This is a genomic window from Zoogloea sp. (assembly GCF_028689785.1).
Lineage (GTDB): Bacteria > Pseudomonadota > Gammaproteobacteria > Burkholderiales > Rhodocyclaceae > Zoogloea.
On record NZ_JAQVCN010000011.1, the window covers coordinates 1 to 81,888 of the forward strand.

85 protein-coding genes are annotated in these 81,888 nt (G+C 66.3%); 43 read left to right on the forward strand and 42 right to left on the reverse strand.

Annotated features, from left to right (window positions below; translation table 11 throughout):
- Positions 1 to 436: cobalamin-dependent protein (locus PHI64_RS07385; RefSeq protein ID WP_299867446.1), on the reverse strand; the 436-nt coding region annotated here is incomplete at its 3' end.
- 192 nt (positions 437 to 628) lie between these two features.
- Between PHI64_RS07385 and PHI64_RS07390 the strand changes: the two genes are divergently transcribed.
- The 6 genes from PHI64_RS07390 to PHI64_RS07415 all read left to right on the forward strand — a co-directional run bounded on the left by PHI64_RS07390 (position 629) and on the right by PHI64_RS07415 (position 7,210).
- Entirely contained in the window at positions 629 to 1,651 is a 1,023-nt protein-coding gene (locus tag PHI64_RS07390) for an AraC family transcriptional regulator (RefSeq protein ID WP_299880929.1), read from the forward strand.
- 20 nt (positions 1,652 to 1,671) lie between these two features.
- Complete coding sequence (locus PHI64_RS07395) at positions 1,672 to 3,330, forward strand: diguanylate cyclase (RefSeq protein ID WP_299880933.1); 1,659 nt, start codon at positions 1,672 to 1,674, stop codon at positions 3,328 to 3,330.
- Positions 3,306 to 3,683, forward strand: coding sequence for an EAL domain-containing protein (locus PHI64_RS07400; protein ID WP_299881154.1), 378 nt, complete (start codon positions 3,306 to 3,308; stop codon positions 3,681 to 3,683). Before PHI64_RS07395 ends, PHI64_RS07400 begins: the two co-directional genes overlap by 25 nt.
- The gene (locus PHI64_RS07405) at positions 3,680 to 5,743 is read left to right on the forward strand and encodes a PAS-domain containing protein (protein WP_299880936.1); all 2,064 of its coding nucleotides are present in this window, start codon (positions 3,680 to 3,682) and stop codon (positions 5,741 to 5,743) included. The genes PHI64_RS07400 and PHI64_RS07405 overlap by 4 nt, the downstream gene beginning before the upstream one ends.
- Positions 5,740 to 6,459: a response regulator transcription factor gene (locus PHI64_RS07410; protein WP_299880939.1), complete on the forward strand. Its 720-nt coding sequence runs from the start codon at positions 5,740 to 5,742 to the stop codon at positions 6,457 to 6,459. Before PHI64_RS07405 ends, PHI64_RS07410 begins: the two co-directional genes overlap by 4 nt.
- Before the next feature lie 274 nt (positions 6,460 to 6,733).
- Complete coding sequence (locus PHI64_RS07415) at positions 6,734 to 7,210, forward strand: VOC family protein (protein WP_296568694.1); 477 nt, start codon at positions 6,734 to 6,736, stop codon at positions 7,208 to 7,210.
- A 72-nt stretch (positions 7,211 to 7,282) separates the two neighbouring features.
- Here the strand turns inward: PHI64_RS07415 and PHI64_RS07420 are convergent, their stop codons facing one another.
- On the reverse strand, positions 7,283 to 8,143 hold the full coding sequence (locus PHI64_RS07420) for a neutral zinc metallopeptidase (protein WP_299880942.1): 861 nt from the start codon (positions 8,141 to 8,143) through the stop codon (positions 7,283 to 7,285).
- A gap of 415 nt (positions 8,144 to 8,558) precedes the next feature.
- Between PHI64_RS07420 and PHI64_RS07425 the strand changes: the two genes are divergently transcribed.
- The gene (locus PHI64_RS07425) at positions 8,559 to 10,079 is read left to right on the forward strand and encodes a DEAD/DEAH box helicase (RefSeq protein ID WP_299880945.1); all 1,521 of its coding nucleotides are present in this window, start codon (positions 8,559 to 8,561) and stop codon (positions 10,077 to 10,079) included.
- Between the two features lie 209 nt (positions 10,080 to 10,288).
- Complete coding sequence (gene fliW / locus PHI64_RS07430; RefSeq protein WP_299880948.1) at positions 10,289 to 10,720, forward strand: flagellar assembly protein FliW; 432 nt, start codon at positions 10,289 to 10,291, stop codon at positions 10,718 to 10,720.
- A 72-nt stretch (positions 10,721 to 10,792) separates the two neighbouring features.
- Here fliW and PHI64_RS07435 read toward each other — a convergent pair whose 3' ends face one another.
- Together PHI64_RS07435 and PHI64_RS07440 are read right to left on the reverse strand one after the other, a co-directional pair.
- A complete protein-coding gene (locus tag PHI64_RS07435; RefSeq protein WP_299880951.1) occupies positions 10,793 to 12,001 on the reverse strand; it encodes a DUF1343 domain-containing protein in 1,209 nt (402 codons plus the stop codon).
- A complete protein-coding gene (locus tag PHI64_RS07440; RefSeq protein ID WP_299880954.1) occupies positions 11,998 to 12,540 on the reverse strand; it encodes a DOMON-like domain-containing protein in 543 nt (180 codons plus the stop codon). The genes PHI64_RS07435 and PHI64_RS07440 overlap by 4 nt, the downstream gene beginning before the upstream one ends.
- A gap of 107 nt (positions 12,541 to 12,647) precedes the next feature.
- On the opposite strand from PHI64_RS07440, the gene PHI64_RS07445 reads away from it, so the two are divergent.
- From PHI64_RS07445 to PHI64_RS07460, 4 genes are all read left to right on the forward strand, one after another.
- Positions 12,648 to 13,106 (forward strand): PACE efflux transporter, encoded by a 459-nt coding sequence (locus PHI64_RS07445; RefSeq protein WP_299880957.1) that lies wholly within the window; start codon positions 12,648 to 12,650, stop codon positions 13,104 to 13,106.
- Between the two features lie 16 nt (positions 13,107 to 13,122).
- The gene (locus tag PHI64_RS07450; RefSeq protein ID WP_299880960.1) at positions 13,123 to 13,326 is read left to right on the forward strand and encodes a heavy-metal-associated domain-containing protein; all 204 of its coding nucleotides are present in this window, start codon (positions 13,123 to 13,125) and stop codon (positions 13,324 to 13,326) included.
- 202 nt (positions 13,327 to 13,528) lie between these two features.
- Positions 13,529 to 14,380: an archaetidylserine decarboxylase gene (gene asd / locus PHI64_RS07455; protein WP_299880964.1), complete on the forward strand. Its 852-nt coding sequence runs from the start codon at positions 13,529 to 13,531 to the stop codon at positions 14,378 to 14,380.
- A gap of 52 nt (positions 14,381 to 14,432) precedes the next feature.
- Positions 14,433 to 15,578, forward strand: coding sequence for an MFS transporter (locus tag PHI64_RS07460; RefSeq protein WP_299880967.1), 1,146 nt, complete (start codon positions 14,433 to 14,435; stop codon positions 15,576 to 15,578).
- A gap of 27 nt (positions 15,579 to 15,605) precedes the next feature.
- Here PHI64_RS07460 and PHI64_RS07465 read toward each other — a convergent pair whose 3' ends face one another.
- Genes PHI64_RS07465 through PHI64_RS07475 form a run of 3 tightly spaced genes read right to left on the reverse strand, consistent with a single transcriptional unit; the run spans position 15,606 to position 17,466 of the window.
- The gene (locus tag PHI64_RS07465; RefSeq protein WP_299880970.1) at positions 15,606 to 16,181 is read right to left on the reverse strand and encodes a dihydrofolate reductase family protein; all 576 of its coding nucleotides are present in this window, start codon (positions 16,179 to 16,181) and stop codon (positions 15,606 to 15,608) included.
- On the reverse strand, positions 16,178 to 16,576 hold the full coding sequence (locus PHI64_RS07470; protein WP_299880973.1) for a hypothetical protein: 399 nt from the start codon (positions 16,574 to 16,576) through the stop codon (positions 16,178 to 16,180). Before PHI64_RS07470 ends, PHI64_RS07465 begins: the two co-directional genes overlap by 4 nt.
- Positions 16,573 to 17,466, reverse strand: a complete 894-nt coding sequence (locus tag PHI64_RS07475) for a cation transporter (protein ID WP_299880976.1) — start codon at positions 17,464 to 17,466, stop codon at positions 16,573 to 16,575. Before PHI64_RS07475 ends, PHI64_RS07470 begins: the two co-directional genes overlap by 4 nt.
- A gap of 99 nt (positions 17,467 to 17,565) precedes the next feature.
- On the opposite strand from PHI64_RS07475, the gene PHI64_RS07480 reads away from it, so the two are divergent.
- The 4 genes from PHI64_RS07480 (at position 17,566) to PHI64_RS07495 (ending at position 22,588) form a co-directional block, all read left to right on the forward strand.
- Positions 17,566 to 18,462 (forward strand): radical SAM protein, encoded by an 897-nt coding sequence (locus PHI64_RS07480; protein ID WP_299880979.1) that lies wholly within the window; start codon positions 17,566 to 17,568, stop codon positions 18,460 to 18,462.
- Between the two features lie 195 nt (positions 18,463 to 18,657).
- On the forward strand, positions 18,658 to 19,893 hold the full coding sequence (locus PHI64_RS07485) for a zinc ribbon domain-containing protein (RefSeq protein WP_299880982.1): 1,236 nt from the start codon (positions 18,658 to 18,660) through the stop codon (positions 19,891 to 19,893).
- A gap of 273 nt (positions 19,894 to 20,166) precedes the next feature.
- The gene (locus tag PHI64_RS07490; RefSeq protein WP_299880985.1) at positions 20,167 to 20,520 is read left to right on the forward strand and encodes a PEP-CTERM sorting domain-containing protein; all 354 of its coding nucleotides are present in this window, start codon (positions 20,167 to 20,169) and stop codon (positions 20,518 to 20,520) included.
- Positions 20,521 to 20,674: 154 nt separating this feature from the next.
- A complete protein-coding gene (locus PHI64_RS07495; RefSeq protein ID WP_299880988.1) occupies positions 20,675 to 22,588 on the forward strand; it encodes an amidohydrolase in 1,914 nt (637 codons plus the stop codon).
- A gap of 77 nt (positions 22,589 to 22,665) precedes the next feature.
- On the opposite strand, the gene PHI64_RS07500 is transcribed toward PHI64_RS07495, so the two are convergent.
- A complete protein-coding gene (locus PHI64_RS07500; protein WP_299880991.1) occupies positions 22,666 to 23,283 on the reverse strand; it encodes a c-type cytochrome in 618 nt (205 codons plus the stop codon).
- A gap of 154 nt (positions 23,284 to 23,437) precedes the next feature.
- On the opposite strand from PHI64_RS07500, the gene PHI64_RS07505 reads away from it, so the two are divergent.
- From PHI64_RS07505 to PHI64_RS07515, 3 genes are all read left to right on the forward strand, one after another.
- The gene (locus PHI64_RS07505; protein ID WP_299880994.1) at positions 23,438 to 24,706 is read left to right on the forward strand and encodes a TIGR03862 family flavoprotein; all 1,269 of its coding nucleotides are present in this window, start codon (positions 23,438 to 23,440) and stop codon (positions 24,704 to 24,706) included.
- Positions 24,707 to 24,786: 80 nt separating this feature from the next.
- Positions 24,787 to 25,035 (forward strand): GlsB/YeaQ/YmgE family stress response membrane protein, encoded by a 249-nt coding sequence (locus PHI64_RS07510; protein WP_299880997.1) that lies wholly within the window; start codon positions 24,787 to 24,789, stop codon positions 25,033 to 25,035.
- An 80-nt stretch (positions 25,036 to 25,115) separates the two neighbouring features.
- On the forward strand, positions 25,116 to 25,637 hold the full coding sequence (locus tag PHI64_RS07515; protein ID WP_299881000.1) for a PepSY domain-containing protein: 522 nt from the start codon (positions 25,116 to 25,118) through the stop codon (positions 25,635 to 25,637).
- Between the two features lie 119 nt (positions 25,638 to 25,756).
- Here PHI64_RS07515 and PHI64_RS07520 read toward each other — a convergent pair whose 3' ends face one another.
- Positions 25,757 to 26,686 (reverse strand): LysR substrate-binding domain-containing protein, encoded by a 930-nt coding sequence (locus tag PHI64_RS07520; RefSeq protein ID WP_299881003.1) that lies wholly within the window; start codon positions 26,684 to 26,686, stop codon positions 25,757 to 25,759.
- 123 nt (positions 26,687 to 26,809) lie between these two features.
- Here PHI64_RS07520 and PHI64_RS07525 point away from each other — a divergent pair, with 123 nt between their 5' ends.
- Positions 26,810 to 27,154, forward strand: a complete 345-nt coding sequence (locus PHI64_RS07525; protein WP_299881006.1) for a DUF2917 domain-containing protein — start codon at positions 26,810 to 26,812, stop codon at positions 27,152 to 27,154.
- 30 nt (positions 27,155 to 27,184) lie between these two features.
- Entirely contained in the window at positions 27,185 to 27,799 is a 615-nt protein-coding gene (locus PHI64_RS07530; RefSeq protein ID WP_299881009.1) for a 2-hydroxychromene-2-carboxylate isomerase, read from the forward strand.
- Between the two features lie 30 nt (positions 27,800 to 27,829).
- Here the strand turns inward: PHI64_RS07530 and PHI64_RS07535 are convergent, their stop codons facing one another.
- The gene (locus PHI64_RS07535; RefSeq protein WP_299881013.1) at positions 27,830 to 28,549 is read right to left on the reverse strand and encodes a hypothetical protein; all 720 of its coding nucleotides are present in this window, start codon (positions 28,547 to 28,549) and stop codon (positions 27,830 to 27,832) included.
- Between the two features lie 78 nt (positions 28,550 to 28,627).
- On the opposite strand from PHI64_RS07535, the gene PHI64_RS07540 reads away from it, so the two are divergent.
- The 3 genes from PHI64_RS07540 (at position 28,628) to purU (ending at position 32,261) form a co-directional block, all read left to right on the forward strand.
- Positions 28,628 to 30,559, forward strand: a complete 1,932-nt coding sequence (locus tag PHI64_RS07540; RefSeq protein WP_299881016.1) for an ATP-binding cassette domain-containing protein — start codon at positions 28,628 to 28,630, stop codon at positions 30,557 to 30,559.
- Between the two features lie 168 nt (positions 30,560 to 30,727).
- On the forward strand, positions 30,728 to 31,336 hold the full coding sequence (gene thrH, locus PHI64_RS07545; RefSeq protein ID WP_299881019.1) for a bifunctional phosphoserine phosphatase/homoserine phosphotransferase ThrH: 609 nt from the start codon (positions 30,728 to 30,730) through the stop codon (positions 31,334 to 31,336).
- 49 nt (positions 31,337 to 31,385) lie between these two features.
- Complete coding sequence (purU, locus tag PHI64_RS07550; RefSeq protein ID WP_299881021.1) at positions 31,386 to 32,261, forward strand: formyltetrahydrofolate deformylase; 876 nt, start codon at positions 31,386 to 31,388, stop codon at positions 32,259 to 32,261.
- A 117-nt stretch (positions 32,262 to 32,378) separates the two neighbouring features.
- On the opposite strand, the gene amt is transcribed toward purU, so the two are convergent.
- From amt to PHI64_RS07565, 3 genes are read right to left on the reverse strand one after another with little or no spacing between them, the layout of a single operon-like run.
- On the reverse strand, positions 32,379 to 33,923 hold the full coding sequence (gene amt / locus PHI64_RS07555) for an ammonium transporter (protein WP_299881025.1): 1,545 nt from the start codon (positions 33,921 to 33,923) through the stop codon (positions 32,379 to 32,381).
- 14 nt (positions 33,924 to 33,937) lie between these two features.
- Complete coding sequence (glnK, locus tag PHI64_RS07560; protein ID WP_079434291.1) at positions 33,938 to 34,276, reverse strand: P-II family nitrogen regulator; 339 nt, start codon at positions 34,274 to 34,276, stop codon at positions 33,938 to 33,940.
- A 54-nt stretch (positions 34,277 to 34,330) separates the two neighbouring features.
- Complete coding sequence (locus PHI64_RS07565) at positions 34,331 to 35,074, reverse strand: TorF family putative porin (RefSeq protein ID WP_299881031.1); 744 nt, start codon at positions 35,072 to 35,074, stop codon at positions 34,331 to 34,333.
- 275 nt (positions 35,075 to 35,349) lie between these two features.
- On the opposite strand from PHI64_RS07565, the gene PHI64_RS07570 reads away from it, so the two are divergent.
- The 6 genes from PHI64_RS07570 to PHI64_RS07595 all read left to right on the forward strand — a co-directional run bounded on the left by PHI64_RS07570 (position 35,350) and on the right by PHI64_RS07595 (position 40,183).
- Positions 35,350 to 35,610 carry an accessory factor UbiK family protein gene (locus PHI64_RS07570; protein ID WP_299881034.1) on the forward strand — a complete coding sequence of 87 codons (261 nt, stop codon included), beginning with the start codon at positions 35,350 to 35,352 and terminating at the stop codon, positions 35,608 to 35,610.
- 96 nt (positions 35,611 to 35,706) lie between these two features.
- Positions 35,707 to 36,273: a YceI family protein gene (locus PHI64_RS07575; protein WP_299881037.1), complete on the forward strand. Its 567-nt coding sequence runs from the start codon at positions 35,707 to 35,709 to the stop codon at positions 36,271 to 36,273.
- A 63-nt stretch (positions 36,274 to 36,336) separates the two neighbouring features.
- A complete protein-coding gene (locus tag PHI64_RS07580; RefSeq protein WP_299881039.1) occupies positions 36,337 to 37,824 on the forward strand; it encodes a YifB family Mg chelatase-like AAA ATPase in 1,488 nt (495 codons plus the stop codon).
- A gap of 33 nt (positions 37,825 to 37,857) precedes the next feature.
- On the forward strand, positions 37,858 to 38,253 hold the full coding sequence (locus PHI64_RS07585) for a hypothetical protein (RefSeq protein WP_299881042.1): 396 nt from the start codon (positions 37,858 to 37,860) through the stop codon (positions 38,251 to 38,253).
- Positions 38,254 to 38,309: 56 nt separating this feature from the next.
- On the forward strand, positions 38,310 to 39,512 hold the full coding sequence (locus PHI64_RS07590; protein WP_299881044.1) for a multidrug effflux MFS transporter: 1,203 nt from the start codon (positions 38,310 to 38,312) through the stop codon (positions 39,510 to 39,512).
- The gene (locus PHI64_RS07595) at positions 39,509 to 40,183 is read left to right on the forward strand and encodes a ceramidase domain-containing protein (RefSeq protein WP_299881046.1); all 675 of its coding nucleotides are present in this window, start codon (positions 39,509 to 39,511) and stop codon (positions 40,181 to 40,183) included. Before PHI64_RS07590 ends, PHI64_RS07595 begins: the two co-directional genes overlap by 4 nt.
- Here PHI64_RS07595 and PHI64_RS07600 read toward each other — a convergent pair.
- The gene (locus PHI64_RS07600; protein WP_299881048.1) at positions 40,140 to 40,685 is read right to left on the reverse strand and encodes an NUDIX hydrolase; all 546 of its coding nucleotides are present in this window, start codon (positions 40,683 to 40,685) and stop codon (positions 40,140 to 40,142) included. The two genes, PHI64_RS07595 and PHI64_RS07600, sit on opposite strands and share 44 nt — an antisense overlap.
- Positions 40,686 to 40,800: 115 nt before the next feature.
- Here PHI64_RS07600 and PHI64_RS07605 point away from each other — a divergent pair, with 115 nt between their 5' ends.
- Complete coding sequence (locus PHI64_RS07605) at positions 40,801 to 41,496, forward strand: hypothetical protein (protein ID WP_299881050.1); 696 nt, start codon at positions 40,801 to 40,803, stop codon at positions 41,494 to 41,496.
- Here PHI64_RS07605 and PHI64_RS07610 read toward each other — a convergent pair.
- The 7 genes from PHI64_RS07610 to PHI64_RS07640 form a co-directional block, all read right to left on the reverse strand.
- Entirely contained in the window at positions 41,487 to 42,053 is a 567-nt protein-coding gene (locus tag PHI64_RS07610; RefSeq protein WP_299881052.1) for a putative metalloprotease CJM1_0395 family protein, read from the reverse strand. The genes PHI64_RS07605 and PHI64_RS07610 overlap by 10 nt on opposite strands.
- A gap of 98 nt (positions 42,054 to 42,151) precedes the next feature.
- Positions 42,152 to 42,883, reverse strand: a complete 732-nt coding sequence (locus PHI64_RS07615) for an ABC transporter ATP-binding protein (RefSeq protein WP_299881054.1) — start codon at positions 42,881 to 42,883, stop codon at positions 42,152 to 42,154.
- On the reverse strand, positions 42,880 to 43,668 hold the full coding sequence (locus PHI64_RS07620; RefSeq protein WP_299881056.1) for an ABC transporter ATP-binding protein: 789 nt from the start codon (positions 43,666 to 43,668) through the stop codon (positions 42,880 to 42,882). The genes PHI64_RS07615 and PHI64_RS07620 overlap by 4 nt, the downstream gene beginning before the upstream one ends.
- The gene (locus PHI64_RS07625) at positions 43,665 to 44,774 is read right to left on the reverse strand and encodes an ABC transporter ATP-binding protein (protein ID WP_299881058.1); all 1,110 of its coding nucleotides are present in this window, start codon (positions 44,772 to 44,774) and stop codon (positions 43,665 to 43,667) included. The genes PHI64_RS07620 and PHI64_RS07625 overlap by 4 nt, the downstream gene beginning before the upstream one ends.
- 12 nt (positions 44,775 to 44,786) lie before the next feature.
- Positions 44,787 to 45,719, reverse strand: coding sequence for a branched-chain amino acid ABC transporter permease (locus tag PHI64_RS07630; RefSeq protein WP_299881060.1), 933 nt, complete (start codon positions 45,717 to 45,719; stop codon positions 44,787 to 44,789).
- 107 nt (positions 45,720 to 45,826) lie between these two features.
- Entirely contained in the window at positions 45,827 to 46,939 is a 1,113-nt protein-coding gene (locus PHI64_RS07635; RefSeq protein ID WP_299881062.1) for a branched-chain amino acid ABC transporter substrate-binding protein, read from the reverse strand.
- A gap of 120 nt (positions 46,940 to 47,059) precedes the next feature.
- Positions 47,060 to 48,169: a branched-chain amino acid ABC transporter substrate-binding protein gene (locus PHI64_RS07640; RefSeq protein ID WP_299881159.1), complete on the reverse strand. Its 1,110-nt coding sequence runs from the start codon at positions 48,167 to 48,169 to the stop codon at positions 47,060 to 47,062.
- 139 nt (positions 48,170 to 48,308) lie between these two features.
- Between PHI64_RS07640 and bamE the strand changes: the two genes are divergently transcribed.
- The 4 genes from bamE to PHI64_RS07660 all read left to right on the forward strand — a co-directional run bounded on the left by bamE (position 48,309) and on the right by PHI64_RS07660 (position 52,888).
- A complete protein-coding gene (gene bamE, locus PHI64_RS07645; RefSeq protein ID WP_299881064.1) occupies positions 48,309 to 48,791 on the forward strand; it encodes an outer membrane protein assembly factor BamE in 483 nt (160 codons plus the stop codon).
- Between the two features lie 96 nt (positions 48,792 to 48,887).
- Positions 48,888 to 50,669, forward strand: a complete 1,782-nt coding sequence (locus tag PHI64_RS07650) for a PAS domain-containing methyl-accepting chemotaxis protein (protein ID WP_299881066.1) — start codon at positions 48,888 to 48,890, stop codon at positions 50,667 to 50,669.
- 242 nt (positions 50,670 to 50,911) lie between these two features.
- On the forward strand, positions 50,912 to 52,432 hold the full coding sequence (locus PHI64_RS07655; protein ID WP_299881068.1) for an aldehyde dehydrogenase family protein: 1,521 nt from the start codon (positions 50,912 to 50,914) through the stop codon (positions 52,430 to 52,432).
- 87 nt (positions 52,433 to 52,519) lie between these two features.
- Positions 52,520 to 52,888, forward strand: coding sequence for a DUF779 domain-containing protein (locus tag PHI64_RS07660; protein ID WP_299881070.1), 369 nt, complete (start codon positions 52,520 to 52,522; stop codon positions 52,886 to 52,888).
- Between the two features lie 18 nt (positions 52,889 to 52,906).
- Here the strand turns inward: PHI64_RS07660 and PHI64_RS07665 are convergent, their stop codons facing one another.
- The 3 genes from PHI64_RS07665 to PHI64_RS07675 are packed head-to-tail and all read right to left on the reverse strand — an operon-like array spanning position 52,907 to position 54,602.
- A complete protein-coding gene (locus PHI64_RS07665; RefSeq protein ID WP_299881072.1) occupies positions 52,907 to 53,185 on the reverse strand; it encodes a hypothetical protein in 279 nt (92 codons plus the stop codon).
- Complete coding sequence (locus tag PHI64_RS07670) at positions 53,182 to 53,667, reverse strand: MotA/TolQ/ExbB proton channel family protein (RefSeq protein ID WP_299881074.1); 486 nt, start codon at positions 53,665 to 53,667, stop codon at positions 53,182 to 53,184. Before PHI64_RS07670 ends, PHI64_RS07665 begins: the two co-directional genes overlap by 4 nt.
- On the reverse strand, positions 53,664 to 54,602 hold the full coding sequence (locus PHI64_RS07675) for a hypothetical protein (protein WP_299881076.1): 939 nt from the start codon (positions 54,600 to 54,602) through the stop codon (positions 53,664 to 53,666). The genes PHI64_RS07670 and PHI64_RS07675 overlap by 4 nt, the downstream gene beginning before the upstream one ends.
- A 250-nt stretch (positions 54,603 to 54,852) precedes the next feature.
- On the opposite strand from PHI64_RS07675, the gene PHI64_RS07680 reads away from it, so the two are divergent.
- Entirely contained in the window at positions 54,853 to 55,305 is a 453-nt protein-coding gene (locus PHI64_RS07680) for a regulator (RefSeq protein WP_299881078.1), read from the forward strand.
- A gap of 5 nt (positions 55,306 to 55,310) precedes the next feature.
- Here the strand turns inward: PHI64_RS07680 and PHI64_RS07685 are convergent, their stop codons facing one another.
- Both PHI64_RS07685 and PHI64_RS07690 read right to left on the reverse strand, forming a co-directional pair.
- Positions 55,311 to 55,946: a response regulator transcription factor gene (locus tag PHI64_RS07685; RefSeq protein ID WP_299881080.1), complete on the reverse strand. Its 636-nt coding sequence runs from the start codon at positions 55,944 to 55,946 to the stop codon at positions 55,311 to 55,313.
- A complete protein-coding gene (locus PHI64_RS07690; protein WP_299881082.1) occupies positions 55,939 to 57,321 on the reverse strand; it encodes a histidine kinase in 1,383 nt (460 codons plus the stop codon). Before PHI64_RS07690 ends, PHI64_RS07685 begins: the two co-directional genes overlap by 8 nt.
- Before the next feature lie 155 nt (positions 57,322 to 57,476).
- Between PHI64_RS07690 and PHI64_RS07695 the strand changes: the two genes are divergently transcribed.
- The 3 genes from PHI64_RS07695 to PHI64_RS07705 all read left to right on the forward strand — a co-directional run bounded on the left by PHI64_RS07695 (position 57,477) and on the right by PHI64_RS07705 (position 62,074).
- Complete coding sequence (locus tag PHI64_RS07695) at positions 57,477 to 58,961, forward strand: YdiU family protein (protein ID WP_299881085.1); 1,485 nt, start codon at positions 57,477 to 57,479, stop codon at positions 58,959 to 58,961.
- Positions 58,962 to 59,196: 235 nt separating this feature from the next.
- Positions 59,197 to 60,666 carry a PEP-CTERM sorting domain-containing protein gene (locus PHI64_RS07700; protein ID WP_299881088.1) on the forward strand — a complete coding sequence of 490 codons (1,470 nt, stop codon included), beginning with the start codon at positions 59,197 to 59,199 and terminating at the stop codon, positions 60,664 to 60,666.
- A gap of 319 nt (positions 60,667 to 60,985) precedes the next feature.
- Positions 60,986 to 62,074, forward strand: a complete 1,089-nt coding sequence (locus PHI64_RS07705) for a glycosyltransferase (protein ID WP_299881092.1) — start codon at positions 60,986 to 60,988, stop codon at positions 62,072 to 62,074.
- A gap of 8 nt (positions 62,075 to 62,082) precedes the next feature.
- Here PHI64_RS07705 and PHI64_RS07710 read toward each other — a convergent pair whose 3' ends face one another.
- The 4 genes from PHI64_RS07710 to PHI64_RS07725 form a co-directional block, all read right to left on the reverse strand.
- Positions 62,083 to 62,574: a hypothetical protein gene (locus PHI64_RS07710; protein ID WP_299881096.1), complete on the reverse strand. Its 492-nt coding sequence runs from the start codon at positions 62,572 to 62,574 to the stop codon at positions 62,083 to 62,085.
- Positions 62,571 to 63,530, reverse strand: a complete 960-nt coding sequence (locus PHI64_RS07715; protein WP_299881162.1) for a 4Fe-4S binding protein — start codon at positions 63,528 to 63,530, stop codon at positions 62,571 to 62,573. The genes PHI64_RS07710 and PHI64_RS07715 overlap by 4 nt, the downstream gene beginning before the upstream one ends.
- Positions 63,531 to 63,556: 26 nt before the next feature.
- Positions 63,557 to 63,946: a hypothetical protein gene (locus PHI64_RS07720; protein WP_299881099.1), complete on the reverse strand. Its 390-nt coding sequence runs from the start codon at positions 63,944 to 63,946 to the stop codon at positions 63,557 to 63,559.
- 70 nt (positions 63,947 to 64,016) lie between these two features.
- Positions 64,017 to 64,523, reverse strand: a complete 507-nt coding sequence (locus PHI64_RS07725) for a hypothetical protein (protein ID WP_299881102.1) — start codon at positions 64,521 to 64,523, stop codon at positions 64,017 to 64,019.
- Positions 64,524 to 64,716: 193 nt separating this feature from the next.
- On the opposite strand from PHI64_RS07725, the gene PHI64_RS07730 reads away from it, so the two are divergent.
- A complete protein-coding gene (locus PHI64_RS07730) occupies positions 64,717 to 65,013 on the forward strand; it encodes a DUF2502 domain-containing protein (protein WP_299881105.1) in 297 nt (98 codons plus the stop codon).
- 9 nt (positions 65,014 to 65,022) lie between these two features.
- On the opposite strand, the gene PHI64_RS07735 is transcribed toward PHI64_RS07730, so the two are convergent.
- The 9 genes from PHI64_RS07735 to PHI64_RS07775 form a co-directional block, all read right to left on the reverse strand.
- Positions 65,023 to 66,108 (reverse strand): ADP-ribosylglycohydrolase family protein, encoded by a 1,086-nt coding sequence (locus PHI64_RS07735; RefSeq protein WP_299881108.1) that lies wholly within the window; start codon positions 66,106 to 66,108, stop codon positions 65,023 to 65,025.
- 24 nt (positions 66,109 to 66,132) lie between these two features.
- Entirely contained in the window at positions 66,133 to 67,209 is a 1,077-nt protein-coding gene (locus PHI64_RS07740; RefSeq protein ID WP_299881111.1) for a PHB depolymerase family esterase, read from the reverse strand.
- A gap of 74 nt (positions 67,210 to 67,283) precedes the next feature.
- Positions 67,284 to 67,862 (reverse strand): TIGR01841 family phasin, encoded by a 579-nt coding sequence (gene phaP / locus PHI64_RS07745; RefSeq protein ID WP_299881114.1) that lies wholly within the window; start codon positions 67,860 to 67,862, stop codon positions 67,284 to 67,286.
- A gap of 142 nt (positions 67,863 to 68,004) precedes the next feature.
- The gene (locus tag PHI64_RS07750) at positions 68,005 to 68,583 is read right to left on the reverse strand and encodes a flavin reductase family protein (RefSeq protein WP_299881117.1); all 579 of its coding nucleotides are present in this window, start codon (positions 68,581 to 68,583) and stop codon (positions 68,005 to 68,007) included.
- 16 nt (positions 68,584 to 68,599) lie between these two features.
- Complete coding sequence (gene speD, locus PHI64_RS07755) at positions 68,600 to 68,974, reverse strand: adenosylmethionine decarboxylase (RefSeq protein WP_299881120.1); 375 nt, start codon at positions 68,972 to 68,974, stop codon at positions 68,600 to 68,602.
- Positions 68,971 to 69,123, reverse strand: coding sequence for a hypothetical protein (locus PHI64_RS07760; RefSeq protein WP_299881123.1), 153 nt, complete (start codon positions 69,121 to 69,123; stop codon positions 68,971 to 68,973). Before PHI64_RS07760 ends, speD begins: the two co-directional genes overlap by 4 nt.
- Positions 69,124 to 69,135: 12 nt before the next feature.
- Entirely contained in the window at positions 69,136 to 70,611 is a 1,476-nt protein-coding gene (locus PHI64_RS07765; RefSeq protein WP_299881127.1) for a DUF4178 domain-containing protein, read from the reverse strand.
- A gap of 7 nt (positions 70,612 to 70,618) precedes the next feature.
- Positions 70,619 to 71,635, reverse strand: coding sequence for an SPFH domain-containing protein (locus PHI64_RS07770; RefSeq protein WP_299881130.1), 1,017 nt, complete (start codon positions 71,633 to 71,635; stop codon positions 70,619 to 70,621).
- A gap of 69 nt (positions 71,636 to 71,704) precedes the next feature.
- Positions 71,705 to 72,091: a DUF350 domain-containing protein gene (locus PHI64_RS07775; RefSeq protein ID WP_299881133.1), complete on the reverse strand. Its 387-nt coding sequence runs from the start codon at positions 72,089 to 72,091 to the stop codon at positions 71,705 to 71,707.
- Positions 72,092 to 72,174: 83 nt separating this feature from the next.
- On the opposite strand from PHI64_RS07775, the gene PHI64_RS07780 reads away from it, so the two are divergent.
- The 3 genes from PHI64_RS07780 to PHI64_RS07790 are packed head-to-tail and all read left to right on the forward strand — an operon-like array spanning position 72,175 to position 76,222.
- Entirely contained in the window at positions 72,175 to 73,743 is a 1,569-nt protein-coding gene (locus PHI64_RS07780) for a polyamine aminopropyltransferase (protein WP_299881136.1), read from the forward strand.
- Positions 73,743 to 75,362, forward strand: coding sequence for an NAD(P)-binding protein (locus tag PHI64_RS07785; protein WP_299881139.1), 1,620 nt, complete (start codon positions 73,743 to 73,745; stop codon positions 75,360 to 75,362). Before PHI64_RS07780 ends, PHI64_RS07785 begins: the two co-directional genes overlap by 1 nt.
- Positions 75,363 to 75,376: 14 nt before the next feature.
- Complete coding sequence (locus PHI64_RS07790) at positions 75,377 to 76,222, forward strand: alpha/beta fold hydrolase (RefSeq protein ID WP_299881142.1); 846 nt, start codon at positions 75,377 to 75,379, stop codon at positions 76,220 to 76,222.
- 21 nt (positions 76,223 to 76,243) lie between these two features.
- Here PHI64_RS07790 and PHI64_RS07795 read toward each other — a convergent pair whose 3' ends face one another.
- The 3 genes from PHI64_RS07795 to PHI64_RS07805 form a co-directional block, all read right to left on the reverse strand.
- A complete protein-coding gene (locus PHI64_RS07795) occupies positions 76,244 to 79,222 on the reverse strand; it encodes a response regulator (protein ID WP_299881145.1) in 2,979 nt (992 codons plus the stop codon).
- A 35-nt stretch (positions 79,223 to 79,257) separates the two neighbouring features.
- On the reverse strand, positions 79,258 to 79,905 hold the full coding sequence (locus tag PHI64_RS07800) for a hypothetical protein (RefSeq protein WP_299881148.1): 648 nt from the start codon (positions 79,903 to 79,905) through the stop codon (positions 79,258 to 79,260).
- 64 nt (positions 79,906 to 79,969) lie between these two features.
- Positions 79,970 to 81,601 carry an ABC-F family ATPase gene (locus PHI64_RS07805; RefSeq protein ID WP_299881151.1) on the reverse strand — a complete coding sequence of 544 codons (1,632 nt, stop codon included), beginning with the start codon at positions 81,599 to 81,601 and terminating at the stop codon, positions 79,970 to 79,972.
- Positions 81,602 to 81,888 lie beyond the last annotated feature (287 nt).

Below are 81,888 nucleotides of genomic sequence, written 5' to 3' on the forward strand. Positions count from 1 at the left end.
CGAGGTCGTTGATCATCCCCTGCAGGCCCAGCACGGCACCGTCTTCCGGCGAGTAGATGCGGGTGACGCCGTAGTCGTGGAGCTCCTTGATTTCGGCGGGCACGATCACGCCACCGCCACCGCCGAAAACCTTGATGTTCTCGCCGCCGTTCTCGCGCAGCAGGTCGATCATGTACTTGAAGAATTCCACGTGGCCGCCCTGGTAGGACGTGATCGCAATGCCCTGCACGTCTTCCTGCAATGCGGCATTGACGATCTCGCCCACCGAGCGGTTGTGACCGAGGTGGATGACCTCGGAGCCGGTGGATTGAAGAATCCGCCGCATGATGTTGATCGACGCATCGTGGCCGTCGAAAAGCGCCGCAGCGGTGACGAAGCGCACCTTGTTCTTGGGCTTGTAAGCGACGAGTTTCTTGGCAACGCTCAGGTCGGTCATGGTTATCTCCCCCACATCATGTTTATCGGACCCATGCATGTTAGAAGGGAGGTGACACCTTAGCCATTGCCGTTGTCGACGGCTTTCGTGCAAAATCCGCCAAGCTGCAGCCGGCCCGCCGGCACCATCACCCAATAGGCTGGAGAGAGCCCTTTGCCGAGCAAGCCCGCCCGTCAGGGCTCAACAGTATCAATGGGTTTCGTTACCGGCATGCTGGCCGGCATGTCGCAACGCAACATCAACCCCACCCTGCTTCTGGCCGAACTCGACATCGATCTTGCAGACGCAGCCGCCCGGGTGCCTCTCGATCGCTATGCAAGCCTCTACAACCTGGTCATCCGCGAACTGCAGGACGAAGGCTTCGGGCTGTTCTCCGGCCCCATGGGGCCGGGCAGCTTCGAGTTTCTGTGTCGGGGCATGCTCGGCGCCCCCACCCTGGCCGACGGCCTCGACCGGGCCCGGCGTTTCCTCGCCATCGTGCTGCCCGACCTGCAGGTCAAGGTCGTGCGGGGCGACGACCGGGCCGAACTGCACATCCGTGAAGCCCGGCCCCTAACCCCCACTCCGGACGACCCGGCCCGGGTATTTGCCTTCGAATGGCTGCTGCGCCTGCTCCACAGCCTGTCCTGCTGGCTGGTCGGGCGCGGCCTGTCGCTCGATTCGGTGGATTTCCCCTTCCCCCCACCGGCCCATGCGGATGACTATGCCCTGGTCTACACTGCGCGCTCCCGTTTCATCGATGGGCCGCAGTTGACCGCCCGTTTCAATGCCACCTTGCTCGATCTGCCGATCCGCCGCGACGAGGCCGCCCTATCCAGTTTTCTGGAGGGTGCCCCGGGCCGGATCAGCATGCTCTACCGGCGTGACCGCAACACCGTGACCCGGGTTCGCGACCTGATCCGCGACGCCCTGCCAGCCAGCCTCACCCAGGACGAAGCAGCCAACCGCCTGCACATGTCACCCCGCACTCTGCACCGTCGGCTGGAAGAAGAAGGCGCCAGCTTCCGCGGCATCAAGGAAGCCCTGCGCAGGGACATGGCCCTGGCCCGCCTCACCAAGACCCGCCAGCCGATCTCCCAGGTGGCCGCCGACCTGGGCTACGCCGACACCTCGGCCTTTTACCGGGCCTTCACCAGCTGGACCGGCATGTCGCCAGAGCGCTACCGCAAGCACCTCTCCCTCACCGCGCCCCCCAACGGCGATCCGCAGCCCTGACCGGGATGCCCCCGCAACCCATGCCAACCGATCTCACCGCCCTGACCGAAGACCTGATCCGCGACGCCGATGGCCTCTTTGCCGACTTGCTGCGCAATGCCATGATCGGCGTCTATATCGTCCAGGACGGGCTCTTCCTCTACGCCAACCCCTGCTTTGCCGAGATGTTCGGCTATGCCCAGGAAGATATCTGTGGCCTCATCGGCCCCGACGACCTGATGGCTCCGGGAGAACAAGGCAAGGTCGGAAACGCCTTCAGCAAGCGCTTTGACGGGTCGAGTGACACCGTCCACTACACCTTCGAGGGAGTACGCAAGGACGGCAGCCGCATCGACGTGGAAGTCTTTGGCAACAGCACCGAGTTCAACGGACGCCCGGCCATCATCGGCATGCTGGTGGACATTACCGCCCGCTGCGCCGCCGAACGCACCGCCAACGAACGCCTCAACTTCATTGGCCAGCTCATCGAGGCCATCCCCAGCCCTCTGTTCTTCAAGGACGCCGAAGCACGCTACCTGGGGTGCAACAAAGCCTTCGAGGCTTTCATCATGCGCCCCCGGGCCGAACTGATCGGCCACTCGGTGTTCGACATCTCCCCGCCCGAACTGGCCGCCCGCTACCACGAGGCCGACCAGGCCCTCTTCGACAGACCCGGCGTACAGTCCTACGAAGCCTCCGTCGAGGCCGCCGATGGCATGCGCCGGGACGTCATCTTCAACAAGGCCACCTGGCTCCAGGCCGACGGCAGCATGGGCGGGCTGGTGGGCGTCATCACCGACATCACCGAGCGCAAGCAAACCGAAGCCCTGGTATGGGTGCAGGCCAACTACGACCCCCTCACCGGCCTGCCCAACCGCCGACTGCTCCACGACCGGCTCAGCGAGCTGATGAAAAAGGCGCACCGGGACCACGCCAGCGTGGCCGTGCTGTACATCGACCTCGACCGCTTCAAGGAAGTGAACGACGCCCTCGGCCACGAGGCCGGCGACCAGCTGCTGGTGGAGGCGGCACGGCGCATCGTCGGCTGCGTACGCGAATCCGACACGGTAGCCCGCCAGGGGGGTGACGAGTTCACCGTACTGCTGCCGGGGCTGTCCGACCGCGCCCCGGTGGAACGCATCGCAGAGGACATCATCACCGCCATCGACCACCCCTTCTGCCTGGGTGACGACCTGGCCTATGTCTCGGCGAGCATCGGCATCACCTTCTTCCCCCAGGACGCCACCACCTCCACCGACATCCTGAAGAACGCCGACCAGGCCATGTACCACGCCAAGGACGCCGGCAAGAACCGCTTCAGCTACTTCTCCCCGTCGATGCAGGAACACGCCCTGCAGCGCCTGCAGCTCGGCAAAGATCTGCGCAGCGCCCTCGCCAAAGCCCAGCTGGAACTGCATTTCCAGCCCATCCTGCACCTTGCCAGTGGCAAAGTGCGCAAGGCCGAGGCGCTGCTACGCTGGAACCACCCGACCCGTGGGCAGATCCCCCCGGATGAATTCATCCCCGTCGCCGAAGAGCTGGGCCTCATCGACGCCATCGGCACCTGGGTATTCGAACGCGCCATCGACTTCATCCTGCGCTGGCGCGCCCTGCACCCGCCAGCGGCGGGCATGCCCTGCCCGGCTCATGCATTTCCATCGAGATCACAGAGGGTCTGCTCCTCGATGAACAACCGGTAGTCATCGCCCAGCTGGCCCGCCTCAGCGCTGCTGGAATCCAGGTATCCATCGACGATTTCGGCACCGGCTATTCGGCCATGGCCTACCTCAAACGCCTGGACATCGACACCCTCAAGATCGACCGTTCCTTCGTGCGCGATCTGACCACCGACCCGGGCGATCTGGCCATCACTGAAGCCATCATTGCCATGGCGCACAAGCTCGACATCAAGGTAGTGGCCGAGGGCGTGGAAACCCTGGCGCAGCAGGCGCGTCTGAGTGCTGCCGGCTGCGACTACAGCCAGGGCTTCCTGTTCTCCCGCCCCCTCCCCGAGGCCTCCTTCTTTGCCCTGATCGCCAACCCCGCCCCATGATCGCCCGCATCACCCCCGTCTCCGCCAGCCCCGGCCGCGCCGGCACCCCCGAAGAGCTACGCCGCTACGACCTCCTGCTGGCCGGCTTCGACCTGCTTGACCAGGCCATCGCCGTGTTCGACGCCAGCCCCAAACTGGTCACCTGGAACAAGGCCATGCTGCGCCTGCTCGACTTTCCCGAAGCCATGGTGCGGGTCGGCACCCCCTTCGAAGACTTCGTGCGCTTCAACATCCAGCGTGGCGAATACGGTGACAAGCACCGCAGCAGCGCCGAGGTGGAGCGCCTGGTAGCGGAGCGCATGGCCGCCGTACGGGCCTTTCAGCCCCACCACGCCGAGCGCACCCGTCCCAACGGCCAAGTCTTGTCCATCCGCGGCGTGCCCATTCCCAACCTGGGCTTCGTTACCCTGTGGACCGACGTCACCGAACAGCGCCGCTACGAACAACTCATCGAGAGTCAGAACGCCGAGCTCGAGAGCCGCGTGCGCGCCCGCACTGCCGAGCTGGAAGCCGCCACCACGCGCCTCGACAACGTGGCGGCCCAACTGGCCCGCAGCGAGGAGCGCCTGCGCCTGATCATGGACGCCATCCCGGCCCTAATCGCCTATGTGGACTCCGGCGAGCGTTACGGCTTTGCCAACAAGGGTTACGCCGACTGGTTCGGCCTCGACAAAAACACCATCGTCGGGCGCAGCATCGAAGAAGTCTTCGGCCCCGAGGCCTACACCCAGATCAAGCCCTACCTTGAACAAGCCGCCGCTGGCGAACAGGTCAGCTACGAATACTGCCGCACCAACACCGACGGCAAGCCCGTTTATGCCCGCAGCGCCGTGGTGCCGGAGGCCTCCTTGTCCGGCGGTGTGCAGGGCTTCTTCGTGCTATCCATCGACATCACCGAACAGAAGGCCAGCCAGGCCGCCCTGATCCAGGCCCAGAAGATGGAGGCCGTGGGCCAACTCACTGGCGGCCTGGCTCACGACTTCAACAACCTGCTCACCATCATCACCGGCAACCTGCACACCCTGCGTGACAAGCTCCCCGCCCACCAGGGCTTCGAAGACCACCTGGAACCGGCTCTCGCGGCCGCCCGGCGCGGCACCGAGCTGATCCGCCGCCTGCTCACCTTCTCCCGCCAGCAGCCCCTGGAGCCAGCCCCCGTCGAAGTGGGTGCCCTGGTGCATGGCATGAGCCAGTTGCTGTCCCGTTCCCTCACCGAACGCATCGACATCAAGCTCGCGCTGCCCACCGAAAAGCTGCACGCCCTGGTGGACCCCCACCAGCTCGAAAACGCCCTGCTCAACCTGGCCATCAACGCCCGCGACGCCATGCCCGACGGCGGCACCCTGACCATCTCCCTGGCCACCCGCCATGTCTCCCCGAGCCTGGCCCTGCTGGTGGAAGTCCCGGCCGGCGACTACGTGCAGTTCGACGTCTCCGACACCGGCACCGGCATCTCCCCCGAGCTGATGCCGCGCCTGTTCGAACCCTTCTTCACCACCAAGGCCTTCGGCGCCGGCAGCGGCCTGGGCCTGGCCATGGTGTACGGCTTCATCCGCCAGTCGGGGGGCAACATCCGCATCCTCAGCACCCCGGGCAAGGGCACCAACGTGCGCTTCATCGTGCCCATGAGCGACAGCCCGCCTCCGCCGCCAGCCGCCCCGCGCCACGCCACGGCCAGTGTCACCAACCAGAGCCGCCTGACCCTGCTGGTGGAAGACGAGCCCGAAGTGCGCAAAGTCATCCGCCAGCAGCTCACCGAACTGGGTTTCCCTGTCATCGAAGCCAGCAACGGCGTCGAGGCCCGGGCCATGCTCGAAGCCGTCGACGACATCGCCCTGCTTGTCTCCGACACCGTCATGCCCGGCCTCGGCGGGCGCGAACTGGCCGCCGAGGCCCGCCGGCTGCGCCCGCAACTGCCCATCCTGCTCATCACCGGCTACGCCACCCGGGATGTACCTGCGGGCAGCTCCAGTATCCCGACCCTGCGCAAACCCTTCGACCGGGCCGCCCTCGCCGCAGCCCTCGCCGCCCTCGACTACCCGGAGCCCCCGGCATCATGACCACCCCAGACAAGGACACCCCCCTCATCTTCGTCGTCGAGGACGAAGCCGACATCGCCCGCCTCATCGCCAGCACCCTGGGCGAATACGGCTTCCGCACCGAGACCTTCGGCACCGGCCGTGCCCTGCTCGCCAAAGTCCGGCGGGCCCAACCCGAACTGGCCATCCTCGACCTCGGCCTGCCCGATATGGACGGCCTGCAGGTGTTGCGCGACCTGCAGGAGCAGCACCCCTGCGCCGCCCTCATCCTGACAGGCCGCAACGGCCTCACCGACCGGGTGCTGGGCCTGGAGCTGGGCGCCGACGACTACCTGGTCAAACCCTTCGAACCCCGCGAACTCGTCGCCCGGGTGCGCTCCATCCTGCGCCGCTACCAGAAAGCCCCCGCCAGCGAAGCCACCAGCCACACCGGCGCCCGCTTCGCCGGCTGGCATTTCGACATCGGCCGCCTCAACCTGTGCACCGAAGACGGCCGCGAGGTGTCCCTCTCCGCCGCCGAAGCCGCCCTGCTGCAAACCCTGCTCAAGCGCCCCAACAAGATCCTCACCCGCGAACAACTCATCGGCGAACGCGACCTCGACCCCTTCGACCGCAGCATCGACGTGCGCATCTCCCGCCTGCGCCGCAAGCTCGAAGACGACCCGCAAGACCCGAAGATCATCAAGACGGTTTACGGGGCGGGGTATCTGCTGTGTGCCAGCGTGGAGTGGGAGTGACGCTGACGGGGTTCATCCTATCTTCCTCGGTTGTCCTCCCTGAAACCGTTGTAAACCCAATGGCGGCAGGGGTTTGCACATCCTTGGCCGGATCACCCGATGGGTAACGCGACGGATGCACCGACAACGGCTGGAGGGCCCGTGGGGTCGGGTTCATTCGACCGCGGACACTGAGCGGCGGCATGCCGACAAGGCGACGCACCGATGTCAATGAATTCGACCCCGGAGCAGCGCCCTCCCGTAAAATCCCCCCTCCTGCAAGGAGGGAAAACCAATCATGACAAGACCATTCAAAGTCCTCGGCGTCCAGCAGATCGCCATCGGCGGGCCGTCCAAGGATCGCCTGCGCACCCTGTGGGTCGACATGTTCGGCCTCGAAGTGACCGGCAACTTTGTTTCCGAACGCGAAAACGTGGACGAAGACATCACCGCCATGGGCAAGGGCCCGTTCAAGGTCGAAGTAGACCTGATGCAGCCCCTGGACCCCGAGAAGAAACCCGCCGTCCACACCACCCCGCTGAACCACGTGGGCCTGTGGATCGACGACCTGCCCAAGGCCGTCGAGTGGCTCTCGGCCAACGGTGTGCGCTTTGCACCGGGCGGCATCCGCAAGGGTGCAGCGGGCTTCGACATCACCTTTCTCCACCCCAAGGGTAACGAGGAGTTCCCCATCGGTGGTGAGGGCGTGCTGATCGAGCTGGTTCAGGCCCCGCCGGAAGTGATCGACGCCTTCGCCAGACTGGCTGGCTGATCGCTGCGACACAGCTAAAAAAAGGGCCGGTCTCCTTACGGGGGCCGGCCCTTTTTCAGTTCACGCACGCAATTACAGATTGCGGGCCTGGAAGGTATTGCATGCTGCAAGCTGCCCCGACTCAATGCCGCGCTTGAACCAGCGCATGCGCTGCTCGGCCGAACCGTGGGTGAAGCTGTCGGGCACGGCGTAGCCCTGGGCCTGCTTCTGCAGAGTGTCATCGCCGATGGCGGTGGCGGCCTGCAGCGCCTCCTCCACATCGCCGGCCTCAAGGATGCCCCGGGCAGCGTCGGCATTCTTTGCCCACACCCCGGCCAGACAATCGGCCTGCAACTCCAGACGCACTGACAGGGCGTTGGCCTCGCGCTCGGAGGCTCGCTCCCGCGCGGCCTGTACCTTGCCCGAGATGCCCAGCAGGTTCTGCACATGGTGACCGACCTCATGGGCAATCACGTAAGCCTGGGCGAAGTCACCGGGCGCCTTGTAGCGGCTTTTCAGCTCCTGGTAGAAGGACAGATCGATATACACCTTCTGGTCGGCCGGGCAGTAGAACGGCCCCATGGCCGCCTGCCCCATTCCACAGGCCGTGCGCGTGGCCCCGGAGAAGAGCACCAGGGTCGGCTCCACATACTGTTTCCCGTTCTGGCGGAAGATCTGCTGCCAGGTGTCCTCGGTTTCGGCCAGCACATGACGGATGAACTTGGACTCAGCGTCGTTGGCCGGCGGCCCTGCCGGACGCGAAGTCGCCGACGGAGCCGGAGTCTGGACGGCCTGATTGAGCACAATGCTGGGATCGACGCCAAAGTACATGGCCACCAGGGCCAGCACGATGGTGCCCAGGCCAATACCCTTGCCACCCACAGGCAAACCGCCACCGCCACCACCGCGGCGATCCTCGACGTTTTCGCTTTCCCGGCTGTTGTCGAAACGCATGGAATTTCCTTTTCTGGATCAGGTCGCAAGGGTGAGGCGTGGCGCCCCCTTGTTCAAGGCAATATGCCAGCAAAGCACGTCAAATAGTGTGTCTCATTCCATCATTCCAGGGGAATGGGGCGGCCCGCCATCCCTCGTTAGCGGGGCCGGCCGCGTTTTGCGCCGCAACAATTATCTTGTGCCGTCAGCGCTTTACCGCTATAGTCCGCGGTCCGGTGCAAAGCGGTTCGCACCGAGTCACATCGTCCCTGACCTTCTTATATCTCCCGTATTCGACGAGAGGTTGTCCTGATCGGTTAGTGCCGATATGCCAGTCAGGCAGCCCAACTGTTGCGCGCACTCCCTGCGCGGCGACGCGTTGCCGTTTTTTCTTCGCGGGCACCGCATCCGCAATACCAAAGATAAGGAAGCGAACATGGATTTCGCCAGCCTCGGCCTGTCCGAGAACATCGTCAAAGCCGTTGCAGACGCCGGCTACACCGAACCCACCGCCGTTCAGCAAGCCGCCATCCCCGCCGCGCTTGCCGGCAAGGATCTCGTCGTATCGAGCCAGACCGGCTCCGGCAAGACTGCCGCCTTCATGCTGCCGTCCCTTCAGCGCCTCACCGCCGAACCGACCATCAAGGCCCGCGGCCCCCGCGTACTGGTGCTCACCCCGACCCGCGAACTGGCCGTCCAGGTCACCGACGCCTGCAAGGGCTACGGCAAGAACCTGCGCTACGCCAAGGCTGTCAGCGTGGTCGGCGGCATGCCTTACCCGGTGCAGAACAAGCTGCTGTCCAGCCCCTATGAAATCCTGGTGGCCACCCCCGGCCGCCTGATGGACCAGATGAACAGCGGCCGCATCGACTTCGCCCGCCTGGAAATCCTGATCCTCGACGAAGCCGACCGCATGCTCGACATGGGCTTCGTGGATGACATCGAGGCCATCGTCGCCAAGCTGCCGGCCAGCCGCCAGACCCTGTTCTTCTCCGCCACCCTCGACGGCCAGGTCGCCCGCATGATGCAGCGCCTGCTGAAGGACCCGGAGCGCATCGAAATCGCCTCCGCCCAAACCCGTCACGAGAACATCGAGCAGCGCCTGCTGGTGGCCGATGACATCAGCCACAAGAACCGTCTCCTCGACGGCCTGCTGCGCGACGTGAGCATGGAACAGGCTATCGTGTTCACCGCCACCAAGCGCGACGCCGATGCCCTGACCCTGAACCTGGAATCCCAGGGTCACTCGGTGGCCGCCCTCCACGGCGACATGAACCAGCGCATGCGCACCCGCACCCTCGACCAGCTGCGTCGCGGCCACCTGCGCGTGCTCATCGCCACCGACGTGGCCGCCCGTGGCATCGACGTGCGCACCATCAGCCACGTCATCAACTACGACCTGCCCAAGGTTGCCGCCGACTACGTGCACCGCATCGGCCGCACCGGCCGCGGCGGCTCCAACGGCGTGGCCATCAGCCTGGCCGAGCGTCGCGACGTGCGTCTGCTGCGCGCCATCGAACGCTACACCCGCCAGCCCCTCGCCGTGCACACCCTGCCGGGCCTTGAGCCGCGCAGCACCATGCCCGCCGACGACCGCCGGCCCGGCGGCCCGCGCCGTGACGGTGGCCGCAGCTTCGGCAACGGCGGTGGTCGCTTCGGCGACAAGCGCCCCTCCGGCGGTTTCGGTGGCGGCCGCGGCGACCGCGAACCCCGTCGTGACGCGGATGGCCGCCCCGCCAGCCCCTGGGCCGGCAATGGCGAAGGCCGTCGCGATTTCCGTGACGCCCCCCGTCGCGCCGAAGGCGCCCCGCGCCACCCGGAACACCGCACCGAGTTCCCCCACGTGGCCAAGCGCAGCTCCACCCACCACAACAGCGGTGGTGGCTTTGGCGGCTCCCGTAGCGAAGGCACCGGCGGCAAGCCCCGCGCCGGTCGCACCTTCAATCGCGACCGCTAAGAGATAGTCCGGCCGGGCTCCACCCTGGCCAGTCTTCCGGAAGGGCACCTGCGGGTGCCCTTTTTCATTGCCGGCCTGACGCGAGGAATAGGGGCAAAAGCCCCCTCACTTCGCAGGGTTGAACTGCGCCCCCCTGTCTATGATGGAAGGAAACAAACGCGCAAGCGGCCATCCGCTCGCCCTCCGCTTCCATTCCAAAGGGAAAAACCATGAAGATCACCAGTCCCATCGTTGGCGAAGTCGACGTGTCCGCAGATCGCATCATCGACTTCCCGGCCGGTCTCCCCGGCTTCGAGGCCTGCCGCCAGTTCACCCTGCTGCACAGCGAAGGCAACGACGCGCCCAAGCTGTTCGTACTCCAGTGCCTCGACGACCCGGAAGTGGCTTTCACCGTCACCACCCCCGACATCCTCGGCCTCAATTACGAATTCCCCCTGAGTGACGACGAAGTCGCCGGCCTGCAGCTGGGCAATGCCGATGATGCCAGCGTGCTGCTGATCGTCAGCCGTGGCGAGCCGGGCGCCTCCCCCGTGCGCGCCAACGTCATGGCACCGCTGGTCGTCAACACCGCCACCCGTCGTGGCCTGCAGAAGATCATCGGCAAGGTGGACACCAGCGTGACGCTGAAGGCCGTAGCCTGATCCGGCTCCACGGCACGATGAAAATGGGGCGCCCACAAGAGCGCCCCATTGTTTTGCCCGCCACCTGCACGCTCAATAGAGCAGGAAGGCCTCCCGCGCATCCAGCCACTCCCGTTCGTCGGCAAAAGCCTGAGCATCCAGGTCGCCCGGGCGAGCGGTGGCGTCATCCACCCATTGACGCAGGCTCTCCGAACCATTGATGAGGTCGATGGCAAGGCGATCGTGTTCGTACTCGTAGGGAAAATCCCGCCACAGGGGGTAGTCCCGCTGCAAGCGGCGAATGGCTTTGAAGGCCAGGGCCTGCAGGCGCCAGGGGCGGAAAGCGGCGTGCTTGTAGTGGGTGGGATCTTCCACGTGGATCTGCACCCCGTTGCACAGCTTGCCCGCATGCTTGTGAAAAGTTGGCTCGAACCAGCACTCACGCAAGCGGCAGCCGGCCAGCCACTTGGGTGCAATCGCCTGCATCTGGGCGATCACCTGATGGGCATCGATGTCCGGTGCACCAAACAGCTCAAGCGGCCGGGTGGTGCCCCGCCCTTCCGACAAGGTCGTGCCCTCCAGCATCACCGTGCCCGCATAGGCTCGGGCCATGGAAAGGTTGGGGGCGTTGGGGCTGGGGTTGATCCAGCTGCGCTCGGTCACCGGCCAGCCGTAGCCGGGAGCCGCATCCGGCTCCCAGCCGGTCATGGTGATCACCTCACACTCCACATCGAGCTTGAGGGTGGCAATGAACCAGCGGGCCAGCTCGCCCATGGTCATGCCATGACGCATGGGCATGGGCCCCGCGCCGACAAAGCTCTCCCACCCCGGCTGCAGCAAGGTGCCCTCCACCGGCCGGCCGGCGGGGTTGGGGCGGTCAAGCACCCACACCGCCTTCTTGTGCCTGGCCGCGGCCTCCAGCACATAGCGCAGGGTGGTGATGAAGGTGTAGATGCGACAGCCCAGGTCCTGCAGATCCACCAGCAGCACATCGAAGCGGTCCATCATCGTCGCTGTGGGCCGGCGCACCTCGCCGTACAGGCTGAACACGGGGATGCCGTGCTGCGGGTCGAAGTAGTCGGACGACTCGACCATGTTGTCCTGCTTGTCGCCACGCAGGCCGTGCTGGGGCCCGAAGGCCGCCGACAGCTGAATGTCGGGCAGGGCCGCCAGGGCGTCGATGGCGTGCTCCAGGTTGCGGGTGACGGAGGCCGGGTGGGCCAGCAGGGCAATCCGCTTACCCGCCAGGGGGCGGCGCAGGGAAGGGTCGGCAAGAAGGCGGTCGAGACCGAACTGGATCATGGTGTCGGGGCCGGTAAGGCGAGGGCAAAGCCGTCGCGGTGGTGAAAATCGGGCTTGCCGGGCGGATGGCCCAGGGCCCAGTAGCAGTGGCCGCCGTCGGCGTGCTCGACAACGGCGGTGATGCCCAGGCGCAGCGCGCCGGCCGGCAGGGACGCCGCCGGAAGGCGCACGTCCAGCGTCAGCACGCCGCCAGAACGCTGCCAGCCAAGCTGCGCCGCCGGCAGGGCGGGGCTCTCGATGCGTGCCCGGTAGGCGGAAAAATCAAAGTGCGTCCATTGCCCACCCGGAGAAAAGTTGAACTCCCGGTAGACTTCACCCCCTTCTGCCTGCACGAAGAGTTCGAAACAGGTATGCGCCCACAGGCGCTCCAAGGGCAGGCCACCAGCCGGAATGCGCAGACCGTCCAGAGCCCCGTCGAGCCGGTAACGCAGGCTCAGGCCACCATCAGCCTCGCACTCTGCCACCACCCGTATCCCCCTCACACAGGCATCCGGCGTATCCGGATGGCACACGAGGGCGTGAAACGGTGACAGATTCATGAGTGCTCCAAAGGGCGTCGGACCCTCCAGTTTAGCCGGTCCAGGCAACACGTTAAACTCCCGTCACTTTCTGCGGTCAATCCGCCTCTGCCTTTCGCTGCCACGCCATGTCCGCCCCCCATCACCCCATCCAGCGCAGCCTCTGGGACCGCCTGCGTCAGGTTGCCCTGTTCGAGATCGGTGGCTTGCTACTGATCAGCCCGCCCTTCGTGTGGCTATCCGGCGTGCCAGCCGTGGAGTCCATCGGACTACTGCTCCTCCTGGCACTCATCGCGGCGATCTGGAATGGTGCTTACAACACCGCCTTCGACTGGTTCGAGGGGCGCCTCACCGGCCGCAGCGCCGACCGGCGCCCCTTGCCCCTGCGCGCCGCCCATGCGCTCGGCTTCGAAGGGGGCCTGCTGCTGATGAGCCTGCCCATCATCGTGCTATGGACGCAGATGGACTGGCTCTCCGCCCTCGTCGCCGACATCGGTCTTGCCCTTGCTTACATGGTGTATGCCTTCGGCTTCAACCTGGCCTACGACCGCATCTTCCCCATCTCTGCCCAACCCTCGAATCCCTGACCCACGAGCCCCCACCATGCCCACCACTACCCTCACCATCACCGGCATGCAGTCTGACGACTGCCTGCGCACCGTCATGAACGCCATCCAGGACCTGCCCTGCATCGGCTACGTAGACGTCTCCCTCGAAACGGGCCACGCCGAGATCGAGCACACCAGCATGGTGTCCGAAGGCGACATCCGCTCGGCCATTGAAGAAGCCGGGTTTCCGACACGCTGAACCTTGGGATGGTCGAATGAATTCGACCCCACAGCGCTCGTAGGGGCGATTTCAGTCGCCCGCAGACTTGGATCAAGGGCCTGCCTGTGAGCGACGCACGGATGGGCGACTGAAGTCGCCCCTACACATCCCCCTGTGCGAACGTGGGCGCCCTGCCCCCGCCCGCTATAATCCCGACCCTCGCTCCCCCCAGGATTTCACCGTGTCCGACCGCCTCGCCGTCCTTCCCCAGTATCTGATACCCAAACAGGCCATCACCCTGCTGGCCGGCAAGCTGGCCAGTGCCAGGGCCGGCGGGCTCACCACCTCGGTGATCCGCTGGTTCGTGGGGCGCTACGGGGTCAACATGGCCGAGGCGGCCAATCCGGACATCGCCAGCTACGCCAGCTTCAACGACTTCTTCACCCGCCCCCTCAAAACCGGTGCCCGCCCCCTGGCCGACGCGGACTTCATCTGCCCGGTGGACGGCGCCATCAGCCAGTTCGGGCGCATCGACCGGGACCGCATCTTCCAGGCCAAGGGCCACGACTACTCCACCCATGCCCTGGTGGGCGGCGACCGGGACCTGGCCATCCAGTTCCAGGACGGCGAGTTCGCCACCCTCTACCTCAGTCCACGGGATTACCACCGCATCCACATGCCGTGCGACGGTCGCCTGACGCGCATGATCTACGTGCCCGGCGCCCTGTTCTCGGTCAATCCCACCACCGCCCGGGGCGTGCCCGGCCTGTTCGCCCGCAACGAGCGGGTGGTGTGCGTGTTCGAGAACGACGAGATCGGCCCCTTCGTGCTGGTGCTGGTGGGCGCCACCATCGTGGGCAGCATGGCCACCGTATGGGAAGGCCAGATCAACCCGCCGCGCCCCGGCAAGATCCGCGAGTGGGACTACGCCCCGGGCAAGGTCACACTCAAAAAGGGCGACGAGATGGGGCGCTTCCTGCTCGGCTCCACGGTGGTCATGCTCTTCCCCAAGAAACGCATCAGCTTCACCCCCGACTGGGCCCCCGCCCGCCCCATCCGCATGGGCGAGGCCATGGGCAGCCGGGCCTTGTAAGCCGATTTCCATGGGGTCGAATACGTTCGGCCCTACCGCCCGAGGAAGCCCCATGCCTGTTCTGCCCACCATAGTCCTCGCCCAGCTCTTCGGCACATCCCTGTGGTTCTCGGCCAACGCCGCCGGTGACGACCTGATGCGGGCCTGGCAGCTGGTGCCCGCCGACCTGGGGCGCCTCACCAACGCCGTGCAGCTGGGCTTCATCCTCGGCACCCTGGGCTTCTCCCTCACCGGCCTGGCCGACCGCTTCCCGGCCAGCCGCATCTTTGCTCTGTGCGCCCTGCTCGGCGCTGCCGCCAATGCCGGCTTTGCGCTCTTCGCCAGCGGCATGGATTCGGCCCTGCTGTTCCGCTTCGGCGTCGGCCTGGCCCTGGCCGGGGTCTACCCCCTGGGCATGAAACTGATCGTCAGCTGGGTGCCGGAACAGGCCGGGTCGGCCCTGGCCTGGCTGGTGGGCATGCTCACCCTGGGCACCGCCCTGCCCCACGGCGTGCGCTTTCTGGAGACTGGCTGGGGCTGGCAGGCTACCGTGCTGGTGTCGTCCGGCCTGGCCGTGCTCGCTGCCGGCCTGATCAGCCGCCTGGGTGACGGCCCGCACCTGGTGCGCAAGCCCGGCGCGCCGCCCCTGCGCCTGGGGCGCGTCCTGCATACCTACGCCGAACCGCGCTTCCGTGCATCGGCCCTGGGCTACTTCGGCCACATGTGGGAGCTCTACGCCTTCTGGACCCTGGTGCCGCTGCTGGTCGGCACCATCGCCCAGGGCAAGGCCGCCGGCCCCGCCTTCGCCGTCATCGGCATCGGTGCCGCCGGCTGCGTGCTGGGCGGCTTTGCCAGCCGCCGGATCGGCAGCGCCCGGGTGGCCGCCATCGCCCTGGCCGTGTCGGCCGCCTGCTGCGCCGCCTACCCCTTCCTCAAGGGCAGCCCCGAATGGCTGCTGGCCCTGGTTATGCTGCTCTGGGGCGCCAGCGTGGTGGCCGACTCGCCCCATTTCTCGGCCCTGTCGGCCCGCGCCTGCCCGCCGGAGATCGTCGGCAGCGCCCTCGCCTTCCAGAACGCCATCGGCTTCGCCATCACCATGGTGTCCATCACCCTCAGCACCCGCCTGTGGCCGCAACTGCAGGAACAGGTGGCCTGGCTGCTGCTGCCCGGGCCACTACTGGGTCTGGTGGCCTTGGCACCCCTGTGGCGGCAGCGCTGAACCTACGACCGCAAAATACAACGGCCCTTACACGCCAGGGGAGGCCCCCTCGTCCCGGCATACGGCGTAGCGCAATTCCGCCATGCCGGAACCCATCTGGCTGACTGACAACAGGCGCAGCCCCGGGCTCAGGATCCGACGCGGCAGCAGCGGCTTGCCACCCCCCAGGGTCGCCGAGCCAATCTGCACGATGAGCTCATCGAGCAAGCCGGCGTCGAGGAACTGACCGGCCAGCTCGCCGCCGCCGACGATCCAGATGTTCCTGTCCCCCGCTGCCGCCTTCATGTCGGCGTGCACCTGGCGGACATCCCCCGCCACAAAGCGGATGTCCGCCCCCTCGATCGCCGGATGCACCCGATGGCTGAAAACCCAGGCCGGCTGGGTATACGGCCAGGGCGAACCGGTCTCCTCCGCCACAGCGTCCCCGTTGCGCAGCAGCCACTCATAGGTCGACGCGCCCATGGCCAGGGCCCCCACCTCGGCAATGAAGGCCGGGTAGCTGGAGGCATTCACGTCACCAAGGGGAAACAGCCAGTCGAGGGAATCGTCTTCCGTGGCGATGAAGCCATCGAGGGTGGATGCGACGTAATACTGGGTTTTCATTCAAGCGAAGCCCTATGTGCCCGCCGCGCCAAAAGTAATAGATGCGCGGCCCCCAACACGGGAGCAGCGAACAGCACGGCAACTGGCCCCGACGGTGCCTGCGCAGCGGCCGCCAGGGCAGCGACGGCCCCAAGTCCCAACCCGACATACTGGAGCACCGACCCGGACCATCGCCGACCAAGGAAAAGATGACGCAGCAAGCCGCACGCGGACACCACGCCCCACGCCCCGGCGACGACCATGGCAAGTGCCACACCCCAATCGCCGCCGGACCGCCCCCAAACGGCGATCAGCATGACCGGCGCAAAGATCATCCCCTGCAACAGAACCCCTACTGCCGGGCCAAAGAGCACGGCGAATTCGACGATCAACCACCAGGGCCGCGCACGGATCATGACCCCATCCTCAAAATCCTCACCGCCCCGCCCACCACCACCACGCCGATCAGGCTGCCGATCACCCAATCCGGCCACGGGTGGCCGAGCCAGGCCACCAGCAGGCCGGCGACGATGACGCCCACGTTGGCCAGGGCGTCGTTGGCGGTGAAGATGTAGCTGGCCTTCATGTGGGCACCGCCATGGCGGTGGCGGGCGATGAGGGCCATGCAGCCGAGGTTGGCGGCCAGGGCCAGGGCGGAGATGCCCATCATGGCGGTGGCGAGGGTGGCGGAGCCGTACAGCATGTGGTGGATCACCCGGCCGAAGAGGCCGATGCCCAGGGCGAGCTGCAGCCAGCCGGCCAGATGAGCGGCGCGCAGTTGCAGGGCGGCGCCGCGCCCCACGGCATAGAGGGCCACCCCATACACGGCGGCGTCGGCAAACATGTCGAGGCCGTCGGCGAGCAGGCCGGTGGATTCGGCCCACCAGCCGGCCAGGCCTTCAATCACGAACATCACGGCGTTGATCGCCAGCAGCCAGATCAAGGCCCGGCGCTCGGCGGCCGCATCGGTGGCCGGGGCCACGGGCAGGCCATCGGCCGGCCCGCTGTCCAGGCGCTCCGCCCCCATGCCCAGGCGGGCGATGCGGGCTTCGATGTCGTCCGCCGGCAGGCTGTGCCAGACGGTCACACTGCGGGCCATCAGATCAAAAGCCAGGGCCTGGGCGTGGCCGTCCAGGGCCATGCGCACCAGGTGCTCCTCCGCCGGGCAGTCCATGTCATCCACCCGAAAGGCGGAGCGAAAGCGGGCCTCCCCCGCCCCCGCGCCCAAGGCAGCCATGGCCACTGGCTGGCCGGCCGCCGCGCAGCCGCAGGCGCCCTTGCAGGTGCCGCTTGTCGATTCACTCATCCCGGGTTCTCCATCGCACACCATCGCGCCCCCGCCCATGCGCAGGGGCTGTCGCCCGGATGGTAGCCTTTCATCCTCGCCTCACCCAACCCGCCCGCCATGAACGCCCCGCTGATCCGCTACGTTGAACCCGTCTTCCGCCCGCCCTCCGAAGCCGAATCCCTGATCCTGCCCGTCACCGACGGTTGCTCGTGGAATGCCTGCACCTTCTGCGAGATGTACACCGCCCCCCAGAAGGCCTTCCGCGCCCGCAGCGAGGACGAGGTGCTGACCAGCATCCGCCAGGTAGGCGAGCGCTACGGCAGCCGGGTACGCCGCGTCTTTCTGGCCGACGGCGACGCCCTGGTGCTGCCCACCCGCCGCCTGCTGGCCATCCTGGAGGCCATCAAAACCCACCTGCCCACCGTGCACCGGGTGTCCAGCTACTGCCTCGCCCGCAATCTCAAGAAGAAGACGGTGGCCGAGCTGACCAGCCTGCGCGAAGCCGGCCTACGCATGGCCTACCTGGGCGCCGAATCCGGCGACGACCTGGTGCTGGAAAAGGTGAAGAAGGGCGAGACCCACGACAGCACCCGCGCCGCCCTCGACAAGCTGGGCGAAGCCGGCATCACCCGCTCGGTGATGATCCTCAACGGGCTGGGCGGGCAGATCTACAGCAACCAGCACGCCGACCACTCCGCCCGCCTCGCCAACGCCACCCAGCCCGAGTTCCTGTCCACCCTGGTGGTGAGCTTCCCCCAGGGCGAAGCGCGCTTTCGCGCCGACTTTCCCGAATGGGAAGCGCTGGAACAGGCCGGGCTGTTCCGCGAGATGGAGCGCTTTTTGTCGCAACTGGAGCTGCGCCGCACCGTGTTCCGGTCGGATCACGCCAGCAACTTCCTGATACTCAAGGGCACCCTGGGGGCGGACAAGGAGAGGCTGCTGGCCCAGGTGAGACAGGCCATCGACGATCCCGGCGGGGCGCCCCTGCGGCCGGACTGGGCCCGCGGCCTGTAAGCCGTCTCCCGTGGGGTCGAATTCATTCGACCGCGGACGTTCCATCACCGGCCTACTGTGAATCAGCGTGCGAAGGTCGAATAAATTCGACCCCACGGAAAAAGGCTCCGGGACGACCAGCACTGGCTTGACCCGGCTCGTCGGCCGGCGTAAATCGGTGATGCGTTTCGACTGCCCCCCCCGCGCGGAGGCCCCATGCGTTTGATGCAATTCCTGTCCCGCGCCGCGGCGCGCACGCGGCAACAGCGCACCCACCTGGACAGCCAGCCCCTGGGCCGGGCGGTGCTGGTGGTTGTGCTATTGCTCGATCTGTTCATCCTGATGTCGATCTTCGACGGGCTGGCAGCGCATACGCGGCAGCTCACGGCGCCGGACGAAACCATCCCCCACACCTGCCGGGCGATGGTGATCGACCAGACGTGGACGGCAGACAACCGCCTCGGCCAGCTGGCCGCGCTGGCGACGGCCGGCAGCGCCAGCCCTTACCCGCCCCGTGACAGCAAGGTAGAGCACCACCCGCTGTGCGCGCCCTTGCTGGACCAGATCGCCCGCATCCAGGCCGACAAGGCCCTGACCGGCCAGTTTGAAACCCTCCAGAAATTCGAGCGGGAGGTGCGCGAGCAGCAGCTCGCCATCGACCGCCTGAAGGGCGCCTACGACACCTCACTGCTGGAGCGCATGGCCGGCGACGCGCCCGGCCAGACGCCGGTGGACGCCAGCCGCACCGAGTTCCGCACCCGCACGGCCGCTCTCGACGGCCTGCAAGCCCAGGCCGCGACGCTGGCCCAGACAATCAACGCCCGCGACGACATTCAGGCTCTGTGGGCGGCCCTGGAGAAGCAGTCAGACGCCGACCGGCTGCTGCTGCGAGATGATCTGCAGCGCCTGAGCTTCTGGTTCCCGGTGAAGCAGCTAGGCATGCAGCTGATCTTCCTGCTGCCCCTGTTCCTGATCTTTTACGCCTGGAACAGCGCCAGCCTGCGGGCCGGGCGGGGCCTGCAGGCCCTGGTGTCGGCGCATCTGCTGGTGGTGAGCTTCATCCCCATCCTCTTCAAGCTGGTTGAGGCGGTGTATCGGATCATTCCGCACCGGCTGCTGGCCGCGCTGTTCGAGTTTCTCGAAGCCTTCAGGCTGGTGGCGATCTGGCACTACCTGGTGATGGCAGCAGTCATCGCCTCCGCGCTGGCAGTGATCCATGTACTGCAGAAGAAGCTCTTCTCCCGGGAGCGGCTGCTGGAGCGGCGCATTGCCCGTGGCGAATGCCAGGGCTGCGGCAAGCACCTGCCCACCGACTCGGCCGCCTGCCCGTTCTGCGGCTACGCCCAGTTCCTACCTTGCTCCAGCTGCAGGGGGCTGATGCACAGGCACGCGCGCTTCTGCCGCCACTGCGGCCAGCCCGCGGTGGGTGATGCGGGGTCGGATTCATCCTGACAGGAGATGATTTGAATCGGCGTCACAGGAAGTCACCCCATGGCTCACCAGAGCCCCCTATCCTTCGTCACCGGGGCCTTGGCGGAGCGGGAGGGGCGAGGGGCATTGGAGAACATGAACGGCCTGCTTCTTTCTGTCGGTTTTCTTTACAGAGCGAGGAAATATTTCACAGCCCAAGAATGAGAAGTCGCGCTCGGCACGGAAAGCCCGAAACGGGCAGGAAGCTTGCTTTACCTGTCTGAGGGGCCGTCTGTGGCCCCCGGAGAATCACCGATGCGCACCCCGACCACGTTCAAATATCTTCTCTGCTGCAGGCTGCTCATCGTCGCCGCGCTCGCCTTGCCGACGCCCGCCCAAACCACTGTCGTCACCGGTGCCGGGCTGAGCGACCCTGCCACTGTGTCGCCCCCACCAACCCGCCTCGTCACGCCCCTCCCTCCCCCGCCAGCCGACAATACGCTGCAGGCCTTGTTACCCCCGACCGCCCTCGACGAACAGGCCCAGTCCTCAGCCCTGGCTACGGCACTGATCAGCGAACCCGCCGCCGTCGTCGCGCCGGAACCCTCTGCCCTGCTGCTGTTGGCCATCGGCATCGGGGTGCTGTGGCTGATACGCCGCAAACGCTAACCCCTTCCCCCGGCCCGCGCCCCAGCGCCCTACCTCATTTTCAAGCCCCAGGACAGGCAGCTCGTCACGGGCGGCAAGCGGGGCCGATGCTATGCTCGACGGATTCGCCGCCGGCATCGGCCCGGTGGCCTCAGTGACATCCGGAGCCCTGCCCATGAAATCCGCCTTCGTTCTCCGCGGCACCAGCCTCGCCATCGGCCTGGCCCTCGCCGCCCCAGCTCTGCTGGCCCAGACACAAGCCCCGATCCGCCCGATCTCGCCCCCGGCGGCCGCACTAAAACCCGTGGTGCCGCCGATAACGGCGCCGGCCGTGGCACCCGCCGCGCCTGTCGCCGCGCCGCTTGCAGCCCCCGGCGCCAATCCGCCCGTGGCCGGCGCCCTGCCCGTCGATCCCAACGCACCCCCTCCAGCCCCACCTCCGCCGCCCCTCTCGGACATCATCTTCACCAATGGCGAGGTGCTGACCCTCGACGACAAGCGCCCCAGCGCCCAGGCGGTGGCCATCAAGGGCAGCAAGATCATCGCCGTGGGCAAGAGCAAGGACATCCTGGCGCGCTGGAAGAGCGAGGGCACCGAGGTGGTGGACCTGGCCGGCAAGACCCTGGTGCCGGGCTTCATCGACAGCTGGGGGCAGATGGCCCGCATGGGCCTCTATTCGGTGGCGGCCCAGGTGCAGTCGCCGCCCGAGGGCAAGGTGAGCGACACCAACGGCCTGCTGCGTGAGTTACGTGACTGGGGCAGGGGCGACCTGGCCAAACGCTTTGGCTGGATCATCGGCTTCGGCTACGACGACACCCGCCTGCGCGAACAGCGCCGCCCCAGCCGGACCGACCTGGACAGCGTCTCCCGCGACACCCCGGTGATCGTGGTGCATTACTCCGGCAGCCACCTGGTGGCCAACAGCAAGGCCCTGGAGCTGGCCGGCATCGGCCGCGACAGTATCGACCCGCCTGGGGGCAGTATCGGCCGCTGGCCGGGCTCGAAGGAACCCGACGGCGTGCTCGAAGGCGCCGCCGCCACCGCCCTGCTCGGCGCCCTGCCACAGCTACCCCGGGATGACCGCCAGGCCATGATCCAGCAGGGCCAGACCCTCTATCTGCAAAACGGCTACACCACCGCCGTGGAGGCCCGCGCCACCCCCGACGACCTGACCCTGTATACCCAGGCTGCCGACACCGGCGCCCTCAAGCTCGACGTGCTGCTCTACGCCGACCTGGCCAGCGCCGGCGCCAACCTGAAGGGCAACAAAATCATCGGGCCCAAGTACTACAAGGGCCACTTGAAGCTGGCCGGCGTGTCCTTCGTGCTCGACGGCAATGCCGAAGACCGCAGCGCCTGGCTCACCCAGCCCTATCAGCTGCCGCCCCCGGGCAAGCGCACCACCTTTGCCGGCTACCCGGGCAGCACCGACGAGACCGCCAGCGAGCTGTTCTCCCGCGCCTATGCCGGCGGCTGGCAGGTGGCTGTGCAGGCCAACGGTGATGCGGCCATCGACCAGTTCATCAGCGGCTTGCAGACTGCCAGTGGCAAGCACCCGGGCAAGGACCGCCGCCCCCTGCTGGCCGGCGGCCAGACCCTGCGTGACGATCAGCTCGACACCCTCAAGACTCTCGGCGTGAGCCTGGCCCTGGCGCCGCGCCGCCTCGGTCTGTCCCTCGCCCCCCTCAAGGACTACGCCCTGGGCGAAGAGCGCACCGCCCGCTTCATCCCCGCGGGGGCTGCTGCCGGAAAGGGCCTGCCGGTGCTGCTGGCAGGCGACGCTTCGCAGATCGAACCGACCCCCTTGGCCAACCTGGCTGCTGCCATCAAGCGCCCGGTGGGCGAGGCCCAGCAGCTCAGCCCGCTGGACGCCCTCAAGGCCCTCACGGTCGTGCCCGCCCGCCAGCTTGGCGAAGAAAAACTCAAGGGCAGCATCGCCGTCGGCAAGCTCGCCGACCTGACTGTGCTCTCCGCCAACCCCCTCAAAACCCCCACCGACAAGCTCGGCGAGATCAAGGTGATCGGCACGGTGAAGGAAGGGGTGACGGTGTTCGGCGGCAGCGAAGGCGGGGTGCCCATCCTGCGCTGACGAGGCAGGGTGGTAGCAGAAACACCGGCGGGGCCGAGTTCATTCGCCCCCGCTGGACAGCGAGCCGCCGCCCCCTCTCAGCGCAGATTCGACAGATACTCCACCACCGCCTCGACGTTCCGTTCGCCGAGGCCGGAAACCGCAGCCGTCATGGGTGGATAGGTGCGCTCGCCGCTGAGCTTGAGGTATCGCAGCAGGCTGCGGCGCAGGTATTCGGGCTGCTGGCCGGCGAGGCGGGGGAAGTTCTCTCCGCCACGGGCGTCAGCCCCATGGCAGCGCACACAGTGCTTCTCGAAGTGGTCACGCCCCTCGGCCGCCCGGGCGGTGGAGGGCGTCCCCGCCGGCACCACCGGCTGGGACGCGTAGAACACCACGATCTGCGCCTTCTCCTCGGCGCTGAGCACCTTCATCAGGCCCTGCATGAAGGCGTCCTTGCGCCGGCCGGTAAGGAAGGCATCGATCTGGCCGAGCACATAGGCCGGGTGCTGACCAGCCAGATTGGGGACTTCACCGTACTTGCTGAGCCCCGTGTCCCCATGGCAGTTGGCGCAAAAGAAAGCCGCCTTGCGGCCGGCATCCTGGGCGGCCTTCTGGTCGGCCGGCCGGGCCTTGTTGATCCGCTCCAGAACATCCCTCGGAGCCGGCGGGTCAGCCCGCACCGGCGCCGCTGTCAGCGCCAGCCCAAGGCAAAGCACGGTGCAACAGCTTCTGACACTTCTTGTTTTGCTGACCATACCGCTAGGCTCCATGGACGCTCATGACAGGCCGCCGGCGGCGGAGTCCGTCGAATTGTAGTTCGATGAAGGCCTGACCACTACAATCCCGCTTCTTTCCCTTCCGGACCCCGCCATGCAGCCCGACCCCTCCCTCCCCCGCGTCGCCATCGTCGGCGGTGGCCCCGCCGGCCTGATGGCCGCCGAGATCCTGCTCCGGGGCGGGGTGCAAGTGGATCTCTTCGACGCGATGCCCTCGGTGGGACGCAAGTTTCTGCTGGCCGGCAAGGGCGGGCTCAACATCACCCACTCGGAGAGCCTGGAACACTTCACCCGCCGCTATGGTGAGCGGGAGGGCGTACTCGCCCCCCTGGTCAGCGCCTTCGATCCGGACGCCCTGCGCGCGTGGGTGGAGGCCCTCGGGGTCAGCACTTTCGTGGGGAGCTCGGGGCGGGTCTTTCCTGCCGAAATGAAAGCTGCGCCCCTGCTGCGCGCCTGGCTCGCCCGCCTGCGCGACGCGGGACTGCACATTCATGTGCGTCATCGCTGGACCGGCTGGACCGACAGCGGCGCCCTGCGCTTCAGCACCCCGGCGGGCGAACAGATCTGCCAGGCCGACGCCTCCATCCTGGCCCTGGGGGGCGGCAGCTGGGCCAGACTGGGCTCGGACGGCGCCTGGGTGCCGCTGCTGGCGGCCCAGGGTGTCGACGTGGCGCCCCTGGAGGCGGCCAACTGCGGCTTCGTTGTGGCGTCACCTCGGGTGGTGCCGGGCACCGGCTGGAGCGCCCACTTCCGCGCACGCTTTGCTGGTCAGCCCCTCAAGTCCATCGCCCTGGCCATCGACGGCGATCCGGCCCCGATGCGCCCCGGCGAAGCCATGATCAGCGACGACGGCATCGAGGGCAGCCTGGTGTATGCCCTGTCGGCGTCGATCCGCGCCCGCATCAAGGCCGATGGCCAGGCTACCCTGCGCATCGACCTGGCCCCCGGGCGCAGCCCGGAACGGGTGCGCGCCGAGGTGGCCCACCCCCGGGGCGCCCGCTCCCTGGCCAGCCATCTGCAGAGCCGGGTGGGCATTGCCGGCGTGCGCATGGCCCTGCTGCGGGAATGCCTGCCCGACGAGGCCTTCTCCGACGCCAACCGCCTCACCGCCGCCATCAAGGGCCTGCCCCTCACCCTGGTCGCCCCGCGCCCCATGGACGAGGCCATCAGTACCGCTGGCGGCGTGCGCTTCGAGGGGCTGGACGAGGCCCTGATGCTGCGCAGCCGCCCGGGCGCGTTCTGCGCTGGGGAAATGCTGGATTGGGACGCCCCCACCGGAGGCTACCTGCTCACCGCCAGCCTCGCCACCGGGCGCCGGGCCGGCGAAGGGGCCCTGGCCTGGCTCGCCGCTGCGGCGCAGTAAGGCCGATTCACAGCTTGTAACATTGCCGACGCCCCTTGCAGATTAGAGTCGAAGCTCATCATTCCTTCGGGAGCATTGCCATGGGCATCATTTCCACCCTCGTCATCGGCCTGCTGGTCGGCCTCGTCGCCCGTTTCGTCAAACCCGGCGACGACAGCATGGGCTGGATCAAGACCATCCTGTTCGGCATCGGCGGCTCCATCGCCGCCACCTACGGCGGCCAGGCGCTGGGGCTGTATCAGGCGGGCCAGGGCGCGGGCTTCATCGGCTCGGTAATCGGTGCGGTGATCCTGCTGGTCGTGGCCGGCAAGCTGTCCAAAAAAGACTGAGGCCTGGGGCGTTACAATAAGAGGCTGACGGCACGCGCCGTCAGCCCTTTTCTTTTCTTTGCTTTCTCCGGGAGTCCTTCATGATGCTTCGTCCCGTCATCGCCACACTGTTGGCGACCTTCGGCCTTTCCCAATCCGCCCTTGCCATCGAGGCCCCGGCCCGCTTCAAGTCCGGATACGCACGCTGCGAGAAGGTGGTGCTGGAGCAGCATCCCGGCAAGATCGTCAAAGTTGAGCTCAAGCGCGAGAACGGACGCCCGGTGTTCGAGTTCGACGTGGAAGGCAGTGACAAGACCTGGGACGTGGAATGCGATGCCCGCAGCGGCAAGATCACGGAAGTCGAACAGGAAGTGGTGAGTGCCGACTCTCCGCTGTTCAAGGAGAAGGCCCGTATCAGCCTGGAAGAGGCCAAGGCCATCGCCCTGAAAAAGTACCCCGGCACCGTCATCGAAACCGAGTTCGAGATCGAAGCCGACGGCTCCGCCTCCTATGAGTTCGACATCGCCCTCAAGAACGGCAAGGAGATGAAGGTGGAGGTGGATGCCACCAGTGGCAAGATCGTCGAAGCCAACCGGGAACTGTGGCAGTCCGGCAAGGAATAAACACTGCCGGAGCCGCGAGGGTGGCGTCGAGGGTCTCGATGAGGGTGATGAAACGGGCCTGACGGGCCTCCGGCGTCGCCCCGTCAGACGCCCGAGAAAGGCCTCCCGACCCGGCGAAACTAGCAGCCCATCAGCCGTCCGGCGGCGTTGCGGGTTCCTGCTGCAGCCTCGCACACCCAGTTCCGGAAGCACACCACAGCCTCACGGGGCGCGTCGCTAGCACTGATGAGCCAGTAGCCCCGCTCCGCCACCTGGCGGCGGGCGGACCCGACGGGCTGGAGACGCCCCTCAGCGATCAGGTCGGAGAGCAGCTCGGCCCGGCCGATGGCCACCCCCTGGCCGGCCACGGCGGCCTGGATCAGCTGGTCGTAGTGATTGAAATGCAGCACGGCCCGCGGGCGCACCCCCTCCAGCCCACAGGTGGCCAGCCAGTCGGCCCAGCCCAGCCAGGGGAAATTCGGATCGTCGTAATTCATCAGGGCCACCGTCGGCAGGTTCTCCCGGGTCAGCTCGACCAGGCCCAGGGCCGGGCTGGCGACAGGAAAAACCGTCTCGCCGAACAGACGCACACTGCCCGCCGGCACATCCGCATCCACGCAATGGCGCAGAGCCAGGTCGATGCCCTCACGGCGCAGGTCCACCACCCGGTTGCTGCTCGCCAGGCGCACGTCGATATCCGGGTAGCGGCTCTGGAAGTCACGCAGTTGGGGTAGCAGCCACAGGGCGGTGATACCCAGGCTGGCGGTAACGGTGACCGGCAGATTGAGCGGATCCGGACGCAGGCTGGTGGCGAGTTCTCCGTAATCGCGCAGCCAGCCGCTGGCCAGGCGATACAGGCGCTCCCCTTCCGGAGTCAGGGACAGGGCCCGGGTTCTGCGCACAAACAGGCTCACCCCGAGCGCCTCTTCGAGCGCCTGAATCTGGCGGCTGACCGCCGACTGGGTCAGGCACAGCTGGGCTGCGGCGCGGGTGAAGCTCAGGTTGCGGGCTGCAGCGACGAAACCGCGCAGGGGGTCCAGAGGCGGCAGGCGGAGAAGGGGATCATCCATGAGAAAAACGCATCCTTTCGATGCCGATTATCCGTTTGTGAAGGTACGTCTGCCCATCAATACTGCAGCCATACCCGCCATCGCAATGCGCACCGCGCATCCTGAGCGGATCTGGAGAGAATCATGACCGAGCATTCAAGCCCCCGCCGCGTATGCCTCGAAGGCCACGCCTCGACGGTGCTGCCGGAGGGTGTCGGCACCCTGGTGGCGTGCACCTCGGGCTGCGTGTGGCTGACCCGCTACGGCGACCCCCGCGATCTCATCCTGCACGCCGGCGACAGTTTTCGCATCGACGGCCCCGGCACCGTGGTGATGACTGCCCATCACGGGGCGGTGTTGCAGATATTTCCGGGCCAGGCGCAGCATCCGGCCCGACGCGGCCTCGCTGCCCGGCTGGCGGGGCTGCTGGCGCCACGCTGGCACAGCGCCGCGCGGCGCCTGGCCGGCGGCTCCATGCACGAGTGCTAGACTGAAGCGTCGCCCAGCGTCGGAGCCCCCATGAGCAAACAGACCCTGGAATTCTGGTTCGAGTTCGCCAGTTCCTATTCTTACCTGAGCGTGATGCGCATCGAGCCCCTGGCCCGGGCAGCCGGAGTGACGCTGAAATGGCGCCCCTTCCTGCTCGGGCCGGTGTTCCTGTCCCTGGGCTGGAACGACTCGCCCTTCAACATCTATCCCCCCAAGGGGCGCTACATGTGGCGCGACCTGGCGCGGCTGGCCGGGCGCTACGGCCTGCCCTTGCAGGCGCCCTCACGCTTCCCGCGCAACGGCCTGCTGGCCGCACGGGTCGCCCTGGCGGGCACAGAGGAGGCGTGGATGGCGGATTTCTGCCGGGCGGTGATGCGCGCCAACTTCGCCGAAGACCGGGACATCGCGGAGCGTGAGGTGATCCGCAGCATCCTGAGTGCACTCGCCTTGCCGGTGGATGACATCCTGGCCCGTGCGGAAAGCCCCGAAATCAAACTAGCCCTGCGCCAGCAAACCGAAAGGGCCGGGGAGATCGGCCTGTTTGGCGCCCCCAGCTTCGTCACTCCGGACGGGGAGCTGTTCTGGGGCAACGACCGGCTGGAGGATGCGCTGGAGTGGGTGAAAACCCGGGCCGCCACGCCATGACAGCCCGCCCGGCTTACACCGGGAATGCGCTTACTTGCCGAGCAGCGGTGCAGCGGCATCGCCAGACGGCTTGCCGGACTCCGCCTTCTTGGCCTTCTCGGCCTTCTTCTCCGCAGCCTTGACGGCGCGCTCGTTGTAATAGGCCTTGTCGCTGCTTGCCTGCTCTGCCCGTGCCGCGGCAGCCTGGGCTTCGGCGGCGCGACGCCGCGCGTCGGCTGTATCCTTGCGATTACGGTCGGCTGCCGCCTGCATGGCCTGGCTCTTGCCGTCCTGCTCGCGCTTGACCCGTGCCGCATCCTTCTCCGAAAACTGGCGCAGGCGGGATTCACTGTCGGCCCGGTTGCGGGCTTCCTGTTCGGCCCGCTCAACCGCCTTGGCAGGCGCATCCCGGGCCTCGTCGGCCTGGCGCTCGTTGTAGCGTCGATTCTTCTCGGCCAGCTCGATGCGGCCGGCCTCGTTGTCCATCTCCCGCGCCTTGCGCACATCGGCAACCCGGCGGGCACGGGATTCGTCGATACAGCGATTGACCAGGAAGCGCTCGTAACAGGCGATCTCCTCGGCTTTGAAACGCACTTCGGCGGCCCTGCGCAAGGTGGCAGCCTCGCTCTTGAGCTTTTCGGCACGGGCCAGTTCGGCCGCAGGGTCAGCAGGCACCGCCACCTCCTCGGCATGGGCGGGGCCGCTGGCCAGAGCCGCCAGCAGGAGGGATGACAGGCAGGCGGACAGGAGGGGCAGGCGATGCAGACGCATGGGACGGGCAGAGCTGAAGGCTTTTGGACCGCTTACAATACCGGATTTACCGTCCGGTTTCCTCCCCGTCCTGCTGCCGTGATCCAGTTTCGTTCCCTCCGCCTCGCCCGGGGCGTCAAGACCCTCATCGAAGGCGCCAGCCTGCAGATCCACCCCGGCTGGAAAGTCGGCCTGACCGGCGCCAACGGCTGCGGCAAGTCCAGCCTGTTCGGCCTGCTGCGAGGCGAGCTCCACCAGGACTCCGGTGATCTGGAAATGCCCGCGGCGTGGACCATCGCCCATGTGGCCCAGGAAACCCCCGCCCTGCCCCGCCCGGCCATTGAGTACGCCCTGGATGGCGACACCGAGCTGCGGCGCATCGAGGCCGCCCTCGAACAAGCCGAAGCCAACCACGACGGGGAAGAGATCGGCCACCTCCACGGCCGTCTGCAGGAGATCGGCGGCTATGCGGCCCGCGCCCGCGCAGCGGCCCTGCTCGACGGACTGGGTTTCAGGAGCACTGATCTGGAGCGCCCGGTGGCCGACTTTTCCGGTGGCTGGCGCATGCGCCTCAACCTGGCCCAGGCACTCATGTGCCGCTCCGACCTGCTGCTGCTGGACGAGCCCACCAACCACCTCGACCTGGACGCCGTGATCTGGCTGGAGCAGTGGCTCACCGACTACCCGGGCACCCTGGTTCTGATCTCCCACGACCGGGACTTCCTCGACGCGGTGGTGAACCAGATCGCCCACATCGAAGGCCAGCGCCTCACCCTCTACGCGGGCAGCTACTCCGACTTCGAACGCCAGCGTGCCGAGCGCCTGTCCCAGCAGCAGTCAATGTTCGAGAAGCAGCAACGCGAGCGCGCCCATCTGCAAAAGTACGTAGACCGCTTTCGTGCCAAGGCCACCAAGGCCCGCCAGGCCCAGAGCCGCATCAAGGCCCTGGAGCGCATGGAGCTGATCTCCGCCGCCCACATCGACACACCCTTCAGTTTCAGTTTCAGGGCCTGCGGCCAGGCCCCCGACCCGCTGCTGCAGATCGAGGACGCCGCCGTCGGCTATGCAGACAAACCCATCCTGTCGGGCATGAAGCTGACCCTCCGCCCGGGCGAGCGTGTCGGCCTGCTCGGCCGCAACGGCGCCGGCAAATCCACGCTCATCAAGCTGCTCTCCGGCGAGCTGAGGCCCAGCGCCGGAGTGCGCAGGGAGGGCAAAGGCCTGCAGCTGGGCTACTTCGCGCAGCACGCCCTCGAAAGCCTGCGCCCCGACGAATCCCCGTTGCAGCACATGCTGCGCCTCGACCCCCAGACCCGCGAGCAGGAGCTGCGCAACTATCTGGGCGGCTTCGACTTCCACGGCGATGGCACGAGCACCTCCGGCGCCGGGGCCACCACCCCCTGCGGCCCCTTCTCCGGTGGCGAAAAATCCCGCCTGGCCCTGGCCCTGCTGATCTGGCACCAGCCCAACCTGCTGCTGCTCGACGAGCCCACCAACCACCTCGATCTGGAGATGCGCCACGCCCTCACCCTGGCCCTGCAGGACTACGAGGGTGGCATGGTCATCGTGTCCCACGACCGCGCCCTGCTGCGCGCCACCTGTGACCGCTTCCTGCTGGTGGACAGCGGCCGCCTCACCCCCTTCGACGGCGATCTGGACGACTACAAGGCCTGGCTCGCCCAACAGCGTGCCGCCGATGCCACGGCCAGCCAGTGCCCCGACAAAGCCGCCGACAAAGCCAGCCGCAAGGCTGACCGGGAAGCCGCCGCCGCCGACCGTCAGGCCCGCCTGGCTAGCCGCCGCCCCTTGCTGCGCGAACTCGAACAGCTGGAGAAGAAGCTCAAGCCCTGGAATGCCGAGAAGGCTCAGCTCGACGACCGCCTCGCCGACCCGGAGCTATATACCGGCCCCGAAGCCGGCGACGTGCCCAAGCTCCTGAAGCGCCAGGCGGAACTGAGCGAACGGATCGACGACGCCGAACTGCGCTGGCTCGAACTCCATGAGGCGCTGGAAGCGATTCCGGCGGACTGAGCGCCCTTGTGGGGTAGAGTTCATTCGACCTCCCGGCGCCGGATCATCGGCAAACCCTTGATTCATCGCCCCTGTGACCTTCCGCGACGCATTCGACACAAGCCGTCACGGCGTCTTTGTTAGAATCCGGGATTCGCCAAATCAACCGCTGTCATCTGGAGCTTCCCCGTGCAACTCGTCTGTCTCGACCTCGAAGGTGTTCTCGTCCCCGAAATCTGGATCGAATTCGCGGAGCGCACCGGCATTCCCGAACTCCGTCGCACCACCCGCGAGGAGCCGGACTACGACAAGCTGATGAAGTACCGCCTGGACCTCCTCAAGCAGCACAAGCTGGGCCTGCCCGACATTCAGAAGGTGATCTCCGAGATGGGCCCCGAGCCCGGCGCCAAGGACTTCCTCGATGCCCTGCGCCAGGATTTCCAGGTCATCATCCTGTCCGACACCTTCTACGAGTTCGCCATGCCGCTGATGAAACAGCTGGGCATGCCCACGCTGTTCTGCCACAAGCTGGAAGCCAATGCCGAGGGCTACCTGGTGAATTACCACCTGCGCATGCCCAACCAGAAGAAGGAAGCCGTGCAGCGCTTCAAGGAAATCAACTTCAAGGTTATCGCCGCCGGCGACTCCTACAACGACACCGCCATGCTCAAGGAAGCCCACGCCGGCATCCTGTTCCGTGCACCGGACAACGTCATTGCCGAGTTCCCGCAGTTCCCCGTGGAGCGCGAGTACAGCGGCCTGATGGCCCAGATCCGCGCCGCCTCTGCCCGCATCTGACCCTTCCCCCTGCGTCGGCCACAACCTGTCGGCCGGCGCACACACTGCCATGCACCGCGAACGCTTCTACACCCTCTCCGCCTCCTGCCCCGACCGCACCGGCATCGTCGCCAAGGTGTCCGGCTTCATCGCCGAGCACAAAGGCTGGATCCTCGAAACCGCCCTCCACGCCGAACCGGCCGTGGATGCCGACAAGCGCGGGCGCTACTTCATGCGCATCGAGATCCGTGCCGACTCGCTGCCCTTCATGCTCTCCGAGTTCCGCGAACGCTTCCGCCCCATCGCCGAGGAGCTCGAGATGGACTGGAAGATCACCGACTCGGCAGTGAAGAAGCGCGTGGTGATCCTGGTTTCCAAGCAGGAGCACTGCCTCTACGACCTGCTCGCCCGCTGGCAGTCCAAGGAGCTGGACATCGAGATCCCCTGCGTGATCTCCAACCACGAGACCTTCCGTGGCTTCGTGGAGTGGCACGGCATCCCCTTCCACCATGTGCCGGTCACCGCCGACAACAAAGCCCAGGCCTATGCCGAGGTGCAGCGCCTGTTCGAAGAGTCCCGCGGCGACACCATGGTGCTGGCGCGCTACATGCAGATCCTCTCCCCCGAGCTGTGCGCAGCCCACCCGAGCAAGATCATCAACATCCACCACAGCTTCCTGCCCAGCTTCGTCGGCGCCAAGCCCTATCATCAGGCCTACACCAAGGGGGTCAAGCTGATCGGCGCCACCTGCCACTACGTCACCGCCGAGCTGGACCAGGGCCCGATCGTCGAGCAGGACGTGATCCGCATCGACCACTCCGATTCGGTCGAGGACATGGTGCGCTACGGCAAGGACATCGAAAAGGCCGTGCTCGCCCGCGGCCTGCGCTACCACCTGGAAGATCGGGTGCTGGTGCATGGCAACAAGACGGTGGTGTTCCGCTGACGCTCGATCACTCTGTCTGAAAGGCCGGCCTTGCGCCGGCCTTTTTGTTCCTGGTGGATACGAAAAAACAACGGACGCCGAAGCGCCCGTTGTTTCTGACGGAAACTGCTACCGCGATCAGTTGTGGTAGGCGGTTTCGCCGTGGGAGGTGATGTCGAGACCTTCCCGCTCTTCGTCTTCCGGCACCCGCAGACCGATGAACATATCCACCAGCTTGTAGGCGATGAAGGCGACGACCGCAGACCAGACGATGGTCATGCCGACGGCGGTGGCCTGGATGATGACTTGGTCGGAGATCGAGTAGGCATCGGCAACCTTGTTTTCCACGTAGTCCCAGATGCCGGCGCCGCCGAGGGACGGTGCTGCGAACACACCGGTCAGGATGGCACCGAGGATGCCGCCCACGCCATGCACACCGAACACGTCAAGGGAGTCATCGGCACCGATCAGGCGCTTCAGGCCATTGACGCCCCACAGGCACACCACACCGGCCAGCAGGCCCATCACGATGGCACCGACCACACCGACCACACCGGCAGCCGGGGTGATGGCAACCAGGCCGGAAACGGCACCGGATGCGGCACCCAGACCGGAGGGCTTGCCCTTGATGATCCATTCGGCGAACAGCCAGGACATGGCAGCAGCAGCGGTGGCAACCCAGGTGTTCACCATGGCCAGAGCGGCGACACCGTTGGCCTCCAGAGCGGAGCCGGCGTTGAAGCCGAACCAGCCCACCCACAGCAGGGAGGCGCCGACGATGGTCAGGGTCAGGCTGTGCGGCGCAAAGGACTCACGGCCGTAACCGATCCGCTTGCCCACCATGAAGGCACCCACCAGGCCGGCAACGGCAGCGTTGATATGCACCACGGTGCCACCGGCAAAGTCGAGGGCGCCATGCTGGAAGAGGTAGCCGGCAGTTGCCGTGGCAGCCGCACCAGCATCAGCGGAGGTGTAAGCATCCGGACCTGCCCAGTACCAGACCATGTGCGCCATGGGCAGGTAGCTGAAGGTAAACCAGATCACCGAGAACAGCAGCACTGCGGAGAACTTGATGCGCTCGGCAAAGGCGCCGACGATCAGGGCCACGGTGATGGCCGCAAAGGCACCCTGGAAGACCACGTAGATGAACTCGGAGATCACCACACCCTTGGTCCAGGTGGCTGCAACCGAGTCAGCCGTGATGCCCTTCAGCAGCACCTTGTCGAGGCCGCCGAAGAAGGCGCTGCCCTCGGTGAAGGCAATGGAGTAGCCATAGACCACCCACAGCACGCTGATCAGGGAGAACACCGCGAACACCTGCAGGAGCACCGACAGCATGTTCTTGGAGCGCACCAGGCCACCGTAGAACAGGGCCAGGCCGGGGATGGCCATCATGATGACGAGCACGGCGGCGACGATGATCCAGGCGTTGTCGCCCTTGTTGGGCACCGGAGCCGGTGCCGGAGCGGCCTCAGCCGGTGCGGTGGCCTCGGCCACCTTGGCTTCGGCAACAGGCGCCGCTGCCGGGGCTGCGGGCGCTTCAACCGGCTTGACCTCGGCCGTGGCGCTTACGGCAGGAGCGGCCACCGGCTCGACAGGGGCCGCAGCCTTGTCTTGTGCCAGTACGCTGCCCCCAAAGCTGACCGCCAGGCTGGCCAGCAGGGCTGCAATTGTTTTTCTCATGATGGAAGGCTCCCTTACAGCGCTTCAGCACCGGACTCGCCGGTACGGATACGGATGGCTTGCTCAAGGTCGAACACGAAGATCTTGCCGTCGCCGATCTTGCCGGTGCTGGCGGACTTCTCGATGGCCTCGATGACCTGATCCAGGATCTCGGTTTTCACCGCGGCCTCGATCTTCACCTTGGGCAGAAAGTCGACCACGTATTCGGCACCGCGATACAGCTCGGTGTGGCCCTTCTGGCGACCGAAGCCCTTGACCTCGGTGACGGTGATTCCCTGCACGCCGATGGCGGACAGCGCTTCGCGCACTTCGTCGAGTTTGAAGGGCTTGATGATGGCAGTTACGAGTTTCATGGCTGGGTTCCTCAGGCAGACGGCCGGCAGACGGCCGCCATGCGGTTACGGGAATTAGAAGCTGCGGGTCACGGACAGAACCACGCGGTCCTTGCCCAGATCCTTGCCAAAGGCGTTGGTGTACCAGGCGCCGCTGGCGTTGGTGTTGATGTAGCTGAGGCCCACCACGGTACCGCTGAAGTCCTTGGTCACGCCCAGCTTCCAGTCGGTGTAGGAGGCGCCATCGGAGCTGGAGCCGGCAACCCGCTGGCGCCCCACGTGGCCGACCAGGTTCAGGGTCGGGACCAGCTCATAAGTGGCGGTCAGGTCGAGGTAGCCGGAGTTCTTGCTCCCCACCAAGCCGAACAGATCGCTGAAGGAGTGGGAGTACTTCAGGGTCAGGAAGGAGTAGCCGGCCGCGACATAGCCTTCCAGGGTGTTCGGGTTGTTGCCGTAGCCAGAGCCCGGGTAGAAGTACTGCAGCAGACCCACGTCGTAGCTGAAATCGCCGACGGTGTTCTTGAAGCCGCCGTAGAAGTCCATCTCGATGCTGTTGCTGACGGTCGAGTTGCCATCAGTCAGCCAAGACACATTGGAAGCCCAGGTGCCGACGTACAGACCGCTGGAGTGCGCGTAGTCGAAGCCACCCTGCACAGCCGGCTTGCGGTTGGTCTGCCCGATACCGCGGTAGATGTACTCGGATGCCAGCGTCACGTTGCTGGTGAAGGAGTGCTCAGGAGCGGCATCGGCGGCAGAGGCCATGGTCGGCAGAACAGCACTGGCAGCAATCAGGGCGGAGGCAATGACGGTCTTGCGCATGATAGGGGTTCTCCTCGTAATCAAAAGTTGGCAGACTCCACTTAGCAATCGATGTGCCAGTTTGAAATATTTATACATTTCAACCACTTAACAAACTTTAGCAAGGCGTGCTGCGGCGCAGAAAAAATGCCGCGCGCACCAACTTGGTATCATGCACCAATTGAGGGCGCCACTTTGGTGCGCCCCGCTGCGCCGGCCCTGCAACGGCGACGGTGCTAAACTTTGTGCACAGGGGTTTCATGCCCCAGCCCTTCCCCACTCCTGAGGTACGCACCATGGCCAACCCGAAAATTCTCGACGACATCGGCTCCAAAGTTTCCGAACTGCTCGCCAGCAGCCCGGCCAAAGACATCGAGAAAAACGCCCGTGCGCTGCTCACCAGCGGCCTCTCCAAGCTCGACCTGGTGACCCGTGACGAATTCGAGATCCAGCGCGAAGTGCTGGCCCGCACCCGCGAAAAGCTGGCCGAGCTGGAAACCCGGGTTGCCCACCTGGAAGCCGAACTGTCCGCCCGACCGGCCGCTTCAGCCGACTGAACCCACGCAGACATCCTGCTGTCCCAGCGAGGGCGCTCCGGCGCCCTCGTTTGCTTCCTGCCCATTTCTCTTCCAGCTCTTTTCGCGGAGACACCCTTGAAGAAAGCCCTCGCCCTCCTCGCCTGCATCGCCGCCCCGGCCATGGCCGCCCCAGTCAATTACACCATCGACGGCAACCACACCTTCCCGGTCTTCGAAACCGACCACCTGGGCTTCTCGACCCAGCGCGGGCGCTTCAACAAGACCAGCGGCAAGATCACCCTCGACGTGGCCGCGCGCAAAGGCAGCGTGGACATCAGCATCGACGCGACCTCCATCGACATGGGTTTTGCCAAGTGGAACGAGAACATGCGCGGCGAGGGCTTCTTCAACACCGAGGCGTTCCCGACCATCACCTTCAAGGCCGACCGTCTGCAGTTCGACGGCGACAAGCCGGTTGCCGCCGAAGGCAGCCTGACCCTGCTCGGCGTGACCCGACCGGTAGCCCTGACCCTGACCCGTTTCCACTGTGCGCCCCACCCTCTCAACAAGCGCGAGACCTGCGGCGCCGACATCACCGCCCGCCTCAAGCGCTCGGAGTTCGGCATGACCAAGAACATCCCCTCGGTGAGCGACGAAGTGCGCCTGGTGATCGGCGTCGAAGCATTCCGCGACACGCCATGACATCCTGATACCGCGGGGCACGCCCTGCGGTTAGACTCACGTTTTACCCAAATCGGATAAATCGTGAGTCTGGCCACCTTGACAAGCCGCGCCCTCGTCGGCCTCCTCGCCCCGGAGGTCACCGTCGAGGTTCACCTCGCCAACGGGCTGCCGGCGTTTACGCTGGTGGGTCTTCCCGATGTCGAAGTGCGTGAGGCCCGCGACCGGGTCCGCGCCGCCCTGCAGACCTCGCAATTTGAATTTCCCCAGCGGCGGATAACCGTCAACCTGGCCCCCGCCGATCTGCCGAAGGAGGGCGGCTGCTTCGACCTGCCCATCGCCCTGGGCATCCTCGCCGCCTCCGGGCAGATCCCCGCCGAGGGCCTGGCACGCTACGAGTTCGCCGGGGAGCTCTCCCTCACCGGCGAGCTGCGCCCGGTACGCGGCGCCCTGGCCCTGGCACGGCAGGCAGCCAGCAGCGGGCGCACCCTGATCCTGCCCGCCGCCAATGCCCCCGAGGCCGCACGGGTGCGCAACGTTACCCTGCTCCCAGCCTCCAGCCTGCTGGCGGTGGCGGCCCACCTGTGCGGGCACACGCTGCTGGCCCCCTATGCCGGTCCGCCCCTGGTGCAGTCTCCAAGCTATCCCGATCTGGCCGACGTGAAAGGCCAGGCCCAGGCCCGCCGGGCGCTGGAGGTTGCCGCCAGTGGCCAGCATTCCCTGCTCCTGTTCGGCCCACCAGGCACCGGCAAGTCCATGCTCGCCCAGCGCCTGCCTGGCCTGCTCCCGCCCATGAGCGACGACGAAGCCCTTGAAAGTGCAGCCGTTCAGTCGGTGGAAGGCAGCTTCCGGCCGGAGCTGTGGGGCGTCCGCCCAATACGGGCGCCCCATCACTCCGCGTCCACTGCAGCCCTGGTGGGCGGGGGCGGAACGCCCCGCCCCGGCGAGATCAGCCTGGCCCACAACGGCGTGCTGTTCCTTGACGAACTTCCGGAATTCGAACGCCGTGTCCTTGAGGCCCTGCGTGAGCCCCTTGAGAGCGGCCACATCACCATCTCCCGGGCGGCACGCCGGGCCGAGTTTCCGGCCCGCTTCCAGCTGGTGGCCGCCATGAACCCCTGCCCATGTGGCTACCACGGCCACCCTGACGGGCGCTGTCGGTGCTCCCCCGACCAGATCGCCCGCTACCGCAACAAGCTCTCCGGCCCCCTCCTCGATCGCATCGACCTGATCCTCGAAGTGCCCGTACTGCCGGCCTCCGACCTGCAGTCGGCCCACTCCGGCGAACCCTCCGCGCAGGTGCGCGAGCGGGTAGCACAGACCTGGGCCCGCCAACTCGCCCGCCAGGGCAAACCCAACGCCCATCTCGCTGGCCGAGAAATCGAGCGATGGTGTCAACCTGACGCGAAAGGCGTGCAGCTGTTACAAACCGCCATCGACCGCCTCGGCCTGTCAGCCCGTGGCTACCATCGCATCCTGAAGGTCGCGCGTACAATTGCAGACATGAACGGCGCCGATACTGTTGGCACCTCCCATGTGGCAGAAGCCATCCAGAGCCGCAGGGGCCTCTGAAACATCGTCCAATCCCATCAGGAGTTTTCTCAAGTGGCATCCAACCCGTCCGCAGGCGCCCGTCGCGCCAAGAACTGGCTCGCCTGGTTCATCGGTTTCATCATCGTGCTTGTGGCCCTGCTGGCTGGCTACACCTGGCTGGTGCTCAACTGGAGCTATTCGGCCGGTGAACGTGCCGGCTACGTGCAAAAATTTTCCCAGAAGGGCTGGCTGTGCAAAACCTGGGAGGGAGAGATGGCCATCGTTGCGATTCCGGGCAGCCTTCCCGAAATTTTCAAGTTCACCGTCCGCGACAATAAGGTGGCCGCTGCCATCAACGCCGACATGGGCAAACGCGTGTCCATCGCCTACGAACAGCATGTGGGCATTCCCTCCACTTGTTTCGGCGAAACCGCCTACTACGTCAGCAAGATCCACGTCGTCGAGTAAGAACCACGCCCTCACGGGCGTGTCGAATCCCGCAGCTCCTCCAGGTCCCCTCTCCCATGCCTTACATCCAGCTGGCGGCGCTCCTCGCGGCGCTCGCCACCGTCGGTCCGTTCTCGATCGACACCTATCTTCCAGCGCTTCACGCCATCGGCACGGAGCTCAAGGCCACGCCGCTGGAAGTGCAGCAGACCCTCACCGCTTACATGCTGCCCATGGGCGCCATGGTGCTGTGGCATGGCGCCTTCTCCGACGCCTGGGGCCGCAAGCCGGTGATCGTCGTATCCATGCTGCTGTTCGCCCTGGCGTCGGTGGTGTGCGTGTTCGCCGGCAGCATCGAAGCCCTGCTGGTCGGGCGGGCCCTCCAGGGCATCAGTGCGGGGGCCGGCATGGTGGTAGGGCGCGCAGTGGTTCGCGATCTGATGGAAGGGCCCAAGGCCCAGCGCCTGATGAGTCATGTAAGCATGGCCTTTGCTATCGGCCCGGCAGTGGCACCCATCCTCGGCGGGTGGATCCATGCGGCCTTCGGCTGGCGCGCGGTATTCATCTTCCTGGCCCTGCTCGGCCTCGCCCTGGCAGCCCTGAGCGCCTGGCGGCTCCAGGAGAGCCACCCCCCTGCCGCCCGCCAACCCTTGCACCCCGGCCCCCTGGCCCGCCGCTATCGCAGCGTGTTCTCGTCCCCCGGCTTCCTGCTGCTGAGCGTGGCGGTGAGCCTCAACTTCAACGCCTTCTTCATCTACGTGCTGTCGGCGCCAGTGTTCCTGATGACCCACCTGGGCCTGAGTGAAACCGAGTTTGGCTGGATGTTCGTCCCCGGCGTGATCGGCATGATGTCAGGCTCGGCCCTGTCGGCCCGCCTGGCCGGACGTCTCTCGGCCCCACGCACCATCCGCCTGGGCTACAGCCTGATGCTGGCGGCAGCCGCGCTCAACCTGGCGGTGAGCCTTCTGTTGCCCCCGGGGCTGCCCCAATCGGTGCTGCCGATCATGGCCTACAACTTCGGCATGGCCATCGCCATGCCCAGCCTCACTCTACTGGCTCTGGACCACTTTCCCACCCACCGGGGGCTGGCTTCCAGTTGTCAGAGCTTCGTGCAAATGCTGATCAGCTCGGTCACCGCCGGCCTCATCGCCCCGGCCCTGTGGGGCTCGGTCGGCAACATGGCCGCCGGCATGGGCATCCTGCTACTGCTCGGGCTGGGCTGCTTCATGGCCTGGTGGTGGCTGTTCCACCGGAGCACCCCGAGTACTGGGCAGGCATGAGCTGGGCCGAACACATCGACCTGTACTGTGAACGCACCGACGCCAGCCTGTGGTCGGAGCCCCTCAACGCGCTCAGCAACCTGGGTTTCCTGCTGGTCGCGGTGGTGCTGTGGAAGCGAACGGCGGACCGGGATCGGGATTTGCAACTGCTGGATGGCCTGATCTTTGCCATCGGCCTGGGCAGCCTGACCTTCCACACGCTCGCGACGCGCTGGGCGGCGCTGCTGGACATCGCCTTCATCGCCCTTTTCGTGCTGGTTTTCCACCAGCGCTTTCAAGTTCGCATCAGGGGCGCCGGCAACGGCAGGGCCTGGATGGGGACCGCCCTGTTCGTGGCTCTTGCGACGCTCTTCACGGCGGCCACCAGGGTCCTGCCGCCCCTCCCCCTGAATGGCTCGGAGATCTACCTGCCGCCCTTCGCTCTGCTGCTGTGGTGCGCCGCGACGGCCCGTCAGGCACAGCCCGCCGCGGCCCGTTGGCTGGCCCGGGCAGGTGGGTTGTTCATCATCAGCCTGACTTGCCGGGCCAGTGACACCGTTCTGTGCGACATCTGGCCCACCGGCACCCATGCGGGCTGGCATCTGGTGAATGCCCTGGTGCTGTACTGCTGCCTGCGTGCCCTGCAACTCACGCCCCACCCAGCTCCCGCTCGGCCCAATACAGGGCTGTGATGGTCTTGGCGTCGGTGATACGCCCATCAAACACCGCCTCCCGTGCCTCGGCCAGGCTCAGGCTCAGGATCTCCAGAAACTCACCCTCATCCCAGGCATGCCCCACATGTTCCAGGCCGCGGGCAATGAAAATCTCGATGCGCTCGTTGGAATAGCCGATACACGGGTGCATCACCCCCAGGTGGCGCCAGTCTTCGGTGACATGACCGGTCTCTTCCTGCAGTTCGCGCCGGGCACAACGCAGGATGTCCTCACCCGGATCGATCTTGCCGGCAGGCAGCTCAAGAAAGGCCCGCCCTACCGGATAGCGGAACTGCCGCTCGAACACCAGCCGGCCATCGGGCAGCACCGGGATCACCACCACCGCGCCGGGGTGCTTTACATACTCCCGCAGGCCTTCCTTTCCATCGGGCAGGCTGACCCTGTCCCGGAACACATTCAGCAGACGGCCCTCGAAAACGGCTTCCGACGACAGGGCTTCTTCATGCAAGGGGTCCTTCATCCCGTTCTCCATTCCAGATCTCGCTCAACACAAAGACCGCAGCATGGCACCGACACGCCGCGGCTGACCAGTCCATCCGGCATAATCGCACCACCTTGCACCCGGAACCCGGACCGTGCGCGACCCCGCCCCCGCCCTGCGCGACCACCTTTTCGATCCCAGCGGCGGCCTGACTTACCAGCTCCGCGCCTTCCGCTACCGACGCAGCCTGTGGTCCGCCTTCCATGCGACCGTAGCCGGCTGGCTGGGCGACTGGCAGCCAAACGCCCGCACCCTCGTGATCATCGGCCCGAATGCCGGCCATGCCTTGCCGGCGGGCTTTCTGGAACGCTTCGAACAGGTTATCGCACTGGAGCCGGACCCCATCGCCCGCCACCTGCTGGCACGCCGACCGGATGCCCGGCGACTGCGTTTCGACCACCTCGACTGCCTGGCCACGCCGGACGGCCTGGCCTGGCTGGCAGCGCGCTTTTCCGACGCCGCCTTTCTGTTTTCCAACGTGCTCGGGCAGGTCGCCGCCCCGGCCGATAGCTGGTCGGCCCTGCTCGCCCGTCACCTGCAGGAGCGGAACTGGGCGAGCTACCACGATGTGCTGTCCACGACCCGGGCGCCGGACCATCACGCCCCGGTGCGCGACGCAGCCTCCGTGAGCCTGGAAGCGCTTATCGCGCATTTCTGGACGCAGGGCGAGATCACCGTGACCGACCACGACACCCTGCACCTGGGCGGAGGCAGCCCCTGCGGCTATGCCGTGTGGCCGATCACGCCGGCACGCTGGCAGCTGGTGGAATGGGTGGTGAATCAGGCGTAGGTGTCGAGGGCCGAGCCGGTGGCCGGGGCGCCGCCCCCGGTGGCGCCAATCCGATAGGCCCGGGCGGGGTCGCTTGCCGTGCCTTCGTCGCGGGCGCGGGTGGCCAGTTCGACCCGCGCCTCGGCGGCCATGCTGGCAGCACGGGCGGCGATCTGGCGGTCCGGCCCCGAGGGGTCGGCGGGGGCCAGGGCAGCAGAACGGATCTTCTCGGCCCGGCTCAGGGTCTCTTCGGGCGTGCGCCCGGGGGACACATCGATGCCGACCTCCCCGCCCACCGCATAGCGACGACCGTCGGGGCCTGTCTCATAGGAATAGCTGGCGCCGCTGGTAACCACGCCCGCGCCCGCGCTCATATGAGCCATTTCGTGGGCACGTACCGCCTGATCACGCTGCTTCAGTTGCTGCAGCACGCGCTGATCGGCCTCGCTGAGACCTGCGGCATCCCCCCCAGGCGTTGCCGCAGCGGCCTCCGCCCCTGCCGGCCGACCGGCCCGGGCAGCCGGCGCCGCAGCCGACAGACTGAATGCCAAGGACGAACCCACCGGGGAAACAGACATGATCAGACACCCACACGCAACGCTTTCAGCCTAGACCCTGAAGCCTTCGCCGTCAGCCCATCCTCCATCGGGACAAGCACCACGCCCCGGCGCCCGGCTCATTCCCCCAGGTAGGCGGCCCGCACCTTGGGGTTGGCCAGCAGATCGGCCCCGGAGCCGCTGAGGGTGATCGCCCCGGACTCCATCACGTAGGCACGGCTGGAAAACTCCAGGGCCAGGTTGGCGTTCTGCTCCACCAGCAGCACGGTGACGCCCTCGGCGGCCACCGAGGCGATGACTTCAAAGATCTTCTCCACCACCAGCGGCGCCAGGCCCATGGAGGGCTCATCGAGCAGCAGCAGTTTTGGACGGGACAGCAGCGCCCGGCCGATGGCCACCATCTGCTGCTCGCCCCCCGAGAGGGTGCCGGCCACCTGCTGCAGGCGCTCCTTGACCCGCGGCAGCATGCCGAAGATGCGCTCCATGTCGGCGTCCACGGCCTCGTCGTCACGCCGGCAGTAGGCGCCCATGCGCAGGTTTTCCTCGACGCTCAGGCGGGTGAAGATGCCCCGCCCCTCCGGCACCAGGGCCAAGCCCTGGCGCAGGCGCTTGTGGGCCGGCAGCTTGTCGATGGCCTGCCCCTGATAAAGGATCTGCCCGCCGGCAGTGCCCAGAGTGCCGGCGATGGCGTTGAGGGTGGTGGTCTTGCCGGCGCCGTTGGCGCCGATCAGGGACACCAGCTCGCCGGGCGCCAGTTCCAGGTTGATGCCTCTGACAGCCTCGATGGCCCCATAGGCCACCCGGGTGTCACGCAACTGGAGAATGGGGGTGACCGTGCTGCTGGCGCTCATGCGGTCGCTCCTGCCTTGTGGGTGCCGTGGCCCCCCAGGTAGGCGGCAATCACCGCCTCGCTCTTCTGCACCTCGGCGGGCACGTCCTCGGCGATCTTCCTGCCGAAGTCGAGCACCGCCAAACGGTCGCACAGGCCCATCACCAGCTTCACGTCGTGCTCGATGAGCAGCACGGTGACGCCGTCGTGGCGGATGGTCTGGACCAGCTCGCGCAGCTTGCCGGTTTCGGTGGCATTCATGCCGGCGGCCGGCTCGTCCAGGGCCAGCAGCTGGGGCTCGGTGGCCAGCGCGCGGGCGATTTCCAGGCGGCGCTGGTCGCCGTAGGAGAGGTTCTTCGACACGGTATCGGCAAAGCGCTCGATACCCACGTAGCGGAGCAGCTCGAAGGCACGCTCGGTGATGAGGCGCTCCTCCTCCCGGGCATGCTTGGTCTGCAGCAGGATGGAAAAGGGGTTGGCCCGGGAGCGGATGTGATGGCCGGCCATCACGTTCTCAAGGGCGGTGAGCTCGCGGAAGAGACGGATATTCTGGAAGGTGCGGGCAATGCCGGAGGCCACCACCTCGTGGGGCTTGCCGGTGGGCAGCTCGGTGCCGTTGAAGACGATCTCGCCTTCTTCAGGCACGTAGGCGCCGGTAAGCACGTTGAAGAAGGTGGTCTTGCCTGCACCGTTGGGGCCGATCAGGCCATACACCTCGCCCTTGCGGATGGTCAGGGACACATCGGACAGGGCCGTGAGGCCGCCAAAGCGCTTGGAGATGTTGCGGGCTTCAAGCAGGGTGATCACTTGCCCGCCTCCCCGGCCACCCCGCCCACCACCAGCTCGGGTCGGGAGTAGCGGCTGTGGGCGGGAATCAGGCCTGCCGGACGCAGCAGCATCATGAAAATCATGGCCAGGGACAGCAGCAGCATGCGCAGCACTTCCGGGTCGAGCAGCACCTGGTTGAACACCGCCTGCTGAACCGGCACGGCCACATGGCGCAGGATCTCGGGCAGGGCGGTGAGCACAAGGGCGCCCACCACCACCCCGGCCAGGTTGCCCATGCCGCCGAACACCACCATGGTGAGCACGGCGATGGACTCCATCAGGGAAAAGCTCTCGGGCGACACGAAGCCCTGAAAGGCCGCAAACAGCCCCCCCGCGACACCGCCAAAGGTGGCCCCCAGCGAGAAGGCCAGCAGCTTCATGTTGCGGGTGTTGATGCCGATGGCCTTGGCCGCCAGTTCGTCTTCCCGGATCGCCGCCCAGGCCCGCCCGACCCGGGAGATCTGCAGGCGCTGCACCAGGATGATGGACAGCACCACGAAGGCCAGGAAGACGTAGTAGTACAGGAACAGGGAGTTGATGGTGATCTCCTCCCCTATCCGGATGGGCCGCGAGATGTCCCAGCCGAACAGCACCAGCGGGTCGATCATGTTGATGCCCTGGGGCCCGTTGGTGATGTTGACCGGGTGGTTCAGGTTGTTCATGAAGATGCGCACGATCTCCCCGAAACCCAGGGTCACGATGGCCAGGTAATCACCCCGCAGACGCAGGGTAGGCAAGCCCAGGATGATGCCGGCCAGGGCCGCAAAGACGGCCCCCAGAGGCAGCACCAGCCAGAAAGGCAAGTGCAGTTCGAAGTGGGGCGAGGCCAGGAAGGCGAAGGTATAAGCCCCCACCGCGTAGAAGGCGATGTAGCCCAGATCGAGCAGGCCGGCAAAGCCCACCACCAGGTTGAGGCCAATGGCCAGCATCACATAGAGCAGGGCGAAATCGAGGATGCGCACCCAGGTCTTGCCGAAGAGCATGGCGATGAGAGGCGCGGCCAGGGCCAGGGCGATGACCACCCAGCGGGCCGCCGCCGGGTTGCGCTTGCCGAGCCAGGGAATGGCGTTGGCGAGTTCATTCATGGGGAGATGTCCTCAGGCCCGGTCCGCGACACGCTCGCCCAGCAGCCCGGTGGGCCGGAAGATGAGCACGATGCCGAGGATGATGAAGGCGAAGATGTCCTGGTAGCTGGAGTTGAGGAAACCGAAGCTCAGATCCTCGATGTAGCCGGCGCCGATGGACTCCACCAGGCCCAGCAGCAGCCCGCCGAGCATGGCCCCGCCCAGGTTGCCGATGCCGCCCAGCACCGCCGCGGTGAAGGCCTTGAGACCGGGCATGAAGCCCATGGCGTAGTGGGCGATGCCGTAGTTGGACGAGAACATCACCCCGGCCACCGCGGCCAGGGCCGAGCCGATGATGAAGGTGGCGGCGATGATCTTGTTGGTGTCCACACCCATCAGGCTGGCCACCTTGTGGTTCTCGGCGGTAGCGCGCATGGCACGGCCGAGGCGGGTCTTGTTGACCAGCAGCACCAGGGCCACCATCAGCACCGCCGACACCACCAGGATGACGATCTGCACCGGGGTGATGAACACCCCGGCGATGGGCTCGATGGGCGTGGTGGATACCAGTTGCGGGAAGGTGTGGTAATTGCGGCCCCATATGATCATGGCGATGGTCTGGAGCAGGAAGGACACGCCGATGGCGGTGATCAGGGGCGCCAGCCTCGGCGCGTTGCGCAGGCGACGGTAGGCGGTGCGTTCGATGGTGAAGCCGAGGATCATGCACACCACCACCGAGATCGACAGCCCGGCCAGCAGCGTCGGAATGAGGCCGAGATCGGGAGCATGAAGCTGGAGCAGGCGGATCGCCTCAAGGGCCACCAGGGCGCCGATCATCAGGATGTCGCCATGGGCGAAATTGATCAGGCCGAGAATGCCATAGACCATGGTATAGCCGAGGGCAACGAGGGCATACACGCTACCCACGACGAGGCCGTTTACGGTTTGCTGGAGAAGAGTTTCCATGGAAACGACCCGAAAAAGTGAGAAGGCATGCCGGGGCGGAAACAGCGTGGGGCCGACTTCAATCGACCGTCCCCACCCCATGTCACCCCGACACCGTCAGACAGGTGTTACTGCAGGGCTTCCCACTTGCCGCTCTTGAACTGATAGACCGTCACCGCACCGTCCTTGATGTCGCCCTTGGCGTCGAAGGCCACGGTGCCGATCACGCCGGGGAAGTTCACCTTGCTGATGTTGCCGGCGTACTTGGCCGGATCGGCGCTGTTGGCGGCCTTCATGGCCTCGATGATGGCCGAGGCGGCGTCGTAGGAATACGGGGCGTAGATCTGCACGTCGGCGTTGAAGCGCTTCTTGAAGCGCTCGTTGAAGTTCTTGCCGCCGGGCATCTTTTCAAGGGGCAGACCCGGCTGGGTGCAGTAGGTGTTGCCGCTGATCGCATCGCCGGCCAGCTTGATGACTTCGCCGGTGCAAGCGCCGTCACCGGTGATGAACTTGGCGTTGATGCCGAGCTGCTTAATCTGCTTGAGCATGGGGCCGGCCTGGGTGTCCATGCCGCTGTATACGATCACGTCGGGGTTCTGGGCCTTGATGCGGGTAAGGATGGCCAGGAAGTCGGTGGCCTTGTCGCTGGTGAATTCACGCCCGGTGAGGCTGCCCCCGTTAGCCTTTACCGCCTTCTCGACTTCATCGGCGAGGCCCTGGCCGTAGGCGGTGCGGTCATCAATCAGCGCCACCTTCTTGCCCAGTCTGGTCGCCGCATACTTGCCGATGGCCAGGCCCTGCTGCACGTCGTTGGCGATGGTGCGGAAGGTGGCCTTGAAATTCTGCTGGGTCAGTTTGGGGTTGGTGGAAGCGGGTGAAACCTGGGGCAAGCCGGCCTCGTTGTAGATGCGCGAGGCCGGAATGGAGGCGCCCGAATTGAGGTGCCCGACCACACCCTTCACCCCACTGTCGGCCAGACGCTGGGCCACGGTGGTGGCGGTCTTGGGGTCGGCCTGGTCGTCCTCGGCCTGCACGTCGAACTTGACCTTCTTGCCGCCGAGCGTCACCCCCTTGGCGTTGTACTCCTCGATGGCCAGACGGACGCCGTTCTCGATGTCCTTGCCCAAATGAGCCTGGGTTCCGGTCAGGGGCGCGGCGACGCCCAGCTTGATCACTTCCTGGGCTTGGACAGCGGATGCACCAAGACCGAGCACGGCAAGGGCGACAAGGCGGATTTTCATGCGGATTTCTCCTCTGGTTTATAGGGTACGACGCTGACAAGCAACTTCGGGGCCGGGCTGCACGACAGCCCTCCTGTCACGATGTGACATCCTCCCCAAGGGAGGGACGCGCGCCCTGTTTCAGGGACGGGCTTCCCACTTTCCGGCATTGAACTGGTAAAGCGTCACGCCCCCTTCCCGGCTGTCACCACCGGCATCGAAGGCGATGTTGCCGGTCACGCCTTTGAAGCTGACCTTCTGGAGCTGGGGCAGATATTTGACCGGGTCGGTGGAGCCGGCCGCCTTCATGGCCTCCACGAGGGCGGTGGTAGCGTCATAGCTGTAAGGCGCATAGAGCTGTACGGGCACGCCAAAGCGCTTCTTGAAGCGCTCGTTGAACGCCTTGCCGCCGGGCATCTTGTCCATGGGGATGCCGGCCTGGGTGCAATACACGTCGCTGCTCATGGCTGCACCGGCGATCTTGATCATCTCGGCAGTGCAGGCCCCGTCGCCGCCCAGGTATTTGGCGTTGATGCCCAGCTGCTTCATCTGCTTGAGCAGCGGCGCCCCCTGGGCATCCATACCGCCGTAGAAAACCGCATCCGGCTGGGCCGCCTTGAGCTTGGTGAGGATGGCGGCAAAATCGGTGGCCTTGTCGGTGGTGAACTCACGCCCTACCGGCGGGGTGCCGAGCTTCTTCAGGCTATCCACCAGCGCATCGGCCAGACCCTGCCCATAGGCGGTGCGATCGTCGATCACGGCGATACGCTTTGCCTTGAGCACTTCGGTGGCAAAGCGTGCCATCGCTGCGCCCTGTTGCAGATCGTTGGCGATGACCCGGTAGGTGGTCTTGAATTTCTGCTGGGTGAGCTTGGGACTGGTGGCCGACGGGGTGATCGCCGGGATACCCGACTGCTCATAGATGCGCGAGGCAGGAATCGACGCGCCGGAGGTGACATGCCCCACCACGCCCTTCACGCCGGCGTCGGCGAGACGTTGGGCCACGGTGGTGGCGGTACGGGGGTCGGCCTGGTCGTCCTCCGCCTGCAATTCGAACCTGATCTTCTGCCCCGCGACGATCACGCCCCGGGCGTTGGCGTCGTCGAGGGCGAGCTGGGCACCGTATTGCTCATCCTTGCCCACATGGGCAATCGGCCCCGTCAGCGGGCCGGCAAAGCCGATCTTGACCACAGTCTGGGCCAGGCTGACAGAGCTGCCCGCCACCAACACGCCGGCAAAGGCCAGCTTCATCGCGCCAAGTTTCACCTGTTCATCCTCCGCAAAGGGTCTTCATGCCAGAATGGAGATTCGATTTTCTGCCCACAATGAGGTGGATTGTAACCAAGCCCGGCCGCTTTGGCGGGACGCGGGCCCATCCGGAGATCCTTCGATGCGCAGGCTGTTTTCCCTCTTTGTCGGCGCTGTCGCCGTGGCCGGTCTGGCCGCCTGCGATGCCGTCACCGTGAATGAACTCAAGCCCGGCGTCTCCACCGGCTACGAAGTGCGCGACAAGCTCGGCAAGCCCGGTATCGAGTGGCGCAACGACGACGGCAGCGTGACCTGGGAATACACCCGCCAGCCGGAAGGCACGGAGTGCTTCATGGCCACGGTGGGGCCCGACAACATCCTAAAGAGCCTCGAGAACGTGCTCACCCCCCAGAATTTCGCCCGGGTTCAACCCGGCTGGACGAAGGACCAGGTACGCCGCCTTCTGGGCAAGCCACGCTCGATCCAGAGCTTCGCCCTGAAAAAGGAAGAGGTATGGGACTGGCGCCTGCCCCCCGAATTCAGTGCCGACGTCTTCTTCAATATCCATTTCGGAGAAAACGGGCAAGTCACCACCACTAGCCGCTCGGTTCAACCCCGGGGCTGACCTAAGTCAACAGATCATTCCGGACGGATAAAATTGATTCAAGACAAGGCGTAAAACAGCCGTTACACGGGTTCTTGCCCATGCCCTGAGCCCGTCATGCGCCAAAATCTGCCAGTCACACAGAACGAGTACCCGATTGCCAAGGGTGCAGCCATCATCAGCCGTACTGATCTGGCCGGGCATATCACTTACTGCAATGACGAGTTCGTCATTGCCAGCGGCTTCAACCGCGAAGAGGTGATTGGCAAACCCCACAACATTCTGCGTCACCCGGACATGCCGCCGGAGGCCTACCGGGACATGTGGTCCACCCTTCAGCACAGGCGTCCATGGAGCGGCATCGTCAAGAACCGCCGCAAAAACGGTGATTTCTACTGGGTCCGTGCCACAGCCACACCTCTCGCCGATGGCTCGGGCTACATGTCGGTACGCATCAAGGCTCGACCCGAAGAAATCAGCAGTGCCGAAGCCCTCTACGCCCGCATGCGCCAGGACCCGGCCATCCGCCTCGATGAAGGCCGCCTCGCCGCAAGCGGCGTGAGTGCGGCGATTGCCAAGGCCCTGCCCCGCACCAGGCTGGCAACACGCATCGGGCTCATCAATGCCGGTCTGGCCGCCCTGTGCCTGTGCATCGGCATTGTCGGCCTGAATGCCACCGAACGGGCACGCCACACCATCGACACCCTTCACCAAGGGCAGGCCCAGGCATTTCAACAAGCAGCCCCGGACACCCCCGCCCGGGAGCAGCTGAAGCGCCTTGCCGATGCCTCCGAGGCTGCCCACAGCCACATCGAAGCCGATTACGGACAGACCCGGACCCTGCTGGCCACCCTGGGGGCCGGGGGCGTGGCTCTGGCCGCCATAGCCAGCTGGCTGCTGATCAGGCGCTTGCATCAGTCGGTAAACGCAGGCAAGCGTGTGGCCGAAGCCATCGCCGCCGGCAACATGCTGCAACCCCTCCCCGCCGCCAGTAATGATGAACTCGGCCAGCTCATCGTTCACCTGGCGGTGATGCGCAACAACCTGCACGAACTGATCGCGTCGATCCGCAACGAGGTAAAGGTGCTGCTCGGCAACGCCAGCAGCCTGAGCGGCACCGCTGGCGATACCCGGGTGCTGGCCGAGGCCCAGTCCGAATCCGCCTCGGCCATGGCTGCCGCCATCGAGGAGTTGTCCGTCTCCATCGACCACATCAGCGACCACGCCCGCCAGTCCCGGGAGCTGTCGGAACATTCCGGCCAGCAGGCGGCCCTGGGCTCCCGGGTCATCGGCGACGCCCTCGCCGAAATGCGCAGCATCGCCGAATCGGTCAATCACACCGCCCAGTCGGTCCGCAATCTGGAAAGCCTGTCCGGAGAGATCTCGATGATCGTCGGGGTGATCCGCGAGATCGCTGACCAGACCAATCTACTCGCGCTGAATGCCGCCATCGAGGCGGCGCGGGCGGGCGAATCGGGGCGGGGCTTTGCCGTGGTTGCAGACGAAGTGCGCAAGCTGGCCGAACGCACGGCCAACTCCACCGCCGAGATCACCTCGATGATCGAGCGCATCCAGGCCGCCACCCGCAGTGCCGCCGATGACATGGACGGCGGGGTCGAGCGGGTGAGCCGCGGCGTCGCCCTTGCCGATCAGGCCGGCAGCACCATCCACACCATCCAGGACAGCAGCCGACAGGTGCTGAGCTCGGTGGAAGGCATCACGCTCGGCCTCAACGAGCAGTCTTCCGCCGCCCGGGACATCGCCCTGCGCGTCGAACAGATCGCCAACGCCTCGGAATCCAATGCAGCCAGTGCCGCACGCATCACCCACGCCGCTGGCGAGCTGGAAGACCTGGCCCGGACGCTGGAAGCCCTTTCCGACCGCTTCCGCATCGCCTGAGCTGCCTCCCCCGGAAGGGCAGGTGCTCCATCGTGCACATCGCATGGAGCACCTGTTCCATTATTAAACACACCCCCATGCCAATTGGTGCAATGCCGCATTTTGAGACAAACCACACAAGCGACTGATAAAGAAAGAATTTCTCATCATAAGCGATGCTGATCACCCCCTGGCACGACCCCTGCTGATAAGGATTAACGCTGCGCCAAGCGTTTTCAATCCAAATCCAGGAGGAGACTTCCATGCTGTATGCACTGCCCGGTTCCGCCGACGCCAAGGTCCAATACAAGTCCAAGTACGACAACTTCATCGGCGGCAAGTGGGTCGCTCCGGTCAAGGGCGAGTACTTCGACGTCATCACCCCGATCACCGGCAAGCCCTACACCCAGGCCGCCCGCTCCGGCGCCGAAGACGTGGAACTGGCCCTGGATGCCGCCCACGCTGCCGCCGACAAGTTCGGCCGCACCCCGGCTGCCGAGCGTGCCAACCTCCTCCTGAAGATCGCCGACCGTCTCGAAGCCAACATCGAGAAGCTCGCCTACGCCGAGACCGTCGATAACGGCAAGGCCATCCGCGAAACCCTGAACGCCGACATCCCCCTGGCGGTCGACCACTTCCGCTACTTCGCCGGCTGCCTGCGCGCCCAAGAAGGTGGCATCTCCGAAATCGACGAGAACACCGTCGCTTACCACTTCCACGAGCCCCTGGGCGTCGTTGGCCAGATCATCCCCTGGAACTTCCCGATCCTGATGGCCGCCTGGAAGCTGGCTCCCGCCATCGGTGCCGGCAACTGCGTGGTGCTCAAGCCCGCCGAATCCACCCCGATCTCGATCCTGATCCTGACCGAGCTGATCGCCGACCTGCTGCCCCCGGGCGTGCTGAACATCGTCAATGGCTACGGCCGTGAAGCCGGCATGCCGCTGGCCACCAGCCGCCGCATCGCCAAGATCGCCTTCACCGGCTCCACCGCCACCGGCCGCGTGATCGCCCAGGCCGCCGCCACCAGCCTGATCCCCGCCACCCTTGAACTGGGCGGCAAGTCCCCCAACATCTTCTTTGAAGACATCATGGCGGCCGACGACGCCTTCCTCGACAAGGCTGTCGAAGGCATGGTGCTGTTCGCCTTCAACCAGGGCGAAGTGTGTACCTGCCCGTCCCGCGCCCTGATCCAGGAATCGATCTACGAACGCTTCATGGAAAAGGTCATGGCCCGCGTCAAGGCCATCAAGCAGCTTAGCCCCCTCGACACCGACAGCATGATGGGCGCCCAGGCCTCCCAGGACCAGCTCAACAAGATCATGGCCTACATGGAAATCGGTCGTCAGGAAGGCGCCCAGTGCCTGACCGGCGGCGACCGTACCCACATGGATGGCGATCTGGCCGGCGGCTACTACATCCAGCCGACCCTGTTCAAGGGCCACAACAAGATGCGCGTGTTCCAGGAAGAGATCTTCGGGCCGGTGCTGGCCGTGACCACCTTCAAGGACGAAGCCGAAGCCCTCGAGATCGCCAACGACACCCCGTACGGCCTCGGCGCCGGCGTGTGGAGCCGTGACGGCAGCCGCGCCTACCGCATGGGTCGCAACATCAAGGCCGGCCGCGTGTGGACCAACTGCTACCACGCCTACCCTGCCCACGCCACCTTCGGCGGCTACAAGGAATCCGGCATTGGTCGCGAAACCCACAAGATGATGCTTGACCACTACCAGCAGACCAAGAACCTGCTGGTCAGCTACAGCCCGAACGCACTGGGCTTCTTCTGATCCAAGTGTTGTACGTGTAAGGCAAGGTGTTACGGGGCGAGACAACTCGCCCCGTTTTTTTCGTTTACCTCACCCGAGGACGTAACGATGGTCGATCGCATCACTGCCACCGAAGCCGCCTTGCAGTTCATCGACGAACTGCGCGCCGATTTCGGCCCCCTGCTGTTCCTGCTCTCCGGAGGTTGCTGTGACGGCAGCGTCCCCAACTGCTACAAGGTGGGTGAAATCCTGCCCGGGCAGACGATGATCCTGCTTGGCCAGGTGGGCGGCGCCGACTTCTACCTGGGGCACCAGGAATTCCAGTATTACGAGAACAGCCAGCTGATCCTCGATACCCAGCCCGGCAACGGCGGCGACTTCTCCCTCGACTGTGGCCGGGGCAAGGCCTTCGTCACACGCTCCCGCCTCTTCTCCGACGCCGAGCTGGCCACCCTCAAACCCATCGACGGCGCCTGAGGCGCCGCCCGGGGGAACTTACTCCGGCACCACTACCAGGGAACCGTCGGGCAAACGGTAGGCCGTGCCTGCCCGAACGCCCCCCTCTGCCGTGGTCGCCGCCCCCTCCCCCTGAAAGCGCTCGACCTTCGGGCTCTCTGGCAAGGGGCGTGCGCCCGGACCTGCGGAGGGCGTGCGTGCCAGCGTCAGGAGCAGCGCCGCCACGAGAACCAGGAACACATCGATCAGATTGACCAGGGACAACAGGGGGTCATCCCCCTCCCCCTCCTCGGTCAGACGCAGGCGGATCCGGCTCATCGGGCAAGCCCTTCCTTCTCGATGGCAAGCAAATCGGCGGCGTACCAGCGCCGGCGCACACTCACCACCGCGAAACTCAGAGCTGCCGCAATCAGGGCCAGGATCACCGCAGAAAAGGCCACCATCAAGCTGCGTGACACGTCCCCGAGGCTGCCGTCACCAAGGGCCTTGAGGGCCGGCCCCATGGGGATCATGGTGGCCACCAGCCCCAGCAGCGGCGCCACCCGGGTAGCGATGCGGGCAAACTCCAGACGGCGCAGGGCCAGGGCCTCCAGGTCGGCCAGCAGCAGCCCCGGATTGCGGCGACAGGCCTCGGCCAACTCGAAACCCGCAGCCACCCCGGCCCGGCGCTGACGCGCCTGCCACAGGAAGGCCCCTAGGGCGTAGAAGGCGTGCGCAAAAAGCAGGCCAATGGCCAACAACACAGGAATCAGGAACAGCTGGCTGGCCGCATACATCAGGCCGTCAATGGAAGCATTCATGGTTCAGGTACGGAGAGTGGAGAAAGAGAGGGGCGGGCACAGCCCTGGCGCAGCGCCCCGGCCAGCACCAGCAGCACGATCAGGCCAGCAAGCGGGGTGGCGCCCGGCGGGGCCGCGCTGCCGCTGACAGGGAGTGGCACCAGGCGTTGCGCTGCGCGCACCGGCCGGGCCTCCGGCAAGGCCGCGGGCGGGGAGGCAAGGGACGGCACGGGCAACGCCAGGGCGGGCCGGGTTGCCGGTGCAGCTGCAAGCAGATGCCGGGCGCTGGCGGGCCTCCCGGGCGGGGATGCCGGCACGGCCCGGGCCGGCCCGGCTTCGTCGAACAACTCACCGGGCAGGGGCGCAGCCACCGCCACGGAGGCGGGTGCGACACCCACCCCCCGGGCCGTCCCGTCCCGGTCGCCCACGTGGTAGCCGGTGCGCAGAAACTCGATGGCGTCAGGATTGCCATCGGCGGCGGCGGCCTCGAACCACTGCCGCGCTGCAGCCACATCCCGGGCCACGCCCTTGCCTTCCTGCAGAGCGCTGGCGTAATGGAGCTTGCCGAGGGTGGCATAGGGCGAATCACCCGCTTCAGCCGCCCGGCGCATCAGCGCCGCAGCCCCCGGCAGATCGGGCTCCCCCAGGGCGCCGTCCTGCAACATCAAGGCCTTCCAGATCATCGCGCCGATGTAGCCGGCCTCAATGCAGCGGTCGAAGATGCGCATGGCCGTGGCATGATCGCCACACTTCTCGAAGAGATAGCCCTTGCTGCACACCATCATGCTGGCGGGCTGATCGGCCATGTATTCGAGGGTCTGATCGCCCACGACATGGGCCAGGTCGGTGGGCTCACCGGTCTGAGGTACCGGCCCGCCGCAAAAGAGGTTGTTGGCACTCACGCTGCCGGACAGCAGGGCTGTGGCTAGCGAGGTGGCGATGAAGAGTGTCCGCATGGGCCTTCCGGAGGTGGATGACGGACGGAGCCACCTGGCCCAGTCCCTCCGTCGGGACTCTACGGCCCGGCCCCCGCCTGGTCTGCGGCATCCTGCCCTGATCGGAGCGGGCAATTTGCCCGTGCTGCCACAGCCCGACGGGCCGGGCGAAATGCCCACGGTTTTACGGGCAGGCTGACCTCGGCGCCCCCCTCCCCTGTGGTTTCTACTGGAGCCCGCCATCCGGCCCAATCCACAAGGAGAGACATCCATGACCCCGCATTTCGACATCCGCAACATCCCCTGGCAGCCCTTTGGCGACTTTCCCCACTTCGCCTTCCGAATCCTGCAGGTGGACATGCAGCAGCGCATTGCCGACGTGCTGTTCCGCTTCGACGCCAACCAGCAGATCGTTCTGCATCGCCACAAGGCCCTCAATCACACCTTCGTGGTGCAAGGGGAGCACCGCCTGTACGAGATGGATGGGCGCCTGCGTGAGGTGCGCCCCACCGGCAGCCACACCGTGTCACCGGCGAGCGAGGCCCCCCACCGGGAAGGAGGCGGCGCCACCGACGCGGTCGTGCTGTTCAGCATGCGCCCCCAGCCGGGGGAGATCCTCTACGAGATCCTCGACGACGCCGGTCAGCCGATTGCGGAAATCACCCTGGAAACCCTCCAGGCCATCTTCGAAGCCCAGCAGCAGGCCCCGGCAGTGGCCGCCTGAGCGGCTCAGATCAGGCCCATGCGCAGCGCCAGGCGTGTCAGCTCGATGTCACTGCGCACGCCGAGCTTGCTCTTGATCTGGTAGTGACAGTTCTGCACCGTCTTGGCGGAGATGGACAGGCGCGTGCCGATCTCTTCGGCACTGCAGCCGTCCAGCAGCAGGCGCAGGATCTCGAACTCCCGCGGGGCCAGTTCGGCCAGGCGCTCCCTGGGGCGGTCGATGAGGGCCAGGGCCAGCTCCGGGGCGATATCGGGGCTGATCACCTGGCGCCTCGCCGCCACCTGGTAAACCGCACTCACCAGCACCTCCGGCGGACTGCTCTTGGTAACGTAACCCAGAGCACCGGCGCGCAGGGCCTGAGTGGCGAAGAGCGGCTCCCGGTGCATGGTAAATACCAGGATGCGGGCTGTCGGGTCGCGCTGGAGCAGGCGCCGGATCAGCTCCACGCCCCCCATGTCAGGCAGCCCGAGATCGAGCACCAGCACATCCGGCATCAGCGCCTTGTACTGGTCGAGGGCCTCCCGCGCACTGGCGGCCTCGCCAACGATGAGCAGATCGGGACGCGACTCAAGCAGGCGCCGGTAGCCCTCCCGCACGATGGCATGGTCGTCCACCAGCACCAGGCGGCAGGCTTCACTCATGATTCATCTCCACGGCCCGCACGGCCTCTGCCGGAAAATCCGCCTCCACCCGCATACCCCTGGGGTGCCGCGGCTGCAGCGCAAAGCGCCCTCCCAGGGCCTCGACCCGCTCGTGCATGCCGAGCACCCCCAGGCCGCTGCCCGCGCTCGGCTCATTGCGGCCCTCACCGTCGTCATCCACCCACAGGCGGCAGCCCGTCACATCGCATTCCAGGCCCACCACCACCTGCTGTGGCTTGCCATGGCGCAGGGCGTTGGTGAGGCTCTCCTGGACGATGCGGTAAAGGCCGGTGCGCAACGCATCGGGCAAGGCATCGATCTCCCCGCGCAGCGTGAGCTCGAAGCGGCAGTCGGGCTGGCGGCGCTGCCACCCCCCCACCAGCTCGCCGAGGGCGGCCTTCAAGCCAAACTCCTCAAGCCCCACCGGGCGCAGTTGCAGCAGGATGCCCTGCAGGCTCTCCATCATGTGTGCCGTCACCGCGGCCACCGCACGGGCGGCCGGCAGCAACTCCGGGGCTTGCACCTCGGCGCGGCCCCGGATGAAAGCGGCCTCGGCACCGATGGAGGCCAAGCACTGGCCAAACTCGTCGTGCAGCTCCCGGGCCAGCCGGCGCCGCTCTTCCTCGCGCACAGCCAACAGGTGCAGGGCCAGGTGGCGCTGGGCAGCCAGGGTCTTTTGCAGCTGTTCGGCCAAATGATCGAAGCCCGCAGCGATGCGGCGCAGCTCGATCAGCCGGGGGCGCGGCATGCGGGCTGTCAGCTCACCGGCCTCCATGCGCCCCAGCACCGCCAGAATCTGGTCGGCAGGGCGCAGGGCCCGGCGCACCGGCCGGTAGATCAGCAGATTGAGCAGCAGGATGCCCAGGGTCATGCCCAGCACGGTCTGGATCTGCTTCCACACGGCCAGGCTCTCGCTATCCAGATCCGGCGTGACCACGAACTCCCCCACCTTGACCCCCGGATACTGGCCGATCATTCCCCGGTAATGCAGCTCCGGTCCGATCAGCCCGGCCAGCATCCAGCGCACCACGGCAGGGGCCTCGCCCCCCTCATGGAAGCAGCGCCGGATCACCGGCCGCTTGTAGATGTCATCCACCGCCACACAGATACCCAGCAGCGGACCAATGCCATCCAGGGAAGTCAGGGTCATCCCGTCGAGGCTGCGCCGGAAGGCGTCCCGGGTCCGGTCTGCCTCGCCAGCGATCAGGCGCTCTACGGTGCCGCCGGTGCGCTGGATGTGGATGCCGATGCGCTCCACCGCTTGCTGCAGTACCACCGCGGTGGCGGCCACGCCGATGGCCAGAGCAAACAGGCTCACCCGCAGCAACAGGTGACGCTTCAGGTTGACGGCCGCGGCCTCCTGCGCCTCTTTCATATGCTCACTCATGCTTCCCCCGGCAGCCGCGGAACCATACCATACTGAATTAGTCGGATTTACCGGACAGCGCCCATGGCGCCTCGGAGCGCAGCTTAGCCGATCCCCGGCAGGCAAATTGCCCGACCCATAACCACAACGGCCCCCCAACCATCATGCACACCCTCGAAACCCTGCCCTTCGACAACGCCTTCGCGCGCCTGCCGTCCACCTTCTACACGCGCCTGGCCCCCGAGCCGCTGCCCCGCCCCTACCTTGTGGCGGCCAGCGCCGAGGTGGCCGGGCTGATCGGGCTGGACCCGGCCGAGCTGACTCGCCCCGAATTTCCCCAGATCTTTGCCGGAAACCAGTTGCTGCCGGGCAGCGAACCTCTCGCTGCGGTCTACTCCGGCCATCAGTTCGGCATGTGGGCCGGCCAGCTTGGTGACGGCCGCGCCCACCTGCTCGGCGAAATCGCCGGGCCGGGCCGCGGCTGGGAGATCCAGCTCAAGGGCGCCGGACAGACACCCTATTCGCGCTTTGCCGACGGGCGTGCCGTGCTGCGCTCAAGCATCCGCGAGTACCTGTGTTCGGAAGCCATGGCCGCCCTCGGCATCCCCACCACCCGGGCCCTGTGCGTGGTCGGCTCCGACGCCCCGGTGCGCCGGGAGACCATCGAGACCGCCGCCGTCGTCACCCGCCTGGCCCCCAGCTTCATCCGCTTCGGCTCCTTCGAGCACTGGCGGGCCACGCGCCAGATGGACACCCTGCGCCAGCTCGCCGACTACGTAATCGACCGCTTCCGTCCCGAGTGCCGTGACGCCGCCACCCCCTACGACGCCCTGCTGCGCGACGTGGGCCGGCGCACCGGCGAGCTCATCGCCCACTGGCAGGCGGTCGGCTTCATGCACGGCGTCATGAACACCGACAACATGTCCATCCTCGGCCTGACCCTCGACTATGGCCCCTTCGGTTTCATGGACACCTTCGACGCCGGCCACATCTGCAACCACTCGGACGACCACGGCCGCTACAGCTACAAGTCGCAGCCGCAGATCGGCCACTGGAACCTCTACGCCCTGGGCCGCGCCCTGGCCCCGCTGATCGGCGAGCAGGGCGCCGTCCAGGCGGCCATCGAGGAGAGCTACGCCCCGGCCTTCGAACGCCACTTCATGGATCTGATGCGCGCCAAGCTCGGCCTCACCCAGGCCCTGCCCGGCGACGAAGATTTCATCGGCGAGACCTTCGGCCTGCTCCAGGATCACCACCCCGACTACACCCAGTTCTTCCGCCAGCTCGGCCGCCTGCCGGCGCAGGTGGACGAAGCCGGACGTGTTGCCGCCGATGCCCCGCTGCGCGACCTCTTCATCGACCGCGCCGCCGCCGACGCCTGGCTGGGCATGTGGCGCGCCCGCCTGGGTGCCGAGGCCCGCCCCGACGCCGAGCGGCAGGCCACCATGCAGGCCGTGAATCCGAAATACGTGCTGCGCAACTGGATCGCCGAATCCGCCATCCGGGCGGCACGCAGTGGTGACTACAGCGAGGTGCACGCAGTTCACGCCTGCCTGTCGCGCCCCTTCGACGAGCAGCCCGAATACGAGCGCTTTGCTGCCCCCCCGCCCGAATGGGCCGCAGGGCTGGCGGTGAGCTGCTCAAGCTGAGGATACGACACGAAAGTGTGTCGACTTTTTTTACAATTCACGGGTGCGTCCCCGCACGCACCGCAAATTATCTTTAATTTTCATCAACATAAAACTCAGCAACACATGGTCCGAGAATTGCATACCTTGCATGTCTGTCAGGTTCGCCCAGCACACCGCTGCTCCACCTGAAAGATCAAGCAGCCTGACCAATCACCGAACCTGATGATCACAGGCGCAACCTCGGAGACAACCCATGAATACTGCCGGCCCCCGCGCCACAAAAAAACGCCTCTCTCTGCTGGTTTCCATGGCCGCACTGGTCATGTCCGGTGCAGCTTCCACGGCCCACGCTGCGGCAGACCTTTCCCGTCTGGAAAGCTTGCTCAGTGCGACTCCCGAAGGGGGCTGGGTGAAAGTCAGCACAAACACTTTCTCCTCAGCCAAGCCGACCGGCGCAGCGGCCATCGGCAATGGCTACAACAACCCGGGCGCTGTCGTGATCGCCTGGAGCTCCGTCGCATGGGACTCCGCCAATGGTGATCTGCTGCTGTGGGGCGGTGGCCATGGCAACTACTCGGGCAACGAAATGTACGTCTGGGACGGCGCAAGCGGAGCCTGGGATCGCGGTTCTCTGCCGAGCCGTCTCGACGCCAACAATTTCGTCGTCGACAACGCCGCCCCCCAGTCGTCCCACACTTACGACAACAACGTTTACCTGCCCGTGAGTGGCATGTTCGTGACCTTCGGTGGCGCAGCCTTCCAGAATGGAGACATATTCCAGACCTTCGACGGCACCACCGTGAGCCCGTCAGGCCCCTGGCTGTGGGACCCCAGCAAGGCTGATCCGAACAAGGTGGGCGGTACCACCGGCTCCGGTTGGGACCCCGCCTCCATCGGCGGCGAGATGTGGACCAACCGCTTCTCACAAACCACCGGCACAGCCCCCGAGAGCTACGTCAACGCCGCAACTGCCTACCGTACCGAGAACGGCAAGGACGTCGTGTATGTCGCGGCCGACCGAGGCTCCTCGGGCTTCCCCTCTCTGTACCGCTACACCCTGGGTGATTTCCGCAACGGTGGCCTGGACACCTGGGAAAAGGTCGGCGAAATGTACAACAGCGCGGCCTATGCGGGCGCCGCGACCATCGACACCAAGAACAACCTGTTCCTCCGGACAACGATCGTCACCGGCAAGTACACGTCCAACCTGGCCGTCTGGGATCTGAACAAGTCCAACCCCACCGATCCGGGGGCCAATCAGGATGTGGGCGTCCAGTTGGTGGATGAGTTTGGCAACCCCTTCCAGATGAACACCAAGTTCTCCATCGAGTACGACTCGAAGACAGGTCAGATCCTGCTGTGGGACGGCTCCGATCAAGGCACCGTGTGGTCCGTGACGCCCACCTATGATGCCAACGGAAAGATGCTCACCACCTGGGTGGTGAAAAAACTGATCAGCACCACCTTCGCCCAACCCGGCGGAAACTTCATCACTGGCGTTTTCGGCAAGTGGGACTACATCGAGGAGCTCGATGCCTTCATTGCCCTGAACGAGTACTCCTCCACCACCGGCGACGCCGAAGTCTGGCTGTACAAGCCTTTCTCCACGACCAGTACCGTCCCGCCCGGCAACACGGTCGCCGAACCGAGCGCCGCAGCCCTTCTCTTGGCCAGTCTCGGCCTGCTGGGTCTGGCCCGGCGGCGGAAGCAGTCCCGCGTCTGACCTGAGTACACGCCATCACGGCTGATCGCCGTGATGGCGTTGACGGCAATCCTCACCGGCCCGGAAGGGCGCTCTCCCCGCCTCTCTCGCCCCCGATATTGCGGCACCGCGTGTCATACACCACAGATCCCTGCGGATAGTCTGCCCCCAAGCCTGTCAGGGCCTGCCGCTGCCCAAGCCACCCATGTTAAGTTTCGTACTCATGCGGCTGAACGCTCAGTCAGGTATAGAACGCCGCCTCGCGGCAAGAACAATGGGATAGAAGGCTCCGGTCCATGCATCCCGCACACGGGCACCCGGAGCCCCCAAGGAGAGGCCAATGAGCCATGCCGACAAAAGGATCGGTTTCGTCCTGCTGTCGAACTCGGCGTGCCCCTTGCCGAGCACGCGTATCGCCGTGCTCAACGTTTTCCCGCTTCTGAAGGCTGCCGGCTACGACCCCGAGATCGTTTTCGAACCAGCCAGTGCCACCGAAACACCTGACGTAACCGGGCTCACCGAACGCGTCAAGGCCCGGGGTTGCAGTCTGGTCTTCTTCCAGAAAGTCCATGGCCCCAGCGTTCTTGCCGAAATGCGCAAGCTGCGCGACATGGGAGTCCGCACGGTGTATGGCGTGTGCGACCGCATTGACGACGAGATCGTGGGTGCCACCGATGCCACGACCATCGTCACCGAGTTCCTGCGCCAACAACACGCGCCCGAGCTGCGCGAGCGGATCCACATCGTGCACGACGGCATCGAGCGCCCCGGCATCTGCCACCCCCATGACGGGGACACAGGCAGCACGCCTGCCTCCCGGCTGCGGGCGGTGCTGGTCACGTCATCGACACTGGAGACGATCCCCGTGATCGGGCGTCTCCCGCGCCATCTCGATCTGACCGTCGTCGGGCGCTACCCCGAGAGCCCTAGCCTCAAGCAGACCATTCGCGGACACCTCAAGCGCGCCCTGCTCCAGCCCCGTCAACCCGGCCTGGGTACCCTGCGCAGCGCCGGCTTCCAGACCCGCGCCTGGCACCCTGAGCGGGTCTATGCCGACCTCCTCGACACGGACATCGGCATCATCCCCGTGGACACCCGTTTCGACCCTCTACCCGGTCGCAAGGTGTCTTACTGGGAGGTTAAATCCGAGAACCGCCTGACCCTCAAGATGGCCCTGGGGCTGCCGGTCATCGCCAGCCCGGTCCCGGCCTATCTCGACATCGTCGAACAGGGCGTCAATGGCTACATCGCCCGGACCCGCCCCGAATGGCTGGACGCCATCGACGCGCTGCGCAGCCCGGAACATCGCCGGCAAGTCGGGCTTGCCGCCCGCCGCACGGTGCTGGAACGCTTCTCGATGGAAGCCCAGGCGAGAAAGCTGATCGGTGTCTTCGAAAAGCTGCTGGTTGGCACCGAGCTGACCGCCTGAGGCAAACCCTAGGCAAAGACGAATCCTCCGTGGCTGCCTGCCACGGCCCCCACCAGCACCACCAGGCTGACCCCCAGCAAGACCCCGTGGAGACGCTGGATGGTGGCCATGGCCCCAATGGGATCGCGCCTGGCCCGCGCCTCGAAGACCCGGTGCAGCACGAAGGGCTCAAGCACGAAAAGCATCAGCGCAAACGCCGTCCATACCGCCACCATGCCGTGCATCCACCACCAACTGGCTGGATCGGCAAAGCGCGCCCAGGCATCCAGACGCCAGACCAACCACAAGCCCGACACGCCGGCCAGCAGCACGCTCCAGCGGGCGATGGCGGCGAATCGCTGCTCCAGACGTTCGAACAGTTCCAGCTGGGCATGCCCGTCCGCCAGCGCGCGGCAGGCCGGCAACAGCACCCAGGTCACGAAGGCCACCCCACCGATCCAGATCAGCACCGCCAGCACGTGCAGGGCTCGGGCGATAGCAAAGTCATTGAAACCACTCACGGGATCTTCCTTTCCGGTTTTGGCGCGCTGAAAGCCGCCTCGTTGTGGCCCGCCGCCTCACCGGCCACCCATCGGAGCAAAGGCCCTTCCGGGTTGTCTCGCTGGGTGGTCTCGCAGCCACTGACACACTGGGCGCACTGGGTGCAGGTAAACATGGCCCGCTTGATGTTGCGAGGTTTGAGGCGCATCGGGCAAACGTGGTCGCAGGCACTGTAGCAGGTGGCACAGTCGGCCGCCCGGTCGCGGCTAAAGCCCACCACCATCGCCGAACGGTTGCCCATCCAGGCCAGGCTCTGGAACAGCCCGATGGCACAGGCATAGCGGCAGAACAGGTGCCGCGCGAACAGGAACTCGGCCGACAGCACCAGCGTCCCGGCGGTGATGAAGATGAACTCGTTGCGGGTCGGCGCCCCGGCCAGCAGATGACCATAGACCTGGAACGGCGGCAGCAGGTAGGTCAGCAGCACCACCGCCCACACGAAGGCAAAGCCCACCGCCAGGGGCACGGTCACCAACCACCACGCCCGGTCGTAGCGCACTGGCGTGCCGTCGGGCTCGCGCGGTGGCAGCGGACGCGACTCCCACAGACTGGGCCGACCGGTGGCACGGCGCATGTAGGCATTGATGGTTTCGACCACCGAGAAATGTGGACATAGCCAGCCGCAGTAGAGCCGCCCCCAGCGCCACGCCACCCAGAGCAGCAGTGCCCCCACCCCGAGGATGGGCAGCAGCACCCGACCGATCACCCGCGCCACCGCCCCAGGGGCATCAATTCCGCCTCGGGTGAAGTCCTCCAGGCCCGCATGCCACTCGAAACCCAGCAACCAGGCATGGCCAGCCACAAGGTCGAAACGCAGCAGGTCGAACACCGGCGCCAGAACAAAAAGCACGAAGAAGGCGGCCTGCACCCAGCGTCGCAGGGCCTGGCGCGACCGACCAGGAGACGTCACCGGCATGATGGGGATGACTCGCGGAGCCCCCATCAGCGCGGCCCGATCAGGGGAAAGCGGAAGGGCTTGCCGGCCAGCGCCCGGGCCAAGCCGACAGCCCCACAGAAGATCAGCGTGGAATGACACGTGGTGAAATACAGGATCACCACCACCCAGGTGGAGGCCGAACCATACCCCCCGGCGAGAATGATCGCCCCGTTGGCCAGGACCAGCAGCGCACCGGCCCACAGACTGGCCGCAAGGGTCTGCCGCAGGTGGCCGCGGGCCAACTCCGGGGCAGTACGGCGCTGCCGCCACCACAACACCAGCAGGGCAGCAAAACCCAGGCCGGGGATGAGCATCAGATTGGCGAGGTACAGGGCCTCGGCGGCAACGGCAATCTCGCGGCCGGGGATGTCCGGATCGGGGGCTGTGGGTTCCATGGGCAGGCCGAGCTTAGCCCCGCCATCGGGGAAGGGACTTGACCCGGGATAAACTCTCCCGGCGATGAGCTCAGATCACTTCCAGCAGCTTGCTGCGCAGTTGCTCGGCCTCACGACGGCCATCACGGGACGACACGATGGCGTGATACCACTCGTCAAACAGCGAGCGCAGTTCGGCCGGGCTGCGCGCCGCCTCGACCCGGTCCTGGAGGGAACTGGTCCCCAGGGCGCCGACAAAGGCATTAAGGGTGTTGAGCATGAAGTTGCGCGCCTTCTGCAGGCGCACCGGATCGTCACCCGGAGGGTGCAGGCGGAAGGCTGTCAGGGAGGCCGGAGCCATGGGCACACCAGCCCCGCCCTGCACGCCGGCCGTGCCGCCCATCTCGATAAAACCATCCTCTTCGAGCAGCCCCAGGGTGTGCTGCAGGTCATCGTATTGCAGCATGCCGCGCAGGTCTTCCACGCTGCGTTTTCCGTCCACGAAGATCAGCACCCGGCGCACCCGGGGGCTCAGACCACCGGAGCGTGTTTCGATCTCATCGTGCCCCTTGCGGGTCTTGGCAAAAATAACACCCATGCTCTCTCCTCTACTCACCCGGGCCCTTCACCGCAGCATCCGGCAGCCCGGTGGCAGCCATTGTAACGACACTGGAATATTCCGGGCGATCAGGCCGCTGCCCGCTCGAACCTGGCAGGCTGTATCGCCCGGGACAGCCGCCCGGCGAAGAAGGTAAAGTGGGGTGACTCGCTTCGATCCAGAGGAAAACACCATGCGCACCACACTGCTTGTCAGCCTGAGCCTGTTGGGCCTGCTGGGCACCACCCCGAGCCACGCCGTCGACGTAGACCTGAGCATTCGGGCACCAGGCGTCTCACTCTATATCGGCGACCGGGATCGCGACGGGCGCTACTGGGACGGTCGCAACTGGCGCGACGAACGCTGGTGGCACGACAACTGCCATCGCTACGAGAAGCACCGCAAGTTCCGCGGTCATTGCGCCCCTCCAGCCCATCACGACCACCCCTCCCACTGTCCACCGGGGCAGGCAAAGAAGGGGCGCTGCTGAGGTCGAGCCTCAGTGTTCGGCGGCCAGCTGGACGGCCAGTCGCCGAGCCTGGGCAAGGCGTGATGCGCCCCCCTCCAGGCCATCAATGAAACGCCGGGGGATGCCCGCCAGCCCCACCTGGGCGCCGGCCAGGGCCCCGGCGAGGATGGCCCGGGCCTGGTTCTGCCCGCCACCGTTGACCGCATGCAGCACGGCCGATTCGAAGTCATCCCGAAAGCGCGCGGCCAGGTAGTAGGCCGCCGGAAACTGGTGATACACCGCACAGGGCATGCCATAGACCAGCGACACCTTCCACGCCGGTTCGATGCGGATGCCCGGGTCGTAGGCTGCCGCGGCCATGGCCGACGGCCCCAGCAGGGCATCCGGAGAGGGGAAGCGCCCCGCCACCGCCGCCTCCTGCTCGCCGGGCCGGGGGGCACCGAGACGGCCGCGGGTCACCGCATGAAAGGGCAGTGCTCCGCTCTTGACCCGGGCCATCAGCTTGCCTGACAGAGCAGCATCGAGAGCATGCCCCTCCACCAGCATGCCCAGCACCGCACCAAAGGCCACGGTCATGGCCACCACGGTGCCGTCGGTCTGGGTGAGCAGGGTATTGCGAGTCAGGGCCGCGGCCAGCTCGGCGGGCCGCAAGGCATAGCGCACGGCAATGGCCAGCCCCCGCTCGGCGGCCTCGGTGGTGTCGGCATTGCCGCCACACTGGCCCCAGGGCAGGCCCTCGCCCACCCGGCGGCGCCAGGCCTCGCGCATCGACTGGCTGGTGTAGCCGCCTGGCCCGGCCATCGGTGTCCCGTCGATGTGCGGAAAGAAGTCCTCGTCCAGCCGACGGCAGAAGTCCGCCTCGTCGTAAGCCCCCCGAGCCACCAACGAATCCAGCGTCAGGGCCAGCAGTACGCCGGCCTGGGAGGCCTGGCCCGCTTTCAGACCGGCGTGGTAACGCCCGGGGCGCGGGTCGGTGTAGCCGCTGACCCAGTCGCCGTAGTCGGCGTGGAGTTCAGCCAGGTCGTAATACCAGTGGGGGCCGAGGGCCAGGGCATCGCCGATGAAGGCGCCCATCAGGGCCCCCGCGGCACGGTCCTGCAGGGATTGGGTGGGCATGGCAGACTCCGCAGCTCAAAACCGTCAGACGGCTTTGTCCGGCGCCCGTTCCATCACACCAGCGAAGAACTGCCAGGCCAGGCGCAGGGCATCGGGGCCTTCCGGATCGGAAAACGCCTGCCCGGCGGCACCACCGCTCCAGGCATGCCCCATCCCATGCACGCGCAGCAGGCGCACATAGGGCCGGCGCCCCAGCTTCCAGTCCTGGCGGGTGATGCGGCGCCGGCTACCGCGGTTGATCTCTCCACTACTCAGGCTCAACTTCGTTCCCTCGGGGAGCAGGTCGGCCCACAGACCGGCGGCGGCCTCGGCGTTGGCGTAAGACACCACTGGATCGAAATCCCCATGGATCAGCAGCACGGGCGGGGCGGCACGCCCATTGAGGGCCCGGGCGACGGGTTCGGCATCAGGAGAGCGCCGGCCACGCATGGTCTGCCCCGCCTGCAAGGGGGTGACCGCGCTGTAGGGCGCGGCACCGGAGTGACTGCCTACAGCAACAATGCGATCCGGGAATTCGAGGCCCAGGGTCAAGGCCATCGCGCCCCCGGCCGACAGGCCGAGCGCGCACAGAGGCCCGCCGATGCGTGGGTGGGCGCTCACCGCGTGCTCGACGATGGCCATCAGGATGCGGGTCTCCATGCCCACCCGGGCATCGCTGCCGAACCAGTTCCAGCAGCGCTGGGGGTTGGCCTCCTGGGCCTGCTCGGGCATCAGCACGGCAAAACCGCGCTCCCGGGCCACCGCAGCGCAGCGGGTGGACGCCGCGAAGGCCGCCGTATCCTGGGCGCAACCATGCAAGAGCAACAGCAGGGGGATCGGGCGGCGGGCACTCGCCCCACTGGGAATGAACAAGCGGTAGCGGCGCATGGCCAGCGGGCCGAGCCCCCAGCGCCCTTCATGCCAGCGCCCGCCGCTTACCGTGGCCGGTGCGTCGGCAGGGGTGGCAATGCCCGACATGACGTGACGGGCCGAACTGGCCAGACGGCCACCCGCGGCGATACCCTGGCGGGTGGCCGCCTTGCCGATCTTTGTCGATTGGCGCACCCCGGCACGGGTCAGCTTGAACAGGGCGGAGACAAGGGGTGACTTGCGACGGGCCATGCGCGGCTCCTCGGAAATGCAAAAAAGGCCCCGAAGGGCCTTTTTGCGTCAATCCGCAAGGATTGATCGGGTCATCAGGCAACCTTGAGGGCGCTGGCAGCGGCCTTGGTGCCCTTTTCGACGTTCTCGACGGCAACCAGGGTGGCCTTCTCGACGCTGGCCTGGGCAGCAGCAGCGACTTGCTTGGCAGCCTTCTGGGCACCTTCGTAGGCCGAGCTGGCGTTGGCCAGGGCGGTCTTAACAGCCTTGATGGCGGGCTCGGAGCCGGCCGGGGCGTTCTTGAAGAGGTTTTCCAGGGCGCTATCCACGTTCTTGGACAGGGCAGCGGCTTCGGCCTCGACCAGCTTGGTCAGCTCTTCCTGGGTATCACCACCGATGCCGGACAGGCTGCGGCCGTAGGCCACGGACTTCTCGACGGCGGGGGTCACGGCGCCCAGGTTCAGGGCGGCCAGGGCCTGCGGGTCCTTGGCGGCGAGCACGGCCTTGGAGAAGGCGACGCTGTCGTCAAAGGCGGCGCGGGCGGTAGCCAGGTTCAGGCTGGAAACGCGCTCGACGGCGGTGAAGAGGGTGGTCACGAAGCTGGTGGCGGACTTCAGGCCGGCTTCAGCGTTGGCTTTGGAGGCGGCGACGATTTGCTCGGGGGTAACGGACATGATGATCTCCTCAAGTGGGTTGGCTTGCGATCACCGAAAATGATTCGGCATGGCGCTATGTTGCACCGCACAAAAAGAGAATGCAAGCGCTTTTTGTGCGGTGCACAAAATATTTTGGGTGCGCCTGCCCACACACCCCGCATCACGCCTTGCGGTCCACCTCGAAGGCCTCTCCGGTGGCAAAGAACTGCCCGCCGGAAACGTAGTGAATACTGCTGCGGCCCTGTTCCGGAAAATGCCAGCGGCCGGCCGAATACATGTCGGAGTCAGCCCAGGCCGCCACTACCTCCCCCAGGAAGAGATCATAGGTGCGCTGGATGTGCGGCTCGTCGATCACCCGGCACTCAAGCCAGCCAATGCACCCCGCCGGCAGGGGCACCTGGACCTGGCTGGCCGGCAGCACATCCAGGCCCAGCGCCTCGAACTTGTCGCCCTCGCGCCCCGAGCACGACCCGGCGGCGAGGGTTCGCTCAGCCAGGTCACGGCCGGGGATGGCAAGCACGAACTGGCCTGAGGCTTCGATCAGCTCGCGGGTCAGGGTGGCCTTGTCGATGACCACTGCCACCTTGGGCGGATCGAAGTCGAGGGGCATGTTCCAGGCCGCCGCCATTACGTTGCGGCGGTCACCATGGGCAGACGAGACCAGCACCGTGGGGCCGTGGTTCAGCAGGCGGTAAGCTTGGGAAAGAGGAACGGACTGGAAGGGAGACGGGGCGATCATGATGAAGCAGAATGACTCAAGTCGGTAAGGGGAGCTGACCGCGGGGCATATCCCGACAGTTGACGGACGCCGGACACAGGGCAGCGGCGATGACCTGTACCGCCCGCTCCGGCCGCGCGGCGCCGCACATGAACACATCCAGCGCGGCAAAACCGTGCTCGGGCCAAGTATGGATGCTGATATGGGACTCCTGCAGCAGCAGCACGCCCGTGACGCCCAGCCCCGGACCGAAGGGGTGGAAATGCCCGCCCACCGGCGTGGCACCGGCGGCCCGGGCGGCTTCACGCAGCAGGGTCTCGATGGCGAGGGTGTCGTACAGGCGCTCGGCGGCCACCCCATGGAAGTCGGCCAGCAGATGCAGCCCCTTGGGCAGATGAACGTCGGTACTCACTTGTGCCCCCCACCGCCGGACGACCAGCTGCCGGAACCGCTGCCACCACTACGGCTCCAGCTGCGACCACTGCTGTGGTCACTGACATGCTCAAGGTTGATGAGCGTGACCATCACCAGCACGACCACCCCGAGAACGATATACCCCATGCGTGACATCGCTCAGTCGTCCAGTAGATCGGTGTAAACCGGAAGCCACAGGATGCCGACGGCGATGAAGATCAGCATCCAGCTGTATAGCCCCCCCATGAAGGCAATGGGCACATTCACCAGCAGGACCAGTACCGTGAACACCCAGGCCAAGGGGCGTAGGGTGTCCCGGTCGATCCGCGTACTGTTGCCCGCAAGGGCGCTGAGGGCGGCCGGCGCAGTGATGCGCCCCTTCTTGCCGAACCAGCCATCGACGGTGGCAGCCGGCACCCGCTGGGCCAGGGACCAGCCCAGCTCGGACGGGCTGCGCTCGCTGGTGAGGGTGCCGCGGCTGCCCCGGTAGTCGGTGATGGAGACGCGGTCGCCGACCTTCACCCGCCAGTTGAAGGCGCCGGCGGCCCGCACCACCTCGGCACCATAGGCCTGCATGCGGGTGTAGGCCGCGCCCTCATGGCGCACGGCGCTGGACGACACGGACTCCGGCCAGGTATCGAGCACCCGCACCTTGTCCCAGCCGGCCGTCGACTCCACCAGCCACAGAAAGCCGGCGCTCTCGTTGAACAGCAGATACTCGGTCCACTCTTCCGCCGCGCCGGTTTCACGGCATTTCATCAGGCCGATCAAGGTCCAGGGCTTGCCGTCGATGCGGGCCTCGTCGCCCAGGGACAGGGTGGTGGCCAGCATGGCCTCCCGGCGGCTGGCATCCATCAACTCGGCAGTGCCGGTGGTGGCGTCGCTCTCGGTGCCGCAGGCCGGGCAATGCAGATGGGCTGCCACCGCCGGACGCCAGGCGATGGATGCGCCACAGGCCGGGCAAGCCAGGGTCGCCGCCTTGCCCTTGAGGCGGCCGGCGCTGCCGGTGATCTCGTCGGGTGAGCGCAGCAACTGGCAGCGCAGATCCTCCAGTTGCACGGCCTTGCCCGCATAGCGGCGGGGCTTGGGGCCTTCGGAATAATCCAGGGTGAGGAAGCGCACGCCCTGGCGATAGTCCGCCACCTTCGCCTGCCAGCCGGGGCCGACCTGGAAGGGCAGCTCGCCCTCGCCGGCAGTGCAGCGCGCGGTACGCAGGTCGGACGCGGTGAAGGTGGCGCCGTCCCAGGCGTACTGCCCGCCCGGCACGATCTGGCCGAAGGGCGGGGCGTCGTCGGCCAGCCCGGTGTCGAGGGTCACCGCGTACTGGCCGGAGGCATCCGACAGCCAGCCTGCGCTGCCGTCGTCGAAGAGGATGTACCACTCGTTCCAGAAGCCATCCTCGTAGCGCAGCTGGATGCGCCCGACCACGCCGAAGGCCTGGCCGGCATACATGCCCGAGGTGGTGATGCGGATGGGCGAGTAGTCTTCCAGCACCACCGCCATCTTGCCCGCATCGCGCACCGCCTCGCCCTCCCGCAGCAGGGTGCTGCGGCAGTACTCGCACACGGCCATGGCCGAGGTGGCCGAACGGAAGGCGACCTCCGCGCCGCAGCTGGGGCAGGCGAGCTTGAACACCCGAGGCTTATCCGATCAGCTTCTTGAGGATCTCCGCCTTGGCGGAATCGTAGTCGGCCTGGGTCACCAGGCCCTTGTCGAGAAGCGCCTTGAGCTTGCCCAGGCGGGCTTCCGGATCGTCGCCGCCCGCTGCCGCCGGCGATGCGGGGGCGGCAGCCGGCGCCTGGCTGCCGCGCAGGGCATCCATCATCACCTGCCCCATGCCCACCCCAGCCGCCAGGCCGGCGCCCACGCCCGCCAGGCCACCTTCGTTCTGGGCCGCCAGGGGCACCGAGTTGGCCACCTGGTACTGGGTGTACTTGCCCAGGTCGCCCACCATGCCCATGGAGATGCGGGTGTCGATGGCCTTCTGCAGCTCCTCGGGCAGGGAGATGTTCTCCACCGCGAAGTTGTCCAGGCTCAGGCCGTAGCGCTCAAAGGTGGGCGTCATGGCCTCGCGCATGCGTTCGGCCAGCAGCACCTGGTTGGCAGCCATGTCCAGGAAGGGCACGTCCGAACCACCCAGGGTGGCGCTCATGGTCGCCACCACCAGGTTGCGCAGCTGCTGCTCCAGCTCGTCCACGGTGTATTCGGCGCGGGTGCCGCTGATCTCGGTGAAGAACCTGCGCGGATCGGCCAGCTTGTAGGAATACATGCCGAAGGCACGCAGACGCACCATGCCGAAATCCTTGTCGCGAAGGGTGATCGGCTGGGGCGTGCCCCACTTGCGACCGAGCTGCAGGCGGGTGCTGAAGAAGTAAACGTCGGACTTGAAGGGCGACTCGAAGAGCTTGTCCCAGTTCTTCAGGTTGGTCAGCACCGGAATGGTCTGGGTGGTGAGCGTGTGCATGCCCGGCCCGAACACGTCGGCCACCTTGCCTTCATTGACGAAGACAGCCATCTGCGAGTCCCGTACGGTCAGACTCGCCCCGTACTGGATTTCGAAATCCTCCATGGGATAACGCCAGGCCAGGGTACCGTCGGCATCCTCGTTCCACTGGAGAACGTCGATAAACTGCTTCTTGATGAAGGATCCGATGCTCATGTTTGCTCCCGAGCTTGATTGTTCAGATATGGGGTGGCCACGGACGCCAAACGTCCGGCGCCGGGGATGTCACGACATGCAGGCGGCGTTGAGAATGCCGACCACCAGCGCCACCATGCCGGCAAAGGCGCCAGCAGCCACGTTGTTGGCGGCAAGCTGTTCAGGCAGCCGCGGCACCAGCCGGCCCAGCAGCACATAGGCGAGCAGCTGCACCGACAGCCCCGCCACGCTCCACACCAGGAACAGCTGCAAACTGTCGTTGTGAAGGATGCTCGAAGCCACGGTGAGGGAAAAACCGATAACAGCCCCCCCGAGCGACAAGGCCGGCGCAACAATGCCCTGGCGAATCAGGGACAGCTCGCAAAAGGGCGTGACCCGCAGATAGATGTTGGCGAAAACCAGCACCATGAACAGGCCGGACAGCAGATGCACAACGTAATTGTAGAGCGGCTCCATCAGCGGAATCCTCGGCGACCGGGCCAGTATTTAGCCAGCATTCCCCGTGCCCGGCAAGCGCTTTCCGGGTAGAGTCCGCAGCCATGCCCGAGCCCCGAACGCCCCCCGTTTCCCCACCCGCCGCCCGCCCGGAAAACGGCCTGCCAGACCGCCTGCTGATCCTGTCGGTCTTCGTCGTCGCCTCCTGCGGCCTCGCCTACGAACTGATCGCCGGCGCCCTGTCGAGCTACCTGCTCGGCGACTCGGTGCTGCAGTTCTCGTCGATCATCGGCTGCTACCTGTTCGCCATGGGAGTGGGCTCCCACCTGTCCAAGTATGTGAACGACCGGGACGTACTGGCCCGCTTCATCGACATCGAATTGCTGGTCGGACTGCTCGGCGGCGTGTCGGCAACCCTGCTTTTCCTGCTCTTCGCCTGGATGGCGGCGCCCTTCCGCAGCGCCCTGTATGCACTGGTGTTCATCCTCGGCGTGCTGGTGGGCATGGAGATTCCGCTGGTGATGCGCGTCCTGCACACCCGCCAGGCCAGCTTCAGCGAGCTGGTGAGCCGGGTGCTGACCTTTGATTACCTGGGCGCCCTGGCGGTATCCCTGCTGTTTCCCCTGGTGCTGGCTCCCAAACTGGGCCTTTCCCGCACGGGCTTCCTGTTCGGCATGACCAACGTGGCCGTGGCCCTCTGGACGCTGTGGTACTACCGCCATGAGATCCCCCGCCTGCGCAGCCGCCTGACCCGCGGCGCCCTGGTCATGGCCTTCCTCGCTGGCGGCCTGGTGAGCTCGGAAAAACTCACCCACTGGGCCGAGCGCGGCCTGTACGGCGACGAGGTGATCTTCGCCACCACCACGCCCTACCAGCGTATCGCCGTGACCCGCTGGAAGGACGACACCCGCCTCTACATCAACGGCAACCTGCAGTTCTCCAGCCGCGACGAGCACCGCTACCACGAAGCCCTGGTGCACCCGGCCCTGCAGAGCATGCCCTGGGCACGCTCGGTGCTGGTGCTGGGCGGCGGCGACGGCCTGGCGGTGCGTGAAATCCTGCGCCATGCCCAGGTGGAACGGGTCACCCTGGTGGACCTGGACCCGGCCATGACCGACCTGTTCACCCGCAACGACTACCTCTCAGGGCTCAACGCAAAAGCCCTGTCCAATCCCCGGGTCACGGTCATCAACGCCGACGCCGGCCAGTGGCTGGAGACCCACAGCGAGGTCTTCGATCTGATCATCGCCGATTTCCCCGACCCCTCCAGCTTCGGCCTCGGCAAGCTCTACTCGGTGCCCATGTACCGCCTGATGGGCAAGCACCTGTCAGACCGCGGCGTGCTGGTAGTCCAGTCCACCTCGCCCTGGTTCGCCCCCCGCAGCTTCTGGTGCATCGACGCCACCCTGCGCGAGGCCGGCTTCCACACCCACCCCTACCATGCCCACGTCCCCTCCTTCGGCGAATGGGGCTTCAACCTCGCCACCCGCCAGCCGGGCTACACGCCCCCCACCGCCTACAGCATCCCCACCCGCTACCTGGATGCGGAAACCACGCGGCTGATGTTCCGCTTCCCTCCCGACATGCAGCGCCTGCCCGTCGATCCCAATCACCTCAACGACCAGCAACTGGTGCACTACTTCCAGCAGGACTGGGGCAACGTGGTGCGCTGATGCGGCGACGCCACTTCCTGCAGGCTGCCGGAGCCGCCGGACTGGGCCTGGCTCTGCCAGCCTGTCGCCGCCTCGAACACCTGGGCATTCCGGTCCGGATTCTCCAGCCCGGTCTGGCCGAAGGCCATCGGCTGCGCGACGCCGGGCCGCTCCCCGCCCCCACCCGCGCGCTGCGCACCGGAGTGGCCATCCTAGGCAGCGGGGTAGCGGGGCTCACGGCCGCCTGGCGGCTGACCCGGGACGGAGATGACGACTTCCTTCTCCTCGACGGCCCGGAGCCCGACGGCAACGCCGCCGCCGGCCGCTTCGACAGCCCCTCCGGCCCCCTGCTCCACCCGCGTGGCGCCCACTACCTGCCCCTGCCGTCGATGGAATCCCGAGGAGTGCGGGAGCTCCTTTTCGAGCTCGGCGTGATCGAAGCCGAACCCTTCTCGGAGCGCCCACGGTTCAGCGAGACGGCCCTGGTCCACGCCCCGGACGAACGCCTTTACTTCGAGGGCACCTGGCACGAGGGTCTGCTGCCGAGCGGGCAGGTGAATGCAGCAGAAGCCGCGCAGCACCGGCGCTTTCTCGCCGAAGTCGCCGAGCTGACCCGACGCCACGGCAGCGACGGACGGCGCCTGTTCTGCGTGCCCAAGGCCCTTTCATCCACCGATGCCGAATGGCGCCGGCTCGACGCACAGCCCTTTCGCGACTGGCTGGTGGCCCAGGGCTACAGCGCCCCCAGCCTGCACACCTGGCTCGACTATGTGTGCCGGGACGAATACGGGGCCGGCCTGGAGCGCGTATCGGCCTGGGCCGGCCTGCACTACTTCGCCGGCCGCGGCGGGCGCGCAGCCAATGCCGCCGACGGCACGGTGCTGACCTGGCCCGAAGGTCTGGCCTTCCTCGCCCAGGGGCTGCGCGCTCGGGTGCCACCCGCCCGGCAAAAGCCCGGCTACGCCTTGCGTATCGAGGAAACCCGGGAGGGCGTCCGCATCCTCTGCCAGGACGCCTCCGGCCCGTTCATGCTCCATGCCCGCCGCGCCATCTGCGCCATGCCCCTGCACGTAGCGGCGCGGGTCGTTCCACATCTGCGTGACTACGGCTTCGACCCGGCCCGGCATCTGCCGGCCCAGGCGCCCTGGCTGGTGGCCAACTTCCTGCTCGACGGCTTTCCGGCGGAGCCACCTGACGCCCCCCTGGCCTGGGACAACGTGATCCATGGCAGCCCGGGCCTGGGCTGGGTGGTATCCACCCATCAATGGCTGCGCGCCGCCAAACCCGCCCACACGGTGTTCACCGCCTATCGGGCCCTGGCCGATCAGCCCCCCGCCGAGGCACGCCGGCGGCTACTGGCCATGGGCCCGGACGAACTTCTGGCACTGGCGGCCGTCGACCTGAGGCAGGCTTATGGCGCCCTTGAACTGTGGCGCCGAACCCGCGCCGTGGACATCACGGTACGCGGCCACGGCATGGCCATTCCGGGCTGCGGCAGCCTGAACAACCCCGGCCTGGCCGCCCTGCAGGCCGCAGACGGACGCCTGCTTTTCGCCCATGCGGATCTGTCCGGCTATTCGGTTTTCGAGGAGGCCAGCTGGTGGGGCGAACGCGCCGCCCGGCTGGCGGCCGCCCGCTAGGGAGCGCACCCGACATGCAATCACCCCCCTCCCCCCAAGCACGCAGGCGACGTTGGCTGCGTAACCTGCTGGCCGCGCCGGTGGCGGTCTATGGCGCTGCCCTTGCCGCCATCGGCCTGAAACAGGAAGACCTGCTCTTCCACCCGGAGCCCCTGCCCGCCGATTTCAGCTTCGCCAGTCTTTATCCGTCAGAGCAGGATTTCGAGGAGCTGCGCATCCCTGTCGAGGGCGCCGAGCTCAGCGCACTGCTGTTCCGCCAGCCCGACAGCCGGGGGCTGGTCTACTACCTGCATGGCAATGCGGGAAACCTGGTGGGCTGGACGCGCAACATTGGCTTTTACCGCCAGCTTGGTTTCGACTTGCTCATGCTCGACTACCGGGGCTTCGGCAAGAGCACCGGTCGCATCAGCAGCGAGGCGCAGCTTCATGCCGACGTACGTGCCACCTGGGAAAAGGTGGCACCGGCCTACGCCGGCAAGCCGGTGGTGATCCTGGGCCGCTCCCTGGGCAGCGGTCTGGCCACCCGGCTGGCTGCAGAGGTGACACCGGCCCTGCTGGTGCTGGTGACGCCCTACACCAGCGTGGAGCGCCTGGCCACCGAGCAGTTTCCCCTGGTCCCCGCCGCACTGCTGAAGTACCCCCTGCGCACCGACCAGCTGATCGGTCAGGTAGGCTGCCCCATCCTGATTGCCCATGGAGACGCGGACGAGCTGATTCCCTTCGCGCATGCACGCCAGCTGGCCGCCGCCAGCGGCGGACGAGCCACGCTGCTGCGCGTGGAGGGCGCACGGCACGGGGACATCCATGAATTCCCCGCCTACCTTGACGGCCTGTCGCAGCGAATCAGGGCCCTGAAGTAATCGGCACCCGCCCCCCGAGGCTCAGGCGCGCTCCACGGCCGTCGCCACAGACGGTGAGACGGCGTCCGGAGCGTCCGCCAAATCACCAGGGGGAAGGACGCGGGCCAACCCGGCCACGATGACCTGCAGGTGCTCCTCAAGGCTGCGCAGGGCCATGCGGGCGCGGCTGTTGTCGCCCGCATGGGCAGCGGCCTCAAGGCGCCCGGCCAGGGCCGACACCTCGGTCATGCCGAGCAGGCCAGCGCGCCCCTTGAGGGTATGGGCAAAGGGTGCCACCTGGTCCCAGGCCCTATCATCCACCGCCGCCCGCAGCGCCACCGGGCCATCGGCGAACTGCAGGCGGAACTTGGCCAGCAGGCGTGGATACAGAGTGGGGCTGATGCCCGTATCGTTGATTGCGCAACGGGCATCGAGACCCGGTATGTCATCCAGGCCGGCCAGCACCACCGAACCCGCCGCCGGCAGATCGGCCAGGTCCGGTGCTCCGGGGTAGTGCTGGCGCAGCACCTTGTACAGATCACTCAACTCGTAGGGCTTATTGAGGCAGCCATTCATGCCGATGGCCAGGCAGCGCTCCAGTACGGCACGGCCGCTGTGGGCCGATAGAGCGTAGATGGGCAAAGCATCATAGGCAGGCTGGCTGCGGATCTGACGTACGGCCTCGTAGCCATCCATTACCGGCATCTGCAGATCCATGAACACCAGCGCGTAATGATCGGGGGGCTTTGCGTAGAGCTGGGCAAGGGCATCCCGGCCATCCCCGGCAGTATCCACCTCGACGCCCCAACGCCCCATCAGGGCGATGGCCACATCGCGCCCGGTGGTGTTGTCCTCCACCAGCAGCACACGCATGCCGTCAAGGGCGCCGGTGGCCACCTCTCCGCCGCCGGAGCTCGCCACGACGCGGCCCAGCGCCGCATCACAGAGGCGCCGCAAAACCCCGGGGAGTAGCGGCTTGTCGCAGAAATGCAGGCCATCCCGCCGGATCTCCGGAGCCTCTCCGTCGATGGCACGGGGCATGGACATGAGGACCACGTGATGGGGCGCAAGGTCGGGCTGCTGCCGCAGGATCTCCAGGATCGCCCCACCATCCTGGTCGGGCAACGACCAGTCGAGAAAAAGCAGGTCATAAGGCAGCCCATCGGTGCGGGCAGCCTCCAGGCAGGCGAGCACCTCCGCGCCACGGCTGACCGCATCAATGTCGTCGATCCCCTCGTAGTTAAGAAGATCGATCAGCGCCAGGCGGGCCTCGGGGTAGTCATCAGCCACCAGGACCCGCAGGCTGAGTCCGGGCTTGTCTGCAGAGGCGTTGCTGCGGCGCTCATCCCGTGCCAAGGGCAGCCTTACCTGAAACACACTCCCCCGCTTGGGCACGCTGTGCACCCGGATGTCGCCCCCCATCAGATCCACCAGTCTGCGCACGATGGCCAGCCCCAGGCCGGTTCCACCGTACTGACGGGTGGTGGCGCCGTCGGCTTGCACGAAATCTTCAAACAGACGCCCAATCTGGTCGTTGCGCATGCCTATCCCCGTGTCTTCAACGATCAGGCTGAGCATCAGCCGTCCGTCCTCCGCCGTCTGGCCGTCGACCCGCAGGGAGACGTGGCCGGACGGGGTGAATTTGACCGCGTTGGACAGCAGGTTCCCGAGCACCTGGCCGATGCGCAGGGGGTCTCCGACGAGGGAATCGGCCAGCAAGTCGCCACTGCCGGGGCGCGCCTCGAAGAGCAGCTCGACCCCCTTCTCCAGGGCCGCCCGCTCGACCAGCAGGTAGGCGCTGGAAACCACATCCTCGAGACGGAAGGGCACGCGCTCCAGTTCCAGCCGCCCGGCTTCGATCTTGGAGAAATCCAGGATGTCGTTGACCGTGTCGAGCAGGCTGCGCCCGGCCATACGGATCTTCTCGGCATAATCCCGCTGGCGCGGCGGCAATGGGCTATGGAGGATAAGCTCGGCCATGCCGATCACCGCGTTGAGCGGAGTGCGGATCTCGTGGCTCATATTGGCGAGGAACATGGACTTGGCCTGGGTGGCCTGCTCGGCCCGGGCGCTCGCCTCCTTCAACGCCGACTCGATGTCCTCACGCCCGTGAATGTCGTGCTCAATGGCCGTGGCCATGGAGTTGAAAGCGTCCCGCAGCACCCGCACTTCCTCCACCCCGCCCTCACCCGCCATACGCACGTCGTACTGGCCACGCGCCAGCCGGCCGGTGGCCGCAGACATTCCTTCAAGGGGGATGAGCACCTTGCTGCGCATGGTGCGCAGCCCGAGCAGAACCAGCAGGGCAGCGCTCCCCATGGCCACGATCACCGCGATGATCCAGTTGCGCAGGTGCTGGCGCGCTTCGTTCACCTGACGCCCGGTGCGCAGATCCACCTGCTCCAGGAGCCGGGCCAAAGCCACCGCGACGCGGGCATGCTGATGATCGTATTCCCGCCCGTGAACCAGCTTTACAGCCAGATCCGGGTGGGGCTGGCCGTCGGAGACAAAGGTGCGGGTGGTGGGGTCGTAAAGCCCCCGGGTAGCGGCGAAGGCGATCTGCTCAAGTTGCTTGAGCGCCTCTGCTTCGACCAGCACCGTTTCCAGGGCAGCCAGTTCGGGGCCCTGGAAACCCAGCCTGACCATGCGCGAACGCATCGAGACGCGGGGCCCATCCGCCGGGGGGTCAAAGGCCGTCTCCCCGGCAATCACCCGATCCCAGTAGCCGGCCGCATTACCCTTCTCGACCGCAGGCTTCTCACCTTCGCGAATGGCCAGAATGGCGTGGTAGTACGTGAGATAGCGCATATCGCCGGTCACCACGTAGCTACGCACAAGACGGCCAAGGGTGTCCATCTCGCGGCGGAGCTCGCCAACGAGGTGCAATGCTTCAAGCCGCTCGTCCTGCACCGCCTGGGCCCGGTCAAAGGCAATCAGCACCAGCAGGGAAATCACCCCGTTGATCGCAACCATCAGCAACAGGGCCGCGGAGAAGATCAGGGATAGCTTGCTGAGTTTCATGGCCGTTGAATACAGGAGCTTACACGGCCTGCTCCTCAGGTAGCGTGGCAGGCTTTACGGCGACGCACAGATTCACTAAGCAGATCGAGAACGCAGTAGAACGCCCCCGCCGCCAGGGGCGGATTGGCCACCGGCCAGCCCAACCAAGGCAAGGCAGCACGCCAGCTCCAGTTGCCCAACCAGGTGCCCCACAACTCCATGCCGAGGGAGAGCAGGAACATCGTGATGTAGAGCCGCGGCGATGGCCCCCACCACACGCAGACCAGGAAGACCGCCACCAGGGCCGGCCCCATCCAGTCGATCCCGGCCACGGCCAGGGCGCTGACGGCCATCAGGGCCAGCCAGGGCGTGAGGGCCATCACCCGTCCGGGCAGGCGCCCGGCCCACTGCAGGCCCAGCCAGTAAAGAAGCACGTGCCCAGGCGGCACGAACAGGGGCAGATTGCCAAGGCGATAGTCGTACAGCCCCCAGACCAGGGACAGCAGCACTTCACCCGCCGTCGCGATGAGCAGACAAGCCGTCAGACGCAGGCGCAAACCTGCCGCCTGGACTATCAGCAAGCCAAAGAGCAGCCACACCCAAAGGCTCACCAGAGGCTGCCCCCAGGCCCCGCCATGACGATCCACCACCAGCCCCACCAGGATGGTGAAAACGACGAGGACGGGCTGGATGACGGGTTTCACGGTGATACGGGGCCCACGTCGGGCACCAAGCTGCAGGGGCCCGAAGACGGGTACACCAGAGTGCTTACTGGATGCCCTGGCTGGACAGGTATTCCTCGTAGGTGCCGCGGTAATCGACGATGTCGCCGGGGCCGCGGATCTCGAGGATGCGGGTGGCGATGGACGATACGAAAGCCCGGTCGTGGGACACGAAGAACAGGGTGCCGCCGAAATCGGCAATGCCCGAGTTGAGGGACTCGATGGACTCCATGTCCATGTGGTTGGTCGGCTCATCCAGCAGCAGCACGTTCTTGCGCTGCAGCATCAGCTTGCCGAACAGCATGCGCCCCTGCTCGCCCCCGGAAATCACCTTGACCGACTTTTTCACGTCGTCACCCTTGAAGAGCAGACGGCCAAGCGTGCCGCGGATCAAGGTTTCGGCGTCGTCGCCCTCGTAGCCGCCTTCACGTACATAGCCGCTGATCCAGTCGGTGAGGTTCTCGCCACTGGCAAAGTCGTCGGCGTGGTCTTGGGCGTAGTAGCCGAGCTTGGCCTTCTCAGCCCACTTCACGGTGCCGAACTGAGGGGCCAGGCCGTGCAGGCCGGTGCCCACCAGCAGCTTCAGCAGGGTGGTCTTGCCGATGCCGTTCTCGCCGATGATGGCGATGCGGTCATTGGCGTCGGCGGTGAAGGTGAAGTTCTTGATGATCGGGTTGGCCGGATCGTAGCCGAAGGTCAGGTTCTCGATCTCGACGGCCTGACGGTGCAGCTTCTCCTTCTCGTCGTAATCGAAGCGGATCCACGGGTACTGGCGGCTGGAGGGCTTGAACTCTTCGATCTTGATCTTCTCGATCTGCTTGGCGCGGCTGGTGGCCTGGCGGGCCTTGGACTTGTTGGCCGAGAAACGGCGCACGAACTCCTGCAGCTCCTGGACCTTCTCCTTGGCCTTCTGGTTGGCGTTGGACTGGCGCTCGCGGGCCTGGGTGGAGGCCTCGATGTAATCGTCCCAATTGCCGGGCCACACCTGGATGCGGCCATAGTCAAGATCCGCCATGTGGGTACACACCTGGTTCAGGAAGTGACGGTCGTGGGAGATGATGATCATGGTGGAGTTGCGCTCATTGAGCACATCTTCCAGCCAGCGGATGGTGTTGATGTCCAGGTTGTTGGTCGGTTCGTCCAGCAGCAGGATGTCCGGGTTGGCAAACAGGGCCTGGGCCAGCAGCACGCGCAGCTTCCAGCCCGGCGCCACTTCACGCATCAGGCCACCATGCTGCTCGGTGGGGATGCCCACCCCGTGCAGCAGCTCGCCGGCACGGGCCTCGGCGGTGTAGCCGTCGTATTCGGCGAAGTGGCCTTCCAGCTCGGCGGCCTTCATGTAGTCCTCTTCGGTGGCCTCCGGGTTGGCGTAGATCGCGTCCTTCTCCTGCATGCACTTCCACATCTCGGCATGCCCCTGCATCACCACGTCAAGCACCCGCACATCTTCGTAGCCGAACTGGTCCTGGCGCAGAAAGGCCATGCGCTCGCCGCTATCGAGGGCCACATTGCCCGCGGAGGGCTCCAGCACGCCGGCCAGGATCTTCATGAAGGTGGACTTGCCCGCCCCGTTGGCGCCGATCAGGCCGTAGCGGTTGCCGTCACCGAACTTGACGGAGACATTCTCGAACAGGGGCTTGGCCCCGAACTGCATGGTGATGTTGTTGGCAATGAGCACGACAGGGATTCCTCAATTTTCGGGGGCCAGGGCGGCCAAACGAAAACGCCGGCGCATGGCCGGCGAAGCTGGTACGGAATTTATCATATCTTTCAAGCACCTGGCCAGATTTCACAGCAGCCGCCCCGAGCCTGCACCGGCGCTCACCCGGCCCCGCACCTAGGGAACCCCTGATCAATTGACGTTTGAAGCACGAACACCCAAGCCAGCAGTTTTGAGCCGACTTCGATGATCACTTTTTCCGCCCTTGCTGCCGCATTTCGAGGCCATTTCGGCCTTGATCACCC

Excerpts from the sequence above, each read along its gene's own strand:
- PHI64_RS07390 (WP_299880929.1), top strand. The coding sequence starts at position 629 with ATGGGTTTCGTTACCGGCATGCTGGCCGGCATGTCGCAACGCAACATC.
- PHI64_RS07395 (WP_299880933.1), top strand. The coding sequence starts at position 1,672 with ATGCCAACCGATCTCACCGCCCTGACCGAAGACCTGATCCGCGACGCC.
- PHI64_RS07405 (WP_299880936.1), top strand. The coding sequence starts at position 3,680 with ATGATCGCCCGCATCACCCCCGTCTCCGCCAGCCCCGGCCGCGCCGGC.
- PHI64_RS07410 (WP_299880939.1), top strand. The coding sequence starts at position 5,740 with ATGACCACCCCAGACAAGGACACCCCCCTCATCTTCGTCGTCGAGGAC.
- PHI64_RS07420 (WP_299880942.1), bottom strand. The coding sequence starts at position 8,143 with ATGCGTTTCGACAACAGCCGGGAAAGCGAAAACGTCGAGGATCGCCGC.
- PHI64_RS07425 (WP_299880945.1), top strand. The coding sequence starts at position 8,559 with ATGGATTTCGCCAGCCTCGGCCTGTCCGAGAACATCGTCAAAGCCGTT.
- fliW (WP_299880948.1), top strand. The coding sequence starts at position 10,289 with ATGAAGATCACCAGTCCCATCGTTGGCGAAGTCGACGTGTCCGCAGAT.
- PHI64_RS07435 (WP_299880951.1), bottom strand. The coding sequence starts at position 12,001 with ATGATCCAGTTCGGTCTCGACCGCCTTCTTGCCGACCCTTCCCTGCGC.
- PHI64_RS07440 (WP_299880954.1), bottom strand. The coding sequence starts at position 12,540 with ATGAATCTGTCACCGTTTCACGCCCTCGTGTGCCATCCGGATACGCCG.
- PHI64_RS07445 (WP_299880957.1), top strand. The coding sequence starts at position 12,648 with ATGTCCGCCCCCCATCACCCCATCCAGCGCAGCCTCTGGGACCGCCTG.
- PHI64_RS07450 (WP_299880960.1), top strand. The coding sequence starts at position 13,123 with ATGCCCACCACTACCCTCACCATCACCGGCATGCAGTCTGACGACTGC.
- PHI64_RS07460 (WP_299880967.1), top strand. The coding sequence starts at position 14,433 with ATGCCTGTTCTGCCCACCATAGTCCTCGCCCAGCTCTTCGGCACATCC.
- PHI64_RS07465 (WP_299880970.1), bottom strand. The coding sequence starts at position 16,181 with ATGAAAACCCAGTATTACGTCGCATCCACCCTCGATGGCTTCATCGCC.
- PHI64_RS07470 (WP_299880973.1), bottom strand. The coding sequence starts at position 16,576 with ATGATCCGTGCGCGGCCCTGGTGGTTGATCGTCGAATTCGCCGTGCTC.
- PHI64_RS07475 (WP_299880976.1), bottom strand. The coding sequence starts at position 17,466 with ATGAGTGAATCGACAAGCGGCACCTGCAAGGGCGCCTGCGGCTGCGCG.
- PHI64_RS07480 (WP_299880979.1), top strand. The coding sequence starts at position 17,566 with ATGAACGCCCCGCTGATCCGCTACGTTGAACCCGTCTTCCGCCCGCCC.
- PHI64_RS07485 (WP_299880982.1), top strand. The coding sequence starts at position 18,658 with ATGCGTTTGATGCAATTCCTGTCCCGCGCCGCGGCGCGCACGCGGCAA.
- PHI64_RS07490 (WP_299880985.1), top strand. The coding sequence starts at position 20,167 with ATGCGCACCCCGACCACGTTCAAATATCTTCTCTGCTGCAGGCTGCTC.
- PHI64_RS07495 (WP_299880988.1), top strand. The coding sequence starts at position 20,675 with ATGAAATCCGCCTTCGTTCTCCGCGGCACCAGCCTCGCCATCGGCCTG.
- PHI64_RS07505 (WP_299880994.1), top strand. The coding sequence starts at position 23,438 with ATGCAGCCCGACCCCTCCCTCCCCCGCGTCGCCATCGTCGGCGGTGGC.
- PHI64_RS07510 (WP_299880997.1), top strand. The coding sequence starts at position 24,787 with ATGGGCATCATTTCCACCCTCGTCATCGGCCTGCTGGTCGGCCTCGTC.
- PHI64_RS07515 (WP_299881000.1), top strand. The coding sequence starts at position 25,116 with ATGATGCTTCGTCCCGTCATCGCCACACTGTTGGCGACCTTCGGCCTT.
- PHI64_RS07520 (WP_299881003.1), bottom strand. The coding sequence starts at position 26,686 with ATGGATGATCCCCTTCTCCGCCTGCCGCCTCTGGACCCCCTGCGCGGT.
- PHI64_RS07525 (WP_299881006.1), top strand. The coding sequence starts at position 26,810 with ATGACCGAGCATTCAAGCCCCCGCCGCGTATGCCTCGAAGGCCACGCC.
- PHI64_RS07530 (WP_299881009.1), top strand. The coding sequence starts at position 27,185 with ATGAGCAAACAGACCCTGGAATTCTGGTTCGAGTTCGCCAGTTCCTAT.
- PHI64_RS07535 (WP_299881013.1), bottom strand. The coding sequence starts at position 28,549 with ATGCGTCTGCATCGCCTGCCCCTCCTGTCCGCCTGCCTGTCATCCCTC.
- purU (WP_299881021.1), top strand. The coding sequence starts at position 31,386 with ATGCACCGCGAACGCTTCTACACCCTCTCCGCCTCCTGCCCCGACCGC.
- amt (WP_299881025.1), bottom strand. The coding sequence starts at position 33,923 with ATGAGAAAAACAATTGCAGCCCTGCTGGCCAGCCTGGCGGTCAGCTTT.
- glnK (WP_079434291.1), bottom strand. The coding sequence starts at position 34,276 with ATGAAACTCGTAACTGCCATCATCAAGCCCTTCAAACTCGACGAAGTG.
- PHI64_RS07565 (WP_299881031.1), bottom strand. The coding sequence starts at position 35,074 with ATGCGCAAGACCGTCATTGCCTCCGCCCTGATTGCTGCCAGTGCTGTT.
- PHI64_RS07570 (WP_299881034.1), top strand. The coding sequence starts at position 35,350 with ATGGCCAACCCGAAAATTCTCGACGACATCGGCTCCAAAGTTTCCGAA.
- PHI64_RS07590 (WP_299881044.1), top strand. The coding sequence starts at position 38,310 with ATGCCTTACATCCAGCTGGCGGCGCTCCTCGCGGCGCTCGCCACCGTC.
- PHI64_RS07595 (WP_299881046.1), top strand. The coding sequence starts at position 39,509 with ATGAGCTGGGCCGAACACATCGACCTGTACTGTGAACGCACCGACGCC.
- PHI64_RS07600 (WP_299881048.1), bottom strand. The coding sequence starts at position 40,685 with ATGAAGGACCCCTTGCATGAAGAAGCCCTGTCGTCGGAAGCCGTTTTC.
- PHI64_RS07610 (WP_299881052.1), bottom strand. The coding sequence starts at position 42,053 with ATGTCTGTTTCCCCGGTGGGTTCGTCCTTGGCATTCAGTCTGTCGGCT.
- PHI64_RS07615 (WP_299881054.1), bottom strand. The coding sequence starts at position 42,883 with ATGAGCGCCAGCAGCACGGTCACCCCCATTCTCCAGTTGCGTGACACC.
- PHI64_RS07625 (WP_299881058.1), bottom strand. The coding sequence starts at position 44,774 with ATGAATGAACTCGCCAACGCCATTCCCTGGCTCGGCAAGCGCAACCCG.
- PHI64_RS07630 (WP_299881060.1), bottom strand. The coding sequence starts at position 45,719 with ATGGAAACTCTTCTCCAGCAAACCGTAAACGGCCTCGTCGTGGGTAGC.
- PHI64_RS07635 (WP_299881062.1), bottom strand. The coding sequence starts at position 46,939 with ATGAAAATCCGCCTTGTCGCCCTTGCCGTGCTCGGTCTTGGTGCATCC.
- PHI64_RS07640 (WP_299881159.1), bottom strand. The coding sequence starts at position 48,169 with ATGAAGCTGGCCTTTGCCGGCGTGTTGGTGGCGGGCAGCTCTGTCAGC.
- bamE (WP_299881064.1), top strand. The coding sequence starts at position 48,309 with ATGCGCAGGCTGTTTTCCCTCTTTGTCGGCGCTGTCGCCGTGGCCGGT.
- PHI64_RS07650 (WP_299881066.1), top strand. The coding sequence starts at position 48,888 with ATGCGCCAAAATCTGCCAGTCACACAGAACGAGTACCCGATTGCCAAG.
- PHI64_RS07655 (WP_299881068.1), top strand. The coding sequence starts at position 50,912 with ATGCTGTATGCACTGCCCGGTTCCGCCGACGCCAAGGTCCAATACAAG.
- PHI64_RS07660 (WP_299881070.1), top strand. The coding sequence starts at position 52,520 with ATGGTCGATCGCATCACTGCCACCGAAGCCGCCTTGCAGTTCATCGAC.
- PHI64_RS07665 (WP_299881072.1), bottom strand. The coding sequence starts at position 53,185 with ATGAGCCGGATCCGCCTGCGTCTGACCGAGGAGGGGGAGGGGGATGAC.
- PHI64_RS07670 (WP_299881074.1), bottom strand. The coding sequence starts at position 53,667 with ATGAATGCTTCCATTGACGGCCTGATGTATGCGGCCAGCCAGCTGTTC.
- PHI64_RS07675 (WP_299881076.1), bottom strand. The coding sequence starts at position 54,602 with ATGCGGACACTCTTCATCGCCACCTCGCTAGCCACAGCCCTGCTGTCC.
- PHI64_RS07680 (WP_299881078.1), top strand. The coding sequence starts at position 54,853 with ATGACCCCGCATTTCGACATCCGCAACATCCCCTGGCAGCCCTTTGGC.
- PHI64_RS07685 (WP_299881080.1), bottom strand. The coding sequence starts at position 55,946 with ATGAGTGAAGCCTGCCGCCTGGTGCTGGTGGACGACCATGCCATCGTG.
- PHI64_RS07690 (WP_299881082.1), bottom strand. The coding sequence starts at position 57,321 with ATGAAAGAGGCGCAGGAGGCCGCGGCCGTCAACCTGAAGCGTCACCTG.
- PHI64_RS07695 (WP_299881085.1), top strand. The coding sequence starts at position 57,477 with ATGCACACCCTCGAAACCCTGCCCTTCGACAACGCCTTCGCGCGCCTG.
- PHI64_RS07700 (WP_299881088.1), top strand. The coding sequence starts at position 59,197 with ATGAATACTGCCGGCCCCCGCGCCACAAAAAAACGCCTCTCTCTGCTG.
- PHI64_RS07705 (WP_299881092.1), top strand. The coding sequence starts at position 60,986 with ATGAGCCATGCCGACAAAAGGATCGGTTTCGTCCTGCTGTCGAACTCG.
- PHI64_RS07715 (WP_299881162.1), bottom strand. The coding sequence starts at position 63,530 with ATGCCGGTGACGTCTCCTGGTCGGTCGCGCCAGGCCCTGCGACGCTGG.
- PHI64_RS07720 (WP_299881099.1), bottom strand. The coding sequence starts at position 63,946 with ATGGAACCCACAGCCCCCGATCCGGACATCCCCGGCCGCGAGATTGCC.
- PHI64_RS07725 (WP_299881102.1), bottom strand. The coding sequence starts at position 64,523 with ATGGGTGTTATTTTTGCCAAGACCCGCAAGGGGCACGATGAGATCGAA.
- PHI64_RS07730 (WP_299881105.1), top strand. The coding sequence starts at position 64,717 with ATGCGCACCACACTGCTTGTCAGCCTGAGCCTGTTGGGCCTGCTGGGC.
- PHI64_RS07735 (WP_299881108.1), bottom strand. The coding sequence starts at position 66,108 with ATGCCCACCCAATCCCTGCAGGACCGTGCCGCGGGGGCCCTGATGGGC.
- PHI64_RS07740 (WP_299881111.1), bottom strand. The coding sequence starts at position 67,209 with ATGGCCCGTCGCAAGTCACCCCTTGTCTCCGCCCTGTTCAAGCTGACC.
- phaP (WP_299881114.1), bottom strand. The coding sequence starts at position 67,862 with ATGTCCGTTACCCCCGAGCAAATCGTCGCCGCCTCCAAAGCCAACGCT.
- PHI64_RS07750 (WP_299881117.1), bottom strand. The coding sequence starts at position 68,583 with ATGATCGCCCCGTCTCCCTTCCAGTCCGTTCCTCTTTCCCAAGCTTAC.
- PHI64_RS07760 (WP_299881123.1), bottom strand. The coding sequence starts at position 69,123 with ATGGGGTATATCGTTCTCGGGGTGGTCGTGCTGGTGATGGTCACGCTC.
- PHI64_RS07770 (WP_299881130.1), bottom strand. The coding sequence starts at position 71,635 with ATGAGCATCGGATCCTTCATCAAGAAGCAGTTTATCGACGTTCTCCAG.
- PHI64_RS07775 (WP_299881133.1), bottom strand. The coding sequence starts at position 72,091 with ATGGAGCCGCTCTACAATTACGTTGTGCATCTGCTGTCCGGCCTGTTC.
- PHI64_RS07780 (WP_299881136.1), top strand. The coding sequence starts at position 72,175 with ATGCCCGAGCCCCGAACGCCCCCCGTTTCCCCACCCGCCGCCCGCCCG.
- PHI64_RS07785 (WP_299881139.1), top strand. The coding sequence starts at position 73,743 with ATGCGGCGACGCCACTTCCTGCAGGCTGCCGGAGCCGCCGGACTGGGC.
- PHI64_RS07790 (WP_299881142.1), top strand. The coding sequence starts at position 75,377 with ATGCAATCACCCCCCTCCCCCCAAGCACGCAGGCGACGTTGGCTGCGT.
- PHI64_RS07795 (WP_299881145.1), bottom strand. The coding sequence starts at position 79,222 with ATGAAACTCAGCAAGCTATCCCTGATCTTCTCCGCGGCCCTGTTGCTG.